Origin of the sequence: Haloarcula sp. NS06, from assembly GCF_051122755.1 — an archaeon.
GTDB lineage: Archaea > Halobacteriota > Halobacteria > Halobacteriales > Haloarculaceae > Haloarcula.
Genome location: NZ_CP184845.1, coordinates 1 through 115,343, shown reverse-complemented (window position 1 = coordinate 115,343; position 115,343 = coordinate 1). Strand labels below are relative to the sequence as shown.

Here is a 115,343-nt window from a genome sequence, read left to right as displayed (position 1 = left end):
GTGGCACATCGATGGAGAAAACGTTGAATCCATCAACGTCCCGTACTTCCACTTCCTGGAAGACGAACTGGATGCGGACATCATCGCGGATGTTCCGGACGACCGTGAGGTCACGGTGCTCTGTGCGAAAGGCGGAGCCAGCGAGTACGTTGCGGGCAAGCTCGCGGACCGCGGCTACGATGTCCACCATCTCGAAGACGGCATGAACGGATGGGCCCGCATCTACGAGACCGTCGAAGTCACCGACTACGACGGAGCCGGCACACTGTTGCAGTACCAGCGGCCGTCCTCCGGCTGTCTCGGATATCTGGTCTACGATGACGGCGAAGCCGCCATCATCGACCCGCTGCGCGCCTTCACCGAGCGCTATCTTGATGATGCCGACGAGCTGGGCGTCGACCTGAAATACGCGCTCGACACCCACATCCACGCGGACCACATTTCGGGGGTCCGCAACCTCGATGCGGCGGGCGTCGAGGGCGTCATCCCTGCAGCCGCCGTGGACCGTGGGGTCACCTACGCCGACGACCCGACAACCGCCGAAGACGGCGATACCTTCGAGGTTGGCGACGTCACCATCGAGACCGTCGCGACGCCTGGCCACACGACCGGGATGACCTCGTACCTCGTCGACGACAGCCTGCTCGCCACCGGTGACGGGCTGTTCATCGAGAGTGTTGCCCGACCGGACCTCGAAGAAGGCGACGAGGGAGCGCCCGACGCGGCCCGGATGCTCTACGAGTCATTGCAGGAGCGTGTGCTGACACTGCCCGATGACACGCTCATCGGGGGCGCGCACTTCAGCGACGCGGCCGAACCGGCGAACGACGGCACCTACACTGCACCGATCGGCCACCTCGTCGAGGAGATGGATGCACTCGGTATGGACGAGGACGACTTCGTCGAGACGATTCTGGCCGATATGCCGCCGCGACCGGCGAACTACGAGGACATCATCGCGACGAATCTCGGGCAGAACACCGTCGACGACGAGGAGGCGTTCACGCTGGAACTCGGACCGAACAACTGCGCGGCGAGCCAGGAATCGCTCGCGGGTGACTAACCGTCGATGGTAGCTGACCCTGTCCCGCTGCAACTGGCCGCCGAGTTGTTCCCCAACGGTATCAGCCGGTACGCCATCGGCGGCCTCTTCGTCGGTCTCGGCGCGGCGGTTATCTACATGGGCACCGGCATCAGCGCCGGCGCGAGCACGTTCCTCGAATCGACGCTGTCGTACGTCTCCAGCCAGTCGCGGTTCCAGCAGTACGTCGCCTCTCGGGACTGGCGGCTCGTGTTCACGCTCGGCATCATCCTCGGCGCGGCTGTGTACGCGGTCGTCTATCAGGGCGGCGCGTGGACGACGGATGTTGCCTGGTGGCGGCTGTTGCTCGGTGGGATCTTCGTCGGTATCGGAACCCGCGTCGGGAAGGGCTGTACCTCGGGCCATGGCGTCTGTGGCGTGGGATCAGCTTCGAAAACGTCACTGGCGGGCGTGCTCGCCTTCCTACTGGTCGCGATACTGACTGCACAGGTCGTCGCCGCACTGGGGGTGACGCCGTAATGGCGACAACGACGGACCGACACCCGCTGTTCATGCCGCTCGTGCTGGTCGGCGGGCTCATCTTCGGCTTTGGGCTCGGCTACAGCCACATGGCCCGCCCCGAGGTGGTGCTGAACTTCCTCCAGTTTGAGGACTTCGGCCTGCTGTTCGTGATGTTCGGCGGCGCGGCCGTGACGGGGATCGTGTTCTTCGTCATGCCGCGTGTGCTGGATCGAGCGCCACTGACCGGCGACCCGTTCGAACGGCGGCTGAAGTCCTTCGACCGGAACGTGCTGATCGGCGGCGCGATATTCGGCGTCGGCTGGGGGCTCTCCGGGATCTGTCCGGGTGCTGCCTACGCCAGCCTCGGCATCGGCAATGTGACCATCCTGTGGGCGCTCGCGGGGATGTTCCTCGGTGCGTACCTGCAGGGGTGGTGGCGAAGCCGTGCGACCGACGGCGTTGATCCATCCCCCACGGGAGCGGACTGAACTTACCCCGATTTTCACAATGGAACTCCAGCTTCTCGCGCTCTTCTTGACCGCTGGTCTCGCGAGCCTGTTCATGTCGTGGGTCATCGGTGCTGGCTCTAGCGGCGCGACACCCTTCGCGCCCGCTGTTGGTGCCAACGCCATCTCGACGATGCGGGCGGCGTTCGTCGTCGGCATCTTCGGGCTTGCGGGCGCGGTGACACAGGGGGCGAACGTCTCTGAAGCGGTTGGACGCGGCCTCGTCGGCGGCGTCACCCTCCCCGCCATGGGGGTCATCGTCGCGCTACTCGCTGGCGCTGGGCTCATGGCCGTCGGTATCTACACCGGCTACCCCATCGCAACGGCGTTTACTGTGACCGGCGCAATCATCGGTGTCGGGATGGCTCTCGGTGGCACCCCCGTCTGGGGGAAGTACCAGCAGATCGGTGCCGTCTGGGTTCTGACACCGGTCGTCGGCGGCGGTTTCGCCTATGCTATTGCGAGCGTGCTGCCGCGACCTGATGTCCCGGAGGCGGCCACGATTCCGACGCTTGCGGCGCTGGTCGGCGTCGTGCTGGCTAACGTTGAGTTCGCGTTTCTCGGGGCTGACGGTGGTCCCGGTTCGCTGACGAGCCTCGGCCAGCGGCTGCTCGGTATCGATAGCGTCGTGGCAACAGTCGTTCTCTCCGGCACTGTCGCCGCCGTAGTGTGGGCCGCGGTGTACCGAGACATCCGCCACGACAAGTCGGGCGGGCTCAGACACGTCCTGCTGGCACTCGGTTCACTAGTCGCCTTTTCGGCCGGTGGGAGTCAGGTCGGACTGGCGGTCGGTCCGTTGCTCCCACTACTGGACGATGTCGGGACGCTCTCGCCAGCGGTCGTCCTGCTGGGTGGTGGCCTCGGAATTCTGGTCGGGTCGTGGACCGGTGCACCACGGATGATAAAATCGCTCGCACAGGACTATTCCTCACTGGGCCCGCGGCGCTCTATTGCCGCGCTCGTCCCCTCGTTCCTCATCGCCCAGCTCGCCGTCTTCCTTGGTGTGCCGGTGTCGTTCAACGAGATTATCGTCAGCGCGATCATCGGAAGCGGTGCCGCAGTTGGCGGCAGCGAGGCGATCGACCCGCGGAAGATTCTGGTCACGGTGGGTGCGTGGGCTGGGTCGTTCACGGTTGCACTGGCCGTCGGCTTCGGGTCGATGACCGCGATGGGTGCGCTCTGACCGCCCGTTTCAGGCGGTCCGCGGAGGTGGGACGAGGAAGACGTTCCCGTTCGCCTGCGCGATGATATCCTCGGAGACGCTGCCGAGCAACAGCCGACGCATCCGGCTCTGGCCACGGGAGCCGACGAGCGTCGTCGTCGGCATCACTGCCGCCTCGACGTCGAGTATCTCCTCGGCGGGGTCGCCACGACGGACCGCGACGTTCGTTTCGATGTCCCACTGTGCCAGCGTGTCCGCGAGCGATTCAAGCTGCTCGGATGGGTCCTCCCCGCTTGTCGCATCTTTCGGCGATTCGACGTGGACGAGTGTCGCTTCCTGAGTCGCATGACGGAGATACTGAAATGCGTTGAAGGCTCGCGTTGCGTTCTCGGAGAAGTCGGTCGCGTAGAGCACCCGCTGGAACAGGTGCTCTCTGAGCACGTCCGGCTCGTCGGTACTACGTTCGATGCGGTTGACCAGCAGCGGCACCACCGTGGTCCGCGCAAGATTCCGGGCCGTGGAGCCGATGACGCGGTTGTCCAGTGGACTCTGCCCTCTGGACCCGATTATTGTCATGTCGACTTTCTCTGCCTCTGCAATACCGTTGATGCGGCGATGGGGAGTCCCACGGACGACGTGAGTCTCGGTGTCGAACCCGGCGTCCGCCATCACGTTCTGGTACCGCGTAAGTCCCTGTTCGCGCCGCTTGCTGAAGTTCATCCCCGGCATCCCCGCGTGGACGTTCGATGGGATGACCGTGACGAGGTGGATCGTATCGACACCGATGCGTCCGAGGCACTCGAGACACGTCTCGTTCTGTATCGCCGCTTCACTCGCCGCCGAGAGATCTGTCGCATAGATGGCTCTCATACACAATGGTAGGCGACCAACCATTAATATTGTTTTGTTTGCACAATATAGGTGGGCATGAGTTGGTCCGTAGAGCTGCTGTTTCACCTGGCGTTTGGTCGATTTAGAGATCCAGTCTAAACTGAGAGCTTGTTCCGGAAACGCAACAGAACAGCGCGCGCAACTTTATTACGGGCATATAGCCGGGTTTTGAACGGTACCTGAACGTGGCTGATATCCACATAACGTATGCAGATATCTCCGTGGGTTAGCGGTGTGATACCTGTCGATAATATTGTCCGCAAGTCCCAAAACTGTTATCAGTACCCTCCGGTTAGGAGTGATTGAGTAGAAAAGTATGATACGGTCACGACAGCACAACTTCAGAGGGGAATCGGCATGGTAGAGCTCGCGGCCTTCGCATCAATGGGCGCAGACAGCATCGATGCGGCAATGCTCATCGGCGCAGTGCTCCTAGAGGCAGCTATCCTCTACGTCGGGTACGGGGCAGTGGAGGAGATATTCGGACAGCGTGTCGTCAAGCGGTTACGAGGGGAGTGACGGATGGAGATACTGGGACTCAGCCTGGCGATGGTGGTCTTGTTCGTCGGGTTCGGCCTGCTCATCGGCGTCCTGTTTGGCTTCTTCGGGATGGGTGGGTCGTTCCTGGTCACTCCGGCACTGCTGGTGATGGGGTATCCCACCCGAGTCGCCGTCGGGAGCGGGCTCGCATTCGTGTTCGGGACTTCAGTTATCGCTACACTGAAGCACCGAGATATGGGACAGGTCGATTACAAACTTGGGGTGCTGATGATCGCCGGGACAACCGCCGGCATCGAAGCCGGGAAAGAGATAGTCATCCACCTGGAGGCGCTCGGGCTGGCTGGTAGTATCATCAGCGTCACGTACGTCGTCCTGCTGGGCGGTATCGGAGCCTTCGTCACCTACGAGGCACTTCGAGGTGGCGATAGCGGCGATGGGATCGACCATGATGCCGCAGAGGACGATATCGACGCCGACGACATCCCGGAGATTGCCAAGACGATTCAGTCGTACCGCATCCCGCCGATGATATCGCTCCGTGGCGGCGTCAGCGTCTCCCTCTGGATGATACTTGGCGTCGCGTTCGTTACTGGCCTGCTCTCGGGATTCCTCGGTGTCGGAGGCGGGTTCATCCGTATGCCCGCGCTGTTCTATCTCATCGGAGTTCCCGTTCCCATCGCTGTCGGGACCGACCTCTTCGAGATTGTCTTCTCGGGCGGGCTCGGGAGCTTCCTGTACGCGCTGGACGGTGGTGTCGACCTCTCTATTGTGCTCCCGCTGCTGGCGGGGAGCGCCCTCGGGGCCCGTGTGGGTTCCGCTGCGACGAGCATCGTCGACGAGGACGAGATCAAGGTGTACTTCGGGCTAATGCTGCTCGGCGGCGCCCTCGCCGTCGCGGTCCGTGAAATCGGCAACGTCTACGGTATCGACGTCTTGAACACGGTCAGTCTGGTGCTTATCCTCGGCTCCGCGCTGCTGGTCAGTGGCGCTGTCGTCTACAGCAGCATAACTGCGCTCCGGGAAGAGCGTCAGTCGTCATCGCCCGTGTGAACGTACTGTCGACGAACTTGTACGAAGTACACGCGGATATTTTTCCGCCCGCGCTTCTCCTAACACAGATACGGTAAGTGAGCCGCTTTTGAAAGCGGTCGAGGGACTCAATATCCAAAGCTGACGAAACAAACATAAGCCATCTGACCACGTCGTAGCAGCAGTAGATTTAGATAACGGCCGGAGAAACCAGCGTTTGATGCCTATTTCGCTGGCAACGTGGGCCCGCCTGTTCGGTGGTGTCGCCTTACTTCTGGGAAATAGCTTCTTTGTCACGACCGAGTTCGCGATGACCCGCGTCAGGCAGTTCGAAGAGGATGCGTTTCTCGGTAATGGCCGTGGACTTGAACGCGCCTGGAATATGACCGAGCGGTTGGAGATATTCCTCACAGGCTGTCAGGTAGGGATCACTATCTGCAGTGTCGGGCTGGGAGTTGTCGCTGAGCCGGCTATCACAGCAGTGCTGGAGCCCCTGCTGGGTGCAGTTGGTGTCACTGGTGGCGGACACACGACACTGTCTGTGCTTCTCGCGCTGGTGGTGGTCAATCTCATGCACGTGATTGTCGGCGAGCAGGCACCGACGTATCTGGGAATTGAGCGTGCCAAGTTCGTCGCTAGATACGGCTCGGGACCGCTGTACGTCTGGACAAAACTCATGTATCCGGTTATCATCGCAGCGGACTGGGTGGCAAAGGCGTTGCTGGGGCTCTTCGGCGTCGAAATCTCCCGTTCGTGGACCGAATCGGAGGGCGAAAGCACTCCCGCAACTACTCGCGCCGAACTGCGTAGCGAGATGGGTGAGTCACTTAGCCGGCTCAATATCTCCGAAGAGCGACGGAGTGAAGTTATCAACGCCCTCGATATCGGCGCGACGCCAGTCAGTGAGATCATGGTTGATCGCAGTGATATTGTCTCGCTCTCGACGACTGACGACTTCGAGACGAACATGGACCGGATCGACGGGATGCCATACGTCCGCTTTCCGTTGATCGAAGACTCAGTGGACTCGTTCGTGGGTGTTGTCTACGCGCCAACGGTGTTGCACAACTACGAAGTGCTGGATTCGGGGGCGACCACGCTCGAAGAACTGGCAACCACGCCGCTGACCGTCGCTGCTGAGACGACTATCAGTGACTTCATCGACCGGTGTCAGGCCGAAAATCAGGAACTCGCCCTCGTGGTGGCAGATGACGATGTCGTTGGTCTCCTCACCGCGACCGACGCCTTCGAGGCAATCACCGGTGAACTTGAAGACCCGATGGATCGTGCGGCCGAGTGACTACCTCCGCCTGTCCGAACAGCAGCGCTGACCCGGTGGTGAGTTCGTCTGCGAGGGGGTCAACGAGACCGTCGTCTGGTCCGACTCAGCCGATATCGAGTCGGTAAAACATGGGTTCTGTCACGATTTATCTATCGGAAAGTGAACACTTCAACGCGAAGACGATTGCACAGCGCTGGGAATAGACAAGATTTTTTCGAGATGTGTTCCGCCAAGCTTACCGACTGTCCAGAGACGGGAGACCGGAATTTGATCGTGATTTAGCCGTACAGCGGGCGGGTTTATTGGGACTGCCTGTGTATCACCTTCCGTATGCCTGAAGAAGTTCTGTTCAAGTCAGAAAGTGACCAGAGCCGAGAAGCGATTGCATCATACCTCCGGAAAGTTGCGGACAATCTCGACAGCGGAGCCGATATCACCCTGAAAGCAGGCTCTGAGACTGTAACGCTGGCTCCCCCTGCCCAACCGACCTTCGAAGTCAAAGCGGAACGTGAAGGTCCGGCAGGCGACATGACCGAACTGAGTATCGAGTTCGAACTCGAATGGGACGAGACTGATGGGGAGGACGGCGGCGGAAGTGGGACGTTAGAAATCGAGTAATTACTCCGCTCACACTGACGCTGTCTCTCATGTTCAGGTCGACACTAGGATGCTCCTATCCTGCTCGGACCGCCCATCGGCCACTTGCTAACGGCTGCCCTGACACACTGGAGACAATACTGTGAAGATATCGAATCTTTTTGTCGTCCCTCGTTAAACTCGCAGTCGTGAACCTCAGCAAGGGGTTTGTCCTCTCTCTCATCGTCACCCTCATCGTGCTGTCGGCCATGCTGATACGGCCGTTTCTCCAGTACATTCTCGGTGCTGTCCTCCTCGCCTACGTCCTCTATCCGCTGCAGGTCCGCCTCGAAACGTACGTCTCGCCGATGATCGCTGCACTCTCGCTCGTGACGCTGGCAGTCACCGGAGTCGTCACGCCGGTGATAGTCGTCCTCACGTCGATAGTGGAGAGTGCCGATCGGGTACTCCGAGAGCTCGGCACCGATCCGGTGCAGCTTGACATAATCGAATCCCGGATCAAGGAACTTACCGGACGCGAGGTCGACATCGCCGGAGAAATCGTCAGTTCAGGGCGGGACATCGGGGCAATCATATTCGAACGGTCGACCCAGGCGTTCAGTACGGTCACCTTCCATCTCATCGGGATTGCGTTAGCACTCTTCCTGCTCTACTACCTTCTCAAGGACGGCGATGAGCTGGTCGACTGGCTCCAACAAACGGTGCCCCTTCCAGTGGACGTCCAGCGTGATTTTTACGACGAAATCGACGACGTGATGCTGGGCGTCCTCTTCGGCCACGTCTTCGTTGCCATCGTTCAGGGAATCGTCGCCGGCGTCGGACTCGCCGCCACTGGCGTCCCGAATGCGCTGTTCTGGACGGCCATCATGATCGTACTCGCAATGGTTCCACTCATCGGAACAATCCCTGTCTGGGGTGGGGCAGTGGTTTACTTGTATGTCACGGACGAGCCGCTGCTTGCTGTCGGGTTATTCCTTTACAGCGTCATCATCGTTGGACTCACCGACGACTATCTTCGGCCGTTCGCCGTCGATAGGTACGCAAAGCTCAATCCGGCCGTCATCCTCCTCGGTATCCTCGGCGGTGCATACGCATTCGGGGTTATGGGACTGCTCTTCGGTCCCGTCGTCCTCGGGGCACTCAAAGCCGCTCTCCGCGTCGGCCTGGATACTTGGTCTCAGATCGATGACGGAAACATTGGTTGACCGACTGCTCCGAATCAACCGACCATAACCGGACACCCATCAGCAGCGTCAAGGGGTTACGGTGGCCAACACTGTCTCACCATCCTGTCCCTCACCTCGGCTCGAAGACGTGGACCGGCCAGTCGGTCTCGTAGTCGAGGGCGACCTCCTGCTCTGTGGCCGTCGGCTCACGAACCGTAAGTTCGACCGGGTCACCGATGGCGACATCGGCGTAGTCGGCGGCGACGCGCCCAAGCAGGCGGCCACCATCCGCGAGTTCCACGACAGCGACCGTGTAGGGTGCGTCCGCTTCGAATGCCGGCGGCGGCGTGTGGACCGCTGTGTACGAGAAGATCTGGCCCTCGCGAGACTGCGGTTCGACATCGACGGCGCCGACTGCCACAGGCGTAGCAGGCCGGTCGCGGCGGCAACAGGACCTGTCCACAGTCCGCACAGACTCCGCCCAAGAGTTCACCGTCAGCGAGGGCGTCGAAGAAACCCGGTAGTGTCCGCGGGTCGGTCGCATCGAGGTCGCTGCCAGTCATGGTGCCTCCGCCGTCGTGAGCACGTGGCTGACGGTGACGGCGTCCCCGACACCCCCTTCATTGAGCAACAGGGCCGTCTCGGCACCTTCGACCGCGCGGTCTCCCGCGGCCCCCGTGAGCTGTTCGTATGCTTCGAGCGCCTGCAAAAGCCCGGTCGCGCCGATGGGATGACCGCGGGCCTTCAGTCCGCCGCTCGGGCTCAACTGCACGTCTGTCCAGCCGTTAGCCCGCTCCGCTGGTGACAGGTAGCTCTGATAGCCCGTTCCTGCGGGAGCGAAGCCGGCGGCCTCCGCGAGCAGCGCCTCGCAGACGGTGAACGCGTCGTGAACCTCCGCGATGTCGACGGCTTCAGCGTCGATGCCTGCTTCTTCGTAGGCCGTCTCGGTGGCGACGCGAGCGCCCGCGATGTCGGTCATGTCCCGCTCGGCGACCGCGATGTTGTTCGCAGAGGCTCCGCTGCCCGCGACGTGCACCTGCGGTTGATCGAGGTCGGCCGCCAGCTCGGCAGTCGTTACAAGGACAGCCGCGGCACCGTCTCCGACCGGTGCACAGTCGTAGAGCTTCAGCGGCGGGGCGACGGGGTCCGATTCCAGCACGGTCGCTACGTCGATCTCTTTCGGGAACTGCGCTCGGGGGTTCCGAGCGGCGTTGGCGTGGTTCTTGACTGCGATTTCGGCAAGGTCGCGTTCCGTGGCGTCGGTTTCGTGGAGATAGCGCTGGCCGAGCAGTGCATACTGGCTGGGTGCGGTGATGCCGGAGCGCTGCTCGATGGCGCGGTCGAACGCCGCTGAGAGCGCGTCTGTCGCACCGCTGGTGCCCGCAGACGTCATTTTCTCGACGCCGCACGCAAGCACAGCCTCGTGTTCGCCGTTGCGAACGTCCTTGACTGCATGGCGTAGCGCGAGCGCACCCGCGGCGGCACACCCCTCGACCCGCTCGGCGGGGACGTGACGGAGGCCAGCCCACTCGGCCAGTAGCGTCCCGTGCATGATCTGGTGCTCGTAGCTCTCCGACTGGTTCCCGACGTACACCGCCTCGACAATCTCGGCAGGGTCGGGCAGTTCGCCGAACGCCTCTGCAAGGGCCACTGAGAACAGGTCGCGGCCCGGGAGGTCCGTGCGGCCGAGCGGTGAAGCCCCGACCGACGCGATGACTGGCTCTGGCATCTGTACCACTCACGTCTCAGCAGTCCTAGTTAGTCGTTCTCATTTTACATATGAATGAACTGTTTGCCTGTCGAACTACACGCGAGTCTGTCCGTATTCGACTGTGAAACTGGTGCTCGGTGCTCTGGGAACGGCTGTCCTGACGGGGCTACTTGCAGATACGAAGTGACAGCTATGGTCGCTGTACTGTGTAATCTGGCTCCCTGAAAGCGAGCGAAGACTGTCTCATAGTAACTGCTGTAACGCAGTTCGGGAGTAGTTGAGACTGGCCGTCTCAATGCATACGGACCAATTACCCCGCGACTTTGCTCAGGGATATGATCGGCTACTCAGTATGTTTACAAGAGAATCGATTAAACCAGCGGTGAACGCGAAAATATATCCATATTAAAAACTCAATGGTATATTGTATCACTTGGGCTAGATTTATATTATTATAGTTTTACACATTTACTTCAGTGACTGTATAAATGAGACCGATATCGAAACTCCGATCCAGTGGCCGGGCTCTTATCATATCTGTAGTAGTAGCACTCGCTATATCCGGTCTACTTATTGTTGCTGGCCCGGAGCCCACAAATTCGGCTTTTACCACAGAGACGGATGAATCGCAAGTCTCTCCCGATGCTGAAGTAGTCAGTTACAATAACATATCAGCAGCGGGTCAAGACTTGTTCGACCGAACACTCCGTATCAATGGAAGTGTCGAAACCCACCGGTCACCGCCAGATTTCAATTATCTAGGTGACACTACGGACACTACCTACGTCGAAAAAAATGGGACTATATACGCTATAAGCACTGTATCAAATACATGTAGAACATGCACTCTTGCGGATGCACTCAGCATCGTGGCTGGGCTTGCTGGGGGCATCCTGTCAGTGGGCGGAGTGTCTCGCTTGGTGAGCAGGGAAAGCTGACGCTACATAGAACTGATGATCGGTAGAATGTCTTTTTGTCGGTCTGGTTTCAATTTAACCGCAGGTCTCGTTCACGACCAATTCTGATCAACACTACTCGATTGGCGTGCGGTCGATTTACTCGTGCAGGTGGAGTTGAGCGGTGAGTCCGCGCACTCTCCGATGGTGACGGTAGATAACACGCTGACGCTGTTGAAGAAGGAGACCGGAATCGGATAGTGAGGTTTTCAACTCGTGATAGCGTGGCGTCTGAGTGGCAACGCTGTGAAAAGTCGCCGAAATCCGGCTGCTGTGTTGGAAGTCCAACAAGACCGCTCGTTTGAAGAGCAATCTGAAGCAATTTTCGCATGGCGTCTGGTCGAAAACACCCACTAAAGCCCCGTTAAACCCCTTTTAGGATCAAATCTCACCATTCGGTAACGACCGCACTACGTCAAGGGGTCGTCCCGGTACACCGTTACAGCACTACTATCAGTCGTCGGCCGAGGCACCGCTCGTCTGGACCTCATGCTCTGAGAGTTCAGCGGACTGGCGCGAGGAACTCAGCAGGGTCGAACGCGGTCAGTTCCTCGCCCTTTGAGACTTTTTCCGGCCAGTCCGGATTGGCGAGTGCACTCGTCGCCAGCGTTACCAGGTCGGCACCGGCATCGACTTTCTCGCGGGCCGCGTCAGGCGCGCCAAGCCCGCCGTTGTCAATGATGATCGTCTCATCCGCGGCGTGCTCGGTTGCGGCCTCGGCCAGCGTCGGCCCGTCGTCGCCAAACGCTGGCGTGGTCGCATCGGGTTCAGTAACGTGGATGTAGTCGGCCCCAGCCGCCGACAGTTCATCGAAGAACACCGCTGCGGCGTCCTCGCCTTCGGGCCACCGGTGGTCTTCATCAAGGGCCGTTGACTGAGAGACCCGGATGCCGACGACGAAATCGGCGGGTGTGGCCTCATCAATTGCAGCGACAACCTCACGCGGATAGCGTACCCGATTTGCGGGTTCGCCGCCGTACTCGTCGTCACGCTGGTTGAAGTCAGCCGAGAGGAATTCGTGAAGGAGATACCCGTTCGCACCGTGGATCTCGACACCGTCGAACCCCGCGTCGATGGCGTTCTGCGCCGAGTTGACGAATGCATCGCGGATATCAGTGAGTTCATCGACTGTGGCTGCTTTCGCCGTGGGGAAGTCTCCGCTCCCACCGTATGCTTCGGCCTTTTGTCCCTCCGGTTGCACCGCCGACGGGGCAATCGTCTGGTCCCCATCGACATGTGGATTCCCCTGACTCTGTGCCCCGGCGTGCATCAGCTGGGCGAAAATCGGGACACCAGCGTCGTGAACTGTCTCGGTGACCTGCTGCCAGTTCGCCGCCTGCGTGTCGGTCGCCAGTCCGGGCTGGTTTAGATACCCCTGGCTATGTGCTTCGTCAGGATACGTCCCCTCTGTAATGAGAAACGAGAACCCACCGTTGGCGAACCGCTCATAGTACTGTGCCATCTCTGCGGTCGCGCGGCCATCGTCGGTGGCGCTCACACGCGTCATCGGTGCGAGGCCGACTCGGTTGTCTAACGACAACTCATTGAGTGTAGCTTCGTCGAACAGTGTCACGTCGACGGATAAGCGGATAACACAATTAACGGGTGGTTCAGCATGTGCCGAATAGTGCCAGCCGTTATCAAATATCGTCTGCTGGCGGAGCGGCTGCAATTCGCTCCCCTCCGATATGGCGTGATCGGACGGAAACTCCCGCAGTGCATCTCAGGGCCGACAGCCATTCTCTAGCCACCATCGCAACTGACAGCGCCTACTGTTCTGTCACAATAGCTTTGTATACATATTGGACAGTATAGAGAGCAATTATAATCATTCATCTTTCATGCATTGCTGGCACCGGATATGGTTCACAGTGGTGGCGGGTACGACGATGTATCGCGGCGGTCGGTTCTGAAAGCATCGGGGACTGCACTCACGGTTGGGACCGTGGGTCTGGCCGGGTGTAGCAGTAGCAGCGGTGCCAGTGTCCGGCCAGTCAACGAAGACAGCCTCACTATCTGGCATGCCATGGGTGGGACCAACGGTGAGACACTGCAGGGGCTAGTCGACCAGTTCCAGTCCGAGACGGGTATCAACGCCAACCTCGTTTTTCAGGACTCCTACGAGGGAGTGCTGACGAACACACTGAGCGCACTCGACTCCGGCGAGGTCCCTGATGTCTTCCAGATAGACAGTCTGTTCGCCCAGCAGGTCCTCGACACGGACGCAGTCGAGCCCGTGGAAAACTTGCTCTCCGACGACTACCCGGTTGATGACTTCCTGTCGAATGTGACCTCGTTTTTCACTATCGATGACACGCTCACATCGATGCCGTTCAACAACTCCAACGCCATTCTCTATTACAACCGGTCGGCGTTCGAAGAAGCCGGGCTCGACCCGGATAGCCCGCCGACAACGCTTGAGGAAGTGCGGAGCTACTCACAGACGCTTGTCGACGAAGGAGTCACCGAAGCTGGGCTCACCTGGCCGAACCACGTCTGGTTCGTCGAGCACTTCTACTCCGTCGACGGACAGACGCTACTCGACGCCGAGAACGGCCATGCCGGCCAGCCGACGACGATGCGGACGGACAACAGCACGGCCCGGTCGCTGTACGAGTGGTGGCACGAGATGGCTGATAACGGCCTGTTCAGCAACCCCGGAATCGAGGCCTGGGGGAAGCAACGTCCACATTCCTTACCGGGAAAGCCGCTATGTTGATGACCTCGACGGCGTCAGTTACTGGTATCCGCTCCGGCGCGGAGGAGAACGGATTCGAGGTCGACAACGCATTCTACCCGACGATAGACGGCGACCGAACCGGCCCGGTTATCGGCGGGGCCTCGTGGTTCGTCCCCTCCGGGCTGCCACAGGAGCGGCAAGACGACATCGGCAGCTTCCTTGAGTTCATGGGGCGACCGGAGTCACAGATTACCTGGCACAAAGGGACTGGCTACTACCCGATCCGACAGAGCGCTGTCGAGCAGCTCGAAAACGACGGCTGGTTTGCGGAGAATCCGATGTACCGAACCGCGTTCGACCAGTTGACACAGGCTGAGAACACGCCGGCGACGAAGCGGATGCTCATCGGCCCGGCTCGACAGGTCCAGACAACAATTCAGGATATGTCGGTCGAATTGTTCAGTGGTGAGGTCAGCGTCGACGAGGGGCTCTCCGAGATGAAGTCGGCTGTCGAGGACGAACTGGACCGATACTACAGCTAATGTCCACGCAAGAAGTCTTCACAGACCGTCTGCAGGCCGGCGTGTTGCTGCTACCGACGATGTTCGTGTCGCTGGTGTTTCTCTACTACCCGACGGTCCGTGCGGTCGGACTCAGCTTTTACCGGGCCTCGCTTGCCCGAGGTGACGTGTTTGTTGGGCTGGAGAACTACAGGCGGTTAGCCGCCTCCTCGGAGTATCTCCGGAGCGTCCTGATCTCGGTGCTGTTCGCCGCGTGTGTCGTCGTCGGCGTGATGGCCGTTTCCCTCTGTGTCTCCTTTCTTATCCACGAGATTGAGGTCGGAAAAGGGGTGTATCTGGTGGCGGTTATCTGGCCGTACGCACTGCCGCCTGCCGTCGCCGGGCTGGTGTTCCTGTTCATCGCCCACCCGAACATCGGTATCTTCACAAGCTACATCGAGGCCCTTGGTGTCGATGTCAACTGGTTCAGCAACGGTCCGCAGGCGTTCGTCGTCGTGCTAATCGCGGCAGTGTGGAAGCAGATTGGGTACAATGTTATCTTCATGACAGCCGCGCTCGGTAACGTCCCCGAGTCGCTGACTGAGACTGCCGAACTCGACGGCGTCTCCCGAACACAGCGACTGCTCCGCGTGTACGTCCCGATCATCTCCCCGACACTCGTGTTCTTGGTCATCATGAACACGATCTACGGCTTTTTCGGGACGTTCCCGATGGTCGACCTCATGACGAAAGGTGGGCCCGCCGGTGCGACGAACATCCTCATCTATGACCTCTACCGGACCGCCTTCCAGTTCTACGAGTTCGGATTCGCCTCGGCGAAGTCCGTTGTGCTGTTCATCGCTGTCGGGCTGTTGATGTACGGTCAGTTCCGGCTGAGCGACAGATATGCTTACTACGGAGGCTAAGATGCTCGGGTCACTCCTTACTGCGTTGACCGCCGCTGCTGAGCGCTCCCGTTCTGCGGGACGAACTACCAGTGAACGCATCCGACGATTCAAGACAGAGCCGCTCACGCTGCACATGCTCGCAGCGACCGTCACGTTCCTGATCATACTGCCTGTGTTGATCGCGGCGCTCGTCTCTACGAAGCGGGCCGGGATCGTTACCTCTGTCGGCGATCTGGCTCCCGGTGGGCACGCGCTGTCGAACTACCGGCGTGCGCTCATTGGCCTTGAATTCTGGCGATTTATGCTCAACTCGTTCCTGATGTCTGTTGCCGTCGTTGTCGGGAAACTAATCGTGTCGCTGCTGGCCGCGCTGGTGATCGTCTACTACAGGTTCCCGTACAAGAACGCCGTGTTCCTGTTTATTCTCTTTACGCTCTTGCTCCCGGTCCCGGTCAGGTTCGTGCCGCTGTATCGCCTGACAACGGAGCTTGGCATGAGCAACACCTTCTTCGCGATCACGGTCCCGTATCTGGCCAGCGCGACGACTGTGTTCATCCTGCGCCAGCACTTCTTATCGATTCCAGCCTCGCTCGTTGAGACGGCAAAGGTCGACGGTGTCGGGCCGCTGCAGTTTCTGTGGTCGGTACTGGTCCCAATGTCCCGTGCCGTTCTCGTGGGCGTGTCGGTGATCATGTTCGTCTACACTTGGAACCAGTACCTCTGGCCGCTGGTGATCATCAACGCTGAGAACCTGCAGGTCGCACAGGTCGGGCTGAGTCTGCTTCGCGGCCAGGCCAGCACCGGTGAAGTGGCCTGGTCCATGGCGATGACCGGGTCGATACTGACCCTGTTGCCACCGCTGGCGCTGCTAGGACTGTTCCGACGACAGCTGCTGGAAACGTTTACGATCCAACAAAAATGAGAGGCTCCCAATGACTGACGTAACCTTACAGGACGTACGGAAGGAATTCGATGGTGTCGTCGCCGTGAAAAATATCGACCTCCAGATCCCGGACGGAGCGTTCGTGACCGTGGTCGGGCCGAGTGGCTGTGGCAAAAGCACCACACTTCGGCTGATCGCTGGGCTAGAGCAGTCCACTGACGGCACGATTCAGATGGGTGATCAGGATGTCACCGAGGTTGAACCGAAAGACCGGGACGTTGCGATGGTGTTCCAGAACTACGCGCTGTACCCCCACATGACCGCGCGCCGGAACATCACGTTCGGCATGAAGTCAGCTGGCGATTTCAGTGACAAGGAAATCGACCGCCAGGTGGCGGAGGCCGCATCGGTGCTCGACATCGAGGACCTCCTCGACCGGACGCCCGGTGAGTTATCCGGCGGCGAACGCCAGCGGGTCGCACTCGGTCGCGCATTAGTCCGGGACCCGGAAGTGTTCCTCATGGACGAGCCGCTGTCGAACCTCGATGCCAAACTCCGGATCAAAATGCGGGCTGAGCTGGCGAAACTCCACAGCGAATTCGGCACCACCACTATCTACGTCACCCACGACCAGACGGAAGCGATGACGCTCGGTGATCGGGTGGTGGTGATGAACGACGGCCGCATCCAACAGGTCGACAGTCCACAGCGGCTGTATGACTATCCAGAGACTCGATTCGTCGCGGAGTTCATCGGCGACCCCGCGATGAACATGCTCTCCGTGGATATCACTCGTGACGGAAGCGAATACGAGGCTGTCGGTCCAACGTTCCGTATACCGTTACCCGAGGGTGACGGATTGGAAACAGCCGCCGGAGCGCAGGCACTGTTAGGCATTCGGCCGGAGAGCCTGTCATTAGCTGATTCGACCGACCGGAGTTCGTTCACCGCTGAGGTGACCGTTACAGAACCACTCGGTGATAGCCTCCTGCTGGAGTGTCGGACTGGCGATCAGGTCTTCAAACTGCATGCAGAGCCTCGAACGGCCGTCGAGCCGGGTGACCAAGTTGCGTTGACGCTTGATGCTGAGCGGCTCCACCTGTTCGATCCACAGACAGGCGAAGCCATCTATCACGCAGCGGCGGCACAGCCGTCCGAACAAGCCGGCACTATCGATAGCACCATCTGAATTCGCGGCTGTAACCCAGAGAAAGACGCTCGGCTCACCCGATAACAGCGGAGCGCTATCGCAGAGCCATTGCTGGCGAGAAAGGTCAGCAAGTACAGTTCGTCTATTGCGCGTGCTATCTGTCGTCTCAACATAACTACAACTCCGTTTCTACTAATATTTATACTATATACCAATATATACTCCTGTTCTACAGCCATTGTCGCCGCTCTACAGCGTACATAAACTCAAAAAACAGAATCGTATATACTAATATTACTAATCAATAGTTATATATAGATTGTGTAGGTAATGGGCTACGGAATGGTTCGAATACCAGACATATGCCGTCGAACTGTGCTGAAGAGTGCGTCTGCTGCCGCCCTGGGCTCCATTGTTGGAACTGGGGCTGCCAAGGAAACCGATCACAGCAGTACTGAGCCGCCTATGGCTTCCACACCGATCCTGGCCGCACACCGCGGCTACCGCGGTCTGTATCCGCAAAACACCATTGCTGCCGTCCAACAGGCGGCGTACGGTGGTCGTCGTAGTCAGGGGTATGACACCGATATGATGGAATGTGACCTTGTTCCTGCAGGCGGTAAGCCCTGGGAGGGCGAAGACTTCGAAATCGTCGTTTTCCACGATGATAAGCTAGATAACCTAACAGATGAATCCGGATACGTCTGGGAGAATGATGTGCAGACCGTTCTAAACGCCGAGATTCGTGATAGCGGCCAGACGATCCCTCGATTGGACGAGTTCGTCGAAGCCACGCCGGACAGCATCCCGCTCAATATTGAGTGGAAAGCTGCGGGTGTCTCTCCCGATGATGATGCGTCAGCATCTGCCGTCGAAACTTGGGACCCGTTTACCGAACAGGCACTTGATGTCCTCTCCAATCACGAGAACGACTTTATCGTCCAGTCGTTCGAAAAGGCTGCGCTGCAGTCCGTTCGTAACTCAGACTCCGAGGTTCCGATAGCGTACTTGCTCTGGGACTCAATCGAAGAGGGCCTCTCTGTCGTCCGTGACCTGGACGCGGAGTACATCCAGCCGCCGTACAATATGATTATGAACACGCCCTTCTTCAACGAGGATTACTACCTCGAAGACCCGGGTTTCGCTGAAATCGATCTGATCGAGACGGCCCACGAGGAAGGGCGGAAAGTAATCCCGTACACGATAACGACATGGCATCAGGCGGAGAAACTTGTCGAGGCCGGTGTTGACGGAATCATCGCTGACTACCCCGGCGTGCTCGACTGATAGCCTGCGGCAGTGGTGCAGTGGAAACGGCTAACCGCTCCTCGTTTCCAACTATCGTCCGTGTTCTACGATCGCTGCCAGCTCTGAAAGGTCGGTCACAACGTGGTCAGGACTCACGTCACTTTTTTTTAACTCCGCCGTACTGGTAACGCCAGTTAGTGGCAGTACCGTCTCCATTCCAGCTTGGTTTCCCATTCTGATGTCTGTCCCAAGCCGGTCACCGATCATAAGGCATCGGTCCGGCTCACCACCGACCCGTTCTAGAGCCATTTGCAGGATGACGTTGGACGGTTTGCCGATCAACTGGTCCAGTTCCTGCCCAGTCACTCCCTCTATCGCCCCGATCATCCCTGCTGCATCGGGTATCTCTCCTCCCTCTACAGGACACGTTCGGTCCGGATTGGTCGCAACGAAGAGCGCGCCGTTCTCAGTGAGTGCGATTAACGCATCCTGTAGCGTCTGGTAATCAAAACCGAAATCAAGTGATGCGATCACGGTGCCCGCTCGCTCTGGGTCAGTAGTCGTTTTCAGCCCAGCGGCGCGCAACTCCGCGACCAGGGCTTCCTCGCCGATAACGTAGATTTCGCGTTCCGGATACTGCGCGGATAGATAATCCGCTGATGCAGTGGCAGACGTGATTATGTCATCACTGGTGCAATCAATACCTAGCGCGTTCAGCTTCTCACAATACTTTTCTCGCCGGTCAATCGGCTTGTTAGTAACGAATAGCGTCGAGAGTCCCGCCTCACGCACCGCTTGTATCCCTTCCGCGGCGTTTTCAACTAACGAATCTCCTCGATAGACCGTTCCGTCAAGGTCGATAATTGCACTGGTGTATGTCATCTAGAATCCTCCGTCTCAAACAGTGATGCCTCGGCAGAAGCCGCTGCTACCGAGAGCACAGGTGTCTTCTCTACTGCAATGACCGCGGCGACTCTCGAACCACGCCGATAGCTCTCCCCGTTCATATCAATTGGACGCTGATAACCACGCCACCGATCCCGATCAGCGACAGGTAGAGTGACTTTCGCACCACCGGCGCTAGCAGTGAGCGGTTGATACTCGTTGCAAACCCGATTTTCACGAGGATACTGGAGAGCGTCCCGGCCAGCACACCCTGCGCTGCTACCGCCGGCGATATCTGCCCAGTTGACGTCAGCGTCACTGCAGTCGTTGTCGTCGTGCCGCTCGAAACCATGCCACTGAGGAAGCTCGTAATCAGGAATCCGGCTGTTCCGAATATGCGCTGTGCGCCAGCAGTGAGAATCAAGACGGCAAGGAAAAGCACCCCGAACTTCAGCGCGTTCGCGCTGCTAAACGGCGAGTCGAAAATCCAGTTCCAGATCACCCTCCCAGTCGCTATCGTAATATGCGAGTCCGACGCCACTGATCGCGATCAGGCCGAGGGGCAGTCCAACACTGACTGCCGACTCGGGGACGAATGCAACGATAATCGCTAAATTACGGACCGCCATTGCCGCATCAGCGATCAGTATCGTTCCCACGGCAAGTTCTGTAATCCCAGCGTTGCCTTTTGCACGGCCCGCGATTTCGCCGATCACAGCAGTGGAGTTCACCAGACCACCGAAGAAGCCGGTGACTGCGATCCCCTTGCTCCCGTATCGCTGCATCACGATATAGTTGACAAACCCGATCCCGCTGACTGCGATGACGAGCATCCAGACCAGCTTCGGATCAATCGCATCCCATGGCCCGTACGTTCCGCCGGGCAGGAGCGGATACACGACAAACGAGATGATCGCAAACTCACCGGCGCTGCGTACTTCTTCTCGCGATAGCTGGTTTGCAAAGTCGTGTAGCTCCCTTCGAAGGACTAGTAGGAACGATGACGTTATACCAATGATGACGCCGATCAGGACGTGATCGGCTCCAACCAGAATCCCGACCGCGTACGCGACAAGGAGTGAAGTCGACGTTGTCAGGGACAGCCCGGAGTCCAACTCACTATCGTCGCCGGTCCACTGTGCGACTATGCCCCGGATCCCGAGCAACCCTCCTTGAACGAGTACCAGTGCCCCTCCCGAAGCAAGTAGTATCGGCTCGCTGAGCGACATTGCGGCAGCGCCGACCAGGCTGGTCAGCGTAAACGTGCGGATTCCTGCCGACTTGTTGGCCCACTCTCGTTCGAGTCCAAGCAGCATACCAAGTGCACCTGCAATAAAAAGGTGTAGTATCTCAGGATCGATAGTTATCCCATCTATACCTCCGAAAACGGCCGTATTCGCGATTGCACTCATTACAGTCATCTTATCTCACAAACGGTGGTTCCGTCATTTTTATATAGTCTATATACTACTATATTCTATATGGAGACAAATATACTGATGGGTAATAGGTGTTGGCCTTGAGGCTGGCTTGAATATCGCCATGGCCCTTGCGGAGATCGAAAATCTACCTCGATCACTCCTTAGTATTTACTATCGAATATATACTAAATTCTGATACTAATTCCAAATTCTATAAGAAAAGTGGCTAAAACTCGCTACGAGTGAGTTATGATTTTGTCAGATTTAATCATAAATACTTTTTAACCCAGGTTTCGCACATGTCTGCGTCGACAATGAAACAGAACCCATTTGACCGACGATCTGTGTTGAAAATTGGCGCTACTGCGCTCGCAACAGGCGTCGCAGGCTGTTCTCAGGAGAGTAGCCAGAGCACGGAAGAATCCGGCGGAGACAGCGCTGATGGTAGTGACGGATCCAGTAGTGGTGACGGTGGGTCCACACAGAGTAACGATTACCCCGAGTTCGATCCGTCGAATCCGGAGTTCCCGCAGCTGATGCAGACGCTCATCGAGGCTGGCTTCGAGACAGGGTCGCTGCAGGACCTGAAGAACATGGAGGAACGCGAGAAGCCTCGCTACGGTGACCCCGTCCAGAGTACTCCTAGTAATGAAGACGAGCTCATTGATCCGGACCGTATTGCGTTTGCGATGACGCCGACGGAAGACCCAGCAGTCTATCGGGATACGATGCAACCGCTAATGGACAATATCGCAGAAGAGACCGGGAAGGACGTTGAATACTTCCCCCTCAACTCGTACGCGTCCCAGATTGAGGCGATGCGATCCGAACGCCTCCATGTCGCCGGGTTCTCCACTGGGCCAACGCCCTTTGCTGTGAATCTGGCTGGTGCTGTCCCGTTCTCGCTCCAGATCTCGAAGGAGGGTGACTTCGGATACCGGCTGTGGCTCGCCACGCAGGCGGATAACAACGACATCTCGTCGCTTGAGGATCTCAAAGGCAAACGTGTCGCACACGCTGAACCGTCGTCTAACTCCGGGAACCTCGCTCCGCGTGCACTGTTCTCGAACCAAGGTGTCACTCCAGGCGAAGACTACGAAGTGAGCTATTCCGGTGGCCACGAACAGAGCATCCTTGGAGTGGCAAACGACGACTACGATGCTGCCCCCGTCTGTAGCACCTGTGTCACGCGTGTTGCGGAGGCGGACAACATTGATCCGACGAATCTCAAAGTCGTGTGGGCCAGCAATCCGTTCCCCACAACGAGCTTCTGTTACCGCTACAACCTGAAACCAGAAATTCAGGAAGGTATCAGGGCGGCGTTCCTTGATTACGACTACTCGGACACCAAGATTGCGGAGGTATTCGGTGGTCGCGGAAAATGGACAGAGATTGATTACGCCACTGTCTACGATATCATTCTCCAGATTCAGGAGAATAACGAGATTAAGTACAACACCGATAACATCGAAGGCTAAGAAGAGAACCGAATAATGCTCACTGTAGATAATCTGGAAAAAACGTACGACTCCGGTGATAAAGCACTCAAAGGTGTCTCATTCGAAGTCAGTGGTAACGAGATCGTCGCGATTATCGGGCCAAGCGGGGCCGGCAAAAGCACGCTCGTTCGTAGCATCAACAGGCTGACCGAGCCAACTGGCGGGCGCATCTCGCTTGATGATACAGAGGTGACCGGTTTGGAGAAATCAGCCCTTCGCGATGTCCGTCGCGATATGGGCATGATCTTCCAAGAGTTCAATCTCGTAGAGCGCCTCACGGTCATGGAGAACATCCTCTCCGGTCGGCTGGGCTATCTCAGTACGTGGAACGCATTCCGTCGGAACTTCCCACCAGAGGATATCAAGCGCGCACGAGAGATCCTCAGTCGGGTGAATCTAGAGGGCGTCGAGAACAACCGTGCAGATGAACTCTCCGGTGGGCAGCGGCAGCGCGTTGGCATCGCCCGTGCCGTCATTCAGCGACCCAAAATACTGCTCGCTGACGAGCCGACGAGCGCGCTGGACCCCGACACCTCCCGGGAGGTGATGAGCCTCTTGACGGACATCGCTCACGAAGACGATATCCCGATCATCATCAACATCCACGAAGTCGATCTAGCAGTCGACTACGCGGACCGAATCATCGGCCTCAGTGACGGTGAGATCGTCTTTAACGGTCCACCTGATGATCTAGATCAGGCGGCCAGAGACGAGATCTATCGTGGCGGTGAATCAATTGCGGACCGCGAAGAGCCGAGTGCTGGTGGCAGCACTGATTCTGATGACGTCATTGCTGAACGAGGTGACTAATCAATATGGCTGCTGAATCTGGATCGGCCGTTGAAGGATCTTGGGAGCGGCCCACAGTCTTCTACAACAAGAAAGTCAAGTATCTCATCTACGGGCTTATCTTGTTGTTCTTCGCGTATAGCTTCTGGAACCTTCGGATCTCCCCCAGCCGATTCGTTCGAGGGATCGGAGCCGGTGTCGAACTCGTCACGAGTATGCTTCCACCGGCGTACACTCCGTCGCAACGAGAACTCCTCATACAGGGTATCGTCGAGAGTATCGTGATGACGATTGTCGCCACGACAATGGGGATCATCGTCAGCGTGCCGGTCGCGATTATGGCTTCCAATAACCTCTCGCCGAAGCCAGTCTACTACGTCGGTCGCAGCATCGTTGCCGTCACGCGCTCGCTCCACGAGCTCATCGTTGCGATCATCATGGTCAAAGCGGTCGGATTCGGTCCGCTCGCTGGTGTCCTTGCACTTGCGTTCAAAACGATCGGATTCTTCGCAAAACTCCTCGCAGAGGAGATCGAAGATATCGACCGCGGACAGATGGAGGCGATCACCGCTGCCGGCGGGACACCCGTCCAGACGTATCTCTATGGTGTCCTCCCGCAGGTAATGCCCCGGATTGTTGGGCTGTCGATTTACCGGCTCGATATCAATCTCCGTCACAGCACTGTTGTCGGGATTGTCGGAGCGGGTGGTATCGGGATCACGCTGCTGAACTCCTTCGATAAGTACGATTACCAGTTCAGCATGGCGATCATCGCTGTCATCGTCGCGATCGTTATGATCGGTGAAGGTGTTAGCGCCCTCGCCCGGAGGCGGATCCAATAATGTCAAACAGCACTGACTCCTGGAGCCGGTTTGATCGCCGTGAGCGCTTACTCCGGTTCTTTGGGCTGCTGGCTGGGCTCGTCATTCTCGTCGCAGCCTGGCGCGCCATGGAAGTGAATTACGGCTACGCCGTGACTGCCCCACGTGAGCTGGCCGACCTCTTCGGTCGGATGTATCCGCCCAATGTCGGATACTCCCGGAAGATTGTCGGGCCGCTGCTTGAGACGATCAACATCTCGATCCTCGGCACGGCACTGGCCATCGTGATGGCGATTCCGGTCGCGTTCCTCGGTGCCAGCAACACGGCACCCAACAAGCCGGCGTACCTGCTGGGTAAGTTCATCATCTCGTTTACCCGTTCGGTTAACGTCATCATCTGGGCACTGATCTTCGTGGTCATCTTTGGCCCTGGGGCCCTCGCTGGCGTGCTGGCGATTTCGATCAGATCTATCGGGTTCACTGCAAAGCTAATCGCGGAAGCCATCGAAGAGATTGACCGCGGGTCTGTTGAGGCGGTCACTGCAGCTGGGGCATCGCCCGTTGATGTACTCATCTACAGTATCGTTCCACAGATCAAGCCGGCGTTCATCAGCGTCGCGACGCTTCGATGGGACATCAACGTCAGAGCGTCGACGATCATCGGGTTCGTCGGTGCAGGCGGTATCGGCGTCCCGCTGCAGACTGAGATCAACTACTTCAACTGGGAAGCAGTCCTGACGATCCTCATCTCGATTCTGGGCCTTGTGCTCATCAGTGAAGCCGTCTCGGCCTATCTGCGAAAGAAAGTAATGTAGGCGATCGGAGCTCGCATCGCCTATTATTTTTTCTCCTGTGTAGATAATGTTATAGACTTATTGTCAAAAGACTTATGTTTATGGAGCATATATAGTCAGTGGGGCCAACGCCAGTGTCTGCCAACCTGGGTTCCCCTTCTCCGTTTTGACAGGCTCTGTACCGTCAGAGACAGCATCGCGCGACGACCTTCTTGGATAGATGCAGGACCCGAGATGTTGTCGCGACCCGGATACTCAAGTCGGTCTACTAGGGTCCGCTCGTTGTTTTCAACGCCGGCAATTGACCACGCTGACTCCGAGTTTAGGACGGCCAGATAGGCAACGCAGTGATTAGACCACAATTCGCAGGTAACGAGTCCGAGCCCGTAGTTTTGATTTCGACGGGCGTCCCGATTCGCTGAAGCAGGCTAGCTTCTGAAGTAGATATCCCACCCGTCCCTAGTGCATGCACCGATGTGTATGCGGTGGCTTTCAATGTATACACTTGCTCCAGAGCCACGCTGGTATGCTCGAACTGTCCTGTACCGCTTCGGTGCTGAAGAAACACGGCATGGCGACAATCGAATGTCCGCACAAGTGTCACCAGTACTGTCCGCTCCTCACTTCAGTTCAGCAAAGGAATGGTGGGCAGCCGGGGGGAGTGGCATGCACACACCACTCGAAGTCGTCATCCACGACGACAGGTTCTGGACTCGGGCCAATCGATGATCTGGATTGGATTCAAGGGGAAATTGAGCGAGGACCAGAACCCACCTACCGATATACAGTTGGTAATAAAAACGGTTGTGATATCTGCTTGCAGTCTGTCGATTCTGTGATTGCCGCACAGCCATGGACGCGCTATCGAAGGGGGAGGATTGTCCAGTTGACCGTCCGTTAACAGGCCACGTCTTCGACTGTGTCTGGGTCGGTCTTTGATATCTGTAGCGCCCACACGCCGGACCGTTTCTGTTCTATGGCCACCTGTGGCGGTACCGCGGTAAGATCTTCAAGCGCTCCGCTGACGTTACCCGGTCGGGTATCAGTCACGAGATGGAGCGACTCGCCGGGAGCGAGCGCACCGAACTCGGTGCGGACCTGCTCGATGCGCGCCCGGTCAGGGACTCCACGGAGGTCGAGAGCGGTTTCCGGAACTGTCACCGTCGTCCGGTCCACTATGGCTTCGCGTACGTCGTCGCCGAGGTCCCGGAAGGCCTCTGGAACGTCTCCCTCTGTTGAGCGAAGCGACTCGTCGATCGGGAGCTTTGCCAGCACGTCAGCACTGAGAGTTGGGTCGCTACCGAACGGTGCGTGGTCGTCGCCACAGGTGGGACAGGTGAATCCGGCCATGTTGACAACTGCCCCGAGTACCGGGACGCCCTCCTCGCGGAACAACGCCGTTGAGCGCTCCGTATCGCTGGCGGCAGTTGGGAACGGCGTCGTCACGAACACCGCCCCGTCGACGGGGAACGACTGTAGCGTCGTCAACACGATGTCACCGGTCCCCGGCGGCAGGTCAAGCACGAGCGTGTCGACGTCCCAGGCGGCGTCGGTTAGCAGTTTCTCGACGGCCTCGTGAGCCATCGCACCGCGCCAGGCCATCGGTTCGTCGTTGGCGATCAGGCCGACGCTGACGACCTGCAGGCCGTCGATCTCGACCGGCTCGGCACGGCCGTCGTCGGTCGAGCCGAGCGGTCCCGCGATGTCGAGTAGCTCCGGCGTGTTTGGGCCGTACACGTCGGCATCGAACAGGCCGACCCGCTCACCGGACGCGGCCAGTCCGCGCGCCAACTGGGTCGCCACGGTGGTCTTGCCGACGCCGCCTTTCGCGCTGGCGACGGCGATGATGCGGTCCACACCGGGCACGACGGTACCGTGGTCCGGCTCCGCAACGTCCGTTTCTACGCGGACCTCCTCAACACCGCCACACTCTAGCACCGCTGTCCGCATCCGGTCGGTGAGCGTGTCTGCTGTGGCGGGCTCCATACCGGACAGTGTCGGGTCGACGGTGACGGCCCCATCGGTGACGGTGACGGACGACACCAGCCCCGCGGCGACCACGTTCTCGTCGCCGTCGGGGACGGACACAGTTCGAAGTGCGTCCCTGACCGCGTCTTCCGAGGGTTCGTTTTCTTTCCCGGACATGTTACCATGTCTCCCCGTGTTCGGTATCCGGCTCGGGGCCGTCGTCATCATCCATCAGCGTCCCGCCGTAGGGACGGTAGTCGATTTCGAACACGCTGTCGATACGCTCTATTAGGTCCTCGCGCTCGGCGATGTCCTCGGTGTCGAACTCCGCGGCCTCCAGTGCGTCGACGAGGCTGTCGTCGTCGAGTCGCCCGTCGCCGTAGGCGGCGGCGACGCCGTCCCGGAACGTGTCGGCGTTGCGTCGACACCGCAGGCCCTCGTCGATGTCCGTCTCTGCCTCGCTGCGGTCCCCGTCCAGCGAGACAGCCTCGAAGTGTTCGATGGCCCGCCGGTCGAACTCGGCTGCCTTCGAGAGCACTTCCGTGGCCTGCTCGACCGGGCTCAGTTCTGCCCAGGCGTCCCGGGCGACGGGTGCGACCATCGTGTCGACGACGTCATCCCAAGTCGTCGCTCGTTCAGGGTCTTCCAGCGCTTCGGCGACGAACGCGCCGACGTGGTCGTCTGGAATCGTCATGCCCAGCGATGACTCGAGACCGCCGCCATCGTCGCTTTCTGACTTGTCTTCACCCTGTTCCGCTGTCGTTCCGGTCGAGTCGAGTTCGTATGGCATCGTCAGGTCCTGTCCTCCGGGTCAGTGTTCAGATCGCGTCGGGGCTCGAACCCGGGCGCGCCGCCGGGGGCCGGCGACCCGCTCCCGGATCGGGCCGAGCCAAAGGAGCCGGCAGGATCGTACCCGTCGACGGACTGCTCTGCAGGTGTGTCCGGCCCGCTACCGGGAGCCGACGGCGGCCCGATTTCGACATCTATCTCTTCGGGATCGGTCCCGCGGGCACCCGCGAGAGCCTGCTTGGCCGCGCGGGAAACGTCCTCGCTCTGGTCGGTCACGCCGTGGGATTCGAGCGCCTGCTCGGCCCGGTCGGTCGCGAGTTTGCCGAGGCTCTCGGCGGCTTTCGCCCGGGCGAAGGCGTTCGGCTCCCGGGCCAACATCGCGGCCAGGATTCGCTCGGCCTCCGACACGTCCTCGGCGACCCCGCCGAGGAACTGGGCTGCGTACTCACGGACCGCTGGATGGGGGTCGGTCTTGATGCAATCGACCAGAAGCGGCTGGTCTGCGTCGCCGCGCTTGCCCATCGCGATAACGGCGTTCCGTCGCACCCAGCCGCTGTCGTCGTCAAGCGCCCCCTCCAACTGGTTAGCGCCGCCGCCGACCCGCGAGAGGGCGACGACGGCCTCGGCCCGGACCCACGGCTCCGGGTCGTCAAGTGCCTGCCGGACAATGACCGGCGCAGCCCCGGCAACACCGAGCGCTTCCACGGCGAACTGCCGTACTTCGGGGTCGTCGTCTGCCAGTGCACGCTCCCCCAGCGCATCAACCGTCTCCCTGTCGAGGCCGGACTCCGCCGCATCCACTAACGCGATTGCGGCGTCCTGCCTGGTTCGGACCCGTGTGTCGTCGAGCGCGTTGCGGACCGCTGCCTCCGTCTCGCCCGGCGTCCGACCGCGTGCGCTCCAGTTCTCGTAGCCCATCACGCCAGCCTCCAGTAGAGGACCGTCCAGCCGGCGACTGTCGCTGCGATGAGCGTCCCAAGCGACGTGTATAGCGGGTTACTACTGCCGCCCGAGCCGCCATTGCCACCACTGGAGTCGCTGCCGGTGGCGCTACCTGCACTCGTACTGTCCCCGCTACCACTACCGCTACTCTCGGGTGCCGTGAGTTCGCCGGACGCTGTATCGAGCGTACTGTACTGCATCGTCAGCGACTTCTTGCCGTTGACCTCGTCGGCGCTGCCGTTCCAGACGGCGAAGGCGAGATACATCGTCTCGTTCTGTGAGAACGTCGCGTCGTGTTTCCCTTCGCCGGTGTGTTCCCGAACAAAGACGACGGACCACTCGTCGCCGTTGCGCGTGGCCTGTGCGTCTACGTTCTGCTGTGGGGCGTTGCTCAGCGAGCCATAGCCCGCCGCGTAGTAGTTCTGGCCGTAGTTTTCGTACTGGCTCTGTGATAGTGGATTCCCAGCCGCGAGCCCCGGTTTGGTTTCCTCGTCCGGGTTTGGGTAGGCGTACATATCGTTGCTCCACTCTGCGTCCTTGTCGTTCCCATACTGCCACTGGGATCGCCAGTACCAGATGTTGACCGGGTCGCCGCCGGCCCCCATTGTAATCGGCGGTTTCTCGCCGCTGTGAAGCATCACGGCCGCTGCGTCGCTGTAGTTCTTCGGCGACCGGATGTTCGTGTCCTTTGTCGGGTCCGTCCATGTCAGCCGGAAGGCGACATGAGTCTCGTTGGTCAGCGCCTGCACCTCCATCTCATCGATGCTCCCGCCGCCGTAGGGGACGGCCATCTGCTGTTTCGATAGCGAGACGGTCCGTGATGGGGCATCCGACCAGCGGTCGCTGTCGGCGGTCTGTGGGACTTCGTCAGTCGCGACCAGTGGTTGCTGGCCGCCAGTGACGGCTGCAGCCACCGCCATCTGGCCGGCGATCAAGAGCGCCACGACGAGCGCCGTCGCCGTCGTTGCCCGCCGGGCCGCCTCGTAGTCGAGTTCAACCATCGGCTCTCACCCCCGTTCCGGGCGAGACCGGATCGGGATGGCTCGCCTCGTCGAACTCGACCAGGGCTGCCGCCAGGTCCGCGGCGGCGGCGTAGACGGCGCTCACCTCGGGCACCTCTCGGTCGGAACTGCCGTCGCCGTCGACGGTCCTCTGGACCCGATGGGCGAACGCCGGGACGAAATCTGTGAGATGCTCGTCCAGCACCGTCGCGCCCGCTCGTGCGAGGCGAACGGCCGTCTCGTCGTCACCGCTGTCGAGGGCGACCGCCCGCTGTGCGGCGAGCACCTGCAACAGTTCCAGTTCGACGGTGACGTGGTCGTGGCGCTCGTCGAACTCGTCGCTGATTTCGAGGCCGAACTCCTCTAACAGGCCGACGACCGTGGCGATGCGGCGCTGGCTCTCGTTGACCTCCTCACCGGTGGTGTAGTGGGCCTCATAGGGGATGACCGGATAAGTCCCTTCGTCGCTCGGGAGGCCGAAAAGCCGGTTGTACGCCGGTTCCAGCGAGTCGCGGTCAACCCCGTCAAGCGCGTCGAGTAGCGCGTCGACCTCGGCTTCGAGGTCGAGCGCAGCCCCAGCCTGCCGGACGGCGTCCTGTACTTCCTGATCCTGCAAATCAGCGATGACGGCTTCGTCGGGGTACTGGAAGACCGCCGCGGCAAACCCGTACAGTGCAGCGCGTCGCGTGTGGTGTTGTGGCGTGTTTTTCATTGTACACACCTCATGGCTGATTGGTCCACTGTTCGCCCTCGCGGACCTCCATGGGCTCCTCGATGGGCACGTCCACGACCTTCTCGCCGTTGCGGTCCCAGCCCTTCACGCGGTTCTCCTTGACGTTGTACGTCTCGATGAGCCGCGTCGTTGCGCCAAACAGCTGGAGGATACCCAGCACTTCGTGGCTGGGGTTGCGGGCCCGCTCTTGTACGATGCGGACCGACTCCTCGTAGGTGTCGCCGGGCCACTCGTTTTCTTTGACCTCCGTATTCGGCGTGAACATCTGGGTCAGGAACTCCGGCGGGACGTGATACGGCGGCATGTAGAACACCTGCGGCTGGGTCCCGAACTGCGGGTACAGCGGCAGGGCCACCTTCTCGTCGGAGTGGACAAGGTAGTTGATCGGCGAGCGGCCAGACGCGGCAGAGGATTTGCCCCCCGCCGGGCCGGCGTCCGGCCCGCGGTTGATGTTGCCGTGGAGCCGCGTCTTCCCGATACAGGAGGAGACACATCGCGGGACGTTCCCCTCCTCGATGCGGGGGTAGCAGCCGACCGGCTTCTCGGTGACGCCCGTCTCGGGGTTGTACATCGGCTTGTGGTACGGACAGGCCTTCACGCAGCGGCGGTAGCCCCGGCAGCGCTCCTGGTCCAGCAGGACGATGCCGTCCTCCTCACGCTTGTAAATGGCCTTCCGCGGGCAGGCGGCCAGACAGGCCGGGTTCTTGCAGTGGTTACAGAGCCGCGGGAGGTAGAACTGCCAGATGTCGTGGTACTCGTCGTTCTCTAGGTCGGACTCGACAACCTCGCCCTCGGGGTACTCCCCGTGTACCTGGTCGTCGCCCAGCGCGGGGTACTCCCAGGCCTGCTTCTCGGCGATGTAGCCACGGACCTTTTCGCCGTTATCTGCGGCGTCGAAGATGGTCTGGTCGGACTCTAGGTCGTCGAGCAGTCGCATATCCCAGCCCATCGGGTAGCCGCCGTAGGGCTCGGTCTCGACGTTCATCCACCACATATACTCCTCGCCTTCGCCGCTGGTCCAGGTCGACTTACAGGCGAACGAACAGGTGTTGCAGTTGATACACCGGTTCGTGTTGATGACCATCCCCCAGTGGTAGTCCCGCTCTTCCTCGCGGTGTTCGTAGGGGTAGCTGTGCTCGCGGCCGAGTTGTGGGTTGTACGTTTGTGCCATCAGTCATCGCCTCCCGGAGTCTTCGTGCCAGTACTGCTGGAACCGCTACCGCTGGGCTGTAGCGACCCGCCGATGTAGTCCTCGACGAGGTCGTCCCGGCGGGCGTCGCCGGGCCACCAGTCCGCCTCCTCGTACTTCTCGACGTCCACGAGGTCGTCCCGGTTGGTCCCTGTCGGGGCCCATACTGTCTCCTCATAGCCGTGCTCCAGTTCCGCGCCGTGCCAGGCGATGTCCTCGTCGACGATGTCGGAAACGTTCGGGTCGCCGAACACCCCTTTGTGAACGAGGTCATCCGTCTCCTGCAGCGGGTCGAGCCAGATGTTGGTGATCGTGTTGTACCCCTTGACGCCGTCCTCGTCGGCCTCGTCGTCGGGGAAGTGCTGAGGCCACCAGCCGTGCCACAGCGTCAGCTGGCCCATGTCTCCGGCCGACCGCGGGCGCTGACGCTCGCTGACCATCGCTCTGACAACGAGGTCGCCGCGCTTGCCGGTGATGCGGACGTAGTCGCCGTTCTCCACGTCGATGTTCTCGGCGTCGCTGGGGTGCATCTCGACGAACGCCTCACCAAGCGGCGCGACGTCTTCGGACTCGCCGTCGCCCGTGGGGAACGAGAAGTCGTCGACGAGGCGGTCAGTACCTTCTGGATCGCCGCTGACGCTGCCGAAGTCACGCGAGGCCCAGATGAGGTTCCAGTCGGTCATCCCCCACGAGGAGTGGGTCCGGTATTTGGGGTGAGGGGTATTGTAGTAGAACTGGTTACCCTCGTCGTGGTACAGCGGGTTCTCCTCGTCTTTGGCCTCGTCCCACTTTTTGTTCACGCCGTATGGAGTTCCCTCGACGCTCTCGACATGGTCGATGTCGTCCCGGCCGAGTTCGATGAAGCGGTCCTCCTCCTTGTGGAACTCCATTCGGCCGGTCTTCGTGTAGAACGGGCGGTCCTCGTGGACCTGCGAGTAGAACGGAATCCGCGGATAGGTTTTCAGGTCTAGGCGTTCTGGCCCATCCTCTAGGTCCTCCACGTCAATGCTCTGGGTCGTCATCCCGCGGTCGAAGGCCTCCTGAATGTAGTTTGTCACGTCGCCGTCCTCGTCCAGGAACTCCTCGAAATACGCACGATAGGAGTCGACGTTGCGCTCCGCCGACGGGATCTTCTCATCCAGTTTCTCGGCGACCATCGCGATGGCTTCCCCGTCCTGCTTGGTGTCGTACATGGGGTCCATCACGCCGTGGTCCATCTGGACGAAGGGGTTCTCCGGCCCAACGGTGATGTCTGGGTACTCACACTCCAGCCAAGACGGCACGGGGAGCACGATGTCGGCGTGTCGGGCGGAGTAGGTCATATGCATATCCGAGACGATGAACAGGTCGTTCTCCGTGTCGGGGTGTTTGACGAAATTCTCGATGACGTGCTCCTGATGTTTGGTCTGGTTCAGGAGGTTGCAGTTCATCGTCCACAGAATGGACGGCTTGGACATCGTATACGACCCCGCGTTCTTGGGCATCACTGGCTCCTCAGCATCGCCCTGTGACACGAGGTCCAGCTCACGGTCGAAGTCGCCCCGGATATCGTGCGGATCGAGTTTCTCGCCGCCGAAGAACGCGAAGGCGTAGCCAGGATACATCCCGTGTGCGGCGTTGCCGTCAGGGTTGACGTAATGGGGGTAGCCGTCTAACAGTTCGATCTTGTACTGGCCCGAGTAGTTGTAATACCCTTGGCCGGCGTCGCCGATGTTCCCGAGCATCGCCTGAACAAGGAACACTGCCCGCTGGAGCGCGTCATTGGAGTGGAACCAGTGGTTGATGCCCTCGCCGGTGAACCACTGGCCCTTCTCGGCATCGGCGAACTCCCGCGCCGTCTGAGCGAGCTTGTCCGCCGGGATCGTCGTGATGTCTTCGACCATCTCCGGGTCGTAGTTCTCGATGATGTTGTCCCGCTGGCGAGCGAAGTCGCTCCGGACGGTGACGGCCGAGCCGTCGGTCAGTCCTACCTCGGTGTCAACGTCCAACTGCGACGTGGTCGGCATCTCCTCGCCGACCTCCTCGCGTGTCATCGGGACCAGGTCGCCGTTCTCGTCCAGCACGACGAAATCGCCCCAGTCGTTGTGCTCGTGCTGCTCATCAAGGTCCTCCGGCGGCTCCTCGTGGTCCTCGAATACCTCGTGTGCGCGGAGGTACTTGCCGGTGTCCTCCCGGATCAACAGCGGGAGGCTCGTGAACTTCCGCATGAACTCGGCGTCGTACAGCCCTTCAGATATGATGACATGGGCGATGCCGAGCGCGAACGCCGGGTCGCTGCCGGGACGGATCGGAAGCCACCGGTCGCACTTCTGGACCGTCGGCGAGTAGTCCGGGTAGACGCCGACCATCTCCCCGCCGCGCTCGCGAGTCTCTTGCAGGAAGTGGTTGTCCGCGAGTTTGTTGTGGATGAGGTTCTTGCCCTGGATGATAGTGTAGTCGGCTTTTCGCCAGGCAGCGGCATCGGCATCGGAGGTCTGATACCCCGTCGTGATGACGTGTCCCGGTGGCAGGTCGGCGTACCAGTCGTACTCGGTCCATTCACAGCCGCCGAAGATGGACGCGAGCCGGCGGCCTGAGCCGTGTCGGGTGAACAGTCCATCTGCCTTGATGGCGTTGAAGATATGGAACCGCTTGTTGTCCTCTAGGTTCGCCATCTTCTCGGCGATGAGGTCGACGGCCTCTTCCCAAGAGACACGCTCGAATTCATCCTCACCACGGCCTTCTGGATTGGGGTTCTCGGGGTCCCACCCCTTCCGGACCATCGGGTATTTGATGCGGGAGGGCTCGAACGTCCGGCGGTGTAGGGAGAGCCCCTTCATACAGCCCCGTGGGTTCCAGTGCTGGCTGACGCCGGCGTCCTCGTAGCCCGACGGGCCGACCGAGGGCTCCTCGTTGTGGTACACCTGCTCGGCCCGTATCGGGACGCCGTTTTTCATGTAGAAGTTCAGCGCACACGACTGGGTGCAGTTGGGGTGACACACCGTCCAGTCCACCTCGTCGTAGGCGTAGATGTCGTGGTACACCTGTTCCCAGTCTCGGTTCGGATAGGACTTGAGCGGGTTGTCCACGCTTGTTATCGGCTCTGTGGACTGTGTCGCGCCCCATGCTCCTTCGGCAAGCGCGCCGACCGTCCCTGCACCCGCCGCGGTCAGGAAGTCGGCGCCGTGACAGTTTCATCACCGGGCATCACTCCGTTGGACAGCGCGTATCTGCATACGTGGTTTCCACGGCGTTTGCTAAATGAACGATACCACAGGTTCCCAATCGGTGAGACAGGGCGCGAAGATATTCGGCGGAAAAGCGTCCAAGGACGACCTTCTATCTTCAATACTTGCTTTGCCGAACGACCGACGTTACCTATTCTGGGAGATAAAAATCGGATTTCTGTTGTCTGTGCGGGGACGTGTTCCTGAGCTTGGCGATCTTCGACGGGTTACGATGTCGAACGATGACAACGTCGTAGGCATCGTCCGAGGCAATCGATCCCCCAACACTGCTGATACTTGTGACGAGGTGGCCGGCGTTTTCGCTTCCGATGAATACCATTGAGGCGTCTTCTCTCTTGGCCATCTTGCGGATGGCTTTCGCTACAGCCCCAGCCGGCGCGTACCGATCTACGACTGTATGGCGGAAATCCGAACTCGGACACAGGTCCATCACCTGTTCGTGCAGTGAGGTGACGACCGTCTCCAGATCGAAGTCTTCGTTCGGCCCGATCCAGTCGTGTTCCCGAGCGTACTTGGCATTCCCATCCCGGATGACACTGACGGCCAGCACATCCTCTTCGAAGACGGTGCCGAACTCCGTCGCCCGGACGAGTGCTGCCTCGGCCAGTTCGGAGCCGTCGAACGGCACAACGAGTGTCATATACTGACTAGCGGAGCAGCAGACAAGTAACACGCTGTCCATTCCTACAATGCGGGAAGACAACGCCAGAATCTAAGAGCCAGTACCGAACCGATACCCGAGAGACCCGCACGCAGAACGGTAGTCCATCAACTCCCGAGGGACAACCGTTCGTCGCCCATTCGCTTGCCCTGCGCAACGAGACGCGCTCCGTAGTCGGTCCGGGCATCATCCCACGCCGCCAGTGCGTCCCCAAGCGAACTGTGGCGGTCGAGAGCGGCTTTGAGTTCAACGGCGTCACTGGCCGCCTTCGAAGTGCCAGCGGCAGTGTGCGGTCGGGCGACGAACGCCGCATCACCAAGCAGACAGACCCTGTCGACTGTCATCCGGGGGATTTGCAGGTCGTAAATCGCCTGCACAAAGGGGGCTGCTGTTGTTACAACGAGGTCGGTAAACACGGGCGGCAGTATCTCGGCGGCCCGCTCGCGCTGGCGGGTTTCGACCGGGTCGCGGAGCTGCCCCGGCGACACGCTGAACTGCTGGCTCGTACCTGTTGTGTCAGTGAAAATAGTCTCACGCTCTCGCCCGGAGAGTGTGTCGTACCAGACCCAGTTGAGACGGCGGTCACTTGGGGCGGTGCTGCCATCCTCGCCCGGGATGAAGTACGCGAGGATGAGCATCTGTTCCCCTTGATAAAATGTGAAACGGCCATCGAACGCGTCAATGACTGCGTCCGACAGGTCCGCTTCCGGGACGACACCACGCCAGGCGACGTAGTTAGCAAACTCCGGGTCGGTGTCGGGAAACAGTTGCGCACGGGCTGTAGATTGCCCGCCGTCGGCAGCGACGACCAGATCGGCGGTGGTCCGGTCCCCATCAGCGAATCTAATCGTGCCGTCTGTGGCCCTGATACCCGTGACAGTCCGACCGGTGTGGTAGCGGTCGTCCGGGAACGCCGCTCGCAACTGACGATAGACGGCGTCCCAGGAAGTGAACACCATTGAATCCGGTGTCGATGTCCGTACATCGCCGTCAGCGGTCAGAAAGCGCCGCTCACTGGCTCGGGTGGTTATTCTCGCCGGGTCAACGATGTCGTGACGTGAGAGGAACTGGCGGATTGACTGCTGGGCGACGATGCCGCCGCCGCGGCTTCGGAGGTCACCGGCCGATTGCTCAGCGATAGTCACGTCGTGGCCTGCACTGTCAAGAGCGATGCCGGTAAACAGGCCGCCCATCGATCCGCCGGAGATAGTAACAGACCGGGAATCGGATGGCTCGTTGGCGAGGTCCTGAGACACGGCCCCTCTCAGCGCTTGCCGTATGAAAGGCCTCTGTTCCTCTGACAGATGACAGTATCGTTCCCAGACACCGACTTTGGGAAGCGCCGGTGAAGCTCAGACGCTATTCCGCTGTTACTCATCATGCTACGAAGTACCGGTGGGGCCTCGTACCGAGTCGGACTATTAATGTCAGTCTACACTAAACACGGCATATGCGAGTCGCGGCAGTCGGAATCGGTGGTGCTGGGGGCCGGATCGTTGAGCGGCTGTGGCAGGACAATCAACGCCGCGAAACAACGTATCTCGGTGCGGCCTGTGCTGTCGACACGGACACCGAAGCGCTCGACGAACTCGACGCACTTCCGGCCGACCGGCGGCATACCTTCGGACTCTCCGAAACAAATGGGACCGGAACAGACGGGGACCGAACGAGCGGGACCGCCGCTATTGAAGACGAACAGCTCGAAGTTCGCCGGGCGATAGACGAACTGGTAACAAGCGACATTGACGCCATCGTCGTCGTAGCCGGGCTTGCGGGTGGGACGGGCAGCGGCGCCACGGCCCACATTGCTGATGCGCTCAGAGAGGTTTACACGATCCCAGTCTACTGTCTGGCGGTGTTACCCGCAGGTAGAGACAACGATGCAGCCGCGAACACGATGCAGGGACTCCGGGCGCTGGAATCGACCGTCGACGGGCAGATACTGTTCGATAACGAAGCGTGGCTCGGCAGCGGGCAGACGGTCGAGGCGGCCTCCGAGACGCTGAATGAGACAGTTGTGACGCGGCTGGGGGCGCTATTTGCAGCGGGTGAGGCGACGGCGTCCGACGCTGTCGGCCAGAGCGTTGTCGACGCCAGCGAAATAATCAATACCCTCTCGGATTCGGGCTTCACAACGCTTGGCTACGCCAGTCAGGAACTGCAGGCGGACGCTGGCAGCGGTGACGGGACAGTTATAGACCAGCTCAAAAACCGCTTTCTCGGTGACAGCACAGACGATGTCGACGAAATCGAGGCATACAACGCCGTCGAGACGACACTCCGCCGAGCGGTGCGTGGCAAACTGACGGCCCAGTGCGAGCTAGATTCGGTTGATAGAGCCCTTGCTGTGTTTGCCGGGCCGCCCGCGTGGTTGATTCGCGATGCCGTTACCGACGGGCGGCGATGGCTCACAGAGGAACTCCAGTCACCGGAGGTTCGGAGCGGCGATATGCCGACGCCCGATCAAAACACGCTGTCGATTCTGGTTGTACTGAGCGGCGTCACAGAACTGCCGCGACTGGTGGAGCTCAAAACGCTGGCCGAACAATCGACCTAAAGAAATCGGATCGTAACAAGTGGTGGACGCGCCAATCGAGGCTATTTTCCGAAAACGCATCTCGCCTAGCAATAGAGACGGTTTCGCTGGGGACCAGAGCGGGAGCCCCGGGCTAATATATCACAAGCGAAATACACTTTTATGCCCCGCTGGAATCGGCTTTGAGCGATGTCGGTCCGGCTGCTCCACTACTCAGACATTGAGAACGCCTGTGACGATCCTGTGCGAATGGGTCGGCTTGCCGGAACCATCCAGTCGATCTATGGGGAGGACGCAGTAGTCGCTGGCACCGGCGACAACACTGCACCGGGTGTCCTCGCCCACTACTGCGAAGGGCGTCAAGCGATGCCGTTTTTCCGGGCAGTGAGTACCGACATCGGGACGTTAGGAAACCACGATTTCGACTTTGGAACTGATCCTATTCTGGACGTGGTTTCGGAGAGTCCACAGGAGTGGATTGTCGCGAACGTCTTTGAACGGGAGAGTGAGGACGAGTGTGGCGTTCCCTTCGCTGGGTTAGACGGAACGACAGTCCTGCATCGGGATGCCCAGCGAGTCGGATTCGTCGGCGTAATCGATCCTGCGACTCCCCGGATTGCGCCCACCGGCGCGTCAGAGCTGAATGTGACCAGTCCTGTCGAGAGCGTGCGGACAGCGGTCAGTGAACTCGGTGACAGTGTCGATCATTTCGTCGTTCTCGCACACTTGCGGAGCGACTTAGAGACCGACGTTGCGGCCGTTGACGGCGTCGATGCGGTCCTCGGTGGTCACGTCCACAGGGAACGCCACGAAATTGTCGACGGAACGCTGGTCGTCCGCCCCGGAGCGAACGGGCAGGTGGTCTGGAAAGTCGAGCTCTTCGACGGTATTCGCTCGCCGATTGCCACCCGTCATACGACAGCCGAGGGACCTATCGACGAGTTCGTGGCTGACATGATACGTGAGCGGCTGGCCGATGTCGGCCTACTGGAGACTGTTGCCACTGTTGATGACCCGATCCATCGGGATATCGACCGGCGAACCTGCGGCGAGAGTCGTGTTGGCAACCTCGTGGCCGACGCCTATCGCTGGGCGGCTGATACCGACGTTAGCTTCGTCCACAATGGCGGTCTTCGAGAGGGGCGACCCCTGTCCGGCGAGGTCACTGCTGGTGAGGTGGCCAGTGTACACCCTTTCGGCGGTACGGTAGAAGTCCTCCACGTCACGGGTGAACAGCTACGAGCCCTCTTGGAGGCGGCCTTCCGTCCCCACCGCGGAGACGGACGGCTCTGGCACGGCGACGTCAGCGGGATGACCGTCAAGTACGATTCTGAGGCTGGACGGCTAATCGGTGTGGCTGTCAACGGCCAGAATATCGAAGCCGATCAAGAGTACAGCCTTGCCACCAATTCCTACGTCGTCTACAGCGATGACTGGCCAATTCCACAGGAGGCACCCGTCGATTCGTTCGGCCTTCCGTTCAAGGCCGTCGCGGACTACGCTCGCAAAGAAGGCCTCACTGTCCGGATGGATGGACGACTGCAAGAATGCTGACCAGTTCCCACAACGAATCACTCTGTGTATGGCCCGGAACAGGAGCGTCTCCGGCCTCAAGCGGTGTTGACGCGAAGTCCCGGGTTCTGTATCCCGGTCTCGTTCATCAGGGTGGTCGTGGACGACCTTGCGCTGCTCGTCAAAGCGCCGTAGTTCTCGAGACAGTTCCGCCAGCAACTGCGTGAAATACTCACTCAGTATGAACTACTCACTCATTGTACGATCGAGTACATCTTGGATAAAATCACTCTTTTCAGCGGTGTATTTCTCTCTCGTTTTTGGGTACTTCTGCGCTAGTGCCCGCTTTACCGACGCATATTGTTCAGCGACCTCCGGATACTCTCTAAGGTACTCCCTGAAGGCGATTTTTTCGTGATAGAAGTCACTCTCCCATTCCGTGAGCGAGAGGTAGTGTGTCCGGTTCGTGCGTGGCCCTTTAGCGAAGAATAGCCGGCCGTGTACGTCGTCATCGGGTCGGTACTCATACCCGTTCTCCTCGAGAACTCGAATAAAGCCCCTCACATCTTTCAAGTCTTCGACAACAGCGAGTATGTCAATGATCGGTTTCGCTGGCACTCCTTCGATCGCGGTACTACCGATGTGTTCGAAATCAAGCACTCGCTCACCTGCAACGGCTTTCAGGTGCGCAACTTCCTTTTCGTAGAGGGGTTTCCACTCCGCTTGATACGGGACAAGTTCGACTGTCCCTCGTTCTAATCCGATCATTGGTGCCGTGGACTGCGTTTCAAGCATATGTCTGTTGCACGAACTGATAGAATTTTGCTCTGCACTGAGGATTCAGGAGTCTCGAAGACGGTGTGTGGACGGTTCTATATCACCCTCACTATAGGGGAGTTCTGGGAGGTCAGGACTCCAAAGAGACAGTCCAGAAATATCCAACACGCCGAGACTCTTGACGACGGACTCGTCGTCAACCCCGGCAGTGTCGGCCAGCTATGGGACGGTAAGATCAACCCTGCGCTGTTCCCAGCGATATCCCGGCGCTTTCCAGTAGCTGGGTCGGTGTCGGTCGGGTGACAGCCTGATTTCGGGAGCGGTAAGCTTACACTTTCTATCCAACAACTATAACTCATGGTCTCCAAGCAGACGAAAACCACCCTCCCCTTCATCCTCGTCGCAGTGCTACTCTGGTATGTCTCACTGGGCAGTGTCGCTACGTGGGTATCATTGGCAGTTCTTATTGGCGTTGGCGTCGTGTTGCCGACAGTACTCACCAGCTATCAGCGGGACGCAACTGGGCAATGAGCGACCTCTACAACCGTCTCGACCAGTGGCTCCGCGCCCGTTCGCGCGCTGAATACGCACTCGTGACAGGAGTCATGACGGCGGCTATAATGTTTGGGATTGGTATCGCCATCGGGAGATCACTGGGCTCCGACGCAATGGTGGTCGGACTTACCATGACGGTGGTCTACTACTGGCTCAATCCCAATGAGAATGGATAAACAGCGACTGTCGACTGATCCACTCGCCCCAGTACTCGTTCGTCTCTGCCGGTAGCGTGTTCAGGATTTGACGTGTGTTGCATTTATTGCTCCGTGACTGGTTCTACGAGGGGGTTCTTTGACGAGTTTTGCAGGCTGTTCAAGGTATCCCGGTGCGGTTTTTACGGGCCTCGTGGGACGCCTGCTCTGGAATGTCCTGTCGGCCAGCGTCCCGACGTTCGCGTCTGACCGCACAGTCGAGCCGTCCTCAGCCCCATCCCACGTCTCTGAACATCGGTAGATAGCTTTCTGCAGGACTCGTTGCAGAGGAAGATCGGTCGGCGCTTCTAGGCGGGGAAGTAGACACGTTTTTACTGATCGGTTCTAGATTTCGTTCTATGGCGGTAGATACCAATCGGTGTGAGAGCAGTTGTTCTGCCACGCTTCCCGATGTTGTTCCATTCAATCTACCTCATCTGTCACGACAGAGTTGGGAATTAGGCACACGCTCTATTCACGATGAGCAATCAACGGCGCTCGGCACATGGTCCTATCAAGCTGGGCAGTGGTCGCTGTCGCTGTTTGAGGTAACGAGCGAGACCGCCATTATCCGTATCCAGACACCTGTTGGTCGAAAGCGGTATTATGGGGCACTTCAATCAGAACTCCGCGCAGCGGTTCAGGAACTCAAAGCGAGCCCGGCTTGGCAGAAAGTTGTGTGAGTAACGATGACGTGTCGCTGACCGAACTCGCAACCGACCAGAGCCGAAAGCTCCTCCTCCAGCACCTCGAAGCAGATGGGTGCTCATTCTGTGGCCTTCTTCGACCGCGTAGTCCCAAAGGACATGTACTGACCTGCAAAATACCAGCCAGAGATGCCACCTGACCGACTCCGGAGTATCGTCCCGATGTTCGGCGGGGCGACAAGCTACGTCAAGACACTCACTGCAATCCTCGAGTATGTTGATGACCAACAACCTACACCCGATGAACTCATCGGCTGGCACCGGGGCCACTTCGAACGAGTCTCAAGTCGAGACTCGATCCAGCGCCGAATCGACTATCTCGAAAATGTCGGCTTTATAGAACATGACGGCCATCACTGGCGCCTTGGGCCAGAGGGGACCACCTACGTCGCTGAGCAAACGACCGAAACGCTGCTCGAAATCATGTGTCGCCGTAACGTCGGCCTCCGTAGCCTGCTGTACTCGCTCGTCCCCGCTCCGATGACAATCGAAGAAATCGGGCACCAGCAACTCAACACACACGCAAACTTGGGCTGGGATCCAGCCAACACGGATATGGCCAAACAGCGGGCGAACTGGCTTCGGAGCCTCGGACTCGTCCACAAGGACGGTCACCAGTATGCACTCACGGATGGGGGCCACCAGTTTGTCGAGACCGCCGTCGAGCAGTGGGCCGGATCTGATCCACGTCCCGACACAGCCACCACAGCTGCTCCAACTGCAACGACCTACGAAACGACGGTCCAGGCCCGGGCAGTTGACCCGGAGTTCCGGGAGACGGTACTGGTCCAGTATGATGGTACGTGTTTAGCCCCGATGAACTTCGCCACTATCTCGTAACAGGCGACCAATCGGGGGCATATGTACCCTCAGCAAGGGCTAATTGGATTTCTCCAGGGATGGTCTCCGCTCGGAGACCATCCCGGTGACCCTGCTGAGGTAACGCTGAGGTGGTCATAGTGGATTGGGATGACCTCAGTAAAGACGAACTTCTCTCACGGTTTCTCCAGATGGAAGAGCGAATTGACGAGCTGGAGGAGAAGCTTGAGCAAAAGGACGAACGGATCGAAGAGCAGCAAGAGCGAATCGAAGAACTCGAAACACGGCTTCGCAAATACGAGAATCCACATACACCGCCTAGTAAGCGACGGTCGGGGACTGACGAGTCCCCGACCTCGCAAGATGACGAAGGCGACGATGTCAGAACTGATGGCGGCACTCCTGGACGGAAGGACGGTCACGACCCAGAGTGGCGCTCTACAGCTGATCCAGACGAAGAAGTTGAGGTCACCTGTGACTGTTGTCCAGAGTGTGGCCAACACTTCGACGAGTCGGTGGGCGTCAGCCCCCGACTCGTCGAGGAGATACCGGACCCGCAGCCACCAGAAGTCACGCAGTACAACCGCCACTGCTACCAGTGCGACTCCTGTGGGACTGAGACAGTCGCTACACACCCCGACTGCCCCGATGAGGGGCAGTTCGGGGTGAACGTTATCGCCCAATCAGCACTGTCGAGGTACGACTACCGCCTCCCCTATCGGAAGATTGCAGACCGTTTCGAGCAGCTGCATGAACTGGAGTTGTCAGGCGCGGCCGCGTGGCACGCGACCGAGCGCGCTGCGCGCGCCGGTCGCTGTGAATACGAGCAGATCCGCCGTCAGATCCAGCAGGCTGACGTTGTCCACATCGACGAAACAGGCGTCAAACGGGATGGTGAGCAAGCATGGATCTGGACGTTCACCACCGAGAACCATACGCTCTACGCGGTTAGAGAAAGTCGTGGAAGCGACGTTCCCGCGGAAGTCCTCGGCGAGGACTTCGCGGGAACAGTTATCTGTGATGGGTGGACGGCCTATCCAGCTTTCAGCGACAATCTCCAACGGTGTTGGGCACATATTCTGCGAGAGGCTGAAGATGCCGCTGAAAAGCAGCCAGAAGGCAAACCGATTTACGACTCTCTCAAGCAGTTGTACGTCGCTCTCCAGACGCGACTGGAGAGCGACTTGACTCTTCGTGAGCGAGCAGAACTCCAGCGTGTTGCACGAAGAGAGCTTGAGTCGCTGATTGAGCGGTCGGTTCCCGACGGACCAGTGGCAACACTTATCAGAAAAATCGAAGGGGGCCTCGACCACTGGCTCACCTTCGTCGGTGAGCCAGCGGTCTCTCCGACGAACAATGCCGCCGAAAACGCGCTCCGTGAACCGGTGGTTCTCCGGAAACTTATCGGAACACTCCGCAATGACCGCGGGATGTTCGTTCATGAGACGGTGCTGTCCCTGCTGGCGACGTGGCGCCAGCAGGGACGCAATCCCTATGACGAACTCAAGCGAGTCTCCCGAAACAACGAGATGATCTCACGAGATCAGGCTGTGCCGGCCGTTGAGTCATCGGGGTAAACACGTACGTATGATGGAACCTGTCCGATATCTGGTGTTGACCATCGCGGGCTGTTGGATGTCGCTCATGTCCTGCCCTGGAGTGATTACCCACAGCACCGGGCGGATCCTACCAATGTCCTCCCGCTCAGCAAAATCCACCACGCAGCCTTCGACCGTGAACTATTCACCATCGACCACGACTATCGGCTGCAGATCAATCCCGACTTCGAGACCAACAGTGACCTGCTGAAACAGACAATCATTGACCGGGCTGGTGAGTCTGTCCCCCAGCTGGACGGAAACGTCGCGCCAGCGTATCTCCGGCAGTACAATGACTCAATTGGCTGGGTGACGAACTAATTGGGAGCAAGATTGTGGCTAAAATTGACATATGAGCTGATTCCGTGAGGAGAGTACTATCGCTCAAGACAGTTTGAACCGGACTTCAGCGATCAATAACCTCTCCATCCCCAACTGCCAGCTCTGATTCGAGTTCGCCAATCAGTTCCGTCCCCTCAGCATGGAGTTCGTTCGCTCGTTCCAGCGAGACGTCTCCGTTTTCGAGTTGTTGGATAATCTGTTCAAGCCGGTCGGTCTTGTCGGCGATTGTCTCGTCTTTCATAGTGGAAGCAGGATGTACAGGAGCAAGGCCACAACGAGCAAGCCCAGCGCTACCAAGATGAGCAGCAGCCGCTGACGCTGGCGGCGATGGGCTGCGTCCTCCTGTTCACGTTTTCGCTGCTGATCGTACTGGGTTCGTGCTTGCTCTAGCCGGTTCTCAAGCTCGGTCAGTTCATCGCGAACGTGTGTGTCGTATGTGCGGTCAAGCTCAGCATCGAACGCGGACAGATTTGACTCGACCGTCCGTCCGTAGGCACGTGTGAGCCGGCCATCCATCGTTTCCAGTGCCGTCTCCACGGTCTCTGTGTAGGCTGTGTTGAGGCGTTTTTCGAATGTTTCCAGTTCCGCGTTCAGCGTTGTCCGCTCCGGAACGATGTTGCCCACCTCGGTCGGTGTCATCACCCGCCTGTCAGCCACTTCATCGGCCAGTGTTCGGTCGTTCTCGTGGCCGACCCCAACCACAATCGGTGTCTCGGTTTTGTGGATGACACGACAGAGTGGTGTTTCGTTGAACACCCGGAGATGCTTGTCAGAACCGCCACCACGAGTGAGAACGATGACATCAATCAGCGGGTCGTCATCAAGTTCACTGATCGCGCCCATGATCGACATCATTGCATCATCGCCTTGGACACTCGTGTTCTGGATGACGATATCCACATCAGGATACCGCTCGTGAATGCTGGTGACCGCATCCATCCGGGCATCGCTTGTCGCACTGGTGGCGATCCCGATTCGCTCTGGGAAGTCTGGAAGAGCCTGTTTGTGCTCCGGATCAAGCAACCCATCCGAGTCCAGCAGTTGCCGGTTTTGCTCGTAGATACGCTGGTACGTGCCTTCACCGACCTCAACGATGTCTTCGATGATGACGGACACGTTGCCTCCCTCCTCGTAGTACGACAGCGAGCCTTTGACAGCCACCTGCATCCCGTCCTCGATTGCGGTGTCGATAGCTGACCGCTTGTACCCGAAGAGCACACAATGAATCGTCGAGCCCTCATGGACCAGATCAAGGTGGACATGGTCATTCGAGGACACGCCGTAGTCAGAGACGTCACCGACAACATAATTGAAGGCAAGCTGGTCTGCACTCTCAACAACTGCGCCGATATCCTCATTCAGCGTATCGACGTAGGTAATCCGCTCCGTTTGGAGTGCTTCCTGAAGTGTCTCCAGCGATGTCTCCGTCGACTCCGACTCCGAACCCATTCGGCTCCTCTGTAGTGCAGTTGTGTACTTAAGCCATGGTGGTACCGTCAGGTCGATTCCGTCAGATAACCAAGGTCACCAGCAGCAACAGGCACAGACTAGCGGCGGGATTTTTCCGGGCCGTCGCTGCGGTGGCCAGTAGATGTATTGTCCCGACTGCCGTCGACCATAGTCAGCGTTGGCGTGTGTACAGAAATGCTACCATATCGATCGGCAGGCTTTCGACCCGCTTCCGTGTGGCGAGCAGTGACTGTTGTGATTAGCCGGCTGCCGCTGGGTGGCTGTGTCCGACTTGAACGTTTGCAACCGTGGGTTCAGATAGAGATTGAAGAGTGAGGCGTAGCGTTTTCTGCGTGCTCTATGCCCGAAAACGCTAGCTACAGCAGTAGCATCGCCCAAATCGACTTAGATTTTGTGGAGCGAGAAGCGACACCGCGACTGCTGATGAAGCTGAGTAGTCAGTTGCATCCACGGCTTAGCCGGACTATCACTTTCGAATACTGTTTCTATTCTTGAGGGATTCGGCGTCCAATGCGCTGGTTCGGCTGTGCATAATTGGGTTCACAAGGCTGATTTACAGCCCGAAGACGGCCGGTCACAGAATCACGTTGTGGTTAATGAGACTGGGATCCAACTCAATGATGAACAGTACTGGCTGTACGCCGGTGTCGATTCACAAACAAATGAATTGCTTCATACAAAGCTTAGACCGACCACTATGAAGGTTCTCTCTAGTCTAGTCTCACCGAACTCAGCGAGAAATACGACATTGACGACGCCGCGTTTCTCGTCGATGGCTCCAAATCGTTACAGGCGGCGTGTCACCGATACGGAGTGGATTTCAGATACGAAAAACATGGAAATCGGAACACTGTGGAACCTATATTTAGAGAAGTAAAACGGCGAACTATCTGTTTCCCAAACTGTTTCAGAAACGCTGCAGCAGAAACAGCCGACGATTGGCTTTGGTCGTTCAGCCTTGCGTGGAATCAGCTAATCTGAACACGAGGGTCTAAACTATCCATAGTACAGTAGTCCTCCTCGAACTGGTAACAAATTCATTGATATCAGGTACCGCTTGGGGCTACATGGGATGCTGTCCGAAGCTGGTAGACAATAGCATCGTCCCGAGTACTCCCACAGCCAGGCAAGCCGTCTGAGCGATGCCATATTGCCAGACGGCGTCCATTTCCCAGTTAGATTGACGAATATGCCCCGTAAAATGCCTGAAATCTCTGTCAGCCGGAATCCAAACGAGGTACTTTTGATAGTAAACGGTACGGGCAGTGCGCCTGCGGCATGAAGGGTGGACTCGCGGCCGTGATGGTCGCGTTTAATCCGCTCGCCGACCGTGACCTTGCCGGCGACGTCCTGCTCACGGCCGTCGTCGACGAGGAGGGACCCTATGGCCCTGTCGGAGCTGTTCGGTGGTCCACCCACCACGGTTGAGACGGACCTGACCGTCGGCATCTGTGCCCCTGAGGAGGCCCGCCACCGCGCCGCCCACCCGCCTCTCGCTCGCCGCCAGCCTATTCGCCGTCGGGTTCGCTGCTGCCGGAATACTCCGGCCCAGCACGGCGCTCGGCGTCGTCGGTGTCACTGGTGGCGTCCTCGCTGTGGACGACGTTCCTATTTGATTGGATTCGACGGTTGAACGCTAACCGTTTTCACCGATACCATCATCCGTTGACCTGTACCGACCGCCGAGCACGTCGCACCGGCCGTATGCACAGACAGTAACGTATGCCACTCGCTCAACTCCTCGAACAATACATTAGTCTCGGTATCTTCGTCCTTGCAGGGGGACTCAGCCTCCTCAGCCTCCTCGCGTGGCGACGGGAACGCGATAATCGGATGCGAATCGTCACACTCGGATACACGATGTTCGCCGTCTACGGACTCATCGTGTTTCTTGAGTACCCGCTGCTCCCGTATATCCCGTATGCGACGCTCGAATTGGTCGAACACGGGAGTGCAATCTTGATTCTCGGTGGCCTCCTGACGTTCTTCGTCGCCCTCATGCGAGACTGAGCAATGTCGGAACCGGACCTCGAACTAGACTCTCGGCGGGCGATCTACCAGCGAGTAGCTGACACGCCGGGCGTTCACTTTCGCGCGCTCCTCGACGATCTTGAGTACGCGCAGGGGACGCTCCAGTATCACCTCCGCTGGCTCGCTGACGAAGGGCTGATCGATGTCTCGGACGACGGCAAGTACACGCGGTACTACCCCGCTGCCGAGTTCGACGAAGGCGACCAGGCAGTGATGAACGCGTTGCGACGGGAGTACAGTCGCCGCATCCTCGCGCACCTTCTTGCGGACGGCCCGCTCTCGACAACCGAGCTCAGCGACCGCCTGGACAAGGCGCAATCGACCATCTCGTGGCATCTGTCGAAGCTCTCTGAGGCCGACCTCGTCACGAAAGAGCGCGACGGTCGCAGCGTCGTCTACGAGGTCACCGATCCTGATCAGGTCAAATATCTTTATACGATTCACCAACGCTCGTTCACCGACAAGGTCGTCGACCGGATCCTTGGCCTCTGGGACGGCTACTAAGTCGAGATCGTGTTCGATGAACTTTTGCGAAGCATCAGCAGGCGCAACAGGAGCACGTACACGAGAAACGCAACTGAGGGCCCCAGCAGGGGGCGGATCAGACCAGTCAAATCAGTCCCGACCGCTGCCGCGTGAACCGTCCCGAAAGTGAACCCGGCGTATGCGAACGAGTGGACGACACGTGGCCCCCACGGCCGCTCGAAGCGTTTCGCGTCAGTAAAGCCAAGCACCGCAACAACGAGCATGAGCAGTGCACCGCCGCCGACAGTAATCCCTCCAAAGAAATACGGCATCGAGTACGCCGGTGCTGGAACCTGACCGGTGACGACGAACCACGCGTCAAGGATACCAAGCCCCGCGTGGAGTAGCGTAACGATCATCGCAAACACAGAGAGTTCGATGTGTATGCGTTGGGCGGCCTCATGCAGCACGCCGAACGACTCTGTGTTGTAGAGGACACCGGTGAGTACCGCCAGGTACAGCACCGGATATGCGACGAGCGCGGCACCCCGGTCAAGGAGCCAGACAAACTGCGACATTACGATGCCCCCGTCGTCTCGACGACATCTGGGCACCCGTCTGAGTCCTGAAACCCGTTCGCTGATTCCGGACGGGTCGGACACTGGTCGGTGGAGTCGTTGATGCCATCCCCGTCGTAATCCGCCGGTGCCTGTCGCTCCGAAACGGTCTGAGCGACGAGGTCGCTTTGCTTCTCTTCGGTCGCTTGGGCGGCACGAACGCCGCTGATTTGCCAAAGGGCCGGAACGGCCACAACTAGCACGACGATTGCGATAATAGTGATTCGCTGTTTATGTTTACCTGACATGTGTCTCAAACCCGTCTGTCGTGTGGAAGACGCCATCGTGAATAATCAACGCCTCCATCCCATCCCACTCGGTGGCTAATTCATGTGCCTCATCAAGAGGGAGTGCGGCCAACGTCGTCGCTAGGGCATCAGCTTCCATACAGTCTCGACGCGCGACAACGGTAACGGACTCGTGGCGCGAGCCGAGCGACTCGGTAGTCGAGTCATATATGTGGTCCGTGCCGTTTCGTGAGCGTCGGTATCCGCCGGATGTCGCGACGTGCCAGTCCGTCTCCAGAATCTTCAGCGGTGTGTCGTCGCCGTACGGGCTCTCAATTGCGACCGGGCCGGTCGGCGGAGACATATCTCCCCCGCCGCTGACGAACCCACGTCGACCGAGACCTGCGAGTGTCTTGCTAGCACGATCGACAATATACCCCTTCGCGAGACCATTGAGGTCAAGTTCGACATCAGTAGCGACCTGAGAGCCGCTAACGCAGACAGATCCAGTGTTAAATTCTGTGGGCGGTGTTTCACTGTCGCCACGCAGGAACGTTTTGAGTTCCTGCTCAATGCGGCCCTGATGGATATCAAACACTCCATCGGTCCGATCCTTGTATTCGAGTCCACGGCGAACGATACGGGCAATGTGCTCATTCACGACCTCTCCTCCGCGGTTAAGTTTGCTGACGGCACTCGCTTCATCAAAGGCGTTCAGCTGAGCTTCGAGTGACTCGGCCGTGTCTCGCGCCGCGGTCACCGCAGCGCCGGCCCGGACACCCGTCGCCTGGACTCGAAACGTCGTATCACAGCAATCGAACTCGCGGCGACTGTCTCCGAACCGTGTAGTGAGCGATGCGAGCGATTCCATCATCTTGGTCACTCGTCCTCTTCGTGTTCTTCGTCCTCGTCTTCCGCTTCGTATTCTTCCTCGTGGTCTTCGTCGTCCTCGTCTTCCGCTTCGTATTCTTCCTCGTGGTCTTCGTCGTCCTCGTCTCCGTCATACTCCTCGTGCTCTTCCTCCTCGTAGCCGGATTGTGTCTGGACTGCTGGCGTGAACTCCTGATTGGGCGTTGGGGTATCGGCAGCAACTTGTTGAGAAGCGTCCGACGCGGACGTTCCAGACGGGTCAGATTGCCCACCAGATTGCCCACCAGTTTGCCCGAGGCCGACGCCGGGCATCGCAAGGCCACCAGCCACGATGGCTGTGAGGAGGGCACCTGCCAGCGTGAAGGCGACGAGTTTGTTATTGGGGACTGGAATGCGCATGATCAGTTGCACCCCGTTCTAGAATCACTACCCTCGACATGTCGGTCGTTGTTTCCTGCCATTGCAAATATGAGGTGAAGACCGGCTTAGTAAGCCGTTCGCGTCCAACCCTCGAATCTTCGTACAGCTATCGAATCTATTGAACATTGAATGGTCGCAGCCGAGATTCACAGACCAGAGATTGCGATTCAATTCGCTGAGTAGCAACACTATCGAGAAGCTCGGGAAAACGTTGATATAGTTGTTCGTTCGACACGAAGGGGCGAATGAAAGATCGTCTGAAACGCATCGACTGAGTTTCTGTTCACTGGTCTGGCTGAAACCACGAATCATAGGCCCGCTAAACCTGCTATAGCATCAACTTCCAATCATGCGTAGTGGTTGAGACTAGCTCTCTCAATGCATCAAGTCTTGGACTCTGTCGGAGTTGAGGCAAGCCCTCTCTCAAAACAGTTGTAACCTTCAGATCAAATCTTCGTCGAAGCAGGTAACATATTCTTCCCCCGCGAGACGGAGAGGGCCGCGATCGGTCTACGATTCAGGCTGAGGGCCAGCGCTCGATATAAATCGTCTCGTCAGTGTAAAACCGAATCATATCATCGGCCTGTGCGTGGAGGTCACCGAAGAACGAAGCCTTCCGCCCACCGAAGTGGAAGAACGCCATTGGAGCGGCGGTACCGGCGTTCACTGCCAGATTCCCCGCCTCCGCGTCCTGGCGGAAGGCTCTGGCTTCCGCGCCCCGTTCGGTGAAGAGACTCGCGGCATTACCGAACTCGCTGCGGTTTAGTCGCGCGATGGCGTTCTCGAAGGTTTCGTAGCTGGCAAGTGCAATGACTGGGCCGAATACCTCCTCACGCGAGATAGCGAACTCCTCCTCGACATCGCCGAAAACTGTCGGGCCCAGGAAATTGCCGTTGGGATACCCATCGACGGATACGTCACGACCATCGCGAAGCAGGGTCGCACCGTCATCAATTGCGCTGTCGATGAACTCCCGAACGGAGGACTCGTGTTCGGGCGTAATGAGCGCACCCATGTCCACGTCGTCAAGACCATAACCGACTGTCATCTCGTCGGCCTGCGTGGTAAGTTCCTCGGCGAATTCCTCGTAGACTGACTCGTGGACGAGGACAACATCGTTGGCCAGACAGCGCTCACCGGCACAGGCACACGCCGACGAGAGCGTCTTTTCCGCCGCGAACTCAATGTCAGCGCTGTCAGAGACGATAACATGATTCTTCGCACCGCCTTGCGCTTGGACGCGCTTGCCGGCCGCGGCGGCCGTCTCGTAGATGTGCTTGGCTACCGGTGTCGATCCCACAAAGGAGACGCCTGCGACGCCCTCGTGGGTGATGAGCTTGTTCACCGTATCGACGCTGCCGTTGACCAGATTGACGACGCCGTCGGGAAAGCCGGCCTCGTCAAGGAGTTCGAACATCCGCTGGATGACAAGTGGATCCCGCTCAGACGGTTTGAGGATGAACGTGTTGCCCGTCGCAACTGCGTACGGGAGAAACCACAATGGGATCATTCCGGGGAAATTGAACGGTGTGATGGCGACGAATGTCCCGAGCGGCTTTCGCACGGCAGTCTCGTCGATATCGGGAGCAGCGTTCGGTAAGTGGCCTCCCTGCATCATCGAGGGGACGCCACAGGCGACTTCGACGTTCTCGATGCCCCGCCGGAGTTCGCCCATCGCCTCCTGCTTCGTTTTCCCGTGTTCAGTGACAAGAATCTCCGCGAGTTCCTCCTGATGATTTTCCAGCAGTCGTTTGAAACGGAAGAGCGGCTGAATTCGCTCTTCGACCGCTCTGTTCTGCCAAGATTCGAATGCCTCGGTGCCGGCGTCGACAGCGCGATCCACATCAGCATCGCTGCTGTAGGTCAGTTCGGCCAGAGTGTCACTTGTCGCAGGGTTGACGATGGGTTCGCCGTCGCCGCCGGTGGTGTCGACCCACTCGCCGCCGACGTAGTTTCGGATCTGCCGTGTCATACCTCACAGTTTTTTACCATATTACTTCAACATCGGTGTTGCGTCAGACATAAATTAACAAACCATCTACACTTCAGGTTAAAATGGCAATTTGGTATCTAGTTTCAATTGCGATATATAAATTTGAAACGGTCAGCATAGGTTTTATACTACACAGTTGTCAAGCAAAAATTCACGCCCTAAGACCGCTCTCTGACTCAGTTCTCATAGCAATCATAAACGAATCCCCGAAGAGGCGGACTGCTTCGCGAGCGGTGGGTTTGACTCCGAAATCGCTGCTCGGTCCGAATAGACGGATCCCGGACTGCTTAGTCCGGGCGACCGATTTGCGCACCAGTTTACCGTCCCTGGACACTATCACTACTGTTGTCTTCCACATGAGGATTTTGAGACGATGGCTGGAAAAGTCGTGGTTCGGACGTCGGCAGGCGAAATTCCACCCCCTCCCAAAGTCGTCGAGCCCGATACCGACCACGTCATCCAGATGGGCCTGATGGGATACTACCCGGGGTCACTGACAGTCCAACCGGGTGACAGCGTCGGGTGGGTGAACGGGACGGGGATCGCTCACTCCGTGACCGGCGAGGATGGCAGACAGGTGATTCCCGAGGGTGATGATAGGGTGTTCCCGGAGAACGGCGAGTACTTTGCAAGTGGAGGTTCGCTTCGGCAGAGGCTGCGGTTGAGGACTGGGGAACAGCGCGAAAGGGCGATATACTTCCAGAAGAGCCATTCATTCATACGTTTGAGGAACCGGGTACGTATCCGTATCTGTGCCTCCTACATTCTCTTAATATGGTAGGGACTGTGACCGTACGCGAAATGTGAGCTACCTGCTTTAGAAACCTCGACGTTCAGGGCAACCTCATGTACTCTCGGGAAACGGAGATGGCTGCGTCGGACTGGCTGATACGAACAATAGACAGACTATGACTGATGCTGTAACCACGTCTTGTATTTAGCACAATCGGATCCTACCTATCTAGATTATATGAGGAATCGAGTGCTGAATATGAAACGTTCTTCAACAGAGTGAGAATCACGGGGAACAGTTACTGCTTCGCCAAACGTTCCCGGTTCGGATGCCTGAACCGAAAACGAACAGTGTAACTTTGACGGGAGAGACTGAGCGTCCCGAATGACGACGGGGAATTTGATTGTCCCATCTGTATCGATTTTATTCATCTCAATCACGAGCTTCCGATGTGTCGTTCCATCTTGAATACGCTGATAGGGGGTGTTGAAGCTGTCACTCTGCGTTGGTGGGCTCACCAAGTAAGTGATCTGGCCGTGCTGGTCGGAATAGGTACTCGGGGTGTCGAACGCCACCGCGAACTGGTCCAGCTCGTAAGACGATGACGGATCACTGCTCGCGTTGAAGCCGAACCCTCTCGCCGGCATCGATTCTTCCGAGTCAAATTGTGGTTCCCTGTGGGTTTCGACGTACCCGATACTCTCTGCGTCGGATTGGTCCGGGAAGTCCCACGACAGTTCGTCTGCTGAGTTTTCGTGCATAACGGTCTCAAGTGTTCGTAGCCCGGTTCCCAGCAGCCCGTTACAGCCAGAAAGGGCAGCAGCGGCACCCACTCCTCCTGTAGATAGGAACTGTCGGCGCGTTCGGTTCCCCTGATTGTCTTGTGGAGGACGCGGGGATGCAGGCATGACCTCGCACAGGCCGGGGGTCGACAGCAGTTGAGACTGGTCATCTCAATGCATATGGCGTGAGCAGGTCAGGGTAATCTCAAAGAGATTAGGGTGGATCAACTGTCCAGTAGGTGTGCTTACCACCGTGTTCAGATAAGCTGATTCCATGCGAACCTGAATGACCTCATCCAATCGTTGGCTGATCCTGCTTCGGCGTTGCTGAAACAGTTTGAAAAACATATGGTTCGGCCTCTTATTTCTCTGAATACACGTTTGAAGGCGTTCCGATTTCCATGTTTTTCGCATCTGAAATCGAAGCCATGCCGATGACACACAGCCTGCAACGATCTCGAGCCATCGACGAGAAGCACGGCGTCACCGACGTCGTGTTTCGCACTGAGTTCGGTGAGAAACGAATGAGATAGAACCTCGTCTTAGTCGGTTTGAGCTCCGTATGGGGCAACTTGTTCGTTTCTGGATCGACAGCTGCGTACAGCCAATATTTCTCATCATTGAGTTGGATCACAGTTTTGTCAACCGCAACGTGATCCGGAGACTGTCCATCTTCGGGCTGTAAATTTGCTTTGTGCACCCAGTTATGGACAGTTGACCAAGCGCGTTTGACACCAAATATATCAAGAACCAAAGCAGTATTCGAGAGTGATAGTCTAGCCAGATATAACTGAATACTCAGATTCATCAGCATCTGCGGTGTCGCTTCTCGCTCCACAAAATCTAAGTCAAATTGGTCGAGACTACCGCTGAGGCTATCGTTTTCAGGCATGAATCACGCAGAAAACGCTACGCCCCACTCTTCAACCCTTATCACACTACCATGCTTACTCACGATATAATCAAGTTTAGGGATCGACTGGTTGTCAGTAATATTTGCCACATAACTGAACTTGAATACCCGCAAACCTCCGAAAACAGAGGGGTTGTATGACAGCTGGTGATGAGGTAGTCAGCGCCTTTCGGCAGAAGGCGTAGAAACTATCTTCGGCATCCCATGCAGGCAGACACTCCCGCTGAATAAGGCCATGAATGAATTTGGAATTGAGGTAGGTATGCCACGTCACGAGACTGCGGTTTCTCATAATGCTTGGGGATATGCCGAGTCAGGTGGTGAAGTTGCAGATACGATTGTCATCCCTGGTCCAGGCGACATGAATGCGACGAACAGTTTAAAGAATGTGTTAAATGACTGTCCCCCGTTGATTCATATTGCCCTCGAAACCGAACCATCGGCCCGCGGTGGTGACGGAATTCATGAAACACCACCAGCGACCTATGATAACGTGGTGAAGGAGTTCCCTCGTTGAGGTTCCAACTGACCCAACAGAAACCCAGGCTAGCGAGTGGATGGCGCAACCCCAGAAACAGTCAAATAAATAGCATTCCCTTTGACACATACTGGGTGTTGCTCCCTCCTCTATTTAATGATAAAACTTAACAATACAGCAGATTTCTGCTGTGACATGAAGATCCTTGTCACTGTCAAGGAGGTTGCGACCGTCGAGGACGACTTCGAAATTTCCGGCACGGAGATCGAGGAGACCTACCTCAACTACGACCTCAACGAGTGGGACGACTACGCCGTCGAGGAGGGCGTCCAGCTCGCGGAAGCGAGCGACGACGTCGAAGTCGTCGCGGTCACCATCGGGCCCGAGCGCAGCGAGGAGACGATTCGGATGGCGCTCGCGAAGGGCGCGGACCGCGCGGTCCGGGTCTGGGACGACGCCATCAACGATGTTGACCTGCTCGACGTCGAGACAAAGGCCAAACTGCTCGCCGCCGTCGTTGAGGATGAGGACCCGGATGTCGTGCTCTCGGGTGTCCAAGCGAACGACGACAGCTTCGGCGCGACTGGCATCGCGCTCGCGGAGACACTCGGCTACGAGTGGGCGGCCGTCGTGAACGCCCTCGACACCGAGAAAGTGCTGGAGGAAGGCGTGGCGTCCGTCCGCCGCGAACTCGAAGGCGGCATCGAGGAACTCACCGACGTCGAGCTCCCTGCCGTGCTCGCCATCCAGACGGGCATCAACGAGCCGCGGTACGCGAGCCTGCGCGGCATCCGGCAGGCCCAGTCGAAGGAAACTGACGTCCAGAGCCTTGAGGACCTCGGGCTTGGCCCCGACGATGTCACGAGCGACCTCGACGTCACGGCGATGTATGAGCCGGAGACCGAGAGCGACGCCCAGTACCTTGAGGGCGACGCGGGCGAGCAGGCGTCCGCACTGGCTGATGTACTCCGCGAGAAGGGGGTGGTCGGCGAATGAGCGACGTACTCGTCGTCGCTGACCACCGCCGCGGCGACCTGCGGGACGTCAGCTTCGAGTTGCTAACCGCGGGCCGCGAGCTCGCGGACGCTACGGGCGGTGACCTCCATGCGGCCGTCATTTCCGGGGGTGTCGAGGAGTTCGCCGAGTCGCTGAACCGCGAGGGTGTCGACCGGATTCACACGGTTGAGTACGGCGAGGAGTTCAACCACGACGTCTACACGCAGGCGGTCGTCGCGCTTGCCGAAGAGCTCGATCCCGAGGTCGTCGTGACGCCGAACAGCGTCAATGGCCTCGACTACGCGCCCGCGGTCGCGATTCGACTTGGGCGCCCGTACGTTTCCGACGCTACCGGCCTCGACCACGCCGACGGCACCCTCGAAGTCACACGCGAGATGTACGGCTCGAAGGTCGAGACCACCGTCGACGTCGCAGAGGGGCCGTTCGTGGTGACTGTCCGCGGCGGCGAGTGGCCGCCCACTGCGGGCTCCGGCGACGCCGAAATCTCGGCGTTCGACGTGGACGTCGACGAGGACGCGATCCGGTCAACGGTAAAGGGCTTCGAGGAGGTTGGCGGCGGCGACGTCGATATCGCCGAAGCGGAGTTCCTCGTCTCCATCGGCCGCGGCATCGAGGAGGAGGAGAACCTCGCACTCGTCGAGGAACTCGTCGAGGTCACCGGCGCGACGCTCTCGTCCTCACGCCCCATCGTGGACAACGGTTGGCTGCCAAAGAACCGGCAGGTCGGCCAGTCCGGCAAGCAGGTCACGCCGGACGTCTACCTCGCCATCGGCATCTCCGGCGCCGTCCAGCACGTCGCCGGGATGAAAAGCGCGGATACCATCATTGCGGTGAACACGGATCCGAATGCGCCCATCTTCGACATCGCAGACTACGGCGTCGTCGGCGACCTCTTCGATGTCATGCCCAGACTCATCGAGGAGTTCGGCGGGGAACCACCGGGCGTCTGAGGTAGTACCTCGGGACAAAGCGCGAATTTTTATGTCAAACTATTCGAGACTCAGTAGCGCCGACTGAGATAATATCGTCTCAGTCTCTCTCTGAGTGGTTGCCTGGACTTGATATATGCCCTTGTACAGGTTAGCGCGAGCCGGGGCCGAAACGCGGCCCACGTTCTGGCGCATCGGCCACGTCGGCGAGGAGGGCCTCTTCGAGATGGTCGCTGAAGAAAACATCGAGGTATTCGAGAACTGCGTCGACGAGATGCCGCGCAACCGTTCCGATTCGTTCTGCTGCGGGGGCGGCGGCCTTTAGGACTTCGACGAGGACAGCAAGCCCAGCTAGGAACGCCTCCGCGAGGCGTTAGAGGACACGGACGCGGGACCGGACATCGACCGCTTCGTCGCCTGCCCGATGTGCATGATGATGTACGAGGACGGCCGGAAGACCGGCGGCTACGAGGACGACATCGAAATCACGGACGCCACCGAATCGCTCGTCGAAGCCATCGAGGCGAAAGCGACAGAGACGAATACCGGAGAGATGGCATTGTCTTTCCCGTGATGAGGGGTTGCTGTGTAGTTGGGGATTTCTGGACTTAGTCGAATTCGGCTCCTAAGACAGAGATTCCATGTGGTCGACGAGAGAAAAGCAAGTGGCCCCGAACACGAGAGGGTAAACTGGTTGAGCCAGATTGGACTTTTTTGAGCGCTGCTAGCCCAAACGTAGCCGGTCCCGTCTTGATCCTCGGTAACTATGACCCGTCTGGTAGGGCAAATTTCTATCAGAACTCGTGTGCGAATTTGTGATGTGTACCGAGTACTTCTCTCGGGATCGTCCCGAGGGCATCGATTATAGCCTCGGATTTGACCGTGCCCGCGTGGTTCATAGTGAACAAAAGTACGAGTATGATCGACCACTCTACGTAGGCGATGTTCTTGTCGGAGATACTACTGTCGAAGAGATCTACCAGCGGGAAGGCCGCAATGGTGGGATCATGATGTTTGCCGTCCTACGTACAGATTTCAGGGATAAAGACGGTGAACATGTACTGTCAGCGTATAATACTCGCATCGAGACGGGGGGAGCAATTGCAGGTGAGTCAGAGTGACTGACGAGTTTACGGTGGGCGATTTGTTCGAGCATACCGTCACGGACGTGGGCCGGGCGGATTTTGTGAAGTACGCTGGAGCGAGTGGCGACTTTAACCCGATCCACTACGACGAACCACACGCGAAGCAAGCGGGCTACGACTCTGTGTTTGGACAGGGAATGTTTTCGGCAGGGATCGCATCACGCTCCGTCCGCGAAGTTCTCGGTCTCCAGCATCTCGACGAATACCGGACACGATTCAACGCTCAGGTCTGGCCTGGAGATACTCTCTCTACCACAGTTGAGGTAACAGCAGTAGATGAGACAGATGAAGGAACGCATGTCGAAGTAGAATGTCACGGTCATAAATCAAGACGGTGAAAAAGTGGTTACGGGGAGTGCTGTTGCCTCCCTGTGACACCCTCGTGCCGTGAGCGGCGTGGCTTTTCGACATAGGAATACTGGTTAACGACCGATAGCTCGTTCCAATCAGTTCTGGACAGGAAGACCGCTTGTTACTAAGAACAGGGTGTCAGTGAGAATTTGGTGGCGCTCTGAATCTCGAAAGAGAGCTGAACTAGTGTATTTGGAACCGCATTATTGTTGTATGGTGCCAAGAAAAGCTGTTGTTTCTTAATAGGAAACGGGTTGTCGGACGATTTAGACATGGTCTATTCGATGAATCGCAGATACAGAACGATATATCCATGGGGGTAAAGACGAGTCAAGCATTTCGTCTACTAATTCGAGTGGTGTCCAAGACGTAACGACGGACGGATTATTGTTATGCTATATGTTTCTTCCCAGCTTCTACTAAGTAAAATATCATCGGGTAGAACTTACTACATATCTCTAAATCAGTTCATCCACTATTTCATTACAAACATAGCAGTGTAATTCTACCGGTGTGATATCAACTATTATGGCCCCATTACAAACATAGAAGTGTAATTCTACCAGTGTAACAGCAACCATCAGGGCCCTATTACAAATATGTCATCGAGATCTCTCTGAGAGGATAAGGCGTAGCGAAGAGCAGACTACTGGTTCGCCAACACAGATAGAAAACGGCATCTAAGAAGGCAATCTGTGTCTTATTGTTGGTATAGTTCGAAATTAATAAACATTCACTCACTAAAATTCCGAATAATGTTTAGAAAGTGTATATTCTCGACGGGCACAATATGATTGTCTGTTTCCTAACTAGAAACAAGGCTGGGCGGTCCATTACAGCTGCGATTGTCGCGATTGCGTCGACCTATGGACCGTACGTCAAACGCGTTTGAGAACTGTGCAACGCTGTATTCTCTACATTACCGCACTAAGATCGCTCGTTGAGAAAGGCAGCGTAGTACCTCAATTCAGGCGAATCCGATACCCAAAGATAGCCCTGCTTTGGTACTATGAGTGGGCGATAGTGAGCTCTATCTCATTGACAAGGCTCAAAAGAAGATTAGGATACTCGTCATCCATCGGCGACCCGCGCATTCGGTGGTTCGGACCCGAAACGACGATCGCACCGAGTACTGTTCCATCGGGCTTAGTCATAGGTGCAGCGACAGCATAGAGCCCTTCAGTGCTTTCTCCGACGCTATAGGCGACACCGCGTTCCCGAATGGTTTCGAGTTCTTCGACCAGCGCATCACGGTCTGTGATCGTGGCTTCAGTCGCACGAGGAAGGCCGTGACGGCCGATTATTTCGTCAACACGCTCAATCGAGAGCTGTGATAGAATTGCTTTCCCAGACGCGGTTTGGTGTAAGTACATCTGTGTGCCTGGCCGCGTTCGTGAGGGGACTCCATTGGCCCCAGCTTCTCGATAAAGAACGGCTGATTTGCCATGCTGTTCAGTCATACACTGGGCCACCTCTCCTGTTTCAACGGCGAGTTCTCGTACCTTCGTCTTGATAATGTTTGTACTCGGGAACTGATCTCGAACATAGCCCCCGAGATCCAGAAACTGAAGGCCCAGCTGGTACCGGTCACCTTCCTTGACAACGTATCCATGTGCTGCTAAGGTCGTGAGATGCTTGTAGACTGCACTCTTTGACAGCCCTGTTTCTGCCGCAATTTCGGTGACTCGACCACCATCATTCTCCTTCAGCGCGTCAATAATTGTAAACGCAGTTCCTAGACTCTTGATCGGGGCATCAATCTTGCCGCCCTCCGTCCGGTCTGGTGTATCGTTGCTCACACTTTAGCAGTAGTCTGCAGTCATGTGAGTGTTTCCTATTCAGAAACACCTGCCCAGACTGTCCACCTGTAACCCCCTATCAGCTATCTAAAATCAAACCAATTGTAGCGACAATGCTTCATATCAAAGAAACGTCTGTAGTTTGTTGGCTCGTGTACTCGACTGAATCCAGTGCCAATACCTCTTAGTCGCCGCTAGCTGTCAGAGAGCGGGCTGTTTAAGACCCAATACGGTGGAACATGCGTATCACACCGCATCAGTTCCAGCGTAGCTACTCGCCGATAAACTCGGGGTCTCGATCCTCGTAGAACGCTTCAATCTCTTCCCGCATATCCTTAGAGTGGCGAACAAAGAGGTGAACAACTCCAATTCGTAGTCCAATCCTGCATCTAAATTCATCTCCGCACTCACAGTGAGGGCACGCTTACCGTATTCAACTGCTTTCGAACTCTTTTCTGAGATAGTCCCCGCGAGCTCCGAGAGACGCGCTTCAAACTCGCCCTCAGGATGGGTTTCCTCAACGAGACCAATCCCTCTGTGAGGTTGTACCCAATAGAATCAAGCCCATCCTGTACACGCTGTCGACCACGCAGCAGGTGCAGGTGCCGTAGCGTTCCTTGTCGGAGACGGCGGCGCGAACGCAGTCGAGACAGCGACATACACAAGCGAGTACCCTGGGACGCGGTTCCGGCGACGCGGAGCCGAAACGACTGAAAAGTATGATGCTACCGCTTACGAGCGTGATGCGTACACCACGGTAATCGGCGGCGCAGTCGAGAAACTGGCGGAACTACCGGCTGCGATTGCGCCAGCAGCACCCGATGGCTCTCTCCCTAGTCGTGCAGCGAGCGTTGCTGACGGCGCTACTGTCTACCAGTATGCCGACAAGCTCGGCGATACCGGCGCGGCGAGTCCAGTATTTGGCCTGATCTCAGCCTGGGAGAACAACGCGAGTCCCGTGACTGTCATCGGTTTCGGCGACGGCGCTGGGGCTGACGCCGTCACAATCGAGGGATCGCTGTCAGTCGAAATTGACCGGTCGGCGACTGATATCTCCTACGCGGAGTACCTTCGGAAACGTGGGCATATTCTCCCTGACGGAGGTGCTGAGTGATGGGAGCGTATATCAGCGTCCCGACGTGGTGGCAGAATCTCGACAGTCGCTATCGGTTGACGATTGGTGAGTGCGGAGAATGCGGTGCGACAAAGTTCCCGCCTGAAGGTACCTGTATCAACTGTGCTGCCCCTGGCAGCGCGCTGGAACCGGCCGAACCGGAGGGAACTGGAGAAATCGTCGCTCACACAGTTATCGAGGGAGGACCACCGCCAGAGTTTTCGGAGCTAATTAACACCGAGGATGCCATCGGTGCGGTCCTTATCGAACTCGATGAGGGCGCACGCGTCCCTGGGATGCTTACCGACTGTGACCCGCACGAATGCGGTCGCGGCGACCGCGTGGAGGCGACGGTTCGACGCATCTACGATCAGGAAGGTATCGTCCGCTACGGTGCGAAGTTCCGACCGAAAACCGACTAGAGGTAGACCCCGTCTGGGTCCAACTCCTTGAGAATCAGTCGGAGTTCATCGTCAGTTGGCGGTTCCGTTTCGCCAACATCGTCCGCAAATTTGATCTCCCAGCCAGTCGCCTCCCGCACATCCTCTCGTCCAACGCCGGGATGAATCGATTCAACAACCATCTCCTCGTTTTGGAAGCCCATCACGGCCATATCCGTAATGACTGTTGTGAACCCTTCCGCTCGAAGACCATGCTTCTCACGGGCTCCCTCGCTGTCGATAAAGCCAGGGCTTGTGGCGAAGTCGGTTTTCTCATGGAAACGCTGGCGTTGGTAGGATGTGGTGATGGTGGTTCGTTCGACGTTGCCCGCGATTTCGCAGGCCCCGCCGCTCCCGGGAAGGCGAACGTCCGGGACGTCATAATCGCCGATGACAGTGGAGTTGCTGTCTCCGTCCCTGTCGACCTGTGCATCACTGAGAAATCTGGCACCAATCGGCCTGCTTGTAGGTAGTAATTGAAGCCGCCGTGTGGGGACTCGATGGATGCCGCACCTGAGGCCAGCACAGGGTCACCGATAGAGAGTGGGAAGCTGGAAGGGTTGGAGTCGATTGTTCCTGACTCGTAGATCAGTGAATCCTCCTAGATAGATACTATCGCTGTCGCTAATGGCCAGCGAGATGGCCTGTTTCATACTTGTGACTGTATTCAGCTATACTTTCCCACGTGGCAGTGAGAATGGCCATGAAGGTCAGAAACGAGCAAACAAACGAGGGCGATTGTTCCCCAACGATGCTCAGCAAGACAATTGCGGTTTTGATCGCACCAGTAGTCCCGACGAGTGGACTCAGACGGCTGATCCCGCCGCCGATGAGAACCGGTGTGAACGTCGACCCGACGCGGCCAAGTGCCGACCCAATACTCACAAGACCGGCGCGTAACGTCTCTGAGATACTCGTAATAACGCTTCTGTACAGAGATAGTGTCGTTCCGAATCCAAAGCCAACCAACGCACTCCCGAGGACCACGACCGGGTAGGAAGGCGCGACCCCCACGAACAAAAGCCCGACACTCATACCCAGTGTAGCACCAAGGAGTGGTTGAAAACGAGTGCTGAAGTACGCCGTCATCCGACCGCTTTGTGTCGCTGCAACCGTGTGAGCCAAACTTGCCGTCGCGACGAGCAACCCGGCCTGTCCCGGTGACCCATCAAGGACGCGTACGATGACTAGCGAGTTATACGTCAGAAACGCCGTATAGAACGCATTTGGGACCGCACGTGCGATCAACAACGCTGTAATCTGGGTGTCGAGATAGGCAATGAGATCCCGAAAGTTCGGCTGCTCGGTGGTATCTTTCGACGCCGCTCGCGTATGTGGCTCGTCAAGAAATAGGAGCAACACGAGTGCAATAGGTATCGAGATCCCGTAAAGGAAGAACGGGAGTTGCCACGCGATCGCCACTAGCGCTCCCGCGACGAGGGGAAACACCATCATCGTCACTCCAGACGTGGCAAACCGAATGCCCTGTGCTGTTGCTTCAGCACTATCTTGGAAGAGATCACCGGTACTAGTGACGATGACTGGCGTCAACCCTGCGAACCCGATCCCCTGTACGAACCGAAACACTAACGCGGTATGGAAATCTGTCGTCAATCCGACGGCCGCACCAGCAACACCGAACACTAGCAATCCAGTAACTAACACCGGTTTCCGGCCGTATCGGTCCGCGAGCGATCCGACGAGCGGAATCGAAACGATGCTCGGTGCGGAAAATGCAGTAACAAGCAGTCCGATCTTCGCACCTGAGACGGCAAACGGTCCTGTGAGAGTGTTTAACAGGGGCGAAATGAGTGCAACACCGAGCGGCGGGGTTAGGTTGGTCAGTAAGAGTAATTGGAAACTCCGATTGTAGAGGACACTAGCATCTCTCCCAAAAAGGGAAGCGAGCGAAACCACAGTGCTACGCAATTTTACGCTAAGAGCATATAAGCCGTTGGTATCCGTTCAGTTTCTCGTCGAGTTCGCCTTTGGCAAACTGCTTCGTGCGTGAAAGGTCAAGAATCATTCAGCTGCGTGACCATTGTATCGAGTGTGTACAATGCGTAATCACAAGGTAGCAACTGGTTCTGTGCTTCATAGAAGCTTCAGATGTTAACTCTAGCTGCGGGTATCATAACATATTTTTCATGGAAGACTATTTAATGTGTGACTGTTAATACAGATCCTATGTGTGGTAATCACAAATCCGATGGTGTAGTTAGACGGTCATTCCTCAAACGGTCAGTCGGTACTGCTGGAATAATCGGCACGGCTGGACTCGCGGGGTGTTTCGGTAACTCTGGCGGAGCGAGTAAGACGGGTCCTGGCTCCGACGGCGAGATGATCATGAAGACAGCCTCGGAGACGACGGCGGCCTACTCAATGAGCCAGGTCCTCGCGTCGGCAGTCAGTCAGAACTCAGATATTTCCGTGGACGCGCGACCCAGTCAGGGAACGAACCGAAACGTTTCGGAAGTCATTCAGGGGAAAACGGAGATTGCGTACGTCCAGAACTGGGCGGCGAACAAGATCCGTCAGGGCGAGAAACCGTTCGGTGACCTGGACTACCAGCCCTATCAGGTGTTCCACCTGTACGACCTAGCGTGGTTCTTGGCGACGGCGAACGACGGCTGGACCAGCGTCACGGACATCACGGCCGACTCGAACGTCTCGCCTACACCGAGCGGATCTGGGACGGCCGAGATGCTTGAGCACGCGCTCAGTTTCGCCGTTGACGACTATAACCGGACGAGTGTCGGTTACGGTGACCAGGCCGGTGCCATGAGCGGGGGACGACTCGACGCCGGTGCCGCGACGTACGTCAACCTCTCTATCGAGCCAGGGTGGCTCCAGCAGATGAAAAGCACCGTTGATCTCCGCGTCCTCAACTGGCCCGACGAGATCGTCTCGGAACTGGAAGACGACCCGGCCGTCGTCATCTCCGACATCGACATGAGCCAGTTCGAGAAATACGGCTACACGCCGGACACGCTCAGCACACCGACGCTGGCGTACAACTTCATCGTCCGCGAAGACCACGACTACGACACGCTGAAGTCGTTCCTCGAGACGCTCTGGGCACAGCGCGGAGGACTCCAAGAGCAAACCGGTCTCCTCGCGCCGATGGCAGAGGGCGACGCTTGGGTGAAGAACGCGTACCCCGGTATTCCGTTCCACCCTGCAGCAGCCGACTTCTATCAGGAGAAAGGCATTTGGTCTGACGAGTTCGAGCGCGGGAAAGAACAGTAGGGCCGAGGGCACCTCCGTTACAATTCAATTATGACCGAGACAACCGACGATCCAGCAACTTCACCGACTGACCTGCTCGCAGTCCTCTCCGAGGGGTCGCTTTCGGAACGGTTGCTGTTACCTCTCGTGTCGCTCTTCGCGGTCGCGCTCACAGGCTATACCATCTACTACGCCTGGGCTCGCCCGTTCACACAGATCATCCACGGAATGGTCTTTCTCCACTTTGGACTCTCTCTGTACTATCTTCATCTTGCCTACGAGCGCGTCGCGAAGGGTCCGTCGGTGATCACCGGCCCGATTGTCGGCAGGTGGAGCGAGTCCATGCGGACCCTGTACGCTCGGGTCGATATAGTCCTGTGCCTCGCGACGACAGTCACCTCGGCGATTGTCGGCTACTACTTCGTAGCTGGCTACGACCGACTCACCGGGGATGCGATCCTCCTCGGCTACTCGAACACGGACCTCACGCTGGGGCTGATCGTCGTCGTGATAGCTCTCGACGCCACACGACGAGCCTACGGCTGGTCAATCGCGCTGGTCGGCGTCGGGTCGGTCCTGTACGCGCTGTTCGGCTCGGTGTTCCCTGGCTTCCTCCAGCACACCGGGTTGAGTCTTCGTGACATCTCCCTGTACGGTGCGACACAGATTGAACGGTCCGGCCTATACGGGTTTATCACCCAGGCCGGTGCGAAGTACGTGGCTATCTTCATCATGTTCGCCGGCCTGGCCAGGGCGTACGGTATCCTGGATATAATCCTCGATCTGAGTCAGCGGCTCGGCAAGCGGCTTCGGAGTGGGATCGTCCACGTCGCCGTCATCTCCTCGATGGCAATGGGATCGATCACCGGGAGTGCGGCGGCCAACGCGGCGACGACGGGCAGTTTCACCATCCCGATGATGAAACGCCAGGGCGTCCGCAAGGACTTCACTGCCGCCATCGAAGCCGTCGCGTCCAGTGGTGGTCAGATCATGCCACCTGTCATGGGCGTCGCCGCCTTCTTGATGGCCGACTTCATCGGTGTCCCGTACGTCCGCATCATCCAGGCTGGCTTCATTCCCGCGCTCCTGTTCTACTTCAGCGTGGGTGTCGCCGTCCAGTTCGCCGTGCTCCGATACGGCTGGACCAGCGACAAAGGAGAAGACATTGGCGGTATCCTCGAAGTCGTGTTCAGCAAGAGTGCGCTCGTCATCACGGCGTACTTCGGCCTCGCTGTCGGCGCGTTCTCCGCGGCACGCCAGATCGCCGGCCTATCGCTCGTCCTCGCGGGCGTCGTGACGATCGTTGCACTTCTCCTAGGCCGGTACGTCCACGGTGTCGCCATGACATCGGTCAGCGGTGGGAGGGCAGAACTCACTGGTGCAGTCGAACAGTTCTTCCAGGGCCGATACTTCCTCGTGCCGATGGCAGTGCTGGTCTACGCGCTCGCCGTAATGCAACTGTCCGCACTGGCAACCGGACTGTACGCGGTGGTGACCCTGGTCGCCGTCATGTATGTCCGTGACGTGACGCTCCTGTTCATCGGTGACGAATCAGCGGACGCATGGGTGGCAGGGACGCACGATGCGACTGGTTCGACACCGTCCGTCGGCGTCACGGTCGGGAAGCAACTATTCGTCACGACAGTCAAGACCCTGCGGGGGTTCAAGAAGGGTGCACTCGACATGGCACCCCTCGTCGGTGTCCTGGCTGCAATGGGTGTCATCATCAAGATGCTCACCCAGACCGGCCTCTCCGGGAAGATCAGTCTGCGGATGGTCGCACTGGCTGGCGGGGTCCTGCTGATCGCGCTGATCCTCGCGATGCTCACCAGCATTCTGTTCGGCCTCGGTATGCCGACGCCGGCAGCCTACGTGCTCGTGGCGGCACTGCTGACGGCACCGCTGCAGGAACTCGGTGTGGCCGAAATCACGGCGCACCTGTTCGTGTTCTACTTCGCGATGCTGTCGGCGATTACGCCACCAGTAGCCGTCGGGGTCGCTGTCGCCTCGCGTATCGCGGACAGCGGTTTCCTCATCTCGTCGAAACAGGCGCTCCGCATCGGGATCGCGGGCTTCTTTATTCCGTTCGCGCTGGTCGCAAACGATAGCTTAGTCACGTGGACCCTGACCGGAACGCCCGTGGCCGCGGTCAGCGTGTTCGTCGGCGTCATCGCGCTGACAGCCGTCACCATCGGCTTCGACGGCCGACATGTGCTCGGGACTCCCCACCGTCTCGTCTATCTTCTCCTCGCGTTCGGTGCGCTGTACGGACCCGCCTTGTCTGGGTTTATCGGTGGTACGACTGCGACGATATTCCAGATTGTGACCGCGGCGGTCGCACTCGTTGGCATGGCGCTGGCCCAACTCGACCGCCTCCCCAAAGCGGTTACACCATCAGCCGAGATTCGAGAACCGTAACACCACTGACCCGACGCTTTTCGTCGCTTCTGATGCCAAACAAGCCGTGCACCTGCAAGCGGAAGTCAACTACTTTGAGGGAGGGCACCGCGGTTGGGATATCCACATGTCAGACAGATAGACCGGTATAGACCTACTTCTCGGCGTGCTCGAACAGACAGCGTCGAACACATGTTTCGCAACCCGGGAACAACCGAGTTACCATTGCTCGACGCCATCAGTAGGGCCGACATCGACTATGTCCTCGTACACGATTAGCTCGGCCCGGTGCTCGTGACGCCCCATCGAGGGAGGCACAATCGAGAAAACTTTTGTGTCGAGGTAGCAACAACAGCACACTGTCATGACAAACCTCGTAACGGAAGTGGCTGATACTGTCTCGTCCACGCCAGACTCGGTGGCACTATCCTACGACGGAACCGAACAGACATACGAAACGTTCTGGGAACGCACCGGCCAGTTCGCGGCCGCACTCAACGACCGCGGGATCGGCGAGGATGACCGCATTGCGATCTATCTCCCGAACCTCCCCCAGTTCGTGACTGCCTTCTACGGGGCCCTCCGGACCGGAAGCGTCGTCGTGCCGATGAACCCCCAGTACAAGGCTCGTGAAATCAGCCATCTCCTTTCCGATAGTGGCTCGAAAGCCGTCGTGACCCTCTCTGAAAACGCCGAAGCCGTCGCCGAGGTGCAACCGGAGACGGATGTCGAGACCGTCGTCAGCGTCGGGGCACCCGTCGAGAGCGCGACGGACTTCGAGGAGTTCCTGGCCGACGAGATGGTCCCCGTCGTCAAGCGCGCGGACGACGATGTGGCAGTCCAGCCGTACTCCTCCGGAACGACCGGCCAGCCAAAGGGCGTCCTCCTATCACATCACAACCTCGCATCGAACACGAGATCGAATACGGCGCTACTGGAACCGTCGATCAACCACGAGGACAACCTCATCGGTACGCTTCCGCTCTTTCACATCTACGGCATGTCGGCCGTGATGAACGCCGCGGTGTTCACCGGGGCAACCTATTACCCGGTAGCCGAGTGGGACCCAAAGGTCGTCTTCGACCTCATTGAGTCAGAGGCTATCACCGTGATGTACGGCGTCCCGGCCATGTTCAACGATATGATCAACCAGCCGAACGCCGACGAGGTCGACCTCACGTCGCTTCGGTTCGTCAACTCCGGGGGGTCCAGCCTCCCGATGGAAGTCCTAGAGCGGTTCGAGGAACTGTTCGAGATATCGTTGTTCGAGGGATACGGGCTCACTGAAACGAGTCCCGTCACGCACGCGAACCGACCCAGTGCACGCCGCAAAGGAAGCATCGGCCAGCCCGTCGAGAATGTCGACGCCAAGATCGTCGACCAGGACTTCGAGGAGATGCCCCGAGTCGAGGAGGGCCCCATCGACGAGTCGGAAGTCGACCTTGACGACGTGGTCGGTGAACTCGTCGTCGCCGGGCCGAACGTGATGCAGGGCTACTCCGGGCTGCCGGAGGCGAACGAACGCGCGTTCACCCACGCGGACGGAAAGCGCTGGTTCCACACGGAAGACCTGGGGTACTGGGACGAGGACAACTTCGTCTACATCGTCGACCGGGAGAATCATATGATCATCACTGGCGGCTACAACGTCTACCCTCGGGAAGTCGAAGAACTCCTGTACGAGCACGACGCGGTCGCGGACGCAGCCGTTGTCGGCACCAACGATGACCGCCGTGGAGAGACCGTCAAGGCCTTCATCGTTCCTGCGCCGGGGTATGAACCCGGGGTAGACGTGACCGAAGAAGCGATCAAACAGTACACACTCGACAACCTCGCGGAATACAAACACCCACGAATCGTCGAGTTCCGTGACGAACTGCCACGGACCACGACAGGGAAAGTCCAGAAGTACGAACTCCGAAACGACAGCTGAAGTCGGCCGTCCCGCTTTCCACAGGAATTCTATCTGACTGTCTTACCTAACGAAGGTTGGAGATATCAGAATATATTTTACACAGCACGTGTTAGTATCTGCCATGGCGTTCCAGCTATCGGACGAGCACCGTGCTATCCAGCAGGCCGTCCGTGAGTTTGGCGAAAACGAGATCAAACCGGTCGCAAAACAACATGACCAGGACGGATCCTATCCGATCGAACTCCGCAGGAAGGCTGCTGAGTTCGATTTTGTTGCCCCCCACATTCCCCTCGAATACGACGGCGCAGGCATGGACCTGTTCGAGGCAGTCCTCGTCACTGAGGAACTCTGGCGTGCCGACCCAGGTATCGGGAGTGCCGTCGGAAGTGCCGGGTTCGGGACGAACATGATCATCAAGTATGGTGACGAGTGGATGAAAGAAGAGTGGCTTCCCAAGATAGCCAATGGTGAGGCCGCCTCGTACTCGGCAATCTCCGAACCGGCCCACGGGTCGAACGTTGCGGGGATCGAAACCCGCGCAGAGAAAGACGACGACGGATACGTCCTCAACGGCACCAAGATGTGGATCACGAACGGCACTGTCGCCGACGTCGGCGTCATGATGGCCAAAACATCGCCTGACGAGGGCCACCGTGGCATCACAGCGTTCCTCGTTCCGACCGACCTAGACGGCTTCAAGACCGAGAAAATCGACAACAAACTCGGAATCCGGGCGTCGGACCTCGCTGAGGTCATCGTTGACGACGTTCGCGTTCCCGAGGAGAACGTCATCGGCGAAGTCGACAAGGGCTTCTATCAGCTCATGGATTTCTTTGCATCCGGGCGCACTCGAGTGGCCTCCCAAGCTGTCGGGGCTGCCCAGGCCGCCCTTGACGCCGCCCTCGACTACGCGGACGAACGCGAGCAGTTCGGCCAGAAGATTGGCGAGTTCCAGGCCATCGAGCACAAACTCGCCGAGATGGCGACCAACATCGAGGCCGCCAGGTCGCTGACTTACCGCGCCGCCTCCCAGGTCGAGAACGGCGACGACGACCTGGCAGCCAAGTTCGCCAGCATGGCGAAGCTGTTCGCCGCCGAGCACGCCGTCGACGTGGCCGATGAAGCCATCCAGGTCCACGGCGGTGCAGGCTATGTCTCCGATCACCCGGTCGAGCGCTACTATCGGGACGCTCGCATCACGAAGATCTACGAAGGGACGAGCGAGATTCAGAAGAATATTATCGCTGACCGTCTCCTATAACGGAGAAGAAACGTCACCTCTCGTAGGACAAATCGTGTCTGTCCCTTTTTGCGCGGCAAAAATCAGCGAGCCGCAGGCTCACGGAATCCGGAATTCGAGTGCGATCCCCTGGCCATAGCCGATACACATTGTCGAGAGCCCCCGGTGCGCGTTCCGTCGGTGCATTTCGTGGATCAAGGTTACGGGGAGTCGCGCCCCCGACGCACCGAGCGGGTGACCGATGGCGATGGCACCGCCGTTGACGTTGAACGTCGCGTCGTCGATTCCGAGCTCGCGCCGGCAGTACAGCGTCTGGCTGGCGAATGCCTCGTTCAGTTCGACCAGGTCATACTCGTCGATGGTTGTTCCAGTGCGGTCCATGAGCCCTCGGACGGCCGGGATCGGACCGATTCCCATAATCTCGGGATCGACGCCCGCCACGTTGTGGCCACCGACTTCGGCCATAACGTCCAGGCCGTGCTCCTCGGCAAACCGTCGGGAAGTGAGCATAACGGCGGCCGCGCCGTCGCTAATCTGCGACGCGTTCCCGGGCGTGACGGTTCCGTCCTCTTTGAAGACCGTGGGCAATTCGGCGAGTTTCTCGGTCGTCGTGCCCGGGCGGAGACCCTCATCTTCAGTGGCAGTGATCGGATCACCGTCTTCGTCGTGGCCCTGGATGGGGACTATCTCCTCGTCGAAGCGGCCTTCCTCGGTGGCTTCGACGGCGCGCTGTTGGGAGCGAGCACCGTACTCGTCCTGTGCCTCTCGGCTGATGTCGAATCGTTCGGCGACGGCTTCGGCCGTCATTCCCATCTGGAGCGCGTGGGTGTCGTACTGCTCGCGGATGCCGGGGTAGGAGTCGATCCCGTGGTCACGGTGGACGCGCGACATGTTCTCGACGCCGCCGGCGATGATGCACTCGCGCTGGCCGGCACGAATGGCGTCCGAGGCAGCCGCGATGGCTTGGGCCGACGAGCCACAGAGCCGATCGACCGTCGTCGCGGGCACCCGCTCGCCTAGGTCCGAGAGGAGGGCGATAATGCGTGCGAGGTTGTTGCCTTGCTCTTTTACCTGCTTCGCACAGCCCCACTGCAAGTCGTCGACGTCCTCACCTGTGAGGTCTGTTTCGGCCAACAACTCGTTGACGAGTGGGACTGAGAGGTCTTCACTCCGAACGTCGGCGAACACGCCGTCGCGCTTGCCCTGTGGGGTTCGCCGGGCAGCGACAACAACTGGGTGAGAGTCTGCAGTCATCTATTCGAATGCGGGGATACCGGTGAGGTCGTGGCCGAGAATGAGCGAGTGGATGTCGTGGGTGCCCTCGTAGGTGTACACTGTCTCCAGATTAGTGACGTGCCGCATCGGCGAGTAGTCCGCCGTGATCCCGTTGCCGCCCAGCATCTCACGGGCGATGCGGGACTGTTCGCGGGCCATCCGGACGTTGTTGCGCTTGGCCATCGACACCTGTTCTGGCCGGAGGTCACCGCGCTCTTTGAGGTCGGCCAGCCGATGAGCGAGCAACTGTGCGTTCGTGATCTGCGTGGCCATCTCGGCGAGTTTGTCCTGTTGGAGTTGGAAGCCACCGATGGGTTTGCCGAACTGCTCACGATCGGTCGCGTACTCGAGGGCCGTCTCGAAACAGTCCATCGCAGCCCCGACAGCGCCCCAGGCAATGCCGTAGCGGGCCTGGGTGAGGCAGGACAGCGGGCCCTTCATCCCCTCGACGCCCGGGAGAACGTTTTCCTCGGGGACGCGGGCGTGCTGCAGGCTGATCTCACCGGTAATCGACGCACGCAAGGAGAGCTTCTCGTCGATTTTGTTCGTGGTGACGCCGTCACGCTCCGTTTCGACGAGGAAGCCCCGGACCGGGGTTCCGTCTGTCGAGCGGTCTTTCGCCCAGACGACGGCCACGTCACTGATCGGGGAGTTGGTGATCCAAGTCTTTGCCCCATTGAGCACGTACTCATCGCCGTCCTTCTCGGCGTGTGTTTCCATGGCCGAGGCGTTCGAGCCGTGTTCGGGCTCGGTCAGGCCGAAACAGCCCACGGCTTCGCCGGTTCCGAGTTCAGGAAGCCACTTGTCTTTCTGTTCTTCCGATCCGAACGCGTGGATGGGATACATCACGAGCGCGCCTTGGACGGAGGCCATCGAGCGCAGGCCCGAATCACCGGCTTCGAGTTCCTGCATGAGCAGCCCGTAGGCTGTCTCGCTCAGATTCGGCAGGCCGTAGCCGTCCAGGTTCGGCGCGTAAAAGCCCATCTCCCCCATCTCGGGGATGAGATCCATCGGGAATGTGCCGTCGATCCAGTGTTGGCCGACGTCAGGTTTGATCTTCTCGGCGACGAACTCGCGGGCGGTGTCGCGTACCATCCGTTCTTCTTCCGACAGTTCGCTCTCTAGGTCAACATAGTCGAGCATACCATACAGGTTAGAAGCAATGACATTAATAGTTCGGTCCGGAGTCCGTCTGGGCGGCTCCCACCAGATACACGTCTCGCCTTCGGACACGTAGAGAAACGTTTGCCGCTTTCTCTTTGGCTCACCGTGTCACACTACCAGTGAGAAACGCTTTTGACCGCACTCTCTGAGTACGACAGTATGCAGGTCGCAGTACTCGGAGCCGGTAGTATGGGTCACGGAATCGCACAAGTCTCAGCGATGGCTGGACACGATGTCGTCCTCCGCGACATTGAAGATGATCTCGTGGCCGAGGGTATCGACGGTATCCGTCAAAACCTTGCTGAGGGCGTCGAGCGCGACAAGGTGACCGACGCAGAGATGGAGGCCACGCTCGATCGTATTTCCGGGACGACGGAGCTCGGCGACGCCGTCTCGGACGCCGACCTCGTTGTCGAGGCCGTTCCGGAGGACATGGATCTCAAACAGAACATTTTCCAGGACGTCGAAGCCTCGGCGCCGGACGACGCTCTCATTGCCTCCAACACTTCCTCGCTCTCGGTCACGGAGATGGCGTCCGTGCTGGAGCACCCGGATCGGACCGTCGGCCTTCACTTCTTTAACCCACCGCATATCATGGACCTGGTAGAGATCGTCGTCGCCGAGCAGACCAACGACGAGACGGAGGCGCGTGCGATCGAATACGTCGAGGGGATCGAGAAAGAAGCCGTCGTCGTTCGGGACAGCGCCGGCTTCGCGACCTCGCGGCTTGGCCTCGCGCTCGGACTGGAAGCGATTCGCATGGTTGAACAGGGCATCGCCAGTCCAGCGGACATCGACGCCGCCATGCGGAAGGGATACGGCTATCCCATGGGGCCGATCGAACTCGGCGACCACGTCGGCCTCGACGTTCGGCTGCACATCGCCGAATACCTCCGCGAGGAACTCGGCGAGCGATTCAAGCCACCACAGGCGCTCCATCGGAAGGTGCGCGCTGGCAACCTCGGAAAAAAGTCCGGCGAGGGCTTCTACGTCTGGGAAGACGGCGAGAAAGTCGGTATGAGTGGTCACTGGGGAGACGATGATGAGTAAATCCCTCGCCGACCGGTCCTCCGAACTGCTCTCGGTAACTCTCGGTACCCACGCCGAGCGCGTGGCTACGATCGTGATCGAACGCCCAGAAGCACGTTACGGACCCTGAGTGAGAGACAGTCGGGACAGTTGAGTACTGGCAAACGTAACCGATCCATTGAACAGCAGGAGACGCTCCAGGACCTTCAGACGGAGATGTCAGAGAGCGTCGGGGGAGCAATGGACTATTTCGGCGGGGCTGGCGAGGATGCTTCGGCCGAGACACTCGACAGGTTCAACCCATTTATTACAGGAGTGTCGTGTCCACGGTCATTAGTAGTCTGGACGCCTTAGAGCACGTCCAAGACGTCGACTTGTGAGTCCACCTGGAGTGATGGTGATAGGCACGCGTAGCGTCGCCGGCAACACAGCACTGAGATGGAGACGGCGGCCCTCTCTCTGCTGAAATCCATGGTGAATCGGATAGAATATCGCTAAGTGTGATATATTTGATGGTAGCTCCTCAAGATATGTGTATGTTTGTGTTAATTCATTCTTTTTCTTATCTTATTAGACTAATATAGATGTATAAAGTATAGACCCACCACAAAGCCGCTAAGAACATAGCTCGTATTCGGGCACTCGGTCGTAAGTAAATGACGGATGTTTCGATATCTTGGTTACTCACTCGGCTCCGTTGGGACAGTCACACTCCCCCTGTAAAAGGAGGTCTCCAATGTTGTATCCCTGTCCACAGTCTGTACACGTCACACTAATATCAACGAAAACTTCCAACTCTCCTGTCGATAGCTGATCTGTTTTACTGAGGCGCGAGACCGTATTGTCCGTAACAGCAAGTGTTCGACTTTGAAGACGCCGGATCGTCTCAAGAGCTTTTTCAACCTTTTCAGCCCCCTCTGGTTTTTCAAGTTCAGCGTTATGATACTCAGTGAGATATGTGTGGACTGATTGGTGGGTAACAAAGTTGGATTGCAATTCATCCACATCCACGCCGCTGTGTTCTAACTCCGACCTAGCATCCGCTTTCACACCTGCACTAACGTCTCCAGTCATGTTTTCATACTTGCGTTCAACCTCGCTCTGGATCGGATTATGGCCATTATTAACCAACATTTCACGCAGCAGACGTTTGTTGAAGAGGTCTGCGAGATCACGGAGGCTTGTTCGTTCACCTTCCTCTCCCGTCCAACGAGCTTTCAGTTCTTCACCAAGCCCATCTAAGTCATACTCTTCGATGATGCGACCGACTTTGAAACTAGTCGGGCTGCGCCCGGCATCACCGGTCTCGTCGTTTGTTTGGGGCATATATTCTAGTACCCCTATGCCATTCATACAGTTGTCGGCAAGGCAGTATCCAGTCTGACCCAGCAGTGGAAATGTATAGCTACTGAGTTAGTCAGTACGTTGAGGTGCTTGTCGGACATCTCGTAGGTTGGCCATAGTTGCCCGATGCTTCAATTTCATTCTCACGAATTCAACGGGAAAGTCTTCACCAGCGACTATTCTCTCGCTATGTCAAAACCCCATCCATCGAGTCGACAGACAAAAATTGAGCAGGACAGTTCATACCACTGACAACCCGTACAAGTCGAACTGACTGGTGAGTGCGAACACTCGTCGATGGTGACGGCAGATAACACGCTGACGCTGTTGAAGAAGGAAACCAGAATCGGGTAAGGAGGAGTCGATATGGGGTAGCGTGGTGTCTGAGTGGCAACACTACAGAAAACCTTCGCAATCCGACGATATAGCCACCGATACAACATGAAGGGGTGGTTGAGAGCTAATCTTGAGTGATCGCAAGTCGACGATTCGGCCAAATACACGCATTACAGTCTTTTTAAACCCACTATAGCCTCAACTCCCGGACACGAACAGTAGTTGAGACAGGCAGTCTCAATACATGAGTCCAGCCAGTTACTCTATACGTCGTCAAGCGGTATGATTCTCAGGACAACCTGCTCGTGATTTCAGGAGTCACACTGAAGAGAAGTATGACTGGCCGAAACGGAGTAGATCTCGATCAAACTCGTCTGGATTGTCGACTCGAAAGTGGAAGAGCTGATTTCGCATATCCCCGATTTCAAGCACTAACTCACGAATCACATCCTGTTGATCATCGAAAAGCGATTCAAATTCCTCCCAGTGAATAGAAATGAACTGGGCATAGTGTGCGTAGCTACAATGTTCAACCGACGCCGGCGTTGGCAGTGGATGATCATCATCAAATGTCTCTGCTAACTGCTCCGACAGCGAATCGCCAAACACTCGCATGAAAATCTCCCGCAACTGCATTTCGATCGACTCAATCAACAAAAATGGCTCGAGCATTTGTTTTAGCCGCGTTAGAAGATCGTAGTCAGTCAGAATACGCCACTCATCGTCTCGATTGATCACGATATATGTGTATTCCGCGAGTGCATCGAATATCCCGAGGAGGTTCTCATCCTCACTGATTGTGTGTGCATCTTCAACTGCTGCCCCGACTGATATCTTGTCCAGTGTTTTGTGCCCGACCTCTAGCTGGTGGAACGCAAGGAGTGTCCGGACGACTGACCGGTAGGTGACAATCCCAACTAATTCGCCATCCCGCTCAACACCGATTTGCGTGTAGCTATTCTCAAACATCCGACGAAGCGCCGATTCAAGCTCAAGATCGTATTCGACGGTCTGGAGTTGGTTATCGATAGGTAAATCTGCGACTGTGTACATCGGTGCGTAGAGGGTTGACGCGTAGATAACTATGTGTTTCCGTATGTATCAAAGGTGCGCGCACTCCCGCAAGTCCTCTCGTGTAGGTATCTTTTGTGTCTTGGGTCTTCAACCGCCACCTATCGAGTGGTTGGATCCTGCCTCCGGCTCAAACTCCGACTCCGAGTCTGGACACGAAGCACACTCAATGCTGGCCTGGACCTCGTCAGCTCGTGCATGGCAGACCGACCGGAGGGAGGCTCGGCTGAAACGAGGAACCAGGACACGAGACGAAGACACTGTAACGATCAAGGGGAGGGTGAGACTGTTGAGGAGACGATTGCAGAGTTCCACACGCTCTTAGAAGAGCACGAGCAGGAGGTTAGTGGTCAGCTTCGGGATGCTCAGCCCAAACAAGACGGGTAACGTCCTGTAATAATACATTTTTGCGTTTGTCGACAAGTAAGCACTTGTCAGGTTTCCGTGGTTGCAGGTCCCCCAGAATGGGTAAACTCGTCTGATTGGTTACTTGTACTCACTCTGTCGTGTATTGAATCATGGTAGAGAATCAACCGAGGTTGACGTTGATTGCCTTGGTTTGGGTAAACTCATCGATGGCTTCCATGGCGTTCTCGCGGCCGGAACCGGACTGCTTGTAGCCGCCAAAGGGCTGGCCGGCAGAAACGTCGTTGTAGTGGTTTACCCAAACGACGCCAGCTTCGAGGCGGCGCGCGGTTCGGAGCGCCTTCGTGATGTCATTTGCAATGACACCGGCAGCCAGTCCGTAGTCGACGTCGTTGGCCAGTGCAACCACGTCGTCCTCGTTACTCCAGGAGAACGTCTCCATGACGGGGCCGAAGATTTCTTCCTGAACCGAGGGGTGGTCGTGGTCGATGTCGTCGATGATGGTCGGTTCGTAGAACGCACCGTCAGCGAGCGACTCGTCGTCGGGCTTGTGGCCGCCTGTTCGGATGGTCGCACCGCTTTCGCGGGCGGCTTCGACGAACTCGTTTGTTCGTTCGACCTGCTCGTCAGAGACTTTCGGCCCCATGTCTGTCTCTTCCAGTAGCGGGTCACCGACAGTCATGCCCGCTGCGGCGTTAGTGAACGCCTCGAGGAATTGCTCCTCGATGTCCTCGTGGACGAACAGTCGGGAGCCGGCAGCACAGCACTCGCCTTTGTTGAAGAAGATGGCCATCATCGCCGCCTCGACCGCCTCTTCAAGGTTAGCGTCCGGATAGACGATGATGGGGCTTTTCCCACCCAGTTCGAGCGTTGTCTTCTTGATGTCCTCTGCGGAGCTGCGGATAATCTCTTTGCCGACTTCCGTCGACCCTGTGAAAGAAATTTTGGGCACGTCCGCATGGGTTGAGAGGGGTTCACCGGCATCTTCACCGTAGCCGGTGACGACGTTGATAACACCGTCCAGAACCGTATCGTCGACAAGCTCCATCAACTGCAGAATCGACAGCGGCGTCTCCTCGGACGGTTTGAGGACCACCGTGTTACCGGCGGCGATGGCAGGACCGAGTTTCCAGACCGCAATGAGCAGCGGGAAGTTCCAGGGGACGATCGCGCCGACGACGCCGTACGGTTCCTTGACCGTGAGAACCTGTTTCTCACGATTGAAGAGGTCGTTCGTCTGGCGCGTCTCGCCATTGACGTTGCGGGCCGCGGCAGCGTAATAGGTGAGGTGGTCAATGACAAGTCCCATGTCACCCATCGCTTCGGTAATCGTCTTCCCGGTGTCGAGTACTTCGAGCGTCGCGAGCATCTCCTGGTTCTCTTCGACAGCTCGCGCCATATCCGAGAGTACTCGCTGGCGCTCACCCGGTGATGCATCCTTCCACCCTTCGTCGAATGCTTTCTGTGCCGCCTCAACGGCGGTGTCAATGTCGTTTGGGTTTCCTGCTGGCACCTCACCGAGCACTTCACCTGTCGTTGGGTCCCTGGTCTCGATTCTGTCGTCGCTGTCGCCACTGACAAACTCACCCCCGATGTAGTGGTTGAGGTTGTCCGGGACCGCGTCTGAAGCGGCCTCCCGGTGACGTTGTTTGATTTTACTATCCGCCTCTGTGGAATCGTCACTGGCTGTACTCATGATAGGGCAGTGTCAACATTTGCCATGCGATAGTAAATAGTTAACTGAAAATACATTATACTCCAATATCAATGCGACGTAGAAATGAGACTATCACATTTTTCTCTCAGTCGGTGTATTGTATAACTACAACAACCAAGGCGAGATATGATACTTTTATTTACACTTGGGACCGTAAAATGGTTCTAAATCACTTCATACTGGGATACACAAGGAATTTATTATTGTGTTTATTCATATATTTTCGCCTATAGCATAGGTGGAGAACATTTATTGCGATTGCGGACCGTAAAAAGAGATAACAGAATACAATGATCAACGGGAACGATTTCGAATTCGATCTTTCACCCCGCGATGTGGCTATACTTAAGGCGAGGGTTAAATATCCTGAGAAGCCTGCCAGTAAACTTCGAGACATCTTGGAAGAAGAGTTCGATATCTCACTTTCACACAATCGGGTGAACGAAATTCTAAATGAGATGCGCGACGAGAATGTGTTCTCGATGCGTGCAATCCCGAACCACAACATCTTCGAATACTATCTTTTCCAAGTTGCCTTTCATTATTCGAATTTTGATGAGAACTGGGAGAGATGCTACGAACGGTTACTTGACGACCCACACGTAATATTCTTCGTCAGCGCTGACGACTACCACGAGTGGCAGTTCGTCGCACAGTTTGCCTCACCAGAGCAGAGTGAGGCGTGGCGTCACGACTTTGTCAAGGAATACGGTGACTTCATCGCGCAGATCGACAAGACGGCGCTCCCGGCAGTCCACAAGTTCGAAACGGCGGCAGCCATCTTTAACGACTTGCTACGTGACATGGGAGGTGAGGAGTATCTTGGGGATGTAGAACAGGACCCCGGCGAGCAGGAAGAGACTGACCGAGTCTCGGTAAACCAGTGAAACGCTTATTCTGGTTGCTTACCGAGTGTGTGTAAGGACACCACTGTATCCCATGTGTCAGCAGGGTTAGAATGGCATCACATACAGAGACAGATTCAGCGCGAATCAAAGACCGGCACGCAGCACTCGCTGATTCGTTGCTCCCGTCGGGGCCGCTCAAACACTTTGTCGGTGGCGAGTGGATTACTGGAAGCGGCGACAACACGTTTGAATCGATCAATCCGACCACGGGTGAGCCGCTCGTTCGGGTCTACGAGGGAACCAAAGAGGACGTCGACCGGGCGGTCAACGCCGCTTGGGAGGCCTACGAACAACGGTGGGCAGGAGCCACGCCAGCGGAGCGACAGCAGGTACTCCAGACGCTGGCCGACCGACTCGACGCGCGCGCAGAGGACTTTGCACGTATCGAGGTCTTAGACAACGGAAAGCCGATTACAGAGGCCCGCGAGGATATCGAACTCGCCGTCGACCATTTCAGATATTTCGCCGGCGCTGCCCGAAATATCGAAGGCAAAACCGTCCCGAACGGTGAGTTACACGTTCAGACACGTCGAGAACCGTACGGTGTCGTCGGACAGATCGTCCCCTGGAACTTCCCGCTGTTACTGGCCACCTGGAAACTCGCGCCGGCACTCGCCGCCGGCAACACGGTTGTGCTTAAACCAGCTGAGCAGACCCCTACCTCCCTGCTGACGTACATGCGCGAAGTCGAGGACGTATTACCCGATGGCGTGGTCAACGTCGTCACAGGGTCAGGCCCAGCGACCGGTGCGCCGCTGGTCTCTCACGAGCGGGTCCCGAAGGTGGCCTTCACCGGGTCGACTGAAGTGGGACAAGGCGTAATGAAAGCCGCCGCGAACACGATCAGTGATATCACACTCGAACTTGGCGGCAAGAGTCCGCTCATCGTCGCGCCAGACGCAGCCCCGACCAACGCAGCGGAGATCGCTGTCGATGCGATGTTCTTCAACAGTGGCGAGTGCTGTAGTGCTGGGACCCGGCTGTTCGTCCACGAGAGCAGCGCGGACGAGTTCGTTGACGCGTTTCTCGATGCCATCGGACAGCTCCGGATGGGTGACCCGCTCAACGAGGCCACCGATATCGGTCCACAGGTCAGCCGTACGGAAGTCGAGAAGACACTCCATTACATCGGCCTGGCAAGAGATTCCGATGCGGACATTCTTTGGGGCGGCGGAACCGCTGAAGAGGGAATCCTCGCCGAGGGGTGTTTCGTCGAACCGACCGTCATCGCTGACATCGATGCCGACAACACAGTCGCGACACAGGAGATTTTCGGACCCGTAGAGGTTCTGCTCGAATGGGACGACTACGACGAGATGGTCGCACGCGCGAACAACGTCGATTACGGCCTGGCTGCCGGTGTGGTGACTGATGACCTTTCCTTTGCTCACCGCATCGCAGCGGACATCAAGGCCGGCAACATCTGGGTCAATACGTTCAATCGTCTGCCTGCCGGCCAGCCATTCGGTGGCTACAAACAATCCGGCATCGGCCGAGAAGGTGCGATGGAGACACTCCGGGAGTACACCCAGACGAAATCGATAACGATGGATCTGGGCGAAGATCAGTAGCCGCTGAGGTTGAATTCGCCCATCTGCGTGTAGGTCGTAATACCCGAGGCGTGTGGAACTTCGTCAGTTGGGGCCTCCATCAGAAGCCAGAAGAGGACTTCCTCACCCTGGATCGGTTCGTCGTCAACGTACTGCGCGGGGTGGTAGAACCCAAGTTCTGCCTGCACGTCGTCGATAACGCGCAACGCCTCCCCGATTTCATCCTCTTTAGGCCGGACAACCACGACTTCCTTCAAGTTATCCAGCGGGATGTCGATAGTCTCCGGTCCGTCTGGGTTCGTAAACCGGAGTAAGTGCTCTTCGCTCACATCGTTACTGTCGAGGTAGAACTCGCTTTCGGGGATCTGCCACTCATTGCCGTTGAAGAGTTTCGTTTCGACACCGTCTGTGGTCCCGGGCGTCGGTTTGGTCAACCAGTTTTCTAGATAGTACTGCGCCGGGCCGTCGTTTTCGCGCTCGCGGTACTCGTAGAACTCGTTGACGTAGCCAGGGCCATGCCGTTGGAACACCGGCATGAAGACGCCGTCCTCGTAGAACTGGTAGTTGATGTAGTAGTTGTATGGTGCGAAGCGGTGGCCGGAGTGGAAGTCACGAGCGTTCTGGACGGCTCCAGTGTGATAGTGGGTGCGAATGTTGAACCCACCCGGACGGCTCTGCGTCGAGGGATACTCGGTCTTTCCGAGGATTCCGGGGCCGCCAAGGCTGAGGCTGTGGATGTCCCAGTAGAGGAGTTCACCGCTGATGGTCGGTTCATTGTCCGGGAACATCCACTCACGGGTATTTCGACCGTTGCGCTTGGGCATGTCATAACAGGTTGAGGTACTGAACGGCGCGGTCAACGAGAAAACCGGCTTGCCGTTAAAGTCCGCGCTCACCTCCGCACCGACTGTCCGGGGTCCGCTCCAGTTGATCGACCAGCCGTTCTGTTCGAACTCGTTCGGCGGCTCTTCGATGCGGTGGTAACCGTTGGGGGCCGTAATCTGTGGCCGTTGCATCATCGGCGGTTCCGGAACTTCGCCCAACACAGATTCGCCTACGGTCCCGGTGTTCTGGGCTATCCTGTATGCCGGGTGCTCAGCGAAGTCGTTGACTATGTGAACGTCAAGCAACTCGGCTTCCTCGCCGGTTACGTCCATGAAGCCGCTGACAACCTTGAGCTCACCCTCGTCCATCACGAAGTACGCAAGGTTGGAGACTTCACCGTGGGCGTAGTCGCCGTAGCTGGTGATTATTTCGGCGGCCTTGACCATCGGGTACCACTCTTTCCCTTCGAGATGTTGCCAGATCTCCTCTTTCTCCAGCATCTTCTCGTGGCGCGACCGCTGGGTCTCGTCCCAGTCACCTCTGGTCCAGGTCACATCGGTCGGTTCGTTAATTTTCAGGGCGACAAGCTCGTCGGTTACCCGATGGACGAGTCCGTAGGCAACCTGGCGGTTCTTTGCAGTTACCTCAAATGGCGTGTCGTCGGGACCCCCGTCGACGGTCATCCCCGTGGTTCCTTGCACGCTAACGGCATCTACGCCGGTTAGTCAAGGGATCGTACGCCTCGAAGGACGCGACCCAGTCGCTGGCAACGTCGTTGACCCGTGGGTCGGAGACGAGCGCCTCGACAGCTTGGCGCTTCCGGTATGCCCACAAATCTTCGAACCCGAAGTCACTCACATCGCGGGGGCCGATTCGTCGCGCGGACGTGATCCGATCATCTGGTTCAGGCGGCTCGGAGGGTTCATCATCGGTGTCGTCCGTGGTCTGGCTTGATACCGATGCCTCCGTGGGCGTGCCGTCGTTACCGTCATCACTCAAGCTACACCCAGCGAGTGAGACACCCGTTACGACACTCATCGCGGAAATAAATTTCCGGCGGCTCGACTGTCTAATTTTATCATGGAGGTCATCGCCTGTCATAGTCTAGCACATTATGGTATTAGCTGTAACTTATATATTGGGGTGATACTAATACCCCAGCTCTCATGCTAATGTTGACCAGACAGACAGGATCTTACGGCGCTTTTTGCCGACGGTATCCCTAACCTTGGCATGCAACCTCAGTTTCAGACGGGAATCTCACTACTCGGGCGAAGATACGACTGTCTGAGACTAGGTTTTGTCGACAAGTACGCCACATAGCGGCAAAAAGCTCGAAAAATCAAGTTCACACTCTAATACAGGGGCCCAATATCTTCTCAGAGTATAATTCATCCACCATAACCTATATTTGGGTACTCTCGTTTGTGCACACTGTTGACAATGACAGGTCCATACAACCGACGAACACTTCTTCGGACCGCGGGGATCACAGTTGCTGGTACTATTGCCGGTTGTAGGGGCGATAGCTCGACGAGTAGTAACACGGACGAAGCCAGTGACGACACAGCGTCGCCGGAGCCAACATCCGCCGACACGCACGCTGAGTCAAACGGTGCTCCGTCCGTCGACGAGTTTCTCTCCCGGACGGACAACTACGACGGGATCATCGACGAGACTGGCACCGATTCCGTCACGGTCGACGTCGGTGTCGAGGCAAACGGGGCGTACTACGGCTTCAACCCAGCAGCAATCCGTATCGACACCGGCACGACGGTCAAATGGGAGTGGACCGGTCAGGGTGGCGTGCACAACGTCGAGGCACGGCACGGTGCCGACTTTGAGAGTGAGCAGAAGTCGTCGGCTGGCGAAACGTACACACAGGCCTTCGAGGAACCCGAGATGGTTCTATACGTTTGTGTTCCCCACGAAGGAGTCGGAATGAAAGGCGCCATCGTCGTCGAGTAGACCTCCACTTTCCCTGAGGTCGACCCAAGGACGTTGGCACTGGGGATTCAGGCCGTGACGGGGTCTTTCCAGTGAATGAGTCGTTCGCCTGAAACAACTATTCGGTAAGCGTCCAAATTCAACAGACCCAGCAGGTCAGAACTTACCTATATCTATATTGGTTGTTTATATCTAGCGGAGGTTCACTTATGGACCGATTTACCGACAAGACAGCGCTCGTAACGGGAGCCGGATCAGGAATTGGACGTGCAACAGCTGAGCGCCTCGCCAGCGAGGGTGCGAACGTCGTGGTCTCTGATATCGATGACGATCGAGGAGAGGACGTGGTTGCATCCATCGAAGCCGACGGTGGGTCTGCCACCTTCGTATCAGCCAACGTTGCTGACTCTGAAGCGGTCCAGCGGGTAGTTGAGGTCGCTATCGATACGTACGGAAGTCTCGACATCGCCCACAATAACGCTGGTATCCTCACCGGCTTTCAGGACATTACTGATATCGATGAAGACGACTGGGAACAGCTCATAGGTATCAATCTAAAGGGGGTCTGGGCGGGGATGAAAGCTGAGTTGCCCGTGATGGAAGAGCAGGGCGGAGGAGTTATCGTGAATACAGCCTCCGAAGCAGGACTCGTCGGGATGGGTGGACTCGGCAACTACGTCGCCAGTAAACACGGCGTCGTGGGTCTCACGAAGACGGCCGCCATCGAATATGCCAACCGAGACGTCCGTGTCAATGCGATTGCACCCGGGCCAACGGAGACGAATATCCAGGAGACAATGGCAAGCGGATCGGACCCTCGTGAGTTACCGTTCGATACGAGTGCCATGTCGGACGTACCGATGGGCCGCAACGCCGATCCGGCCGAAATGGCCAGTGTAGTGGCGTTCCTCTGCTCTGAGGATGCCTCCTTCGTGACTGGCGTCACGATACCAGTTGACGGTGGCCAGGCGGCTGATTAAACTCTCCTCAGCTGATTTCGTCGGGCGAGACACATATATCCTGTATGCACTGGTGTAACAGTCTCGATAGGCGGAGTACGAAACCTATTGCACGGTACATTGATGAATATCACTGAGCAAGTGAGTGAGCGGCGGGTCGCTGAAAGAAATCAAATTGTTGTGCTGACTATATTCCCTGTATCGATTATGGACCGTTCTGCCAGTACAAAACAGTACTATATCTTGGTTCCATGCCTGATGACACACAACGTCTCGGCCGCTGCCCTAACTGCGACGAATGGATCACAAGTCCGTGGGTTCTGGTTGAATACGAGCGAGACGACGGTACAGAGGGTATCTGGGCAGAGTGTCCCATGTGCGGAGGCGTCGTTGCGCCGGAGTAGTCATGATGTTCGTCCTGCGCATCCTCCTGATTGTGCTAACTAACAGCATGGGGATTTTAGATATCTGAGTTGGCTAGTTTACTCGCCGGAGATGATGTCGTTTGCTTCGTCGCGTGTCCGTTTCGCGGCCTCCTGTGCATAGCCCTCGTGCGTTGTCTCGATGGACTTGTGCCGAAGTACGTCTTGGGCCAGCTGTGGATTCTCGCGATAGATTTCTCGCCCAAGCCCTCGGCGGGCGCCGTGTGGCTTCAGCGGTTCCTCGAACTCGCAGTCGGACCACTCACAGAGGTCAGCCAGTATGTTCCGAGCAGACTGTGTTGTGATCGACGGCGTCGGGTCCATTGGCTTCGCTGCGTTGTCGAGCCTAGGGAACACGGCCTCGTCTTCATCAGGCTCTCGCAATTGCTTCCAGCGCCGGAGTGGGCGAAGCGCGTCGTCGAGAATCGGCGCAGACTCTCGGGTGCGATTCTTGCCGAACACCTGCATCGTGCCAGCATCAAGATTGACGTGACGCCACCGTAGACCGTTCCGTTCCTCGTCATCGGAGACGGCCACGAGTTCAGCGCTACGGGCTCCAGAGTAGGCGAGCAAGAAGACGAGTGCCTGGTCGCGATAGGCCGCCGTGCGGTCGACACCGTCGCTTTCGCCGGCGTCGTCGACACGAGCGGTCGCAGTGGCACAGATGGCTTCACGGTCGCGTGTCGTCCAGTACTGTTGGTCAGTTTCTGTCTCGTCGGTTGGAAGCGGGCCTTCGGCGTGGTTGGTTTTAGCTGGGTTCGTCGGTATCAGGCCCTCGTAGACGGCCCACGTAAGGAACGAGCGGACGTAGGCGAAGTACCGCCGTGCTGTTTCCGGCGAGATATCGTTCCGATCATCGGCACGGCTAGCTTCACGAGCGTATTGTCGACAGAGATCGTCGTCAATCTTTTCTGGACTGGTAATGCCATGCTGGTCTCGACTCCATGCCACGAACTTCCGCAGCACGCTCGCGACGTTTGTTCGGTAACGTCCGGAGTCGATATCGACCAGTCGTTTCTCGATGGCTGCTTCGAGGGCGTCATCCCCGGGAGTAGCGTCGTACTCAGGCGGAAGACGATTCATGCTTCCCATACAGCGGCGGTGCGGGTAAAACTGGTGGTGCTTATTGAGGTAATACAAACCTAACTCGCAAACCCGAATATCGGCATTTCAGCACCTTCTATGCTGCTTAGAATAGATATACTGATATTGATAAAGTGTATATTGCTATACCGAATTTCGTTTCTTTGGAAGTTCACGTTTTCGGGATCTCAAATTCTACCAACCACTAGACTGCTGACAATTCCTTTGCGTGGCGGTATCGATTGCTGAGACAGCTATGAGTTCAACAGAGATCTGAACCAGTCGATTTGGCGACCAATGTGACGATTTGAAACCTCTCGGTGACGGGCTCAGAACTACAATGACTTCTGAGCAGATGTCGGCAGGTGACGACGACGCCCCCGCGCTCGCGGGGGCGATCGTCTATCACGCTGGGGAAGTCTGTGAAACCGTGGATCATCTCTGGCGTGTCCTCGGAGAGGTTTCGATTCCAGTTGACGGGCTTACCGACCACCGCCAGCAACACAAGGTCGCAAACGGCACTGAACCGATGGCTCGGGTGTATCTCTACCAGGAGATCTACGACCTCGCCCAGAGCGAGGTCGCAGATCGCCTCGAAGATCGCCCATCACTCCTGAAGACGCTTGATTTGGACAAGGCACCGAGCCAGCAATCACTCTCGTACGCGTGGACGCAGTTCAGCCAACAGACCAAACGGACGCTCAACGCGGCAGCTACAGGTATCGCACAAGAAGCCGTCGACCGCGGCGTCATCTTGGAAGCACGAGTACCAATCATCCCAGATGAAGACGATATCGAAGAAGACGGTAATGAACCAACCGTAACACGCGAACACATTCGAAAGCAGGGGAACAAGATCGTCGAGCTCGCCCGAAGGCACGCCTTCGGCGAGTTCGACTCCAACAGGGCCGATAACAGAGTCTACGAGGACGAACAGATCCTCGATCTGTTCGCCTCGGCATGTCTCACCCAAGGAAGTGCCCACTCCGAGGGTGAAGCTGGCTGGTTTCTCGACGAGAACGATGCCTGTGACGACTCGACGTTCCTCCGAGTAATCAAGCAGTTCGCAATGCCGGCTGATCAGGAAGTCTCTGTCCCACTCCAAAAGCAACAGATCGAGGATATCGTCGCGTTCACCGAGGTATTTCGCGAATATCTCATGGACGCGTTCGACACCGCGACCGAGAATATTCTTCAGACGATTCGGTATGAAGATCCATTCGACGACCGCCACGTCGTGGCGGCCGTCGATTTCACGCACGTCCCCTACCACGTCTGGCCGTGGATCGATAAGGACGAACAGATCCCGAAGTCGACGTACCCGCCGATGGTAAGCGGGTACGTCGACGACGGTGAATTGAAGCACGGCTACACGTTCGCGACGATCACAATCGTCGGGAACGATGTTCCGATCATTTTGGGGATTGAAGGCGTCAAGGAACACTCAGACTGGGAGCCAACTGAGACGCCCGCTGACTCGAAAGCAGACGTCGTTACGCGTCTGCTTTCGAGAGCCCAGCAGTACGTCGATCTGGACGAAGTGCTACTGGATCGTGGCTTCTACGCCAGAAACGTCCGTGCAGAGATTAACAGTCGTGGACTGTTGTACACGATGCCAGTGGGGAAATACGAGTCAGATTACAAGGCAATCAAGCGCATCAAGAGCAAAGATGGGGTAGACGCCGCTGTCAACCACGACGTCCCCGTCGGGATAGACGGGGACGTCGACCATACCGCAGAATATCTGTACGTTCCAGCCACCAGTGACGACGCTGACGGTGAGTATGCCGTGTTCGTAACTAACCGCGATCACGTCGATCCCGACGAGATCGCTCACGTGACGAACAGCTACAGCCGTCGCTGGGATATCGAAAACCAGTACAAGTCGGTGCAGTCTTACCTTCCAAAGACCTCCTCAACAGACTACCGAGTGCGGTTGTTCAACTTCACGTTCGCGGCGTTATTGTACAACCTCTGGCGACTCACCGACTTTCTGGTGAAGATCGGCATGGAGCGAGAAATCAGGTCGCCGCCAGTCGTGACCGCCAGGACGTTCGTCCGGGCGGTCGGTCACTCCCTTCGAAAAGCCGGGTGAGAAGGCGTACTGTTTCTGTTGCTTGCCTGCGGCAAGCCGCAGGCTTCGCAGTCTGAGCACGATATCGGCCATTCCCTCGCCCCCCGCTGTCACTCCTCGCCAGCCAGCAACCGATGCATAGCATCTCCGCAAGGACATCTCAAACTCCGTCTGATTCGACCGCTATTCGTTTGTAGACGCTCTATATCCCGAAAACGTGGGAAGTTGAGACTACAGCGGGTTTCGTAGATATTTGATTCGCAGTGTCGAACGGGGTAGGACTCATCAACTTTGCGTCAATCCATGTTGGCAAGGTCGAAACTGCAATCATCACAGTCTCATTCAAACGATTTATGAGAGTTATCGAGGTTCGTGAGTACGGAACCCCTACCGTACTTCAAGTGGCAAACCACGAGCAACCAGCTCCATCACACAACGAACTCCGGATCGAAGTCAAAGCCGCAGGGGTCAACTTCGCTGACGTGATGCACCGTCGTGGCACGTATCCCAGCGGCCCTTCTCCCCCATATGTACCTGGGTTTGAGATTGCTGGATTCGTTGATTCTACCGGATCTGCTGTTGAAGCATTCGACAGTGGCGAGAGAGTCGTTAGCTATGTTGCAAGCGGGACAGGCGGCTATGCCGAGTACGCACTCACCAAACCTGTTCATACATTCCACGTTCCCGATTCGGTTTCGCTTCATGAGGCAGTGGCGGTTCCTATTCAATTCCTTACTGCACATAATTGCCTGTTTGAGTGGGGAGGTCTCGATGAAAATGACCAAGTCCTCATCCATGCAGCAGCTGGTGGTGTCGGTACCGCAGCCGTACAGCTTGCTCGGGAAGCCGGTGCAGAAGTGTTCGGCACAGCAAGCACTGATCTAAAGCTCGGCCGTATTGATGCCCTCGGCTGTAACCATTGCATCAACTACGAAGAAACACCGTTTGTCGAAGCGATTGATACATTGACCGACGGAGAGGGCGTTGATCTCGTACTTGATGGCGTTGGCGGGGAAGTCCACCACAACAGTCTGCGGGCACTCGCCCCGTTTGGGCGGTTGGTCGCCTTCGGTGTGGCGAGTGGTAAGGGAACGCAATTAAATTCCAGTGGGTTACTCACAAAGAATCTTCAAGTCTATGGCTATCACTACGGCGGTGCGCTCGCAGAAGCCCCTGACCGTGTCCTCGATCCTGCTGACGGTATTCTGCAGCAACTCGCCAACGGAACTCTTGAAGCTGTGCTTGATAACACTATCCCACTGGAAAAAGCCGCAATGGCTCACCAGCGACTAGAAAATCGGACCAGCGTCGGGAAGATAGTGCTTACCCTTTGAAGCGAAATATACACACCTATGTTGCAGTTGATCCCCCCGATCTCTTTGCGATCATCCTGATCTTCTCACGGCATATACATTGAGACGACCGGTCTCAACTACTGTGAGCCCATAGAAGCTGAGACTACAGCGGGTTTAGAGGGCCTGTAATGCGTGTATTTGGACGAGCCGTCGAGTGGAAACCGCTCCAGACTTAGCTCTCAATAACTTGCTCAACTGACAGTAGTACTATGTGTAATTCCTACGATATTATTACGGAATCTTATACCCGGGGTTTCAGACGTCTCAGCGGTTGCGGTAGGTCAATGATAACGTGACATTGGTACGTGGTGAGTCTGTCAGCCGTGACGTGACAACTGGAGTCGACGACTGTCGGAAATCCACCTAGGCGGGCCAACGCTGCCGCTGGTCGTCAGGAACCCCTCGTGAATCAGGGGATTTTCTGGTGATCCGAGTCGTTCAGTGCCCTTACTCAGAGTCGGGCTCAGCCGAACGATCTCCATCCGTCGCGAATAGCGATCGACGAGAAACAAATCCAGGTTGACGGCGAAAAGAAGTGGCTGTACGCCGCCGTCGACGTTGATTCGAAGTTGTTGCTCGAAGTCGACGTGTTCAGCCGCCGCGGGACTGACCCCGCGGCGGCGTTCCTGCATCGGCTCACTCAGAAACACGATGTCGCCGAGACAGAATTTCTCGTCAATGCTGGTGGCTATCTGACTGCACTCTGACGTCACGATTTGGGCGGTCGGCTTGACTATCGAATCCGGAACTACATCGAAAAGTGGTTCGAGACTGCCACCATACGAATCGACCGCTTTCATTCCTTCTGGAGGGGCAGTCAATCTAGCGCGAAACAGTGGCTACGACGCTTCAGACACCACTACAACCACGAACGACCGAACCAAGCACTTAACAGCAAAACGCCAGCTGAGGCAATCAAGAACTAAACAGTGCCCTTCGATAAAACTATCAATTGGGATATATTTTTAGACAATAATTTAGGTCAAGTTACACTATTTACTTGCATGTCAGTCTCACGAAGACTTGACGAGTTACGGCACCCCGAGGTCGAAGCATATCTTGAGGATGCAGAGACCCCAACGGCTCTGATTCCTGTTGGGACAACTGAGCAGCATGGTGACCATCTCGCCATGGGGACAGATGCGTTTATTCCGACAGAAATCTGCGAACGGATCGCCGAAGACACTGAGGCACTCGTTGGCCCGCCGATCAACTACGGTGCCTCGGATATGCACGCTGGCTACGAAGGGATCACATACCTCACGTATCGTACCTTAGCAACGGTTGTGAACGATATCGCGTATTCCCTCGCGGAGAGTGGCTTCCAAGACATAGTGTTTATTTCCGGGCACTTAACCAACGATTGGGCAGCAAAAGTCGGCGCCAACCAAGCATCACATGCCCTGCCTGAGGAGCACTATGTGTACGCATTCCCGTACTGGGATGCCCTCAGTGGTGAAGATATGGAAGAGTATCTCTCCTTTGACGCCGGTTGGCACGCCAACATCGGTGAGACAGCAGCAGTCATGGCTATCGATGAGGGACTGGTTGATCTTGAGAACACATCTTTCGACGACCCTGACCTTCCAGACGATATCGAGAACCCCGGTGCATTGCTAGATCATTTGCTTATCGGCAAGGGAGCATTCTACCGGGTCAGTGAGACCGGCGTCTGGGGCGATCCGAGTGAGGCGACAGCGGACCTCGGTGAGGAATACTTCGAGAACATTACCCACGCCGTCGCCGAACTCATCAATACGTTTCAAGACGTTCGGGAAGAGGTCTACCAGCGCCAACGTCCAAACCGTGCTCAGAAAGACTGGTAGCCGTCAAATATCTTCTGAATAACTGAACCAGCCAGTAGCAGCGAAAGCGAGTCGTCAACGCTTGTGGGGTCGTCTGCCACCAGTGTGACGGCGAGTACCAGCAGTTTGCCTACTGGTCGCGGAGCAAGCGCTGTTCGTATCGTTGCGTGAGTAATAGTCCGGACCCGTCCGTGTTGACTTGCCGGGTCATCGTGTCCGAGTTATTTCGCCGACACATGCGTTAGCCGGGCAGGTCGGACACACGTTCCTCTCGCTCCCGATTACGACGTTCCACACCGCTTATGAGAGCTGCGGTAGGCCAGCGTAGACGTACCGATCGTCATGTCGTTCGCTGTACTCGTATGCTGTCTGCGGCTCAATGCCCCACGACAGAAGCCGGTCATCGATATTGACGACGATTGTCTCGACAAACGAATCGTACACCCGCAGCGTGGGTTCACGCCGCGTATGCTTGATCTCGTACCGACCAACCGTCTGTTCGGCTTTGATGTCCGCAGCCGTGCAAGGGATTCTGACCCGAAGGTCAGTCCGTAACCGTTCTCGGACGCGGGCCCTCGCCGATGAGAAGTCACTCACCGAGTCGGTCAACGGCGTTCAGTGCCTCATTTGGGACGTGGTTCATCGGCACTGCATTTTGGACCTGACGCGACTTATCGCTGCTCCCAGTCGACTTCGGCTTCGAACGAGCTGGCGATGTTGAACAGGGCCGTCTCGTCGAGATGGCTCCCAACGAGCATCATCCCCACAGGAAGTCCGTCCGGCTTCGCACACGGAACGGTTAGAGCCGGGTGGTTTGTCAGGTCAAACATCCCCGTATTCGCCAGGTTGCCAAGCGTACGGCCAACCCGGTCAACCCGGTTCAGACTGTCGTCCCGCTCATACGGGAGCATCGGGGTTGTCGGGAGGACCAGCGCGTCATGTTCCTCCAGATGGACGTTGTACTTTCGCTCGGCATCTAATGCGAGATTCTTCGCCTTTGCGTACAGTTCGATGCTGTACTCATCACGTAAGTGAGCGTCAGCTAGTAATGACGTCTTGACTGTTGGCGGGAACTCGTGGGCACGTGCTTCGCGGAACTTACTGAACGCTTCAAGCAGATCATCCCAGTACCACCCCTTGTAATTCGTGCCAACGCCCTCATCTTTTAGCAAGCTGATACCGCCTTGGGTCGCAGCGACCGTCCAGATCGGGACGGTGAGACGATGTGTATCAACTGACACTGACTCGGTCTCCGCACCGAGTCCTTCGAGAACCTCGATAGCGTCTCGGACAGCGGTATCGACTTCCTCATCTGAACTCTCCCAACCGAATCCTTCCTCGAGGACGCCAATGGACACGCCATCGAGGTCTCCCTCGAGTGCCCCAGTGTAATCGTCTGCCTCGACACCGCGTGGCTGTCGAGGGTCCATTTTCAGCCCATCCTGAAGATCTTCGCCGGCAATGACCTCCATAATAGCTGCAGCATCTTCGACAGTCTTGGCCTGTGGTCCCGTGTGATCGTATCCACGGTCAATCGGGAAAATACCGGTATACGGAACAAGGCCTGTTGTTGGCTTCAGCCCGACAAGGCCAGACCAAGCGCTCGAAACCCGAATCGAACCACCCTGATCGCCACCGAGGGCAGCGTCGCAGTCACCTGCGGCCGGCGCGGCGCCGCTGCCACTGGATGACCCGCCTGTAAGGTGCCCTTCAGCATGTGGTGTCTCAACGGTTCCGAAATCACTCGTGTCGCTGGATCCAGACCACGCAAAGCTCTCCATATTGAGCTTGCCTGTGAGGGTCGCCCCAGCGTCTAGCAGACGGGTCGCCACAGTGGCGTCAATCTGTGGCACGTATCCTTCAAGTACGGACGAGCCACATGTCATTTCGTATCCCGCAAGCGCAATGTTGTCTTTAAGCCCGATTTCCATCCCCGAAAGCGGACCGCTTTCGGCCCCTTCGACAGTGAATTTCGTAATCCACGCGTTGTAGGGGTCCTCAGTAGCATCCGGTCGATAGCCGGGTGACCTATCAGTGTACTTGATGTCGTGGACGCCAAATTGAGGATTGTCAGCCCCGGCAACGCGTTCAGCGTCTTCGAGCGTCGCGTTGACTAACTCTTGATAATCTTCAATCTCGTCCTGGTTTAGCCGCAGTCCGGCAGCAACAGCGAGTTCTGCGAGCCGTTCCTGTGAGGGCTGGTGAATCGTTTGCTCGTTGCTACTTGGCATATATCTCTCCCGAATACGACACCGTGTTTCCGCTGGAACGCTGGGCAGCAATTTCCCTGTCGTTCGCCAACCTCATCCTCCACGAACTCGGCTAGCGTCTCGGTTACTCGCCACCGCCACTGTTGGAACGGATAGCTCAAGACGCCCAGAAAATTCATCAGGAACGACTGATTCTCCAAAAGCGACTCGCTACTGCCACGCAACAGAAGGAAGCGTGTTAGCTAAAGACGAATGATAAGCTGGTTTTCTAAGGACTAAGGATTGCACCCAGTGCTTCTCAGTGGGTTATCGGTGGTGAGAGCTCGGGTAGTTTGTCACAACAGGTTTACTAGTCAATTACATAATAATTGTGCCGCTATGCGAAGGAGTGATATGGGCTATATTGCTCGATCAAACCCAGCAATGAATATTTATTAATTTAATGCCATGACACTCCAAACTGTGCACAACCCCTGATTCTGACCAAACGTATTAAGTATTGGCAAGAATACGAAATAACAACGTACGTAGTTGAATACTAAATTATGTCAATCCATCAAAAACGGGATCTCAAGGTTGCGGCTGGTGGCGTAGCTATTTCCTCAGCGATAATGGGTGTTATATTCTACACTGCATGGACCGATATTTATCTACAAGTAAAAAATATTGAGGCGCAGGTTGAAGCTGGAATACCTCTTTTGACCGACGGAGCTCTCCAAGTTGTCGCGATGGCAGCGTTGGGGCTGTATCTGACTTGGAATGTGCTTTTCGCGCTGGACATTCAGAAACGGTATCAGGGTGTGTTAATACTCGTGGGAAGCATTGTTGCACTGGTCCTTTTAGCCGGCTTAGGTGTCTTTCTCCCGAACATGCACCTGAACATTCAGAATGCTGTCTCCTTGTTCAGCGGTATCGGCTTCGGCCTCGTCAGTGAAGCCGCAAAACTTCCGTGGAGAGATGAACCAGGTGACCTTCGCGACATTGCGTTCCGGGACAGTTCTTGGAAGGCTGTGAAGACCATCCATGGCGCTCCGGCACAGTTCCCAACAGCGGTGAAAGGCGTATACCGGACAATTATACTGCTGGTAGTCGGAGCAAACGCCGTATTACTGCTTGGAACTACACCAATTGTGGGGAAAATTGCATCTATCCTGATCAGTCCCATATTCGGATACTATTTGCTAAAATTAGTCGAGTTCAATCCGACTGAGACTAGCGAAGAGTCGTTGAACACAGTCATCCTGGGACCAACTGGTTCGGGGAAGACTCTAGCTTTGTACGGCCTTTACAAGGCCGCACTTGACGGGAATGATGAGTTGGGCCAAGTCAAACCGCTCAAAGAAACGAACCTGCTCATCGAGACCATCGAAGAGGGGCAGAACGCAAATTTGCTCGGAGATACAGATGACATCCGCGAGGAAACCAAGAACCCATTTGTACAAAATCTGAATGGAGATGAAAAGTGGCCTGTTCCATCGACAACGGGCCTCCATGAATTCGGGTTCAAATTCCCATTCGGTACTCTCCCAAAGAGAATCGTTCAGGTGCAATTGACTGACCACTCGGGTGGACTGTTCGGTAAATTGTTTCGTCATAAAGAAGCAGTGACCGATGGTGGTGTACCAGGAGAGGACAATGAGGAAGACTCTTCAGAGGTTCCGAGTTTCTTGAACGAAGATGCTGAAACGGATGCAGAGTCCGATTTGGACACCAACGCCGAAGACAATACTCTAGAATCCATAGAGGACCATGTGCCCCTGGAAGAAAATCAGGACCGTGAGGACAACCCCGAGGGCAGCATGCAATCAGATACTGATGATCTTAACGAATCCGAACCCCATGAGACCAACGGGCAAGTGGCTGAAGGAGACAACGACGGGTCAAGAACTGACTACGGTGAGAATCTTAGTGATGCAGAACAGATTCAGATAATCGAGGATCAAATAACTGAAGCGGACAAACTCGTTTTCCTCATAGATATGTACAAACTCATCTCCGATGATAGTAACCTTCCAGCGGGCATCGCACAAATGAATCGAATCTGTGAGAGGACCGACCCGGACGACGTGGCGCTAGTGGTGACGAAGTCAGATTACGCGATCGAACCGTTCCAGAACGCGTATGATTACGATAATGTGGAACCGGACACTGCCGGAAACTCCGTGGTTGATTACGACGAGTTCATTGAATTCGTCACAGATCGACTGGCGAAGCAAACCAACATCAAAGGATTGATGAATGTTGCTGATGCCAATCGGTTAATCCCAGTTTATTATAAGACAGAACGAGACGAGAATGGAGAACGCGTACCACGACGCTCTACCGATAATGGACTGTTCGCAACACAAAATAACCTAGATGGTGTCGGGTTCGACATCGTGCTTCAAGAGATAGCAGGGCACCGGTAGACGTATGGTAGTTGGATAGCAGGACCAAGAGTTACCGCTCAGTGATGCCTCTCGTCCTTACTTGAGCTCTCTCCCACCGAGAATTGACTGGAGCTGTTCTGGTGGATCAAGTCCTCTCCGCTTCCATGTCGCCAGCATCGTTGTTATCGTCTCGTGAATCTGGACCCCTTCCGCCGACCGAAGGGTCCGAAACATCTTCCGAAGGACTACTTGCTCGCGCAGAGCCCGCTCTGCGCGATTATTCGTCGAATCGACATCCGGCTCAGTCACGAACGTAAGCCAGTGACCCAACCCGTTGCTGATCTTCTTGATCAGCTTCTGAACCTCTCGAGCCTCGTAATCTTCCCTAATCAGGCCCTCCAAGTGCAACGACGCTTCCGCCCGCTTCTGCTTGCGGGCGGAAGCGGACGGCTCTTCGCCGACGAATGTCGTTAGATCGTCGTGGAGTGTGTGTAACTCCCCAGATAGCCGCTCTGCTTCCTCGTGCCGTTCAGCGACGTACTCGGCTTCTCGCAACAGATGAGCCCAGCACCGCTGAAGTTTGGTGTGGTAACTCGAGTATGCTGACCAGCCGTCGCAACTGAGCGTCGAGTCCTCGGCGAATTCCTCGCCGAGGACGTCCTCTAAGACCTGACTTCCACGGCTCTCATCAACCCAGAACAGCACTTCGTCATCAGTGACGAACGTCCACGCCCAGTGTTGTTCTCCATCAACCGGAAAGCCTGTTTCGTCACAGTAAACGACCTCACTCTCCCGAATCTTCTCTTTAACGTCGTCGTATGCGGGTCGCAGCCGGTCTGCGACCCGCTTGGTCATGTTGTAGATCGTCCGGTGGGAGATCGGAAGATCGAGCTCCCAGTCAAACAGCTCGGCCTGTTTCCGGTTCGGCAGTCGTTGATGGAACCGACCGAGGGCGGTTTGGGCCATGATATTTGGCCCAAACCGCCCCTTTTCGGGACAGTCAGGATGTTCAGCAACGACCTCGTTTCCACAGGAGCAGTGGTGTTTGCCGAGTTTGTACTCGGTAACAGTAGTTGGAACGGGAAGCGGTACGTCGATAATAGTCCGTGAAATGTAGCTATCAGGGCTAGAAAGGGTTTGCTCACAGTCTGGACAGAATCCCTGATCGACGTGGATCGTCTCTTCTGGTTCAGGTGCTGTTCGAGTAGTTCCCTCGTGACCTTCACTGCGTCCAGGCGATGAGTCGCTGGCGGCGTCAGAATCGCCGCCAGCGTCGTCTTCATCAGATTCCTCGTCTTCGTCCTTGGTTTGGCCGTCATCGCCTGGTGAATTACCCGCACCGCCCTGTTTACTGGGTGGTGTGTTTGGGTTTTCGTACTGCTTGAGGCGAGCCTCAAGCTGTTCGATCTCTTGTTGTTGTGCAGTAATCTGGCGTCGTAGAAGCCGGTTCTCGAGCTTTTCGATTACGAGCTCCTGGCGGAGTAGCGAACTATCGTCGGTGCGGATCACGGAATCTATTGATTCCGTTGATCCGCGACTCCCCAGCGACACAGTAGTTCAGTACTGGTGAACGATCTATGAGACTGCTACGAAATCGTCTCAGCATGGAACTGCTATCCAACTACGACGTATGAAAACGAAGTTTACTGTCTTTGATGAAAGCGGACGCATAATTACTACCACAGCGCCAGATCAGTGGTCTGGTGGTGAACCGAGCTTAGTTCGGAAAGCGAAGTTATACGTTGATACAGGTGAACGGATGGTGTTCACCTATTTGGAGGGAAAAACGTCGCTACTCCGTGGTGGCAGACGAGTCGAAAATCTATATTTCCAGTACAATGCTGCCCCTGATAATAGTCCTGTCGAAGGTCTTGTGCAATTTATAGAAGCTCTCCAGCAAGGGGATGCTCAATCGCTATCGACAGGGACTAGCAACCTAGAGGGTATTACGGAAGCCGAAGTGTTAGATTACGACTGGCAAATACAGCAATCAATGGGTCGTGACAAAAAGCGACTTCTGTGGCAAGTCGCACAAGCTGTTCCGGAACTTCCCGCAACGTCGTCTCTGTTTCAAGATGTTATCAAAGAGCTAGTGATGGACGGAACGCAGCTGCGTTTAGGTATGGAAGACTACGCTTCGACTGCTCAAGCGTTCAAGTATTTTATTAACCTTCCACGCGATCTCACAGTCGCGGTACCCGACCAAGGTAACGAGCCCGTTGGTGCAGATATTATACTCTTTCCGGGTGCTGAGGAGAACTATGACGCTGAAGATGCCGCAACCAAGAGAGCCATCAAGAAAGAGTGGGATAGGGTTCTTTCGTCGTATACCGGGGATAAACTCGAGCAACTCGAGAATAAGGTAGCGACGCTGGAACAAGGAAGTGATTCACTTCCGGATCTGCATTACGATTTGATACAACTTCGGAAGAGTGTAGAAAAGAGCCGATCTCACTTGAGCCAATTTCGCTCGTCGAAAGCGGCTGATGCATATGAGTTGTACACCGAAACACAACAGGAAACGGAAGTTCCCGATAGCTTCCAGAGAGAGATCACTACAGACTTTCTGGAGTATCTGAATGAGCGGATAGACGAAGCTCAAACGCAGATAGTCGCGGCAAAAAAAAGCACGCTAGAAGAGTCACTTGAAAAAATAAAACAGTTTCAGTTTAAAAAATATGAAAAATACGTCACGTTTAAAAAGCTCAAAGAGATTATTAATCGTAGAATCCCCAGTTAAACAACTAAGTCAACAAGACCGAACGGAAGTGAAGGAATTTGCCAAAAAGGTCCGGGATTTAAACAAACATCATGGAACACTAGATCCAGTTATTGAGGAAGTGAAAGATGATCTTTCCCACACAATTGATATTCATATCAGGGATGAGAGAGAAACTATTATTAATTCGAAAACGGAGGACTTGAAGCAGATACTTGATAAAATTCAATACCGTAAACAGGTCGAGACCGAAGAACTGTACAACGTATTAACGGTATTTCAAAACGTTATCAGCGGTGATATGGACATTGACGCAGCTCCGAAATCCCTCCCTGATACGATATTAAATTCCGGGCATCTCCGCCGAATAAAGAACGACGGGCTAGCCAAAATTCTCAAACTCCCGTTGAAGAATTTCTCTCGGAGATCTGGGCTATCAAAACCCAACCTAAGTTGGGCGATGACGAAGCCACCGAGATACTTGATAATGCCCAATCAGACATCGAACAACGTCGGGAGACCAAGCGGACAGTTCGAAGAAAGGAACTTAGAGAACAACTTGACTCCAGCATCAACAAACTTTCAAACTGCTCAGAAGAGACTCAGACAGCATTTCACGAATTGAACAAGCTCAGAGAATGCTGTGCGCTCAACAGAACCAGAAAATGTCGGAGTAACTACAACTACTTCCATCAGGTAGCTAAAAGCATCCAAGCAGTCAAGGACACTAATTGGCTTACTGGTGACGAAAAACAAAATTACTCTCTGACGCTGAATCAAAGCTTTCAGAGTATCACAAGACTTGGATAGGGGGATATCGAAAAGAGTATGAGAATCAAATTACTTCACAGATTAATACTCTGAAAGACCAGAACAGAGCGAACCGGGACCACGGTCTGGAGGAACTTGAAGTAGTGGAGAAAATTTTGGAAAACCAAGGATTGGACGAGAGCCTTCAAAACCACGACCCATCAACTCGCAGACTCAACAAGAAAGTTCGTGAACTGCGTAAAGAAGACTACCTGTCTGAGGAATCTAAAGACCAGATAATCCATGACGCGAAACAGACTCTTAAGCAAGCACGCCGACAACTGAATGGTGGCAGAGAATCTGGATCAACTGATAAGAATTCAGACAGTGGATTCAAAGCTTCTCTACCAGTTATTGGCGATACTTCGGGAGGAGGAATAACAGATCTGTCTGGTCCACCGAAAAGCTTTGAGAAGCCCTCGGCTATACAGGTTGCACTGGTCCTCGGTGTTTTACTTGCGGGTATCATCCTCGGCGGGGGGATTGTAGTCGCCTTTGGCTCGTCTACTCCATTCGTTCCAACTGATGGCTCTGCGACCATCACGTCCCCAGAGACGGGGAAGCTATCGCGAGTGGTCAACTCGTTGTTGCTGGAACGACGGACTCCTCTAGTGTAACTGTATCAGCACGGAATGTCCAGACTGGGACTACCAGATCTGAGAGCATTGGGGTCACAGATGAACGCTTTGAGGTGGACTTCGGAACCCTACCAGCTGGAGAGTATCGGCTGAGTGTCACCTCAAAAAACGAAACTATGGACAGGAAGTCCGTTACATTCCTCGGTAGCGATCAGCCTAATCTCAAACCGTTCAATGCCACCACGACCAGTAATTCATCGGTCGTTGTGTCAGGGACAACGACCTTCGACAATGTAACCATTGATATTTATAATAGGAATGGTACGCGCCTGCATTCGAAATTAGTCTCGACAACAGGTCCTCAGTACGATATGACGATTTCTATTGCGGAACCGGGAGAGTACGTCGTAGTCGTCCAACCGAACGGACTGCAATTACAGGAGTACCGGCAGTTGAAGAGCGTTGGAATTAAGAATATTACTGAGGCTCAATAACTTATTCGGCGAACGTTGTAGAGTCCTCACCAAAATTTTCCTAAATAATCGGACCGGTCGTCTTAACATCATTGACTTAATAGAAGGTCAAATAACAGCAAATATGTAGGTAGCTGGTAAATAGTATTTTTAATGAGTATCTCTACTCGACAACCCCGTCTGACACCGGTTCTCCGAGAACAACTCTTTGCAACGGTGTCGCTTATTCTCCTTCTAGTCGGAACTATCTATCTCGTCCCACAGGTTTGGATACCAGTCTGGGAACAGGGCGGTATCGGGTATGAAGCAGTCAATTTCATACTTACCTTAGCGGGCGTCGGGAGCCTTGCGACTGTTTACACGATTCTTATAGGGGTGTTTCTGGGGCTAGCTCCTCTGGCTTGCTGACAGCTTCAAGCGATATCAGGGAGTTATTCTCTGGGTGAACGTCGTTGTTGGCTTCATCATCTTCTGGGCTAACTGGGATGTCTCCGTACAGTCCGACTTCTGGTATTTCGTCCTTATTTTTGTCCTCGGTTTCGGTGGCGGCCTCCAGCTAGGCGGATACCCCCTCAATCGGTACGTCGACCCTAGAAAGAAGTGGATAATCGGTCGCCCACCATACGTTTTCAAACGGAGTATCGTTGTTGTTATTGGATTCGTCTCCATCCTCGCTGGCCTTGGCCTGTTTGAGATACATTACGCCGCCGGCGAACTAAAGAATGCAGAGATTCTCCTCAGGAACCTTGTCGTCACAGCAATCATTCTCTTCCCTCTGGGACTCTTCGGCCGGTATCAGGGTGAAGAGCGTATCGTCTGTCTTGGGCCAGCACGGAGTGGTAAGAGTTCTTTGATGGGTGGCTTTTATGGCGATTGTGATGCACAGTTCGATGAAAACGATATCTCAGAGGTTCTGTACAAGGACGCCATCAAGAAAGGGAAGTTCCCCGAACGGACCGAGTTACGGCACCTCTCTGACGACGATAGCAGTTGGGACGTGATTCAATTCTCCTATGTCAGTGGCGGGTTCCTATTCCGGACGAAACAGACAGTGACGACGATTGATTATCCCGGTGAAGCACTGACCGGGATCGGTGGGACAAATGAAACCCGCACAGAGCCCATCTCGACATATGTCGAGAACGAGGCCAACACAGGATTCTTAGCAGGATGGCGCAAAGACAAGATATGGAATGTCACCCTAAACAGTATTAATTACGATGATCTCTCACAGGAGGAGCAGGTCAAAAATCTCGCCACGCTGGTGTGGGCTGCTGATACAGTAACGTTCACTCTCCCACTTGAGGATTTCTTGCAGGAACCCCTTGATCAGCGGCCAGATCTTCTCCCGTCGTACTGTACTGATACACTGTACGAGATTTCGTCAACGCCTGAAGATCAGTACGCTTTTGAGACACATAATCTATCGACTGGAGAAACAACACCACTGGAAGAGGTCACTTCGGAATTCGACGACATCACGAAGTACCTTCCTCCGGATGAGTCTCAACTCAACCTTCCAGTAGAACCTACTCAGTGGCTTGGGAGCAGCGATCCGTATTATGTCCGGGTAGCACAAGAACGTGCCCACCCAAACTCCTATCTTGAGGAGTACCAACAGATAGTAGAGTCGCTTGCAGAAACGCTTGAGTACGATTTTGTGTGGGTAGTGACAATGGCAGACCTTGGATATGCGGACTTCACAGAGCACTTCAGAGCCCTCACAGAACTCTCGCTCGAAGAAGATGAAAATGTTCTCAAGTCGAGGCATTCTTCGACGAAAGGCCGACTGAATGTTTCGAACCGGATCGATATACCCGACTCCACCAGTAGAAAATTATTCGACAAAGTGTTCCCAGAGGCTCGCGCTCCTAACCCATCCGTCAACAGGTTACATTATAAGATGTTTTCGCGTTGGTTGATGAACCATTACCTATTTACTAATTATCCAGACATTGAGGAGTGGATGGAGAAGAGCTTCGAGCACTATGTTTATCCGGTATGGTTCGATATCGATGAAGACGGACCACAGGACTTTCGTACGGACTCTAGTGATACGCTCAAAGGCTCACAATTTCTCCGCGCTCGGTTCTCTGGACAGCGTCTAGAGTACGAGTACGCGGATTCGACTGGACTGCTTTCCGACGTACTTAATCATCTCATTCCGAAAGACACCTCGTCGGACTCACGTTCGGAACAAGGTGTGGCACTACTGAATGGCGTCATGGAAAACACGACAGTGGATGACGATGAGTGAGTCAATTCGAATCCGCTGGCACGGTACTTTGGGGGTAGCTATAGAATGAATGTTCGCCTCTACTCGGCGGTTACTGGCCGGTGTCTCGCTGGTGACCGACGGTCTAGCTGACGGTATGCAACAGCAACGGATCGAGGCAGATTTTGCCGCCGGTATCCAGTTCGCAATGGACTGGACCAATAGCGAGATTCGGGCATTCGTACCAGCTCAGCGAAAATCACCGGAGGCATTCTTTGCGGCCGGGTCGTTTGAATCCGCCGATAACATCCAATCGTTCACCGACGAGATTCGCGTACACTTTGATAGTCACGACGGATGGGCAATCCGCTGTGACACGTCTACAGGACCGTTTCTTGAATATTTCGACGACGAACCCGGTTGTGAGGAACTCTCGTTAATGGGCGACGAGTGGTCGCTGAGTAATCCCGACCGGGCAGTTGTACGTGTCCCCTCATATCCCCTCGCTGGTGCCGCAGTCGACGAACTAATGTCTATAGAAGGTAATTATACTATCGTTGTCAGCGAAACCAACTCGATTGATCATATCGATTGGGATATCATGATTGTTGTGACGGAAAAAGCTGAGCGCCCGTCTTTCGAGATATACCCCGACTAAGGGATCTCTAGCAGCGATATCGTTTTTCAGAGTGCTCGGAGTACTGCCTTGAACCCGGTGGCGTGTTCGTCGCTGTCGCCACGGTCGACCGGATAAATGTCGTCTGCATGGTCGTTGAGTTCGATGTCTAACTCTGGGTCATCTGCCCCAAGATGGTTGAAAGCAATATTGTACAACTTTGCTCCAATCTGTTCATGGTTGTCCAGACTTGCACAGCCACCTTCGAGCGAATCTCGTGCGCCGGTACATAAGATAACAACGTCTGTCGCGGTTTGAGTCTCGAGTAGCGAGACCAATCGGTCGACAGCCTCAACGTCAAACGGTGGTTCGTCGTCTTTGTTCGGCAAGGGTAAGATAATCAATGCGGTGTCGGCACGCTTGAGATGTGAGACCGCATCATTTCGGCCGAACTTAGTCCAAATTACATCCGGGACACTTCGTGCGAGATAGTTAGCACTGATAGTCTTGAGACGACCTAGGCGTCCGCCAGACACTTTGGGTAGATTTGAACCAATGTCAGAGAGAGTGAAACCCCGCGAATGCACAACGATACTCCGGTTTAGAAGAGATGATGGGAGATACTTGAAGCTCACTGTTCCACTGAAGTTGACCTGTTCAAACGCAGGATTCTCTGCTAGTTTCTTGAAATTTGATCTGTTGTTCCCTCCAATGACCGAAGCGTGATAATTTTTTCTTGCGTATTTGTAGAGCCCACCGAGTCCATATCCCATCGCCAACCGGCCGGGTTCGCCGTCAGGTGTAATTGTCACGATATTCTTTTGGGACCTATATTGGACAAACAGTCCAAGCGAAATGAGGGCCCCGACACCGCTTACAACGACGACAGGGGATGAAGGTGCACCTGGTCCGTGGTCTAAGAATGGGTACTCGATGACCTGCAAGAGTACTAGCCCAGAGAGTATTACGAACAAACCTTGGGTAGCTGCCGGAAACTGAATCCAGCGGAGCATAGCGATCAGGTCCATCCGACGTGGTCGATTATTTCCCCCTACTCGGATCGTTGTCACGACTCCAACTATGACAGTAACTACTGTCACGGCGCCGAATACGACTGGTCTCTCCCGTACCGCTCCAAGTATGTGGTCGAACCGCTGCAACAAGCCGATTACGGTGCTCCCGACCACAACTAGGATTCCCGTCTGGATCCGCTTCGTGGAGTCAGCAAAGAACAGTAGTAACAGGCCACTGCAGACACCGACCCCGATGGCGACAGGGACATCTAAATTCCCTGGGAGGAGGCCGTTGAATGCTGAGGCTATCGCGTACAGTGTACCCTGTTCCCACGCCACCGACCCTGCAGTGACGAGTACTGGAGTTGTCACTAACAACGCCACGAACGCTCCAACGACGATGAGTCCTTCTCTACCCCAACGTCTCACCCAAGTTCCTACTGGCATACGGGCTACTCGTGCTCGACTAGGCTTTCGAAGGATTCCGCAGTTGATAGCTCTATGAGCCGTTCTGCGACATCTTGTGCCTTCAGCCCATCGCCATTGTTATCATTGCTGTCCTCATCTAAGGTTCGCATCGTCAACTCTGTGACCTTACTCGGGTCCAGAAGTTCCGATCGGTGAACATAGGCGCTTCCATACGGCCACCATTCGGGGGAACCGTCTGAATCGATTGCATCGGCGAGACCGTCCCAACGCTCCCAGTTACCTTCCAGACCCATACTGTGGTGCTTGTGTGGGAATGTTGTCGCGCCTACTTTGTCCTCGTAGCTGTCCTTGTAACCGTTGTAAGATCTGACAGGGTGAAGCATGTCCATTGTCGCTCCAGTAAGGAACGTGACCATCGAGAGCGTCCATTTGCGTCCCACGCTGGCGCGCTTCGAAACCAGCCCATCTTGCGGGTGGAGGAATGCACCGAGACTATTGTCGTTTATCGCGCTGTCTACATCGTTGAATCCGTTGTCTGCAGTGGCTCCCGTTTGGCTCAACGCCCGAGACAAATAACTATTCACAACACGATACTCATCTCCTGTAATACCGACGTCCTCAGCGGTTGGGTGTGCAAGATGTTCACCGATTTCGAGCGGAAGCCTGGAATCCGTGCTGTGGAGGCTTTCAATCGATTGTGCAAAAACTTTCCTGATTTCATCTTTTCTGTTCTCCCAGATCCCCGACTCTCCAATGTCGTCGGGATCACGACTTAAGTCCGCACTCTCAGCAGAACGGATGTTCTTGTAGATGCTACTCTCTCTGGTTTCGTCCTCTTGATCTGTAGAGAGTTCATACTCGACATTCGATGTCTCAGCTAAATCCGGCCCATACGCAACCTGATGCTCGATATCAACTTGGTCCAGACCAAGAGCTCGGCCCTGCAGGTTGTCGTCATCGTGCCTGCTGTTACCCAGCCTGATCAGACGTTGTAATGCATAAACGATGTTCCGGACTTCCGCATCATCTTCGGCCAGGTATACACTCCCATATTCCGCCAGTTCTACTTCGAGACTGGCCTGTGATTCTCTAATGGGGGTGAGATAGTACTCGGAAAGCTCCGCAGTGATTGCTCCCACATCGTTTGCAGTGGCTTTCGTATCACCTATCAAGTTAGGTTCACTTGTATCGGAACCGATTAGTTCGGCCCGGAGTTCATCAACGGTCTCAGCTTCTGTCACTTCTCGAATATCGTCACCTATCTGACTCAGCGTTGCATCAAGGGAGGCGCTATCATTTGGAACGCTCTCAGATACGTACCCGAACTTACTGAAGACGTTGTTCGGTGTCGTGAACGAGCCGTTAGTATCAAGCGACTTTTCTACCGCTTCTTCATCGATGTCAGCTGGAGCCTCTAACTTTTCGTATGACCCATCTGCGCTATGTAGTGTTTCTCTCAACTCCTGACCAACCGTATCGACGACTGTATTGTAGTGTTCCTCAACGGTATCGAACAACTTACTGAATCTTCGTTCTTTGGTAACGCTAATCGGAGCGGAGATATCCTCACTAAGGCTGAAGAATGGACTCCCTTTCAGTCTGCCGGCGGTTCTCTCGTACTCCTCTTCGGGGCTCCCTCCAAAGAGCCACACATCCTGATAGTTCTGGTACGCCTCTTTTGCGGTGACTATATCTTGAACGGCATTAGTCAGACCAGCTAGGTCGATACGCTCTGACACTCCGATAGCTTCGAGGATATCGTTAATTCGGCTTACGTCCACTACGTCACCACTCTTCAAGCTTAGTTCGGTACCAATTGCATCGGGTTCGACCGTGTCCTCTTCTACCTGTTCTTTCTTCCGCTCACAGGCCTTATCAAGGTCGTTTAGCAGTCCTTTGAGTTCTTCTCTGTGCGCATGGTAAGCAGCAATTTGCTCAAATTCTGATGTATTGTTGGACCACCAAGTCAGCAGTTTCTCACCAACATAGCCCTCTACCTCCGCTTCAAGACTTTCTAACTGTGCGTATCTGACCTCCTTTGTGGTGAGTTCTTCCTGAAGTCTTTCGGTCCGCCCCTCAATAGCCTCTCGGCGGAACTCGTCTCGTAGTCGTCGACTATCCTGATCCAATACGACCTTGATCAGGGCTTTTTGTACATTTCGAGCGGTTTGTACATCCAAACCTCTGAGATTCGACGTATCGGTCGTCAGTATGGCCTTCAGTAGGTCTCTTCGAGACCCGATGTTTCTCATTTCCTGCTCAAGCAACTTGGTGAGTTCTTCTGTCCGCTCAGTATTATCCTCATCGTCGATATCAAGCGCAGCCATGTCGAAATCATCTTCAAGCGGGCCTGGAAGTTGATTGACCACGTCTCTCGCATGAGAATCCGAGAGATGATCGGTCTCTATACGCTTGTATGCGGGAACGGATTCGGTCGTCGGTTGGAGCTCAAAGTACGTATCGTAGATTTCATCGAAAATCTTCGACTGGATCTCTGATGTTGGAACACCGACTACTTCGAATAGTGATGATTCCAAGAGTTTTCCCTGAATCCGTTCTTCAATCCGCTCTCGCATCTCGTGGACTGCCCGAGCAGTCTGTTCATTCGTGAAGTCAAACGATCCGGTGTATTGTTGTTCGGTTGACTGGATCATCTCCAGATTTTGGCCGAATGTCTCGGGGAAGTTAGTATTCAAGTACTTGCCCACCATCTCGTATAGACCTGCTTCGACCTCCTGATAATGGCGCCAACTTTGGAATTGATCATCTATTTCCTGATTAGCGGTTTCTTGGAGGCCTGCGTCGTACTCAATAATCTGCGGAGCAGCTAGGGTAAATGGGTAGTAACCGTTGATCGAATTCACCCTCCCTGGAACAATGTGATTTAGACCGTTGTCGACATTATATATATCCAGATAAGCCAGGATTGTATCGATGATGGCTTCCTCAAAATGTTTATCATTAGATGTCTGAATATACGGTATCAAGATAGTAGAGGTGAATGGAGAATCCCCACTCAGGTGCAAGTACTCGAGTTCTGAGAGAGCTGCATGGGCGTTCGCGAGTTCATTCCCGCCCTCAGATTCCCCTTCTCCGATACCCGCATCTGGAATAATTGCGAACAATTGTACCTTCGCGTCAGTCCCTTCCGCGATGTCGGCAGCCATATCAATGAAAGATCCAGACCCTGTCCCACCACCCAACGAGACTACCATACAAATTTGATCGGTATCTTGGACATTCAGATTCTGGGGGTGGTTTTGCCCTTGGCCGTGTGTGGCGCTGATATGGTAAAGTGCCTTACTGAGGGCCCTTCGTCTGAGCACACCGTTTCCAAACCCACTGTCACCGAGAACTTCGCGGTCATCATTCAACCACCAACTGTTGCCTAGTCCGGAACCTCGGTTGAGGAGTTCTTGAATATCTGCTTCGCTCGTCAGGTACCGCTTGCTGACGTAGGTATCGTTGGTTTCCGCAACGTAATTGTAGTGGTCGTACTTGACATCTGGGAACTCCTGATCATGCTTCTGAGCGTATCTGTCTATCAATTGCTTAATTTCTGACTCAGCTTGATTCCTTTCCTCACGCTCATTATTACTCATTGCTGAGTCGATAGTAAGTGCTCGGAGTTCCTCAGAGTCGTTATTATCAGGGTTAAGCACTCTATTAACGATCCATTCTTCTTTCATGAATCGCTCAACGACCGTAGAACCGCCACCACCGACACCCAGGATATATTCTGGAGTTTCCAGAGCCATGGAAAGTAAAGGGCTATCTAATGTGTTAAAACTATCCAAAAGGTAACCTCTTTACCTTGATAATTATCTTTATACATACGCTTAATATATAATCATTTCAACATCTACCTAATACTTTTAATTTAATCGAGGTTGCCGCTCCAAGGTCGTATTTAGTACAGAGTTTAATCTAATAGTTAACATCACAGAAAAGTCACCTTGCTCGCGTACTTTTTGAACAGAATGCTATAAGCCTGCTACATGAATACCGCACTTTTCCGGAACCAAGTTACATCATCTATTTAATACGTGATTTCAAGCATAGTTCGCATATGTCATTTCTGCTTATATCCGGAGACGATTCTTTGGGACCAATATTTCCTGTCTTTGAATTATGTATTTTTTGTGTCGTTTGAGCAAATGACTGATTCTGACTGAACTTTTTCGACCACCCGCAGCGAGGTGGTTCCAGCAGATGCCATTTATTATCAGGCTTCCGACCGAGAGGCAGTGGACTGATATTAGACTTGTTCAGCAAATCGAGTAGCGTTTCACCGTCAATGAGTGTTACTCCGTTGTCTTCCGCAAACTCTCGAGCGCCCATAGTGAATCCCTTTTTGTCTGTGGAACATCCGAAACTGGTCACTAGAATCGATTCGTCGAACCTGTCCGTATTTGAATGTCGGTGGCCGCCATTCTGGACGCCGAATAGATCTCGAATTTTTGGTTCGCGGATCTTCTTGCTCCAGTTCTTTGCCTGAATCGCTATTCTATACGATGTCGAAAACGGAATATGACTGGCTTTTTTAGCAATCACATCAACGCCGCCATCCTGTTTACCCTCTAGCAGTGTCGTCTCGTACCCTTTGTTGCTCCAGAGCACAGCAATCAGTCTCTCGAACGCACGCCAATTTCGCCGCCTAAGATTACTTTCGTCCCAGTCTGAATGTAGATACCTCCTGCTGGGCAGGAGGTTGTGGACGATTCTTTCCAGCCCCACTCTCTTCATGACTAGTACGTGGTAATTCTCCCTGATATCTTTTTCTTATGCAAGCTAAATTGGTTTCAGACGAGTCGTTACTGCCGATATCGATAAAGCTCTGGTAGTGGATGATATACTTAGAGACATAGATATTGATACGCTCTTGGCGGATCGATTGTTTCGCGTGCTGACCAGATTGCCGATCGGATTTTGTCGAGAGTTCCGAAGTAACGGTTTCCAAGTGTTTGTTTGAGTCGTCCTTAATACTCCTCTGTCAGGTTTAACTCCGGTGATCCTATCAAGATATACACTAATTCGATCGATTCATCGGCTGTGAAGTCCTTCACCGCCTCAGAAGTGAAATACGTCGCTTGATCTAATAGCACGACCAGTTTGTCACCAAATTCCACCCAGAGATGGTTAAGAATCGGATCATCACCCTCCCGGTGAACGATCCGCTGCACTCCAGAACTGCTGTGGCTTCGTGCTCGGTGACTGCACCGAGTAGATTCACCCCTTTGCGAGAGGCCGACACTCCAATTGTCGGCCTCATCGGTTGAGGCTGGGTCTGGCTAGGTATCTTCGGCGAGACCTTGGCCTTGTGCATGAGTCGGCGGACGTGCCGGCGAGAGAAGGCAACATCAAATGCCTCAATCAAGTACTGTTGGGCGAGGGCTGTACTCCATGCTGGCGCATCATAGCTAGCCTCTTGTGGTGGGTTTTTGTAGAATAGTGGTAAATTGATCAGACTGGTCGCTGCTAACCTCAGAAGGACGACCAAGTCAAGAATCATTGTAGAACGCGGCCTCAATGCTACGCCCTTCGAGCCGATCTAGCCGGTTGTACACTCTTTGCCGATCCCAGCCGTACTTCGATATCAGCAGGCGAGATTTCTTCAAGATATTCGCGTGCATTGTTCGGGTGAACGCTATGATGGGGGAGAGAGTTTGTCTGGTTTGAATATTTCCCACTAGCTGTAGTATGTGTCAGAGCAACTGAGTTGAATGCAGCCGTGGCCGGTCGTCTTCATTATTCGAGTGAGCTTCACGAGTTCTGGTGTATTCATTTCATCGGTGGCGGTATCTGGATCAGGCGCATCACGGAGATCGGTTGTCTCGACACTCTCGTCTTCGGCCCAAGTTGCAACGTTCGAGGCGGCGGTTTCGAACCACGCGAGCTTTTCTCCCGGGATGTGGTCACGAATGATGTCGATCGTGCGCTCGCTTACTCGACTACTGACGTTCATCTCCTCGTAGGTGGAATTGAGACTATAAGGGGTTTAGCGGGACTGTAATGCGTACATTTGGACGAATCGTCGAGTGGAAACCGCTCCAGACTAGCTCTCAATCACCCGTTCATGTTGTAATAATGACAGCATCTCCGAATTCCGAAGACTTGTAAGAGTGTTGTCACTCAGACGCCGCACTATCACGGTGAAAACAACACTATCCGACTCCGGTTTCCTTCTTCAACAGCGTCAGCGTATTATCTGCCGTCACCATCGGCGAGTGTTCGTACTCACCAGTCAACTCTCTCTATCAGATTTCGTATATTTGTCCGGCAATTGAGATGTACAAAAAGTACGGTTCTAATAATGGAATACTTTGTGGTGAATTCTTCAAAGTGGAAACTGAGGACCTATTCATAAGCTATTGTGCTGTAGCGTGAGGTGAATGGGTCCAATCATACCACTGAACGCCGTCAGCCCAGTGTGGGCGGCGTCCCTCTCTCCGGAACTCGCGAGCCGCATGCAGTTCGGATGGACAATCTCTGTTCACATCATCTTCGCGTCCCTTTCGATCGGGCTCGCCCCGTTTATTATCTATTTCACTTGGAAAGACGTACGGACGAGCAAGCAGCGGTATGCGCGATTGCGCTCATTCTGGGTGAAGGTTTTCGCCGCCGGCTTCGTGATGGGTACAGTTACCGGGATTCCGATGAGCTTCCAGTTCGGCACAAACTTCCCACAGTTCGCCGAGGTGGCCGGTGAACTGATCGGCGGCCCACTGGCCTTCGAGGCGAAGATGGCGTTCTTCTTAGAGGCTGTCTTCCTTGGCGTGTTGCTGTACGGCCGCGACCGCGTTGAGGACCGAACATACCTCATCTCATCGGTACTCGTCGGCTTCGGCGCATGGCTATCGGGGTTCTGGATCCTGATCGTTAACGCCTGGATGCAGACACCACGGGGCTACGAGATGGTCACCCGCAACGGGATGGAGGTCGCCAAACTAACCGATCCGTTCGCCGCGTTCTTCACCCCACGAATGCCTTGGATGTACGTCCATATGATGAACGCGTCGGTTATTTCGGTCGCACTACTGGTTGCAGGCGTTTCGGCGTACATCGTATGGAAAAAGCCCGACACTGAAGCCTGGAACACCGCACTCAAGATGGCTGTCGTACTCTTGATCGTCTCCGCACCGTTCCAGGCAGTCCACGGCGATGCCTACGGCCGCCACGTCGAGGAGACCCAGCCACAGAAGTTTGCCGCGATGGAGGCTCACTACGAGACGGGGCAGGCCGACCTACACCTGCTCGCGTTTCCGAAGTCACTCGAGGCACTCACCGACCCGCGAGCCGAGAACCTCATCACCGTGAGCCTCCCCGCAGTTGGGTCGTTCCTCGCCAGTGGCGGGGACTTTGACGCCGAGGTCATCGGACTGAACGAGTACGATGAAAACCCTCCCGTAGCACTCGTGTTCTGGTCGTTCCGTTTCATGATCGGGCTCGGGTTCTTGTTTATCGGGCTGGCGCTGTGGGGCGGGTACCTCATGTACCGCGGGCGGCTGTCTGACAACACACGCTACCTGAAGGCGATGGTCGCTGCATCGCCGCTCGGCTACGCGGCGTTGCTCACTGGCTGGTACGTCACCGAGATCGGCCGCCAACCGTGGGTCATCCAAGACGAACTCAGGACTAGTGAGGCGGTCTCCTCAACACTAACCGGGACGGAGGCGACACTGACCCTGGTTGCGTTTGTCGTGCTCTACGTCGGGCTGCTGCTGACTGCGCTGTACATCCTGAAGTGGCTGGTCCGAGAGGAACTCCAGTCACTCGGCGTCCGGGAGTCGAGTGGCGGCCGCTGGCACGGCCCGATTCCGTGGGTGAGTAGCGATGACTGACGCGCTGTTGCCCGTCGACGCGTACCTCGTTGAGTCCCTGCCGGAGATCTGGTTCGGCGCCGTGCTGTTCGCGTTGGGAATGTACGTCGTCCTCGACGGGTTAGACTTCGGCATCGGGATGCTTTACGCGACCCGGACGGGTGAACACGAGCGGGAGACATTCCTGGCGGCGTTCGGACCGGTCTGGGACGCGAACGAGGTGTGGGTCGTCGCCTTCGGAACGATGCTGCTAGCGGCGTTCCCGCGCGTGTACTCGCGCCTGCTGGCGGACAACTATCTGCTCGCGCTCGGGTTCGTCGTCGCGTTAGTGTTCCGCGGCCTCGGTCCGGAACTCCGCGAGCAGCGCGACGACGAGCGCTGGAAGCGCTACACCGACTACGCGTTCATCGGCGGGAGCGTGTTTGCGCCGCTCTTGTTGGGGATGCTCGCGGGTCGCTGGCTGTTCGGCGGGGCGACGCTACCAGTGGCGTTGACTGGCGTCGGCCTGGTCGCCGTCTCGATAGTCACGGGGGCGGCGTTCCTCGCAGCCAAGACCGAGCCCGGCCTAGCGTCAGAACTACGTACGTACGGCATCGGTGCAACACTGGCATACCTTGGTGGGGTTATCGTACTGCTGGGAACTGTTGTCCTGACCGACGCGGGTGGCGCTGCCGACACAGTGCTTTCGCTTCCCGTGGCGGCAGTCGTCGCCCTCTCGGTCGCCGTGGGGCTGATCGGGAGCGTGCTGGCCAGACGCGGCCAGTACCGGGCCTGGCTGGCGAGTGCACTGGCGCTTCCCACACTGTTGACGATCTTGGTCGCAATTCTGCTGTACCCGACGATCTATCCGCCGACCGGGCTACTGGTTAGGGAAGCGGTCGTGTCGCCGCTAGCGCTGAACCTCGTGACCGTTCTCGGATTCCCGGTGCTGCTGCTGGTGCTGTGGTACTTCAAGTTTCTCTACGGCGTGTTTAGCGGCCCAATTGAGGGTGAGGGCTACGGGGGTAACCCCACCGACCTCTTGCCGTCCCGTTCTCTGCTCAGTACACTTGTGTGTACCGAGAAGCAACTAGAAACCGCTCTTACTCTCTCTTTCGACGGAGACGCTGACGGCCAACCACGGCGTATCCGATATTTCGCCTGTCGTGGGGAGGAGACGATGTGGCGGGTCGAAGAGTGCCGTTGCGGTCGTGACTGGCAGACTGTCGATACTGAGCCGATTGAGGACCTGCAGATGCGCCTCCGAGAGCAGAATCCCGAAATAGAGCGATATGCCGATGCAGGAGTATGACTGAGCAGTCACGTACAGACGAACTGGACGATCCCCTCAAGACGGCTGCCTGTAGCCAGCCACCACAGCGCCCATACGGCAGTCGTGCACAGATCCTGTCTCGGGTTGATGAGCAGTCTGCGTTGTTAGACGTTCCCCGTCGCAGTCTGTTGTCCGAACTGTGGTCAGGCAGTCACGCTGTACGAACAGGGCCTCCCAAGCGTTGTCCCACACTTCGATACTGAATGCACACAGTGTGAGATCGACTTGCGAACGTGGTGTGCTGTCGGCGTCGACGCAACCTATCTCCAGATTGTTGACCCGGCAACACTCACAACGATGGTCCAGTGCTTCTGGGATGAGTGGCTCTGGAGTGGAATCACCAACAGCAAGGACGAACCCCGTACCGACGAGTATACCGAGCGGTTCGCCACGAAAACTGCAGCGTTCGGGTGGAACTGGGAGGTTTCCTGTCCGCTGTGTCGGCGAACGCTGACTGAACTCAAGCGTGATTCAGCACTCGTCGGCGGGAATCTGGACTATCA

The 115,343-nt window shown here is 56.5% G+C and carries 95 protein-coding genes and 13 pseudogenes (1 of these 108 running past the window's edge); 64 read left to right on the top strand and 44 right to left on the bottom strand.

Going from position 1 to position 115,343, the window contains the following annotated elements:
• The 4 genes in view from ACODNH_RS20370 to ACODNH_RS20355 are tightly spaced (at most 19 nt apart) and all read left to right on the top strand, a layout consistent with a single transcriptional unit that may run on beyond the window.
• Positions 1-1,063 carry the 3' portion of an MBL fold metallo-hydrolase gene (locus ACODNH_RS20370; RefSeq protein WP_434531681.1) on the top strand. 131 nt of this gene lie to the left of the window's left edge, so only the last 1,063 of its 1,194 coding nucleotides appear in the window; the start codon falls outside the window, past its left edge; its stop codon occupies positions 1,061-1,063.
• 6 nt (positions 1,064-1,069) lie between these two features.
• Positions 1,070-1,561 carry a YeeE/YedE family protein gene (locus tag ACODNH_RS20365; protein ID WP_306711511.1) on the top strand — a complete coding sequence of 164 codons (492 nt, stop codon included), beginning with the start codon at positions 1,070-1,072 and terminating at the stop codon, positions 1,559-1,561.
• On the top strand, positions 1,561-2,031 hold the full coding sequence (locus ACODNH_RS20360) for a YeeE/YedE family protein (protein ID WP_434531680.1): 471 nt from the start codon (positions 1,561-1,563) through the stop codon (positions 2,029-2,031). The genes ACODNH_RS20365 and ACODNH_RS20360 overlap by 1 nt, the downstream gene beginning before the upstream one ends.
• A 19-nt stretch (positions 2,032-2,050) precedes the next feature.
• Complete coding sequence (locus tag ACODNH_RS20355) at positions 2,051-3,232, top strand: inorganic phosphate transporter (RefSeq protein WP_434531679.1); 1,182 nt, start codon at positions 2,051-2,053, stop codon at positions 3,230-3,232.
• Between the two features lie 9 nt (positions 3,233-3,241).
• On the opposite strand, the gene ACODNH_RS20350 is transcribed toward ACODNH_RS20355, so the two are convergent.
• The gene (locus tag ACODNH_RS20350) at positions 3,242-4,081 is read right to left on the bottom strand and encodes a universal stress protein (protein WP_434531678.1); all 840 of its coding nucleotides are present in this window, start codon (positions 4,079-4,081) and stop codon (positions 3,242-3,244) included.
• A gap of 378 nt (positions 4,082-4,459) precedes the next feature.
• Between ACODNH_RS20350 and ACODNH_RS20345 the strand changes: the two genes are divergently transcribed.
• The 5 genes from ACODNH_RS20345 to ACODNH_RS20325 all read left to right on the top strand — a co-directional run bounded on the left by ACODNH_RS20345 (position 4,460) and on the right by ACODNH_RS20325 (position 8,716).
• Positions 4,460-4,621 (top strand): DUF7512 family protein, encoded by a 162-nt coding sequence (locus ACODNH_RS20345; protein ID WP_434531677.1) that lies wholly within the window; start codon positions 4,460-4,462, stop codon positions 4,619-4,621.
• A 3-nt stretch (positions 4,622-4,624) separates the two neighbouring features.
• The gene (locus tag ACODNH_RS20340; RefSeq protein WP_434531676.1) at positions 4,625-5,653 is read left to right on the top strand and encodes a sulfite exporter TauE/SafE family protein; all 1,029 of its coding nucleotides are present in this window, start codon (positions 4,625-4,627) and stop codon (positions 5,651-5,653) included.
• 199 nt (positions 5,654-5,852) lie between these two features.
• A complete protein-coding gene (locus tag ACODNH_RS20335) occupies positions 5,853-6,932 on the top strand; it encodes a CNNM domain-containing protein (RefSeq protein ID WP_434531675.1) in 1,080 nt (359 codons plus the stop codon).
• 312 nt (positions 6,933-7,244) lie between these two features.
• Complete coding sequence (locus ACODNH_RS20330; RefSeq protein ID WP_306711497.1) at positions 7,245-7,532, top strand: amphi-Trp domain-containing protein; 288 nt, start codon at positions 7,245-7,247, stop codon at positions 7,530-7,532.
• Between the two features lie 167 nt (positions 7,533-7,699).
• Positions 7,700-8,716, top strand: coding sequence for an AI-2E family transporter (locus ACODNH_RS20325; protein ID WP_434531674.1), 1,017 nt, complete (start codon positions 7,700-7,702; stop codon positions 8,714-8,716).
• 91 nt (positions 8,717-8,807) lie between these two features.
• Here ACODNH_RS20325 and ACODNH_RS20320 read toward each other — a convergent pair.
• The 3 genes and pseudogenes from ACODNH_RS20320 to ACODNH_RS20310 all read right to left on the bottom strand — a co-directional run bounded on the left by ACODNH_RS20320 (position 8,808) and on the right by ACODNH_RS20310 (position 12,917).
• Positions 8,808-9,240 (bottom strand): annotated as a pseudogene (locus ACODNH_RS20320) (Zn-ribbon domain-containing OB-fold protein).
• On the bottom strand, positions 9,237-10,406 hold the full coding sequence (locus ACODNH_RS20315; RefSeq protein WP_434531673.1) for a thiolase C-terminal domain-containing protein: 1,170 nt from the start codon (positions 10,404-10,406) through the stop codon (positions 9,237-9,239). The pseudogene ACODNH_RS20320 and the gene ACODNH_RS20315 overlap by 4 nt, the downstream one beginning before the upstream one ends.
• Positions 10,407-11,797: 1,391 nt before the next feature.
• Positions 11,798-12,917 (bottom strand): annotated as a pseudogene (locus ACODNH_RS20310) (NADH:flavin oxidoreductase).
• A gap of 453 nt (positions 12,918-13,370) precedes the next feature.
• Between ACODNH_RS20310 and ACODNH_RS20305 the strand changes: the two are divergent.
• The 5 genes and pseudogenes from ACODNH_RS20305 to ACODNH_RS20285 all read left to right on the top strand — a co-directional run bounded on the left by ACODNH_RS20305 (position 13,371) and on the right by ACODNH_RS20285 (position 18,752).
• Positions 13,371-14,566: pseudogene (locus ACODNH_RS20305) on the top strand (ABC transporter substrate-binding protein).
• Positions 14,566-15,450: a carbohydrate ABC transporter permease gene (locus ACODNH_RS20300; RefSeq protein WP_434531672.1), complete on the top strand. Its 885-nt coding sequence runs from the start codon at positions 14,566-14,568 to the stop codon at positions 15,448-15,450. The pseudogene ACODNH_RS20305 and the gene ACODNH_RS20300 overlap by 1 nt, the downstream one beginning before the upstream one ends.
• Before the next feature lies 1 nt (position 15,451).
• Positions 15,452-16,354, top strand: coding sequence for a carbohydrate ABC transporter permease (locus tag ACODNH_RS20295; RefSeq protein WP_434531671.1), 903 nt, complete (start codon positions 15,452-15,454; stop codon positions 16,352-16,354).
• A 10-nt stretch (positions 16,355-16,364) separates the two neighbouring features.
• Positions 16,365-17,504, top strand: coding sequence for an ABC transporter ATP-binding protein (locus tag ACODNH_RS20290; RefSeq protein WP_434531670.1), 1,140 nt, complete (start codon positions 16,365-16,367; stop codon positions 17,502-17,504).
• A 426-nt stretch (positions 17,505-17,930) separates the two neighbouring features.
• Positions 17,931-18,752, top strand: coding sequence for a glycerophosphodiester phosphodiesterase (locus ACODNH_RS20285; protein WP_434531669.1), 822 nt, complete (start codon positions 17,931-17,933; stop codon positions 18,750-18,752).
• A 51-nt stretch (positions 18,753-18,803) separates the two neighbouring features.
• Here ACODNH_RS20285 and ACODNH_RS20280 read toward each other — a convergent pair whose 3' ends face one another.
• Both ACODNH_RS20280 and ACODNH_RS20275 read right to left on the bottom strand, forming a co-directional pair.
• On the bottom strand, positions 18,804-19,595 hold the full coding sequence (locus tag ACODNH_RS20280; protein WP_434531668.1) for an HAD-IIA family hydrolase: 792 nt from the start codon (positions 19,593-19,595) through the stop codon (positions 18,804-18,806).
• Positions 19,596-19,716: 121 nt separating this feature from the next.
• Positions 19,717-21,019, bottom strand: a pseudogene (locus ACODNH_RS20275) (MgtC/SapB family protein).
• Between the two features lie 299 nt (positions 21,020-21,318).
• On the opposite strand from ACODNH_RS20275, the gene phnD reads away from it, so the two are divergent.
• From phnD to phnE (ACODNH_RS20255), 4 genes are read left to right on the top strand one after another with little or no spacing between them, the layout of a single operon-like run.
• The gene (phnD, locus tag ACODNH_RS20270) at positions 21,319-22,497 is read left to right on the top strand and encodes a phosphate/phosphite/phosphonate ABC transporter substrate-binding protein (protein ID WP_434531667.1); all 1,179 of its coding nucleotides are present in this window, start codon (positions 21,319-21,321) and stop codon (positions 22,495-22,497) included.
• 15 nt (positions 22,498-22,512) lie between these two features.
• Complete coding sequence (gene phnC / locus ACODNH_RS20265; protein ID WP_434531666.1) at positions 22,513-23,328, top strand: phosphonate ABC transporter ATP-binding protein; 816 nt, start codon at positions 22,513-22,515, stop codon at positions 23,326-23,328.
• Between the two features lie 5 nt (positions 23,329-23,333).
• Entirely contained in the window at positions 23,334-24,149 is an 816-nt protein-coding gene (phnE, locus tag ACODNH_RS20260; protein WP_434531665.1) for a phosphonate ABC transporter, permease protein PhnE, read from the top strand.
• Positions 24,149-24,943: a phosphonate ABC transporter, permease protein PhnE gene (phnE, locus tag ACODNH_RS20255; protein ID WP_306711471.1), complete on the top strand. Its 795-nt coding sequence runs from the start codon at positions 24,149-24,151 to the stop codon at positions 24,941-24,943. The genes phnE (ACODNH_RS20260) and phnE (ACODNH_RS20255) overlap by 1 nt, the downstream gene beginning before the upstream one ends.
• 876 nt (positions 24,944-25,819) lie before the next feature.
• Here the strand turns inward: phnE (ACODNH_RS20255) and ACODNH_RS20250 are convergent.
• The 9 genes from ACODNH_RS20250 to ACODNH_RS20210 form a co-directional block, all read right to left on the bottom strand.
• Positions 25,820-27,067 carry a P-loop NTPase gene (locus tag ACODNH_RS20250; protein WP_434531664.1) on the bottom strand — a complete coding sequence of 416 codons (1,248 nt, stop codon included), beginning with the start codon at positions 27,065-27,067 and terminating at the stop codon, positions 25,820-25,822.
• 1 nt (position 27,068) lies between these two features.
• Positions 27,069-27,680 (bottom strand): hypothetical protein, encoded by a 612-nt coding sequence (locus ACODNH_RS20245; protein ID WP_434531663.1) that lies wholly within the window; start codon positions 27,678-27,680, stop codon positions 27,069-27,071.
• Between the two features lie 2 nt (positions 27,681-27,682).
• The gene (locus ACODNH_RS20240; protein WP_434531662.1) at positions 27,683-28,597 is read right to left on the bottom strand and encodes a HEAT repeat domain-containing protein; all 915 of its coding nucleotides are present in this window, start codon (positions 28,595-28,597) and stop codon (positions 27,683-27,685) included.
• Positions 28,597-29,622 (bottom strand): ethylbenzene dehydrogenase-related protein, encoded by a 1,026-nt coding sequence (locus ACODNH_RS20235; protein ID WP_434531661.1) that lies wholly within the window; start codon positions 29,620-29,622, stop codon positions 28,597-28,599. The genes ACODNH_RS20240 and ACODNH_RS20235 overlap by 1 nt, the downstream gene beginning before the upstream one ends.
• Positions 29,615-30,334 carry a TorD/DmsD family molecular chaperone gene (locus tag ACODNH_RS20230; protein ID WP_434531660.1) on the bottom strand — a complete coding sequence of 240 codons (720 nt, stop codon included), beginning with the start codon at positions 30,332-30,334 and terminating at the stop codon, positions 29,615-29,617. Before ACODNH_RS20230 ends, ACODNH_RS20235 begins: the two co-directional genes overlap by 8 nt.
• A 10-nt stretch (positions 30,335-30,344) precedes the next feature.
• Positions 30,345-31,526, bottom strand: a complete 1,182-nt coding sequence (locus ACODNH_RS20225) for a 4Fe-4S dicluster domain-containing protein (RefSeq protein WP_434531659.1) — start codon at positions 31,524-31,526, stop codon at positions 30,345-30,347.
• The gene (locus ACODNH_RS20220; protein WP_434531658.1) at positions 31,526-34,612 is read right to left on the bottom strand and encodes a molybdopterin-containing oxidoreductase family protein; all 3,087 of its coding nucleotides are present in this window, start codon (positions 34,610-34,612) and stop codon (positions 31,526-31,528) included. Before ACODNH_RS20220 ends, ACODNH_RS20225 begins: the two co-directional genes overlap by 1 nt.
• 289 nt (positions 34,613-34,901) lie before the next feature.
• A complete protein-coding gene (locus tag ACODNH_RS20215) occupies positions 34,902-35,411 on the bottom strand; it encodes a universal stress protein (RefSeq protein ID WP_434531657.1) in 510 nt (169 codons plus the stop codon).
• 128 nt (positions 35,412-35,539) lie between these two features.
• Entirely contained in the window at positions 35,540-36,688 is a 1,149-nt protein-coding gene (locus ACODNH_RS20210; protein WP_434531656.1) for an FAD binding domain-containing protein, read from the bottom strand.
• Between the two features lie 194 nt (positions 36,689-36,882).
• Between ACODNH_RS20210 and ACODNH_RS20205 the strand changes: the two genes are divergently transcribed.
• Positions 36,883-37,989 (top strand): tubulin/FtsZ family protein, encoded by a 1,107-nt coding sequence (locus ACODNH_RS20205; protein ID WP_434531655.1) that lies wholly within the window; start codon positions 36,883-36,885, stop codon positions 37,987-37,989.
• A gap of 168 nt (positions 37,990-38,157) precedes the next feature.
• Positions 38,158-39,522: a bifunctional metallophosphatase/5'-nucleotidase gene (locus ACODNH_RS20200; protein WP_434531654.1), complete on the top strand. Its 1,365-nt coding sequence runs from the start codon at positions 38,158-38,160 to the stop codon at positions 39,520-39,522.
• 204 nt (positions 39,523-39,726) lie between these two features.
• Here the strand turns inward: ACODNH_RS20200 and ACODNH_RS20195 are convergent, their stop codons facing one another.
• On the bottom strand, positions 39,727-40,248 hold the full coding sequence (locus ACODNH_RS20195) for a GrpB family protein (protein WP_434531653.1): 522 nt from the start codon (positions 40,246-40,248) through the stop codon (positions 39,727-39,729).
• A gap of 27 nt (positions 40,249-40,275) precedes the next feature.
• Between ACODNH_RS20195 and ACODNH_RS20190 the strand changes: the two genes are divergently transcribed.
• The 7 genes and pseudogenes from ACODNH_RS20190 to ACODNH_RS20160 all read left to right on the top strand — a co-directional run.
• Complete coding sequence (locus ACODNH_RS20190) at positions 40,276-40,560, top strand: hypothetical protein (RefSeq protein WP_434531652.1); 285 nt, start codon at positions 40,276-40,278, stop codon at positions 40,558-40,560.
• A gap of 54 nt (positions 40,561-40,614) precedes the next feature.
• A complete protein-coding gene (locus ACODNH_RS20185) occupies positions 40,615-40,788 on the top strand; it encodes a hypothetical protein (protein WP_434531651.1) in 174 nt (57 codons plus the stop codon).
• Positions 40,785-40,988, top strand: a complete 204-nt coding sequence (locus ACODNH_RS20180) for a hypothetical protein (protein WP_434531650.1) — start codon at positions 40,785-40,787, stop codon at positions 40,986-40,988. Before ACODNH_RS20185 ends, ACODNH_RS20180 begins: the two co-directional genes overlap by 4 nt.
• Positions 40,989-41,365: 377 nt before the next feature.
• Entirely contained in the window at positions 41,366-41,689 is a 324-nt protein-coding gene (locus tag ACODNH_RS20175; RefSeq protein ID WP_434531649.1) for a hypothetical protein, read from the top strand.
• Positions 41,690-41,842: 153 nt separating this feature from the next.
• A complete protein-coding gene (locus tag ACODNH_RS20170) occupies positions 41,843-42,553 on the top strand; it encodes a hypothetical protein (RefSeq protein WP_434531648.1) in 711 nt (236 codons plus the stop codon).
• A gap of 170 nt (positions 42,554-42,723) precedes the next feature.
• Entirely contained in the window at positions 42,724-44,109 is a 1,386-nt protein-coding gene (gene tnpC, locus ACODNH_RS20165) for an IS66 family transposase (protein WP_434530227.1), read from the top strand.
• A 9-nt stretch (positions 44,110-44,118) separates the two neighbouring features.
• Positions 44,119-44,451: pseudogene (locus ACODNH_RS20160) on the top strand (HNH endonuclease); the annotation flags it as partial.
• Between the two features lie 85 nt (positions 44,452-44,536).
• Here the strand turns inward: ACODNH_RS20160 and xseB are convergent.
• Both xseB and xseA read right to left on the bottom strand, forming a co-directional pair.
• Positions 44,537-44,713 carry an exodeoxyribonuclease VII small subunit gene (xseB, locus tag ACODNH_RS20155; RefSeq protein WP_434531647.1) on the bottom strand — a complete coding sequence of 59 codons (177 nt, stop codon included), beginning with the start codon at positions 44,711-44,713 and terminating at the stop codon, positions 44,537-44,539.
• Positions 44,710-45,921: an exodeoxyribonuclease VII large subunit gene (xseA, locus tag ACODNH_RS20150; RefSeq protein WP_434531646.1), complete on the bottom strand. Its 1,212-nt coding sequence runs from the start codon at positions 45,919-45,921 to the stop codon at positions 44,710-44,712. The genes xseB and xseA overlap by 4 nt, the downstream gene beginning before the upstream one ends.
• Positions 45,922-46,281: 360 nt before the next feature.
• Between xseA and ACODNH_RS20145 the strand changes: the two are divergent.
• From ACODNH_RS20145 to ACODNH_RS20125, 5 genes and pseudogenes are all read left to right on the top strand, one after another.
• A pseudogene (locus ACODNH_RS20145) lies at positions 46,282-46,923 on the top strand (IS6 family transposase).
• A gap of 264 nt (positions 46,924-47,187) precedes the next feature.
• Positions 47,188-47,331: pseudogene (locus tag ACODNH_RS20140) on the top strand (M20/M25/M40 family metallo-hydrolase); the annotation flags it as partial.
• Positions 47,332-47,393: 62 nt separating this feature from the next.
• Positions 47,394-47,558, top strand: coding sequence for a hypothetical protein (locus tag ACODNH_RS20135; RefSeq protein WP_434531645.1), 165 nt, complete (start codon positions 47,394-47,396; stop codon positions 47,556-47,558).
• A 106-nt stretch (positions 47,559-47,664) separates the two neighbouring features.
• A complete protein-coding gene (locus ACODNH_RS20130) occupies positions 47,665-47,952 on the top strand; it encodes a hypothetical protein (protein WP_434531644.1) in 288 nt (95 codons plus the stop codon).
• A gap of 3 nt (positions 47,953-47,955) precedes the next feature.
• A complete protein-coding gene (locus tag ACODNH_RS20125; protein ID WP_434531643.1) occupies positions 47,956-48,477 on the top strand; it encodes a winged helix-turn-helix transcriptional regulator in 522 nt (173 codons plus the stop codon).
• On the opposite strand, the gene ACODNH_RS20120 is transcribed toward ACODNH_RS20125, so the two are convergent.
• From ACODNH_RS20120 to mmsA, 5 genes are all read right to left on the bottom strand, one after another.
• A complete protein-coding gene (locus ACODNH_RS20120; RefSeq protein ID WP_434531642.1) occupies positions 48,474-49,016 on the bottom strand; it encodes a hypothetical protein in 543 nt (180 codons plus the stop codon). The genes ACODNH_RS20125 and ACODNH_RS20120 overlap by 4 nt on opposite strands.
• The gene (locus ACODNH_RS20115; protein WP_434531641.1) at positions 49,016-49,303 is read right to left on the bottom strand and encodes a hypothetical protein; all 288 of its coding nucleotides are present in this window, start codon (positions 49,301-49,303) and stop codon (positions 49,016-49,018) included. The genes ACODNH_RS20120 and ACODNH_RS20115 overlap by 1 nt, the downstream gene beginning before the upstream one ends.
• A complete protein-coding gene (locus ACODNH_RS20110) occupies positions 49,293-50,156 on the bottom strand; it encodes an FAD:protein FMN transferase (RefSeq protein WP_434531640.1) in 864 nt (287 codons plus the stop codon). The genes ACODNH_RS20115 and ACODNH_RS20110 overlap by 11 nt, the downstream gene beginning before the upstream one ends.
• Positions 50,157-50,161: 5 nt before the next feature.
• Positions 50,162-50,551, bottom strand: coding sequence for a hypothetical protein (locus tag ACODNH_RS20105; protein ID WP_434531639.1), 390 nt, complete (start codon positions 50,549-50,551; stop codon positions 50,162-50,164).
• Positions 50,552-51,089: 538 nt separating this feature from the next.
• Positions 51,090-52,544 carry a CoA-acylating methylmalonate-semialdehyde dehydrogenase gene (mmsA, locus tag ACODNH_RS20100; protein WP_434531638.1) on the bottom strand — a complete coding sequence of 485 codons (1,455 nt, stop codon included), beginning with the start codon at positions 52,542-52,544 and terminating at the stop codon, positions 51,090-51,092.
• Positions 52,545-52,848: 304 nt separating this feature from the next.
• On the opposite strand from mmsA, the gene ACODNH_RS20095 reads away from it, so the two are divergent.
• On the top strand, positions 52,849-53,346 hold the full coding sequence (locus ACODNH_RS20095) for a cupredoxin domain-containing protein (RefSeq protein ID WP_434531743.1): 498 nt from the start codon (positions 52,849-52,851) through the stop codon (positions 53,344-53,346).
• Between the two features lie 991 nt (positions 53,347-54,337).
• Here ACODNH_RS20095 and ACODNH_RS20090 read toward each other — a convergent pair.
• Positions 54,338-54,972: pseudogene (locus tag ACODNH_RS20090) on the bottom strand (IS6 family transposase).
• 184 nt (positions 54,973-55,156) lie between these two features.
• Between ACODNH_RS20090 and ACODNH_RS20085 the strand changes: the two are divergent.
• From ACODNH_RS20085 to ACODNH_RS20060, 6 genes and pseudogenes are all read left to right on the top strand, one after another.
• Positions 55,157-55,498, top strand: a pseudogene (locus ACODNH_RS20085) (thiamine pyrophosphate-binding protein); the annotation flags it as partial.
• 168 nt (positions 55,499-55,666) lie between these two features.
• Entirely contained in the window at positions 55,667-56,467 is an 801-nt protein-coding gene (locus ACODNH_RS20080) for an electron transfer flavoprotein subunit beta/FixA family protein (RefSeq protein ID WP_434531637.1), read from the top strand.
• Positions 56,464-57,438 carry an electron transfer flavoprotein subunit alpha/FixB family protein gene (locus ACODNH_RS20075; RefSeq protein WP_434531636.1) on the top strand — a complete coding sequence of 325 codons (975 nt, stop codon included), beginning with the start codon at positions 56,464-56,466 and terminating at the stop codon, positions 57,436-57,438. The genes ACODNH_RS20080 and ACODNH_RS20075 overlap by 4 nt, the downstream gene beginning before the upstream one ends.
• A 244-nt stretch (positions 57,439-57,682) precedes the next feature.
• Positions 57,683-57,991 (top strand): annotated as a pseudogene (locus ACODNH_RS20070) (Fe-S oxidoreductase); the annotation flags it as partial.
• Between the two features lie 244 nt (positions 57,992-58,235).
• Positions 58,236-58,538, top strand: a complete 303-nt coding sequence (locus ACODNH_RS20065; RefSeq protein WP_434531635.1) for an FAS1-like dehydratase domain-containing protein — start codon at positions 58,236-58,238, stop codon at positions 58,536-58,538.
• Positions 58,535-58,900 (top strand): MaoC/PaaZ C-terminal domain-containing protein, encoded by a 366-nt coding sequence (locus tag ACODNH_RS20060; RefSeq protein WP_434531634.1) that lies wholly within the window; start codon positions 58,535-58,537, stop codon positions 58,898-58,900. The genes ACODNH_RS20065 and ACODNH_RS20060 overlap by 4 nt, the downstream gene beginning before the upstream one ends.
• A 1,020-nt stretch (positions 58,901-59,920) precedes the next feature.
• On the opposite strand, the gene ACODNH_RS20055 is transcribed toward ACODNH_RS20060, so the two are convergent.
• Positions 59,921-60,712: an IclR family transcriptional regulator gene (locus ACODNH_RS20055; protein WP_434531633.1), complete on the bottom strand. Its 792-nt coding sequence runs from the start codon at positions 60,710-60,712 to the stop codon at positions 59,921-59,923.
• A 958-nt stretch (positions 60,713-61,670) separates the two neighbouring features.
• Between ACODNH_RS20055 and ACODNH_RS20050 the strand changes: the two genes are divergently transcribed.
• Both ACODNH_RS20050 and ACODNH_RS20045 read left to right on the top strand, forming a co-directional pair.
• A complete protein-coding gene (locus ACODNH_RS20050; RefSeq protein WP_434531632.1) occupies positions 61,671-61,826 on the top strand; it encodes a hypothetical protein in 156 nt (51 codons plus the stop codon).
• Entirely contained in the window at positions 61,826-62,248 is a 423-nt protein-coding gene (locus ACODNH_RS20045) for a Zn-ribbon domain-containing OB-fold protein (protein WP_434531631.1), read from the top strand. Before ACODNH_RS20050 ends, ACODNH_RS20045 begins: the two co-directional genes overlap by 1 nt.
• Here ACODNH_RS20045 and ACODNH_RS20040 read toward each other — a convergent pair.
• The gene (locus ACODNH_RS20040) at positions 62,245-62,658 is read right to left on the bottom strand and encodes a hypothetical protein (RefSeq protein WP_306711722.1); all 414 of its coding nucleotides are present in this window, start codon (positions 62,656-62,658) and stop codon (positions 62,245-62,247) included. The genes ACODNH_RS20045 and ACODNH_RS20040 overlap by 4 nt on opposite strands.
• A gap of 232 nt (positions 62,659-62,890) precedes the next feature.
• A complete protein-coding gene (locus ACODNH_RS20035; RefSeq protein ID WP_434531630.1) occupies positions 62,891-64,183 on the bottom strand; it encodes an MFS transporter in 1,293 nt (430 codons plus the stop codon).
• Between the two features lie 429 nt (positions 64,184-64,612).
• Between ACODNH_RS20035 and ACODNH_RS20030 the strand changes: the two genes are divergently transcribed.
• From ACODNH_RS20030 to ACODNH_RS20015, 4 genes are all read left to right on the top strand, one after another.
• Positions 64,613-65,515 (top strand): TAXI family TRAP transporter solute-binding subunit, encoded by a 903-nt coding sequence (locus ACODNH_RS20030; RefSeq protein WP_434531629.1) that lies wholly within the window; start codon positions 64,613-64,615, stop codon positions 65,513-65,515.
• 30 nt (positions 65,516-65,545) lie between these two features.
• On the top strand, positions 65,546-67,912 hold the full coding sequence (locus tag ACODNH_RS20025; RefSeq protein ID WP_434531628.1) for a TRAP transporter permease: 2,367 nt from the start codon (positions 65,546-65,548) through the stop codon (positions 67,910-67,912).
• A 343-nt stretch (positions 67,913-68,255) separates the two neighbouring features.
• Positions 68,256-69,824 carry a long-chain-fatty-acid--CoA ligase gene (locus ACODNH_RS20020; protein WP_434531627.1) on the top strand — a complete coding sequence of 523 codons (1,569 nt, stop codon included), beginning with the start codon at positions 68,256-68,258 and terminating at the stop codon, positions 69,822-69,824.
• A 103-nt stretch (positions 69,825-69,927) separates the two neighbouring features.
• Positions 69,928-71,067 carry an acyl-CoA dehydrogenase family protein gene (locus tag ACODNH_RS20015; protein ID WP_434531626.1) on the top strand — a complete coding sequence of 380 codons (1,140 nt, stop codon included), beginning with the start codon at positions 69,928-69,930 and terminating at the stop codon, positions 71,065-71,067.
• Between the two features lie 78 nt (positions 71,068-71,145).
• Here the strand turns inward: ACODNH_RS20015 and ACODNH_RS20010 are convergent, their stop codons facing one another.
• Positions 71,146-72,300: a thiolase family protein gene (locus ACODNH_RS20010; RefSeq protein WP_434531625.1), complete on the bottom strand. Its 1,155-nt coding sequence runs from the start codon at positions 72,298-72,300 to the stop codon at positions 71,146-71,148.
• Positions 72,301-73,464, bottom strand: a complete 1,164-nt coding sequence (locus tag ACODNH_RS20005; RefSeq protein WP_434531624.1) for an acyl-CoA dehydrogenase family protein — start codon at positions 73,462-73,464, stop codon at positions 72,301-72,303.
• Positions 73,465-73,644: 180 nt separating this feature from the next.
• Here ACODNH_RS20005 and ACODNH_RS20000 point away from each other — a divergent pair, with 180 nt between their 5' ends.
• Positions 73,645-74,535, top strand: coding sequence for a 3-hydroxyacyl-CoA dehydrogenase family protein (locus ACODNH_RS20000; protein ID WP_434531623.1), 891 nt, complete (start codon positions 73,645-73,647; stop codon positions 74,533-74,535).
• 663 nt (positions 74,536-75,198) lie between these two features.
• Here the strand turns inward: ACODNH_RS20000 and rdfA are convergent.
• Together rdfA and ACODNH_RS19990 are read right to left on the bottom strand one after the other, a co-directional pair.
• Complete coding sequence (rdfA, locus tag ACODNH_RS19995) at positions 75,199-75,840, bottom strand: rod-determining factor RdfA (protein WP_434531622.1); 642 nt, start codon at positions 75,838-75,840, stop codon at positions 75,199-75,201.
• Between the two features lie 672 nt (positions 75,841-76,512).
• Positions 76,513-77,247 (bottom strand): CBS domain-containing protein, encoded by a 735-nt coding sequence (locus ACODNH_RS19990; RefSeq protein WP_434531621.1) that lies wholly within the window; start codon positions 77,245-77,247, stop codon positions 76,513-76,515.
• Between the two features lie 216 nt (positions 77,248-77,463).
• Here ACODNH_RS19990 and ACODNH_RS19985 point away from each other — a divergent pair, with 216 nt between their 5' ends.
• On the top strand, positions 77,464-77,652 hold the full coding sequence (locus ACODNH_RS19985) for a DUF7389 domain-containing protein (protein WP_434531620.1): 189 nt from the start codon (positions 77,464-77,466) through the stop codon (positions 77,650-77,652).
• Between the two features lie 142 nt (positions 77,653-77,794).
• Here ACODNH_RS19985 and ACODNH_RS19980 read toward each other — a convergent pair whose 3' ends face one another.
• The gene (locus tag ACODNH_RS19980) at positions 77,795-79,327 is read right to left on the bottom strand and encodes an aldehyde dehydrogenase family protein (RefSeq protein ID WP_434531619.1); all 1,533 of its coding nucleotides are present in this window, start codon (positions 79,325-79,327) and stop codon (positions 77,795-77,797) included.
• A 356-nt stretch (positions 79,328-79,683) separates the two neighbouring features.
• On the opposite strand from ACODNH_RS19980, the gene ACODNH_RS19975 reads away from it, so the two are divergent.
• Both ACODNH_RS19975 and ACODNH_RS19970 read left to right on the top strand, forming a co-directional pair.
• Positions 79,684-80,235 (top strand): helix-turn-helix domain-containing protein, encoded by a 552-nt coding sequence (locus ACODNH_RS19975; RefSeq protein ID WP_434531618.1) that lies wholly within the window; start codon positions 79,684-79,686, stop codon positions 80,233-80,235.
• A gap of 71 nt (positions 80,236-80,306) precedes the next feature.
• Positions 80,307-81,827 carry an aldehyde dehydrogenase family protein gene (locus tag ACODNH_RS19970; RefSeq protein ID WP_434531617.1) on the top strand — a complete coding sequence of 507 codons (1,521 nt, stop codon included), beginning with the start codon at positions 80,307-80,309 and terminating at the stop codon, positions 81,825-81,827.
• Here ACODNH_RS19970 and ACODNH_RS19965 read toward each other — a convergent pair.
• Both ACODNH_RS19965 and ACODNH_RS19960 read right to left on the bottom strand, forming a co-directional pair.
• Complete coding sequence (locus tag ACODNH_RS19965; RefSeq protein ID WP_434531616.1) at positions 81,821-83,332, bottom strand: hypothetical protein; 1,512 nt, start codon at positions 83,330-83,332, stop codon at positions 81,821-81,823. The two genes, ACODNH_RS19970 and ACODNH_RS19965, sit on opposite strands and share 7 nt — an antisense overlap.
• Position 83,333: 1 nt before the next feature.
• Positions 83,334-83,669: a hypothetical protein gene (locus ACODNH_RS19960; protein WP_434531615.1), complete on the bottom strand. Its 336-nt coding sequence runs from the start codon at positions 83,667-83,669 to the stop codon at positions 83,334-83,336.
• A gap of 405 nt (positions 83,670-84,074) precedes the next feature.
• On the opposite strand from ACODNH_RS19960, the gene ACODNH_RS19955 reads away from it, so the two are divergent.
• Positions 84,075-84,599, top strand: coding sequence for a halocyanin domain-containing protein (locus ACODNH_RS19955; protein ID WP_434531614.1), 525 nt, complete (start codon positions 84,075-84,077; stop codon positions 84,597-84,599).
• A 188-nt stretch (positions 84,600-84,787) separates the two neighbouring features.
• Entirely contained in the window at positions 84,788-85,558 is a 771-nt protein-coding gene (locus ACODNH_RS19950; RefSeq protein ID WP_434531613.1) for an SDR family NAD(P)-dependent oxidoreductase, read from the top strand.
• 461 nt (positions 85,559-86,019) lie between these two features.
• On the opposite strand, the gene ACODNH_RS19945 is transcribed toward ACODNH_RS19950, so the two are convergent.
• Complete coding sequence (locus tag ACODNH_RS19945) at positions 86,020-87,042, bottom strand: tyrosine-type recombinase/integrase (protein WP_434531612.1); 1,023 nt, start codon at positions 87,040-87,042, stop codon at positions 86,020-86,022.
• 355 nt (positions 87,043-87,397) lie between these two features.
• Between ACODNH_RS19945 and ACODNH_RS19940 the strand changes: the two genes are divergently transcribed.
• The 4 genes and pseudogenes from ACODNH_RS19940 (at position 87,398) to ACODNH_RS19925 (ending at position 92,297) form a co-directional block, all read left to right on the top strand.
• Positions 87,398-89,137, top strand: a complete 1,740-nt coding sequence (locus ACODNH_RS19940; protein ID WP_434530228.1) for a transposase — start codon at positions 87,398-87,400, stop codon at positions 89,135-89,137.
• A 332-nt stretch (positions 89,138-89,469) separates the two neighbouring features.
• Positions 89,470-90,450, top strand: a complete 981-nt coding sequence (locus tag ACODNH_RS19935; protein WP_434531742.1) for a quinone oxidoreductase family protein — start codon at positions 89,470-89,472, stop codon at positions 90,448-90,450.
• Between the two features lie 497 nt (positions 90,451-90,947).
• Positions 90,948-91,397: pseudogene (locus ACODNH_RS19930) on the top strand (DDE-type integrase/transposase/recombinase); the annotation flags it as partial.
• A 78-nt stretch (positions 91,398-91,475) separates the two neighbouring features.
• Positions 91,476-92,297 carry a creatininase family protein gene (locus tag ACODNH_RS19925; RefSeq protein WP_434531611.1) on the top strand — a complete coding sequence of 274 codons (822 nt, stop codon included), beginning with the start codon at positions 91,476-91,478 and terminating at the stop codon, positions 92,295-92,297.
• Positions 92,298-92,576: 279 nt separating this feature from the next.
• Here the strand turns inward: ACODNH_RS19925 and ACODNH_RS19920 are convergent, their stop codons facing one another.
• Positions 92,577-92,873, bottom strand: a complete 297-nt coding sequence (locus ACODNH_RS19920; protein WP_434531610.1) for a hypothetical protein — start codon at positions 92,871-92,873, stop codon at positions 92,577-92,579.
• 74 nt (positions 92,874-92,947) lie between these two features.
• A complete protein-coding gene (locus ACODNH_RS19915; protein WP_434531609.1) occupies positions 92,948-94,507 on the bottom strand; it encodes an amidase in 1,560 nt (519 codons plus the stop codon).
• Positions 94,508-94,524: 17 nt separating this feature from the next.
• Between ACODNH_RS19915 and ACODNH_RS19910 the strand changes: the two are divergent.
• A pseudogene (locus ACODNH_RS19910) lies at positions 94,525-94,728 on the top strand (IS4 family transposase); the annotation flags it as partial.
• A gap of 303 nt (positions 94,729-95,031) precedes the next feature.
• The gene (locus ACODNH_RS19905) at positions 95,032-96,894 is read left to right on the top strand and encodes a hypothetical protein (RefSeq protein ID WP_434531608.1); all 1,863 of its coding nucleotides are present in this window, start codon (positions 95,032-95,034) and stop codon (positions 96,892-96,894) included.
• Positions 96,895-96,951: 57 nt separating this feature from the next.
• On the opposite strand, the gene tnpC (ACODNH_RS19900) is transcribed toward ACODNH_RS19905, so the two are convergent.
• The gene (gene tnpC / locus ACODNH_RS19900; protein WP_434531308.1) at positions 96,952-98,406 is read right to left on the bottom strand and encodes an IS66 family transposase; all 1,455 of its coding nucleotides are present in this window, start codon (positions 98,404-98,406) and stop codon (positions 96,952-96,954) included.
• A 79-nt stretch (positions 98,407-98,485) separates the two neighbouring features.
• On the opposite strand from tnpC (ACODNH_RS19900), the gene ACODNH_RS19895 reads away from it, so the two are divergent.
• The 5 genes from ACODNH_RS19895 to ACODNH_RS19875 all read left to right on the top strand — a co-directional run bounded on the left by ACODNH_RS19895 (position 98,486) and on the right by ACODNH_RS19875 (position 104,308).
• The gene (locus tag ACODNH_RS19895; RefSeq protein WP_434531607.1) at positions 98,486-99,595 is read left to right on the top strand and encodes a hypothetical protein; all 1,110 of its coding nucleotides are present in this window, start codon (positions 98,486-98,488) and stop codon (positions 99,593-99,595) included.
• A gap of 28 nt (positions 99,596-99,623) precedes the next feature.
• Positions 99,624-100,199 (top strand): hypothetical protein, encoded by a 576-nt coding sequence (locus ACODNH_RS19890; protein ID WP_434531606.1) that lies wholly within the window; start codon positions 99,624-99,626, stop codon positions 100,197-100,199.
• A 289-nt stretch (positions 100,200-100,488) separates the two neighbouring features.
• Complete coding sequence (locus tag ACODNH_RS19885; RefSeq protein WP_434531605.1) at positions 100,489-101,001, top strand: hypothetical protein; 513 nt, start codon at positions 100,489-100,491, stop codon at positions 100,999-101,001.
• An 876-nt stretch (positions 101,002-101,877) separates the two neighbouring features.
• Positions 101,878-103,692, top strand: a complete 1,815-nt coding sequence (locus ACODNH_RS19880; RefSeq protein ID WP_434531604.1) for a hypothetical protein — start codon at positions 101,878-101,880, stop codon at positions 103,690-103,692.
• A gap of 49 nt (positions 103,693-103,741) precedes the next feature.
• The gene (locus ACODNH_RS19875; protein WP_434531603.1) at positions 103,742-104,308 is read left to right on the top strand and encodes a hypothetical protein; all 567 of its coding nucleotides are present in this window, start codon (positions 103,742-103,744) and stop codon (positions 104,306-104,308) included.
• 26 nt (positions 104,309-104,334) lie between these two features.
• On the opposite strand, the gene ACODNH_RS19870 is transcribed toward ACODNH_RS19875, so the two are convergent.
• The 6 genes from ACODNH_RS19870 to ACODNH_RS19845 form a co-directional block, all read right to left on the bottom strand.
• Positions 104,335-105,726 (bottom strand): hypothetical protein, encoded by a 1,392-nt coding sequence (locus ACODNH_RS19870; protein ID WP_434531602.1) that lies wholly within the window; start codon positions 105,724-105,726, stop codon positions 104,335-104,337.
• Between the two features lie 5 nt (positions 105,727-105,731).
• A complete protein-coding gene (locus ACODNH_RS19865; protein ID WP_434531601.1) occupies positions 105,732-109,466 on the bottom strand; it encodes a tubulin-like doman-containing protein in 3,735 nt (1,244 codons plus the stop codon).
• Between the two features lie 277 nt (positions 109,467-109,743).
• A complete protein-coding gene (locus ACODNH_RS19860; RefSeq protein WP_434531600.1) occupies positions 109,744-110,454 on the bottom strand; it encodes a restriction endonuclease in 711 nt (236 codons plus the stop codon).
• Positions 110,455-110,687: 233 nt separating this feature from the next.
• Positions 110,688-110,891 (bottom strand): transposase, encoded by a 204-nt coding sequence (locus ACODNH_RS19855; RefSeq protein WP_434531599.1) that lies wholly within the window; start codon positions 110,889-110,891, stop codon positions 110,688-110,690.
• Positions 110,804-111,220, bottom strand: coding sequence for a winged helix-turn-helix domain-containing protein (locus tag ACODNH_RS19850; protein ID WP_434531598.1), 417 nt, complete (start codon positions 111,218-111,220; stop codon positions 110,804-110,806). The genes ACODNH_RS19855 and ACODNH_RS19850 overlap by 88 nt, the downstream gene beginning before the upstream one ends.
• A gap of 177 nt (positions 111,221-111,397) precedes the next feature.
• Positions 111,398-111,673 carry a hypothetical protein gene (locus ACODNH_RS19845; RefSeq protein ID WP_434531597.1) on the bottom strand — a complete coding sequence of 92 codons (276 nt, stop codon included), beginning with the start codon at positions 111,671-111,673 and terminating at the stop codon, positions 111,398-111,400.
• Positions 111,674-112,100: 427 nt separating this feature from the next.
• On the opposite strand from ACODNH_RS19845, the gene ACODNH_RS19840 reads away from it, so the two are divergent.
• Both ACODNH_RS19840 and ACODNH_RS19835 read left to right on the top strand, forming a co-directional pair.
• Positions 112,101-113,549 (top strand): cytochrome ubiquinol oxidase subunit I, encoded by a 1,449-nt coding sequence (locus ACODNH_RS19840; protein ID WP_434531596.1) that lies wholly within the window; start codon positions 112,101-112,103, stop codon positions 113,547-113,549.
• Positions 113,542-114,531: pseudogene (locus ACODNH_RS19835) on the top strand (cytochrome d ubiquinol oxidase subunit II); the annotation flags it as partial. The gene ACODNH_RS19840 and the pseudogene ACODNH_RS19835, both read left to right, overlap by 8 nt.
• Between the last annotated feature and the right edge of the window lie 812 nt (positions 114,532-115,343).

Coding starts and splice junctions, on each gene's coding strand:
- ACODNH_RS20020 (WP_434531627.1), top strand. CDS start 68,256: ATGACAAACCTCGTAACGGAAGTGGCTGATACTGTCTCGTCCACGCCA.
- ACODNH_RS20230 (WP_434531660.1), bottom strand. CDS start 30,334: ATGAAAAACACGCCACAACACCACACGCGACGCGCTGCACTGTACGGG.
- phnD (WP_434531667.1), top strand. CDS start 21,319: ATGTCTGCGTCGACAATGAAACAGAACCCATTTGACCGACGATCTGTG.
- ACODNH_RS20185 (WP_434531651.1), top strand. CDS start 40,615: ATGGTCTCCAAGCAGACGAAAACCACCCTCCCCTTCATCCTCGTCGCA.
- ACODNH_RS19990 (WP_434531621.1), bottom strand. CDS start 77,247: ATGTACACAGTCGCAGATTTACCTATCGATAACCAACTCCAGACCGTC.
- ACODNH_RS19980 (WP_434531619.1), bottom strand. CDS start 79,327: ATGAGTACAGCCAGTGACGATTCCACAGAGGCGGATAGTAAAATCAAA.
- ACODNH_RS20350 (WP_434531678.1), bottom strand. CDS start 4,081: ATGAGAGCCATCTATGCGACAGATCTCTCGGCGGCGAGTGAAGCGGCG.
- ACODNH_RS20340 (WP_434531676.1), top strand. CDS start 4,625: ATGGAGATACTGGGACTCAGCCTGGCGATGGTGGTCTTGTTCGTCGGG.
- ACODNH_RS19945 (WP_434531612.1), bottom strand. CDS start 87,042: ATGAATCGTCTTCCGCCTGAGTACGACGCTACTCCCGGGGATGACGCC.
- ACODNH_RS20015 (WP_434531626.1), top strand. CDS start 69,928: ATGGCGTTCCAGCTATCGGACGAGCACCGTGCTATCCAGCAGGCCGTC.
- ACODNH_RS20180 (WP_434531650.1), top strand. CDS start 40,785: ATGAGCGACCTCTACAACCGTCTCGACCAGTGGCTCCGCGCCCGTTCG.
- ACODNH_RS19940 (WP_434530228.1), top strand. CDS start 87,398: ATGTCGGCAGGTGACGACGACGCCCCCGCGCTCGCGGGGGCGATCGTC.
- ACODNH_RS19950 (WP_434531613.1), top strand. CDS start 84,788: ATGGACCGATTTACCGACAAGACAGCGCTCGTAACGGGAGCCGGATCA.
- ACODNH_RS20110 (WP_434531640.1), bottom strand. CDS start 50,156: ATGATGGAATCGCTCGCATCGCTCACTACACGGTTCGGAGACAGTCGC.
- ACODNH_RS19840 (WP_434531596.1), top strand. CDS start 112,101: ATGGGTCCAATCATACCACTGAACGCCGTCAGCCCAGTGTGGGCGGCG.
- ACODNH_RS19845 (WP_434531597.1), bottom strand. CDS start 111,673: ATGAACGTCAGTAGTCGAGTAAGCGAGCGCACGATCGACATCATTCGT.
- ACODNH_RS20300 (WP_434531672.1), top strand. CDS start 14,566: ATGTCCACGCAAGAAGTCTTCACAGACCGTCTGCAGGCCGGCGTGTTG.
- ACODNH_RS19970 (WP_434531617.1), top strand. CDS start 80,307: ATGGCATCACATACAGAGACAGATTCAGCGCGAATCAAAGACCGGCAC.
- phnC (WP_434531666.1), top strand. CDS start 22,513: ATGCTCACTGTAGATAATCTGGAAAAAACGTACGACTCCGGTGATAAA.
- mmsA (WP_434531638.1), bottom strand. CDS start 52,544: ATGACACGGCAGATCCGAAACTACGTCGGCGGCGAGTGGGTCGACACC.
- ACODNH_RS20065 (WP_434531635.1), top strand. CDS start 58,236: ATGTGTACCGAGTACTTCTCTCGGGATCGTCCCGAGGGCATCGATTAT.
- xseB (WP_434531647.1), bottom strand. CDS start 44,713: ATGAAAGACGAGACAATCGCCGACAAGACCGACCGGCTTGAACAGATT.
- ACODNH_RS20010 (WP_434531625.1), bottom strand. CDS start 72,300: ATGACTGCAGACTCTCACCCAGTTGTTGTCGCTGCCCGGCGAACCCCA.
- xseA (WP_434531646.1), bottom strand. CDS start 45,921: ATGGGTTCGGAGTCGGAGTCGACGGAGACATCGCTGGAGACACTTCAG.
- ACODNH_RS20280 (WP_434531668.1), bottom strand. CDS start 19,595: ATGACATACACCAGTGCAATTATCGACCTTGACGGAACGGTCTATCGA.
- ACODNH_RS20130 (WP_434531644.1), top strand. CDS start 47,665: ATGCCACTCGCTCAACTCCTCGAACAATACATTAGTCTCGGTATCTTC.
- ACODNH_RS20335 (WP_434531675.1), top strand. CDS start 5,853: ATGCCTATTTCGCTGGCAACGTGGGCCCGCCTGTTCGGTGGTGTCGCC.
- ACODNH_RS20005 (WP_434531624.1), bottom strand. CDS start 73,464: ATGCTCGACTATGTTGACCTAGAGAGCGAACTGTCGGAAGAAGAACGG.
- rdfA (WP_434531622.1), bottom strand. CDS start 75,840: ATGCCCCAAACAAACGACGAGACCGGTGATGCCGGGCGCAGCCCGACT.
- ACODNH_RS19870 (WP_434531602.1), bottom strand. CDS start 105,726: ATGCCAGTAGGAACTTGGGTGAGACGTTGGGGTAGAGAAGGACTCATC.
- ACODNH_RS19915 (WP_434531609.1), bottom strand. CDS start 94,507: ATGCCAAGTAGCAACGAGCAAACGATTCACCAGCCCTCACAGGAACGG.
- ACODNH_RS20245 (WP_434531663.1), bottom strand. CDS start 27,680: ATGCCATACGAACTCGACTCGACCGGAACGACAGCGGAACAGGGTGAA.
- ACODNH_RS19895 (WP_434531607.1), top strand. CDS start 98,486: ATGAAAACGAAGTTTACTGTCTTTGATGAAAGCGGACGCATAATTACT.
- ACODNH_RS19850 (WP_434531598.1), bottom strand. CDS start 111,220: ATGATTCTTGACTTGGTCGTCCTTCTGAGGTTAGCAGCGACCAGTCTG.
- ACODNH_RS19860 (WP_434531600.1), bottom strand. CDS start 110,454: ATGAAGAGAGTGGGGCTGGAAAGAATCGTCCACAACCTCCTGCCCAGC.
- ACODNH_RS20360 (WP_434531680.1), top strand. CDS start 1,561: ATGGCGACAACGACGGACCGACACCCGCTGTTCATGCCGCTCGTGCTG.
- ACODNH_RS20240 (WP_434531662.1), bottom strand. CDS start 28,597: ATGGGCTACGAGAACTGGAGCGCACGCGGTCGGACGCCGGGCGAGACG.
- ACODNH_RS20290 (WP_434531670.1), top strand. CDS start 16,365: ATGACTGACGTAACCTTACAGGACGTACGGAAGGAATTCGATGGTGTC.
- ACODNH_RS19875 (WP_434531603.1), top strand. CDS start 103,742: ATGTTCGCCTCTACTCGGCGGTTACTGGCCGGTGTCTCGCTGGTGACC.
- ACODNH_RS19960 (WP_434531615.1), bottom strand. CDS start 83,669: ATGAGTGTCGTAACGGGTGTCTCACTCGCTGGGTGTAGCTTGAGTGAT.
- ACODNH_RS20030 (WP_434531629.1), top strand. CDS start 64,613: ATGAAGACAGCCTCGGAGACGACGGCGGCCTACTCAATGAGCCAGGTC.
- ACODNH_RS20355 (WP_434531679.1), top strand. CDS start 2,051: ATGGAACTCCAGCTTCTCGCGCTCTTCTTGACCGCTGGTCTCGCGAGC.
- ACODNH_RS20175 (WP_434531649.1), top strand. CDS start 41,366: ATGGCGGTAGATACCAATCGGTGTGAGAGCAGTTGTTCTGCCACGCTT.
- ACODNH_RS20115 (WP_434531641.1), bottom strand. CDS start 49,303: ATGTCAGGTAAACATAAACAGCGAATCACTATTATCGCAATCGTCGTG.
- ACODNH_RS20080 (WP_434531637.1), top strand. CDS start 55,667: ATGAAGATCCTTGTCACTGTCAAGGAGGTTGCGACCGTCGAGGACGAC.
- phnE (WP_306711471.1), top strand. CDS start 24,149: ATGTCAAACAGCACTGACTCCTGGAGCCGGTTTGATCGCCGTGAGCGC.
- ACODNH_RS20295 (WP_434531671.1), top strand. CDS start 15,452: ATGCTCGGGTCACTCCTTACTGCGTTGACCGCCGCTGCTGAGCGCTCC.
- ACODNH_RS19925 (WP_434531611.1), top strand. CDS start 91,476: ATGTCAGTCTCACGAAGACTTGACGAGTTACGGCACCCCGAGGTCGAA.
- ACODNH_RS20345 (WP_434531677.1), top strand. CDS start 4,460: ATGGTAGAGCTCGCGGCCTTCGCATCAATGGGCGCAGACAGCATCGAT.
- ACODNH_RS20330 (WP_306711497.1), top strand. CDS start 7,245: ATGCCTGAAGAAGTTCTGTTCAAGTCAGAAAGTGACCAGAGCCGAGAA.
- ACODNH_RS19905 (WP_434531608.1), top strand. CDS start 95,032: ATGTCAATCCATCAAAAACGGGATCTCAAGGTTGCGGCTGGTGGCGTA.
- ACODNH_RS20205 (WP_434531655.1), top strand. CDS start 36,883: ATGCGAGTCGCGGCAGTCGGAATCGGTGGTGCTGGGGGCCGGATCGTT.
- ACODNH_RS20250 (WP_434531664.1), bottom strand. CDS start 27,067: ATGTCCGGGAAAGAAAACGAACCCTCGGAAGACGCGGTCAGGGACGCA.
- phnE (WP_434531665.1), top strand. CDS start 23,334: ATGGCTGCTGAATCTGGATCGGCCGTTGAAGGATCTTGGGAGCGGCCC.
- ACODNH_RS20105 (WP_434531639.1), bottom strand. CDS start 50,551: ATGCGCATTCCAGTCCCCAATAACAAACTCGTCGCCTTCACGCTGGCA.
- ACODNH_RS20190 (WP_434531652.1), top strand. CDS start 40,276: ATGTCTGTTGCACGAACTGATAGAATTTTGCTCTGCACTGAGGATTCA.
- ACODNH_RS19955 (WP_434531614.1), top strand. CDS start 84,075: ATGACAGGTCCATACAACCGACGAACACTTCTTCGGACCGCGGGGATC.
- ACODNH_RS19865 (WP_434531601.1), bottom strand. CDS start 109,466: ATGGCTCTGGAAACTCCAGAATATATCCTGGGTGTCGGTGGTGGCGGT.
- ACODNH_RS20225 (WP_434531659.1), bottom strand. CDS start 31,526: ATGGCACAAACGTACAACCCACAACTCGGCCGCGAGCACAGCTACCCC.
- ACODNH_RS20215 (WP_434531657.1), bottom strand. CDS start 35,411: ATGACACTCGTTGTGCCGTTCGACGGCTCCGAACTGGCCGAGGCAGCA.
- tnpC (WP_434530227.1), top strand. CDS start 42,724: ATGGAAGAGCGAATTGACGAGCTGGAGGAGAAGCTTGAGCAAAAGGAC.
- ACODNH_RS20120 (WP_434531642.1), bottom strand. CDS start 49,016: ATGTCGCAGTTTGTCTGGCTCCTTGACCGGGGTGCCGCGCTCGTCGCA.
- ACODNH_RS20235 (WP_434531661.1), bottom strand. CDS start 29,622: ATGGTTGAACTCGACTACGAGGCGGCCCGGCGGGCAACGACGGCGACG.
- ACODNH_RS20195 (WP_434531653.1), bottom strand. CDS start 40,248: ATGATCGGATTAGAACGAGGGACAGTCGAACTTGTCCCGTATCAAGCG.
- ACODNH_RS20315 (WP_434531673.1), bottom strand. CDS start 10,406: ATGCCAGAGCCAGTCATCGCGTCGGTCGGGGCTTCACCGCTCGGCCGC.
- ACODNH_RS20170 (WP_434531648.1), top strand. CDS start 41,843: ATGCCACCTGACCGACTCCGGAGTATCGTCCCGATGTTCGGCGGGGCG.
- ACODNH_RS20075 (WP_434531636.1), top strand. CDS start 56,464: ATGAGCGACGTACTCGTCGTCGCTGACCACCGCCGCGGCGACCTGCGG.
- ACODNH_RS20125 (WP_434531643.1), top strand. CDS start 47,956: ATGTCGGAACCGGACCTCGAACTAGACTCTCGGCGGGCGATCTACCAG.
- ACODNH_RS19935 (WP_434531742.1), top strand. CDS start 89,470: ATGAGAGTTATCGAGGTTCGTGAGTACGGAACCCCTACCGTACTTCAA.
- ACODNH_RS20365 (WP_306711511.1), top strand. CDS start 1,070: ATGGTAGCTGACCCTGTCCCGCTGCAACTGGCCGCCGAGTTGTTCCCC.
- ACODNH_RS19985 (WP_434531620.1), top strand. CDS start 77,464: ATGGCAGACCGACCGGAGGGAGGCTCGGCTGAAACGAGGAACCAGGAC.
- ACODNH_RS20025 (WP_434531628.1), top strand. CDS start 65,546: ATGACCGAGACAACCGACGATCCAGCAACTTCACCGACTGACCTGCTC.
- ACODNH_RS20200 (WP_434531654.1), top strand. CDS start 38,158: ATGTCGGTCCGGCTGCTCCACTACTCAGACATTGAGAACGCCTGTGAC.
- ACODNH_RS20000 (WP_434531623.1), top strand. CDS start 73,645: ATGCAGGTCGCAGTACTCGGAGCCGGTAGTATGGGTCACGGAATCGCA.
- ACODNH_RS20045 (WP_434531631.1), top strand. CDS start 61,826: ATGGGAGCGTATATCAGCGTCCCGACGTGGTGGCAGAATCTCGACAGT.
- ACODNH_RS20285 (WP_434531669.1), top strand. CDS start 17,931: ATGGCTTCCACACCGATCCTGGCCGCACACCGCGGCTACCGCGGTCTG.